This is a genomic window from Quadrisphaera sp. KR29 (genome assembly GCF_052644995.1).
Genome location: NZ_JBQXXG010000003.1, coordinates 1 through 113,910, shown reverse-complemented (window position 1 = coordinate 113,910; position 113,910 = coordinate 1). Strand labels below are relative to the sequence as shown.

At 76.7% G+C, this 113,910-nt stretch carries 113 protein-coding genes and 2 tRNA genes; 29 read left to right on the top strand and 86 right to left on the bottom strand.

The genetic code is table 11. The features are described 5' to 3' along the window. Positions 1-117 precede the first annotated feature (117 nt). The 5 genes from ACUN9U_RS03970 to truB all read right to left on the bottom strand — a co-directional run bounded on the left by ACUN9U_RS03970 (position 118) and on the right by truB (position 5,844). Positions 118-516: a DUF779 domain-containing protein gene (locus ACUN9U_RS03970; protein WP_445483618.1), complete on the bottom strand. Its 399-nt coding sequence runs from the start codon at positions 514-516 to the stop codon at positions 118-120. A gap of 20 nt (positions 517-536) precedes the next feature. Then, a complete protein-coding gene (adh, locus tag ACUN9U_RS03965; protein ID WP_445483617.1) occupies positions 537-2,054 on the bottom strand; it encodes an aldehyde dehydrogenase in 1,518 nt (505 codons plus the stop codon). Positions 2,055-2,193: 139 nt separating this feature from the next. Then, positions 2,194-3,453, bottom strand: a complete 1,260-nt coding sequence (locus ACUN9U_RS03960; RefSeq protein WP_445483616.1) for an AI-2E family transporter — start codon at positions 3,451-3,453, stop codon at positions 2,194-2,196. A 74-nt stretch (positions 3,454-3,527) separates the two neighbouring features. Further along, positions 3,528-4,751 (bottom strand): transcriptional regulator, encoded by a 1,224-nt coding sequence (locus ACUN9U_RS03955; protein WP_445483615.1) that lies wholly within the window; start codon positions 4,749-4,751, stop codon positions 3,528-3,530. A 127-nt stretch (positions 4,752-4,878) separates the two neighbouring features. Then, a complete protein-coding gene (gene truB / locus ACUN9U_RS03950; RefSeq protein ID WP_445483614.1) occupies positions 4,879-5,844 on the bottom strand; it encodes a tRNA pseudouridine(55) synthase TruB in 966 nt (321 codons plus the stop codon). Positions 5,845-5,952: 108 nt separating this feature from the next. On the opposite strand from truB, the gene ACUN9U_RS03945 reads away from it, so the two are divergent. Beyond that, positions 5,953-7,731, top strand: a complete 1,779-nt coding sequence (locus tag ACUN9U_RS03945; RefSeq protein WP_445483613.1) for a putative bifunctional diguanylate cyclase/phosphodiesterase — start codon at positions 5,953-5,955, stop codon at positions 7,729-7,731. On the opposite strand, the gene rbfA is transcribed toward ACUN9U_RS03945, so the two are convergent. The 6 genes from rbfA to rimP all read right to left on the bottom strand — a co-directional run bounded on the left by rbfA (position 7,728) and on the right by rimP (position 13,655). Beyond that, on the bottom strand, positions 7,728-8,243 hold the full coding sequence (gene rbfA, locus ACUN9U_RS03940; protein ID WP_445483612.1) for a 30S ribosome-binding factor RbfA: 516 nt from the start codon (positions 8,241-8,243) through the stop codon (positions 7,728-7,730). The two genes, ACUN9U_RS03945 and rbfA, sit on opposite strands and share 4 nt — an antisense overlap. 17 nt (positions 8,244-8,260) lie before the next feature. Then, a complete protein-coding gene (locus ACUN9U_RS03935; protein ID WP_445483611.1) occupies positions 8,261-8,551 on the bottom strand; it encodes a DUF503 domain-containing protein in 291 nt (96 codons plus the stop codon). A 95-nt stretch (positions 8,552-8,646) separates the two neighbouring features. Beyond that, positions 8,647-11,622 carry a translation initiation factor IF-2 gene (gene infB / locus ACUN9U_RS03930; protein ID WP_445483610.1) on the bottom strand — a complete coding sequence of 992 codons (2,976 nt, stop codon included), beginning with the start codon at positions 11,620-11,622 and terminating at the stop codon, positions 8,647-8,649. 60 nt (positions 11,623-11,682) lie between these two features. Then, positions 11,683-11,997: a YlxR family protein gene (locus tag ACUN9U_RS03925; protein WP_445483735.1), complete on the bottom strand. Its 315-nt coding sequence runs from the start codon at positions 11,995-11,997 to the stop codon at positions 11,683-11,685. 76 nt (positions 11,998-12,073) lie between these two features. Then, entirely contained in the window at positions 12,074-13,102 is a 1,029-nt protein-coding gene (nusA, locus tag ACUN9U_RS03920) for a transcription termination factor NusA (protein ID WP_445483609.1), read from the bottom strand. A 1-nt stretch (position 13,103) separates the two neighbouring features. Continuing rightward, positions 13,104-13,655, bottom strand: coding sequence for a ribosome maturation factor RimP (rimP, locus tag ACUN9U_RS03915; RefSeq protein ID WP_445483608.1), 552 nt, complete (start codon positions 13,653-13,655; stop codon positions 13,104-13,106). Between the two features lie 108 nt (positions 13,656-13,763). On the opposite strand from rimP, the gene ACUN9U_RS03910 reads away from it, so the two are divergent. After that, positions 13,764-14,822: a DUF4439 domain-containing protein gene (locus ACUN9U_RS03910; protein WP_445483607.1), complete on the top strand. Its 1,059-nt coding sequence runs from the start codon at positions 13,764-13,766 to the stop codon at positions 14,820-14,822. Positions 14,823-14,877: 55 nt separating this feature from the next. Here the strand turns inward: ACUN9U_RS03910 and ACUN9U_RS03905 are convergent, their stop codons facing one another. The 8 genes from ACUN9U_RS03905 to dxr all read right to left on the bottom strand — a co-directional run bounded on the left by ACUN9U_RS03905 (position 14,878) and on the right by dxr (position 24,837). Then, positions 14,878-15,666, bottom strand: coding sequence for a TSUP family transporter (locus ACUN9U_RS03905; RefSeq protein WP_445483734.1), 789 nt, complete (start codon positions 15,664-15,666; stop codon positions 14,878-14,880). Positions 15,667-15,671: 5 nt separating this feature from the next. After that, positions 15,672-17,465: a proline--tRNA ligase gene (locus ACUN9U_RS03900; RefSeq protein WP_445483606.1), complete on the bottom strand. Its 1,794-nt coding sequence runs from the start codon at positions 17,463-17,465 to the stop codon at positions 15,672-15,674. 105 nt (positions 17,466-17,570) lie between these two features. After that, entirely contained in the window at positions 17,571-18,461 is an 891-nt protein-coding gene (locus ACUN9U_RS03895) for a hypothetical protein (RefSeq protein ID WP_445483605.1), read from the bottom strand. 129 nt (positions 18,462-18,590) lie between these two features. Beyond that, a complete protein-coding gene (locus tag ACUN9U_RS03890; RefSeq protein ID WP_445483604.1) occupies positions 18,591-19,922 on the bottom strand; it encodes a uracil-xanthine permease family protein in 1,332 nt (443 codons plus the stop codon). A gap of 104 nt (positions 19,923-20,026) precedes the next feature. Further along, the gene (locus ACUN9U_RS03885; protein WP_445483603.1) at positions 20,027-20,908 is read right to left on the bottom strand and encodes a GNAT family N-acetyltransferase; all 882 of its coding nucleotides are present in this window, start codon (positions 20,906-20,908) and stop codon (positions 20,027-20,029) included. A 140-nt stretch (positions 20,909-21,048) separates the two neighbouring features. After that, positions 21,049-22,212: a flavodoxin-dependent (E)-4-hydroxy-3-methylbut-2-enyl-diphosphate synthase gene (gene ispG / locus ACUN9U_RS03880; protein WP_445483602.1), complete on the bottom strand. Its 1,164-nt coding sequence runs from the start codon at positions 22,210-22,212 to the stop codon at positions 21,049-21,051. Positions 22,213-22,242: 30 nt separating this feature from the next. Further along, a complete protein-coding gene (locus tag ACUN9U_RS03875) occupies positions 22,243-23,637 on the bottom strand; it encodes a M50 family metallopeptidase (RefSeq protein WP_445483601.1) in 1,395 nt (464 codons plus the stop codon). 3 nt (positions 23,638-23,640) lie between these two features. Continuing rightward, positions 23,641-24,837: a 1-deoxy-D-xylulose-5-phosphate reductoisomerase gene (dxr, locus tag ACUN9U_RS03870; RefSeq protein WP_445483600.1), complete on the bottom strand. Its 1,197-nt coding sequence runs from the start codon at positions 24,835-24,837 to the stop codon at positions 23,641-23,643. Positions 24,838-24,868: 31 nt separating this feature from the next. Between dxr and ACUN9U_RS03865 the strand changes: the two genes are divergently transcribed. The 4 genes from ACUN9U_RS03865 to ypfJ all read left to right on the top strand — a co-directional run bounded on the left by ACUN9U_RS03865 (position 24,869) and on the right by ypfJ (position 28,361). After that, positions 24,869-25,258, top strand: a complete 390-nt coding sequence (locus ACUN9U_RS03865; protein WP_445483599.1) for a hypothetical protein — start codon at positions 24,869-24,871, stop codon at positions 25,256-25,258. A gap of 5 nt (positions 25,259-25,263) precedes the next feature. Continuing rightward, the gene (locus tag ACUN9U_RS03860) at positions 25,264-25,938 is read left to right on the top strand and encodes a lysylphosphatidylglycerol synthase transmembrane domain-containing protein (protein WP_445483598.1); all 675 of its coding nucleotides are present in this window, start codon (positions 25,264-25,266) and stop codon (positions 25,936-25,938) included. After that, entirely contained in the window at positions 25,935-27,344 is a 1,410-nt protein-coding gene (gene gabT, locus ACUN9U_RS03855) for a 4-aminobutyrate--2-oxoglutarate transaminase (RefSeq protein ID WP_445483597.1), read from the top strand. Before ACUN9U_RS03860 ends, gabT begins: the two co-directional genes overlap by 4 nt. A 135-nt stretch (positions 27,345-27,479) precedes the next feature. Next, entirely contained in the window at positions 27,480-28,361 is an 882-nt protein-coding gene (gene ypfJ, locus ACUN9U_RS03850; protein WP_445483596.1) for a KPN_02809 family neutral zinc metallopeptidase, read from the top strand. Between the two features lies 1 nt (position 28,362). Here the strand turns inward: ypfJ and ACUN9U_RS03845 are convergent, their stop codons facing one another. Next, positions 28,363-29,502 (bottom strand): alpha/beta hydrolase, encoded by a 1,140-nt coding sequence (locus tag ACUN9U_RS03845; RefSeq protein WP_445483595.1) that lies wholly within the window; start codon positions 29,500-29,502, stop codon positions 28,363-28,365. Positions 29,503-29,638: 136 nt separating this feature from the next. Further along, complete coding sequence (locus ACUN9U_RS03840) at positions 29,639-30,133, bottom strand: GNAT family N-acetyltransferase (RefSeq protein ID WP_445483594.1); 495 nt, start codon at positions 30,131-30,133, stop codon at positions 29,639-29,641. A 94-nt stretch (positions 30,134-30,227) separates the two neighbouring features. Here ACUN9U_RS03840 and ACUN9U_RS03835 point away from each other — a divergent pair, with 94 nt between their 5' ends. Beyond that, on the top strand, positions 30,228-30,647 hold the full coding sequence (locus tag ACUN9U_RS03835; protein WP_445483593.1) for a hypothetical protein: 420 nt from the start codon (positions 30,228-30,230) through the stop codon (positions 30,645-30,647). Between the two features lie 60 nt (positions 30,648-30,707). Here the strand turns inward: ACUN9U_RS03835 and ACUN9U_RS03830 are convergent, their stop codons facing one another. Beyond that, positions 30,708-31,976, bottom strand: a complete 1,269-nt coding sequence (locus ACUN9U_RS03830) for a saccharopine dehydrogenase family protein (protein WP_445483592.1) — start codon at positions 31,974-31,976, stop codon at positions 30,708-30,710. Between the two features lie 115 nt (positions 31,977-32,091). Between ACUN9U_RS03830 and ACUN9U_RS03825 the strand changes: the two genes are divergently transcribed. From ACUN9U_RS03825 to ACUN9U_RS03810, 4 genes are all read left to right on the top strand, one after another. Continuing rightward, positions 32,092-33,615 carry an APC family permease gene (locus ACUN9U_RS03825; protein ID WP_445483591.1) on the top strand — a complete coding sequence of 508 codons (1,524 nt, stop codon included), beginning with the start codon at positions 32,092-32,094 and terminating at the stop codon, positions 33,613-33,615. A gap of 105 nt (positions 33,616-33,720) precedes the next feature. Further along, positions 33,721-34,185, top strand: coding sequence for an Lrp/AsnC family transcriptional regulator (locus tag ACUN9U_RS03820; RefSeq protein ID WP_445483590.1), 465 nt, complete (start codon positions 33,721-33,723; stop codon positions 34,183-34,185). Then, positions 34,182-35,612 carry an aspartate aminotransferase family protein gene (locus ACUN9U_RS03815; RefSeq protein WP_445483589.1) on the top strand — a complete coding sequence of 477 codons (1,431 nt, stop codon included), beginning with the start codon at positions 34,182-34,184 and terminating at the stop codon, positions 35,610-35,612. The genes ACUN9U_RS03820 and ACUN9U_RS03815 overlap by 4 nt, the downstream gene beginning before the upstream one ends. A 125-nt stretch (positions 35,613-35,737) precedes the next feature. After that, complete coding sequence (locus ACUN9U_RS03810; RefSeq protein ID WP_445483588.1) at positions 35,738-36,136, top strand: pyridoxamine 5'-phosphate oxidase family protein; 399 nt, start codon at positions 35,738-35,740, stop codon at positions 36,134-36,136. 12 nt (positions 36,137-36,148) lie between these two features. Here ACUN9U_RS03810 and ACUN9U_RS03805 read toward each other — a convergent pair whose 3' ends face one another. Beyond that, complete coding sequence (locus ACUN9U_RS03805) at positions 36,149-36,631, bottom strand: DUF2029 domain-containing protein (protein WP_445483586.1); 483 nt, start codon at positions 36,629-36,631, stop codon at positions 36,149-36,151. Beyond that, positions 36,628-36,888 (bottom strand): helix-turn-helix transcriptional regulator, encoded by a 261-nt coding sequence (locus ACUN9U_RS03800; protein WP_445483585.1) that lies wholly within the window; start codon positions 36,886-36,888, stop codon positions 36,628-36,630. The genes ACUN9U_RS03805 and ACUN9U_RS03800 overlap by 4 nt, the downstream gene beginning before the upstream one ends. Before the next feature lie 107 nt (positions 36,889-36,995). Here ACUN9U_RS03800 and ACUN9U_RS03795 point away from each other — a divergent pair, with 107 nt between their 5' ends. Further along, a complete protein-coding gene (locus tag ACUN9U_RS03795; RefSeq protein ID WP_445483584.1) occupies positions 36,996-37,577 on the top strand; it encodes a YdeI/OmpD-associated family protein in 582 nt (193 codons plus the stop codon). On the opposite strand, the gene ACUN9U_RS03790 is transcribed toward ACUN9U_RS03795, so the two are convergent. Further along, positions 37,563-38,075 carry a hypothetical protein gene (locus tag ACUN9U_RS03790; protein ID WP_445483583.1) on the bottom strand — a complete coding sequence of 171 codons (513 nt, stop codon included), beginning with the start codon at positions 38,073-38,075 and terminating at the stop codon, positions 37,563-37,565. The two genes, ACUN9U_RS03795 and ACUN9U_RS03790, sit on opposite strands and share 15 nt — an antisense overlap. Before the next feature lie 48 nt (positions 38,076-38,123). Between ACUN9U_RS03790 and ACUN9U_RS03785 the strand changes: the two genes are divergently transcribed. Then, positions 38,124-39,968 carry a chorismate-binding protein gene (locus ACUN9U_RS03785; protein ID WP_445483582.1) on the top strand — a complete coding sequence of 615 codons (1,845 nt, stop codon included), beginning with the start codon at positions 38,124-38,126 and terminating at the stop codon, positions 39,966-39,968. On the opposite strand, the gene ACUN9U_RS03780 is transcribed toward ACUN9U_RS03785, so the two are convergent. From ACUN9U_RS03780 to rpsB, 10 genes are all read right to left on the bottom strand, one after another. Beyond that, positions 39,969-41,429, bottom strand: coding sequence for a family 43 glycosylhydrolase (locus ACUN9U_RS03780; protein WP_445483581.1), 1,461 nt, complete (start codon positions 41,427-41,429; stop codon positions 39,969-39,971). It abuts the gene before it with no gap. 108 nt (positions 41,430-41,537) lie between these two features. Beyond that, a complete protein-coding gene (locus tag ACUN9U_RS03775) occupies positions 41,538-42,104 on the bottom strand; it encodes a DivIVA domain-containing protein (protein ID WP_445483580.1) in 567 nt (188 codons plus the stop codon). Between the two features lie 67 nt (positions 42,105-42,171). Next, a complete protein-coding gene (locus tag ACUN9U_RS03770; RefSeq protein ID WP_445483579.1) occupies positions 42,172-43,875 on the bottom strand; it encodes an ATP-binding cassette domain-containing protein in 1,704 nt (567 codons plus the stop codon). Positions 43,876-44,098: 223 nt separating this feature from the next. Next, positions 44,099-45,151 (bottom strand): LLM class flavin-dependent oxidoreductase, encoded by a 1,053-nt coding sequence (locus ACUN9U_RS03765; protein ID WP_445483578.1) that lies wholly within the window; start codon positions 45,149-45,151, stop codon positions 44,099-44,101. A gap of 94 nt (positions 45,152-45,245) precedes the next feature. Next, on the bottom strand, positions 45,246-46,415 hold the full coding sequence (rlmN, locus tag ACUN9U_RS03760) for a 23S rRNA (adenine(2503)-C(2))-methyltransferase RlmN (RefSeq protein WP_445483577.1): 1,170 nt from the start codon (positions 46,413-46,415) through the stop codon (positions 45,246-45,248). Positions 46,416-46,425: 10 nt separating this feature from the next. Then, entirely contained in the window at positions 46,426-47,292 is an 867-nt protein-coding gene (locus ACUN9U_RS03755) for a phosphatidate cytidylyltransferase (protein ID WP_445483576.1), read from the bottom strand. A gap of 39 nt (positions 47,293-47,331) precedes the next feature. Then, entirely contained in the window at positions 47,332-47,889 is a 558-nt protein-coding gene (gene frr / locus ACUN9U_RS03750; protein WP_445483575.1) for a ribosome recycling factor, read from the bottom strand. Between the two features lie 67 nt (positions 47,890-47,956). Next, on the bottom strand, positions 47,957-48,712 hold the full coding sequence (pyrH, locus tag ACUN9U_RS03745; protein WP_445483574.1) for a UMP kinase: 756 nt from the start codon (positions 48,710-48,712) through the stop codon (positions 47,957-47,959). 4 nt (positions 48,713-48,716) lie between these two features. Further along, the gene (tsf, locus tag ACUN9U_RS03740) at positions 48,717-49,541 is read right to left on the bottom strand and encodes a translation elongation factor Ts (RefSeq protein ID WP_445483573.1); all 825 of its coding nucleotides are present in this window, start codon (positions 49,539-49,541) and stop codon (positions 48,717-48,719) included. Positions 49,542-49,685: 144 nt separating this feature from the next. After that, the gene (rpsB, locus tag ACUN9U_RS03735; protein WP_445483572.1) at positions 49,686-50,675 is read right to left on the bottom strand and encodes a 30S ribosomal protein S2; all 990 of its coding nucleotides are present in this window, start codon (positions 50,673-50,675) and stop codon (positions 49,686-49,688) included. Between the two features lie 403 nt (positions 50,676-51,078). Between rpsB and ACUN9U_RS03730 the strand changes: the two genes are divergently transcribed. Then, on the top strand, positions 51,079-51,762 hold the full coding sequence (locus ACUN9U_RS03730) for a peptidoglycan DD-metalloendopeptidase family protein (protein ID WP_445483571.1): 684 nt from the start codon (positions 51,079-51,081) through the stop codon (positions 51,760-51,762). Here the strand turns inward: ACUN9U_RS03730 and whiG are convergent. The 23 genes from whiG to ACUN9U_RS03615 all read right to left on the bottom strand — a co-directional run bounded on the left by whiG (position 51,759) and on the right by ACUN9U_RS03615 (position 76,804). Continuing rightward, positions 51,759-52,655, bottom strand: coding sequence for an RNA polymerase sigma factor WhiG (gene whiG / locus ACUN9U_RS03725; protein ID WP_445483570.1), 897 nt, complete (start codon positions 52,653-52,655; stop codon positions 51,759-51,761). The two genes, ACUN9U_RS03730 and whiG, sit on opposite strands and share 4 nt — an antisense overlap. 53 nt (positions 52,656-52,708) lie before the next feature. Continuing rightward, entirely contained in the window at positions 52,709-53,620 is a 912-nt protein-coding gene (locus ACUN9U_RS03720) for a tyrosine recombinase XerC (protein WP_445483733.1), read from the bottom strand. A 37-nt stretch (positions 53,621-53,657) separates the two neighbouring features. Further along, positions 53,658-54,935 carry a DNA-processing protein DprA gene (dprA, locus tag ACUN9U_RS03715; RefSeq protein ID WP_445483569.1) on the bottom strand — a complete coding sequence of 426 codons (1,278 nt, stop codon included), beginning with the start codon at positions 54,933-54,935 and terminating at the stop codon, positions 53,658-53,660. Next, on the bottom strand, positions 54,932-56,491 hold the full coding sequence (locus tag ACUN9U_RS03710) for a YifB family Mg chelatase-like AAA ATPase (RefSeq protein ID WP_445483568.1): 1,560 nt from the start codon (positions 56,489-56,491) through the stop codon (positions 54,932-54,934). Before ACUN9U_RS03710 ends, dprA begins: the two co-directional genes overlap by 4 nt. After that, on the bottom strand, positions 56,488-56,904 hold the full coding sequence (locus ACUN9U_RS03705) for a YraN family protein (RefSeq protein WP_445483567.1): 417 nt from the start codon (positions 56,902-56,904) through the stop codon (positions 56,488-56,490). Before ACUN9U_RS03705 ends, ACUN9U_RS03710 begins: the two co-directional genes overlap by 4 nt. A 132-nt stretch (positions 56,905-57,036) precedes the next feature. After that, positions 57,037-57,360 (bottom strand): DUF2469 domain-containing protein, encoded by a 324-nt coding sequence (locus ACUN9U_RS03700; protein ID WP_139713415.1) that lies wholly within the window; start codon positions 57,358-57,360, stop codon positions 57,037-57,039. Between the two features lie 9 nt (positions 57,361-57,369). Further along, on the bottom strand, positions 57,370-58,170 hold the full coding sequence (locus ACUN9U_RS03695) for a ribonuclease HII (RefSeq protein WP_445483566.1): 801 nt from the start codon (positions 58,168-58,170) through the stop codon (positions 57,370-57,372). Then, on the bottom strand, positions 58,163-58,918 hold the full coding sequence (gene lepB / locus ACUN9U_RS03690) for a signal peptidase I (RefSeq protein ID WP_445483565.1): 756 nt from the start codon (positions 58,916-58,918) through the stop codon (positions 58,163-58,165). Before lepB ends, ACUN9U_RS03695 begins: the two co-directional genes overlap by 8 nt. A 176-nt stretch (positions 58,919-59,094) precedes the next feature. Next, positions 59,095-59,451, bottom strand: a complete 357-nt coding sequence (gene rplS / locus ACUN9U_RS03685) for a 50S ribosomal protein L19 (protein WP_445483732.1) — start codon at positions 59,449-59,451, stop codon at positions 59,095-59,097. Positions 59,452-59,683: 232 nt separating this feature from the next. After that, a complete protein-coding gene (gene trmD, locus ACUN9U_RS03680; RefSeq protein WP_445483564.1) occupies positions 59,684-60,502 on the bottom strand; it encodes a tRNA (guanosine(37)-N1)-methyltransferase TrmD in 819 nt (272 codons plus the stop codon). Between the two features lie 16 nt (positions 60,503-60,518). Continuing rightward, a complete protein-coding gene (rimM, locus tag ACUN9U_RS03675; protein WP_445483563.1) occupies positions 60,519-61,049 on the bottom strand; it encodes a ribosome maturation factor RimM in 531 nt (176 codons plus the stop codon). Positions 61,050-61,066: 17 nt separating this feature from the next. Beyond that, positions 61,067-61,321: an RNA-binding protein gene (locus ACUN9U_RS03670; protein WP_109772711.1), complete on the bottom strand. Its 255-nt coding sequence runs from the start codon at positions 61,319-61,321 to the stop codon at positions 61,067-61,069. A gap of 23 nt (positions 61,322-61,344) precedes the next feature. Next, positions 61,345-61,824: a 30S ribosomal protein S16 gene (rpsP, locus tag ACUN9U_RS03665; RefSeq protein WP_445483562.1), complete on the bottom strand. Its 480-nt coding sequence runs from the start codon at positions 61,822-61,824 to the stop codon at positions 61,345-61,347. 185 nt (positions 61,825-62,009) lie between these two features. Further along, on the bottom strand, positions 62,010-62,762 hold the full coding sequence (locus ACUN9U_RS03660; RefSeq protein WP_445483561.1) for an amino acid ABC transporter ATP-binding protein: 753 nt from the start codon (positions 62,760-62,762) through the stop codon (positions 62,010-62,012). After that, a complete protein-coding gene (locus ACUN9U_RS03655; RefSeq protein WP_445483560.1) occupies positions 62,759-63,631 on the bottom strand; it encodes an amino acid ABC transporter permease in 873 nt (290 codons plus the stop codon). Before ACUN9U_RS03655 ends, ACUN9U_RS03660 begins: the two co-directional genes overlap by 4 nt. Next, positions 63,628-64,521, bottom strand: coding sequence for an ABC transporter substrate-binding protein (locus ACUN9U_RS03650; RefSeq protein ID WP_445483559.1), 894 nt, complete (start codon positions 64,519-64,521; stop codon positions 63,628-63,630). Before ACUN9U_RS03650 ends, ACUN9U_RS03655 begins: the two co-directional genes overlap by 4 nt. A gap of 50 nt (positions 64,522-64,571) precedes the next feature. Continuing rightward, positions 64,572-65,672 (bottom strand): amidohydrolase family protein, encoded by a 1,101-nt coding sequence (locus ACUN9U_RS03645; RefSeq protein WP_445483558.1) that lies wholly within the window; start codon positions 65,670-65,672, stop codon positions 64,572-64,574. 24 nt (positions 65,673-65,696) lie between these two features. Beyond that, a complete protein-coding gene (ffh, locus tag ACUN9U_RS03640) occupies positions 65,697-67,304 on the bottom strand; it encodes a signal recognition particle protein (RefSeq protein ID WP_445483556.1) in 1,608 nt (535 codons plus the stop codon). A gap of 57 nt (positions 67,305-67,361) precedes the next feature. Then, positions 67,362-69,851: a [protein-PII] uridylyltransferase gene (locus ACUN9U_RS03635; protein ID WP_445483555.1), complete on the bottom strand. Its 2,490-nt coding sequence runs from the start codon at positions 69,849-69,851 to the stop codon at positions 67,362-67,364. 98 nt (positions 69,852-69,949) lie between these two features. After that, the gene (locus ACUN9U_RS03630) at positions 69,950-70,288 is read right to left on the bottom strand and encodes a P-II family nitrogen regulator (RefSeq protein ID WP_109772549.1); all 339 of its coding nucleotides are present in this window, start codon (positions 70,286-70,288) and stop codon (positions 69,950-69,952) included. Next, positions 70,285-71,622 carry an ammonium transporter gene (locus ACUN9U_RS03625; protein WP_445483554.1) on the bottom strand — a complete coding sequence of 446 codons (1,338 nt, stop codon included), beginning with the start codon at positions 71,620-71,622 and terminating at the stop codon, positions 70,285-70,287. Before ACUN9U_RS03625 ends, ACUN9U_RS03630 begins: the two co-directional genes overlap by 4 nt. A gap of 249 nt (positions 71,623-71,871) precedes the next feature. Further along, on the bottom strand, positions 71,872-73,083 hold the full coding sequence (gene ftsY / locus ACUN9U_RS03620) for a signal recognition particle-docking protein FtsY (RefSeq protein WP_445483553.1): 1,212 nt from the start codon (positions 73,081-73,083) through the stop codon (positions 71,872-71,874). 31 nt (positions 73,084-73,114) lie between these two features. Next, positions 73,115-76,804: a chromosome segregation SMC family protein gene (locus ACUN9U_RS03615; protein WP_445483552.1), complete on the bottom strand. Its 3,690-nt coding sequence runs from the start codon at positions 76,802-76,804 to the stop codon at positions 73,115-73,117. A gap of 202 nt (positions 76,805-77,006) precedes the next feature. On the opposite strand from ACUN9U_RS03615, the gene ACUN9U_RS03610 reads away from it, so the two are divergent. The 4 genes from ACUN9U_RS03610 (at position 77,007) to ACUN9U_RS03595 (ending at position 80,355) form a co-directional block, all read left to right on the top strand. After that, positions 77,007-77,477, top strand: coding sequence for a hypothetical protein (locus ACUN9U_RS03610; RefSeq protein WP_445483551.1), 471 nt, complete (start codon positions 77,007-77,009; stop codon positions 77,475-77,477). A gap of 73 nt (positions 77,478-77,550) precedes the next feature. Beyond that, entirely contained in the window at positions 77,551-77,988 is a 438-nt protein-coding gene (locus ACUN9U_RS03605) for an SAM-dependent methyltransferase (protein WP_445483550.1), read from the top strand. 70 nt (positions 77,989-78,058) lie between these two features. Further along, a complete protein-coding gene (locus ACUN9U_RS03600) occupies positions 78,059-79,540 on the top strand; it encodes a helix-turn-helix transcriptional regulator (protein ID WP_445483549.1) in 1,482 nt (493 codons plus the stop codon). A gap of 74 nt (positions 79,541-79,614) precedes the next feature. Beyond that, positions 79,615-80,355, top strand: coding sequence for a hypothetical protein (locus ACUN9U_RS03595; RefSeq protein ID WP_445483548.1), 741 nt, complete (start codon positions 79,615-79,617; stop codon positions 80,353-80,355). On the opposite strand, the gene ACUN9U_RS03590 is transcribed toward ACUN9U_RS03595, so the two are convergent. The 9 genes from ACUN9U_RS03590 to ACUN9U_RS03550 all read right to left on the bottom strand — a co-directional run bounded on the left by ACUN9U_RS03590 (position 80,336) and on the right by ACUN9U_RS03550 (position 88,032). Further along, entirely contained in the window at positions 80,336-80,578 is a 243-nt protein-coding gene (locus ACUN9U_RS03590; RefSeq protein ID WP_445483547.1) for an acylphosphatase, read from the bottom strand. The genes ACUN9U_RS03595 and ACUN9U_RS03590 overlap by 20 nt on opposite strands. Next, positions 80,571-81,560 carry an Fpg/Nei family DNA glycosylase gene (locus ACUN9U_RS03585; protein ID WP_445483546.1) on the bottom strand — a complete coding sequence of 330 codons (990 nt, stop codon included), beginning with the start codon at positions 81,558-81,560 and terminating at the stop codon, positions 80,571-80,573. Before ACUN9U_RS03585 ends, ACUN9U_RS03590 begins: the two co-directional genes overlap by 8 nt. A 6-nt stretch (positions 81,561-81,566) precedes the next feature. Next, positions 81,567-82,355: a ribonuclease III gene (rnc, locus tag ACUN9U_RS03580; RefSeq protein ID WP_445483731.1), complete on the bottom strand. Its 789-nt coding sequence runs from the start codon at positions 82,353-82,355 to the stop codon at positions 81,567-81,569. Further along, the gene (rpmF, locus tag ACUN9U_RS03575) at positions 82,352-82,555 is read right to left on the bottom strand and encodes a 50S ribosomal protein L32 (RefSeq protein ID WP_186717116.1); all 204 of its coding nucleotides are present in this window, start codon (positions 82,553-82,555) and stop codon (positions 82,352-82,354) included. The genes rnc and rpmF overlap by 4 nt, the downstream gene beginning before the upstream one ends. Positions 82,556-82,557: 2 nt before the next feature. Continuing rightward, on the bottom strand, positions 82,558-83,148 hold the full coding sequence (locus ACUN9U_RS03570) for a YceD family protein (protein ID WP_445483545.1): 591 nt from the start codon (positions 83,146-83,148) through the stop codon (positions 82,558-82,560). 87 nt (positions 83,149-83,235) lie between these two features. Continuing rightward, entirely contained in the window at positions 83,236-83,745 is a 510-nt protein-coding gene (coaD, locus tag ACUN9U_RS03565) for a pantetheine-phosphate adenylyltransferase (RefSeq protein ID WP_445483544.1), read from the bottom strand. Between the two features lie 10 nt (positions 83,746-83,755). Next, on the bottom strand, positions 83,756-84,370 hold the full coding sequence (gene rsmD, locus ACUN9U_RS03560; RefSeq protein WP_445483543.1) for a 16S rRNA (guanine(966)-N(2))-methyltransferase RsmD: 615 nt from the start codon (positions 84,368-84,370) through the stop codon (positions 83,756-83,758). Further along, on the bottom strand, positions 84,367-85,641 hold the full coding sequence (locus ACUN9U_RS03555; RefSeq protein WP_445483542.1) for an MFS transporter: 1,275 nt from the start codon (positions 85,639-85,641) through the stop codon (positions 84,367-84,369). Before ACUN9U_RS03555 ends, rsmD begins: the two co-directional genes overlap by 4 nt. A gap of 90 nt (positions 85,642-85,731) precedes the next feature. After that, positions 85,732-88,032: an ATP-dependent DNA helicase RecG gene (locus ACUN9U_RS03550; RefSeq protein WP_445483541.1), complete on the bottom strand. Its 2,301-nt coding sequence runs from the start codon at positions 88,030-88,032 to the stop codon at positions 85,732-85,734. A gap of 182 nt (positions 88,033-88,214) precedes the next feature. On the opposite strand from ACUN9U_RS03550, the gene rpmB reads away from it, so the two are divergent. Then, positions 88,215-88,403 carry a 50S ribosomal protein L28 gene (gene rpmB / locus ACUN9U_RS03545; protein ID WP_109772534.1) on the top strand — a complete coding sequence of 63 codons (189 nt, stop codon included), beginning with the start codon at positions 88,215-88,217 and terminating at the stop codon, positions 88,401-88,403. 90 nt (positions 88,404-88,493) lie between these two features. Here the strand turns inward: rpmB and soxR are convergent, their stop codons facing one another. Beyond that, a complete protein-coding gene (gene soxR, locus ACUN9U_RS03540; protein ID WP_445483540.1) occupies positions 88,494-88,961 on the bottom strand; it encodes a redox-sensitive transcriptional activator SoxR in 468 nt (155 codons plus the stop codon). A 52-nt stretch (positions 88,962-89,013) separates the two neighbouring features. On the opposite strand from soxR, the gene ACUN9U_RS03535 reads away from it, so the two are divergent. Together ACUN9U_RS03535 and ACUN9U_RS03530 are read left to right on the top strand one after the other, a co-directional pair. After that, positions 89,014-89,655, top strand: coding sequence for a superoxide dismutase (locus tag ACUN9U_RS03535; RefSeq protein ID WP_445483539.1), 642 nt, complete (start codon positions 89,014-89,016; stop codon positions 89,653-89,655). Further along, positions 89,652-90,203: a flavin reductase family protein gene (locus ACUN9U_RS03530; protein ID WP_445483538.1), complete on the top strand. Its 552-nt coding sequence runs from the start codon at positions 89,652-89,654 to the stop codon at positions 90,201-90,203. Before ACUN9U_RS03535 ends, ACUN9U_RS03530 begins: the two co-directional genes overlap by 4 nt. A 60-nt stretch (positions 90,204-90,263) precedes the next feature. Here ACUN9U_RS03530 and ACUN9U_RS03525 read toward each other — a convergent pair whose 3' ends face one another. Beyond that, the gene (locus ACUN9U_RS03525) at positions 90,264-91,292 is read right to left on the bottom strand and encodes a thiamine-phosphate kinase (protein ID WP_445483537.1); all 1,029 of its coding nucleotides are present in this window, start codon (positions 91,290-91,292) and stop codon (positions 90,264-90,266) included. A gap of 80 nt (positions 91,293-91,372) precedes the next feature. Between ACUN9U_RS03525 and ACUN9U_RS03520 the strand changes: the two genes are divergently transcribed. Beyond that, entirely contained in the window at positions 91,373-91,606 is a 234-nt protein-coding gene (locus ACUN9U_RS03520; protein WP_445483536.1) for an Lrp/AsnC family transcriptional regulator, read from the top strand. Between the two features lie 4 nt (positions 91,607-91,610). Next, a complete protein-coding gene (locus tag ACUN9U_RS03515) occupies positions 91,611-92,141 on the top strand; it encodes a DUF3515 family protein (protein WP_445483535.1) in 531 nt (176 codons plus the stop codon). 4 nt (positions 92,142-92,145) lie between these two features. Here the strand turns inward: ACUN9U_RS03515 and ACUN9U_RS03510 are convergent, their stop codons facing one another. Next, positions 92,146-93,297 carry a D-alanine--D-alanine ligase family protein gene (locus ACUN9U_RS03510; protein ID WP_445483534.1) on the bottom strand — a complete coding sequence of 384 codons (1,152 nt, stop codon included), beginning with the start codon at positions 93,295-93,297 and terminating at the stop codon, positions 92,146-92,148. Positions 93,298-93,344: 47 nt separating this feature from the next. Here ACUN9U_RS03510 and ACUN9U_RS03505 point away from each other — a divergent pair, with 47 nt between their 5' ends. After that, on the top strand, positions 93,345-94,280 hold the full coding sequence (locus tag ACUN9U_RS03505) for a sigma-70 family RNA polymerase sigma factor (protein ID WP_445483533.1): 936 nt from the start codon (positions 93,345-93,347) through the stop codon (positions 94,278-94,280). A gap of 274 nt (positions 94,281-94,554) precedes the next feature. Then, positions 94,555-95,805 carry a trans-sulfuration enzyme family protein gene (locus ACUN9U_RS03500; RefSeq protein WP_445483532.1) on the top strand — a complete coding sequence of 417 codons (1,251 nt, stop codon included), beginning with the start codon at positions 94,555-94,557 and terminating at the stop codon, positions 95,803-95,805. Here the strand turns inward: ACUN9U_RS03500 and ACUN9U_RS03495 are convergent. From ACUN9U_RS03495 to ACUN9U_RS03475, 5 genes are read right to left on the bottom strand one after another with little or no spacing between them, the layout of a single operon-like run. After that, on the bottom strand, positions 95,764-96,999 hold the full coding sequence (locus tag ACUN9U_RS03495) for an MGDG synthase family glycosyltransferase (RefSeq protein ID WP_445483531.1): 1,236 nt from the start codon (positions 96,997-96,999) through the stop codon (positions 95,764-95,766). The two genes, ACUN9U_RS03500 and ACUN9U_RS03495, sit on opposite strands and share 42 nt — an antisense overlap. Further along, positions 96,993-97,898: a DMT family transporter gene (locus ACUN9U_RS03490; protein ID WP_445483530.1), complete on the bottom strand. Its 906-nt coding sequence runs from the start codon at positions 97,896-97,898 to the stop codon at positions 96,993-96,995. The genes ACUN9U_RS03495 and ACUN9U_RS03490 overlap by 7 nt, the downstream gene beginning before the upstream one ends. Then, on the bottom strand, positions 97,895-98,788 hold the full coding sequence (locus ACUN9U_RS03485; protein ID WP_445483529.1) for a DMT family transporter: 894 nt from the start codon (positions 98,786-98,788) through the stop codon (positions 97,895-97,897). The genes ACUN9U_RS03490 and ACUN9U_RS03485 overlap by 4 nt, the downstream gene beginning before the upstream one ends. After that, on the bottom strand, positions 98,785-99,567 hold the full coding sequence (locus ACUN9U_RS03480; protein ID WP_445483528.1) for a polysaccharide deacetylase family protein: 783 nt from the start codon (positions 99,565-99,567) through the stop codon (positions 98,785-98,787). Before ACUN9U_RS03480 ends, ACUN9U_RS03485 begins: the two co-directional genes overlap by 4 nt. Further along, the gene (locus tag ACUN9U_RS03475; RefSeq protein WP_445483527.1) at positions 99,564-100,301 is read right to left on the bottom strand and encodes a response regulator transcription factor; all 738 of its coding nucleotides are present in this window, start codon (positions 100,299-100,301) and stop codon (positions 99,564-99,566) included. Before ACUN9U_RS03475 ends, ACUN9U_RS03480 begins: the two co-directional genes overlap by 4 nt. A gap of 147 nt (positions 100,302-100,448) precedes the next feature. Here ACUN9U_RS03475 and ACUN9U_RS03470 point away from each other — a divergent pair, with 147 nt between their 5' ends. After that, a complete protein-coding gene (locus tag ACUN9U_RS03470) occupies positions 100,449-101,897 on the top strand; it encodes a sensor histidine kinase (protein ID WP_445483526.1) in 1,449 nt (482 codons plus the stop codon). A gap of 6 nt (positions 101,898-101,903) precedes the next feature. Here the strand turns inward: ACUN9U_RS03470 and ACUN9U_RS03465 are convergent, their stop codons facing one another. Beyond that, positions 101,904-102,944: an NAD(P)H-dependent glycerol-3-phosphate dehydrogenase gene (locus ACUN9U_RS03465; RefSeq protein WP_445483525.1), complete on the bottom strand. Its 1,041-nt coding sequence runs from the start codon at positions 102,942-102,944 to the stop codon at positions 101,904-101,906. After that, positions 102,941-103,699, bottom strand: a complete 759-nt coding sequence (locus tag ACUN9U_RS03460) for a lysophospholipid acyltransferase family protein (protein WP_445483524.1) — start codon at positions 103,697-103,699, stop codon at positions 102,941-102,943. Before ACUN9U_RS03460 ends, ACUN9U_RS03465 begins: the two co-directional genes overlap by 4 nt. 75 nt (positions 103,700-103,774) lie before the next feature. Between ACUN9U_RS03460 and ACUN9U_RS03455 the strand changes: the two genes are divergently transcribed. Beyond that, positions 103,775-104,479 (top strand): NTP transferase domain-containing protein, encoded by a 705-nt coding sequence (locus tag ACUN9U_RS03455; RefSeq protein WP_445483523.1) that lies wholly within the window; start codon positions 103,775-103,777, stop codon positions 104,477-104,479. 28 nt (positions 104,480-104,507) lie between these two features. Here ACUN9U_RS03455 and murA read toward each other — a convergent pair whose 3' ends face one another. The 3 genes from murA to leuC all read right to left on the bottom strand — a co-directional run bounded on the left by murA (position 104,508) and on the right by leuC (position 108,080). Further along, a complete protein-coding gene (gene murA / locus ACUN9U_RS03450; protein ID WP_445483522.1) occupies positions 104,508-105,842 on the bottom strand; it encodes a UDP-N-acetylglucosamine 1-carboxyvinyltransferase in 1,335 nt (444 codons plus the stop codon). A gap of 175 nt (positions 105,843-106,017) precedes the next feature. Further along, positions 106,018-106,617 carry a 3-isopropylmalate dehydratase small subunit gene (leuD, locus tag ACUN9U_RS03445; RefSeq protein ID WP_445483730.1) on the bottom strand — a complete coding sequence of 200 codons (600 nt, stop codon included), beginning with the start codon at positions 106,615-106,617 and terminating at the stop codon, positions 106,018-106,020. Between the two features lie 35 nt (positions 106,618-106,652). Continuing rightward, positions 106,653-108,080 (bottom strand): 3-isopropylmalate dehydratase large subunit, encoded by a 1,428-nt coding sequence (gene leuC, locus ACUN9U_RS03440; RefSeq protein WP_445483521.1) that lies wholly within the window; start codon positions 108,078-108,080, stop codon positions 106,653-106,655. An 86-nt stretch (positions 108,081-108,166) separates the two neighbouring features. On the opposite strand from leuC, the gene ACUN9U_RS03435 reads away from it, so the two are divergent. Continuing rightward, a complete protein-coding gene (locus ACUN9U_RS03435; protein WP_445483520.1) occupies positions 108,167-108,886 on the top strand; it encodes an IclR family transcriptional regulator in 720 nt (239 codons plus the stop codon). 203 nt (positions 108,887-109,089) lie between these two features. On the opposite strand, the gene ACUN9U_RS03430 is transcribed toward ACUN9U_RS03435, so the two are convergent. Further along, a complete protein-coding gene (locus ACUN9U_RS03430) occupies positions 109,090-109,578 on the bottom strand; it encodes a DUF4188 domain-containing protein (protein WP_445483519.1) in 489 nt (162 codons plus the stop codon). Between the two features lie 74 nt (positions 109,579-109,652). On the opposite strand from ACUN9U_RS03430, the gene ACUN9U_RS03425 reads away from it, so the two are divergent. Further along, positions 109,653-110,279 (top strand): MerR family transcriptional regulator, encoded by a 627-nt coding sequence (locus ACUN9U_RS03425; RefSeq protein ID WP_445483518.1) that lies wholly within the window; start codon positions 109,653-109,655, stop codon positions 110,277-110,279. A gap of 52 nt (positions 110,280-110,331) precedes the next feature. Here the strand turns inward: ACUN9U_RS03425 and ACUN9U_RS03420 are convergent. From ACUN9U_RS03420 to ACUN9U_RS03400, 5 genes are all read right to left on the bottom strand, one after another. Next, positions 110,332-110,404 (bottom strand) — tRNA-Glu (locus tag ACUN9U_RS03420). 1 nt (position 110,405) lies between these two features. Next, a tRNA-Gln gene (locus tag ACUN9U_RS03415) sits at positions 110,406-110,477 on the bottom strand. Positions 110,478-110,538: 61 nt separating this feature from the next. Further along, entirely contained in the window at positions 110,539-111,510 is a 972-nt protein-coding gene (locus ACUN9U_RS03410) for a CPBP family glutamic-type intramembrane protease (RefSeq protein WP_445483517.1), read from the bottom strand. Continuing rightward, positions 111,507-113,027: a glutamate--tRNA ligase gene (gene gltX, locus ACUN9U_RS03405; RefSeq protein WP_445483516.1), complete on the bottom strand. Its 1,521-nt coding sequence runs from the start codon at positions 113,025-113,027 to the stop codon at positions 111,507-111,509. Before gltX ends, ACUN9U_RS03410 begins: the two co-directional genes overlap by 4 nt. Continuing rightward, a complete protein-coding gene (locus tag ACUN9U_RS03400; RefSeq protein WP_445483515.1) occupies positions 113,024-113,809 on the bottom strand; it encodes a fumarylacetoacetate hydrolase family protein in 786 nt (261 codons plus the stop codon). The genes gltX and ACUN9U_RS03400 overlap by 4 nt, the downstream gene beginning before the upstream one ends. Between the last annotated feature and the right edge of the window lie 101 nt (positions 113,810-113,910).

Genomic DNA, 113,910 nt, shown 5'->3' with positions numbered 1-113,910 from the left:
CGGTGGCAGTGCGCCGACGGTATCCGGCCCCTGCGCGCACCCATCGGCGATCATGCACAAGACCCGCACCCGAGGGTTCCGGGTGCGGGTCTCCTGCATGATCACCGGCGGGTGCGGCTAGTCGCGGCCGCCGCGGGCCGGCTCCTCCAGCGCCACCTCCTCGTCGGTGAGCAGCCGCGACCTGATGAGGAACCTCACGCCCTCGGGGGCCTCCAGGCTGAAGCCCGCCCCGCGGCCCTTGACGACGTCGACGGTGAGGTGGGTGTGCCGCCAGTACTCGTACTGCGACGCGGACATCCAGAACGGCGCACCGGCCACCTCCCCCAGCAGCACGTCGGCCTCGGAGGTGATGAAGTCGCCGTCGGGGAAGCACATCGGCGACGAGCCGTCGCAGCAGCCCCCGGACTGGTGGAACATCACCGGCCCGTGCTGCTCGACCAGCTGCGCGACGAGGGCCGCCGCCTCGGGGGTGATGTCCACCCGCGAGGCGGCGACCGCTCCTGGACCCGTGCTCATGGCAGCGTCCGGGCCGCCCGTCAGAAGAAGCCGAGCTTGTCCGGGGAGTAGCTGACCAGCATGTTCTTGGTCTGCTGGTAGTGGTCGAGCATCATCTTGTGGTTCTCGCGGCCGATGCCCGACTGCTTGTACCCGCCGAACGCCGCGTGCGCCGGGTAGGCGTGGTAGTTGTTCACCCACACCCGGCCGGCCTGGATGCCGCGGCCCAGGCGGTAGGCGGTGTTGGCGTCGCGGGTCCACACCCCGGCGCCCAGGCCGTAGAGGGTGTCGTTGGCGATGCGCAGCGCGTCGTCCTCGTCGGAGAACTTCGTCACCGAGACCACCGGGCCGAAGATCTCCTCCTGGAAGATCCGCATCGAGTTGGAGCCCTCGAAGATGGTCGGCTCGATGTAGTAGCCGTCCGGGTAGCCCTCCACGGTGCGCTTCCCGCCGCCGGTGCGGACGGTGGCGCCCTCGTCCCGGCCGATCTGCAGGTAGCTGAGGATCTTCTCCTGCTGGTCGTTGCTCGCCTGCGCGCCGATCATCGTGGCGGTGTCGAGCGGGTCGCCGGAGACGATCGCCTCCACGCGCTTCGTGGCGCGGTCCATGAACTCGTCGTAGATCGACTCGTGCACCAGCGCGCGCGAGGGGCAGGTGCAGACCTCGCCCTGGTTGAGGGCGAACATCGCGAAGCCCTCGAGCGCCTTGTCCAGGAAGCTGTCGTCGGCGGCCATGACGTCCGGCATGAAGACGTTGGGGCTCTTGCCGCCCAGCTCCAGGGTCACCGGGATGAGGTTCTGCGAGGCGTACTGCATGATCAGCCGGCCCGTGGTCGTCTCGCCGGTGAAGGCGACCTTGGCGATCCGGTCGGAGGAGGCCAGCGGCTTGCCCGCCTCGGCGCCGAAGCCGTTGACCACGTTGAGCACGCCGTCGGGCAGCAGGTCGCCGATGAGCTCGACGACCTTGAGGATCGACCACGGCGTCTGCTCGGCGGGCTTGAGCACCACGCAGTTGCCGGCCGCGAGCGCGGGGGCCAGCTTCCAGACGGCCATGAGGATCGGGAAGTTCCACGGGATGATCTGCCCGACCACGCCGAGCGGCTCGTGGAAGTGGTAGGCGACGGTGGAGTCGTCGATGGGCGAGATGCCGCCCTCCTGGGCGCGGATGGCGCCGGCGAAGTAGCGGAAGTGGTCCACCGCCAGCGGCAGGTCGGCGTTGAGCGTCTCGCGGACGGCCTTGCCGTTCTCCCAGCACTCGGCGACCGCGAGCTCCTCGAGGTGCTCCTCGATGCGGTCGGCGATCTTGTTGAGGATGTTCGCGCGCTGCGCCGGGCTGGTGCGGGCCCAGGTGTCCTTGACGCCGTGGGCGGCCTCCAGCGCCAGGTCGACGTCGGCCTTGGTCGAGCGCGCCACGTGGGTGAAGGTGTGCCCGGTGACGGGCGAGACGTTGTCGAAGTACCGGCCCTCCACCGGCGGGACCCACTTGCCGCCGATGTAGTTGTCGTAGCGCTCCTCGAAGCTGACGAGAGCGCCCTCGGTGCCGGGCTGGGCGTAGGCCATCGCGAACCTCCTGCTCGACCTCAGTGTCGTGCTCCCCGGGAGGGGATGGCCGATGCTCGCCCGCGCCCGGTTGGCGCCTGGTTGGTCGGCTCCCGGGGCGGCCCGCCGGGCCGCTCGGGCGGGCGGCCCGGCGGGCCGCTCACGCGGCCTGCGGCTGCCCGGGCGCGGGGGGCTCGGGCGGCAGCGGCGCCTGCGGCCGGGTCAGCGCCTCGCGCGAGGTGCGCCGGTCGGCGCTCCAGGTGGTCACCGCCGCCCAGGCGACCGCGGCCAGCGGCACCGAGAGCACCGCACCCACGATGCCGCCCAGCACGGTGCCCGCCGTCAGGGCCAGGAGGATGGCCAGGGGGTGCAGGGAGAGCGCGCGGCCCAGCAGCAGCGGCTGCAGGAGGTTGCCCTCCAGCTGGTTGACGGCCACGACGATGCCGATGACCACCAGCGCGGCGACGGGTCCGTTGGTGACCAGGGCGACCAGCGCGGCGAGCACCCCGGCCGCGACCGCCCCCACGATGGGGACGAACGCCGCCACGAAGGTGACCAGCGCGATGGGCAGGGCCAGCGGCACGCCCACGATCGCGGTGCCGGCGCCGATGAAGACGGCGTCGACCAGCGCGACGGTGGCCGTGCCGCGCACGTAGCCGCCCAGGACGCCCGCGGCGGAGTGGCCCACCCGCTCGAGCCGGCGGTGCCTGGCCCCGTGGGTGCCGCTGATGAGGAAGGCCCAGATCCGCGGGCCGTCCTTGAGGAAGTAGAACAGCACGAACAGGGCCAGCACGGTGCCCGTGGCCACCTGCGCGGCGGCGTTCAGGCCGGCCAGGGCGCCGGAGCGGAAGCCCGCACCGGTGAGGACGCCGACGGCCGCCTCGCGGGCCTGGTCGACCTGGGCGTCGCTGACCGGCAGCCCGCCCTCGCTGATGAGCCGCTGCACCTGGGCGAGGCCCTCCTGGGCGCTGGCCTGCAGCTGCGGCCACTGCCCCTGCACGGCGCCGACCACCGCCCACACGACCAGCCCCAGCAGCACCAGGCCGCTGAGCAGGACGGTGGCGGTGGCGAGCCCGCGCCCCATGCCCCGCCGCACCAGCCACCTCACCAGCGGGCTGGCGGCAGCGGCGACCAGGGCGGCGATGAGCACGGGCACCACGACCAGCTGCAGCCGGATCGAGGCGAAGACCAGCAGGGCGGCGAGGACGACCACCAGCAGCAGCTGCGCGCAGCGCGTGGCGGTGCGCCCCAGGCCGTCGGCCCACGGGGAGGTCGGCGGCTTGGCCAGCACCGGGGGCTCGACGACCTGCTCCTCGGCGCCCTCGGCCCCCTCGGTGGGCGGGGCGGGCGGGGCGCCCTCCGGCTGCGGCTGGGCGTCGTCGGTGGACCGGCGGAGACCGGCACGAGCGGGGAGGTGCACGGCACGACGCTCCTGCACGGCGGCGGGGCTGTCCACCGGAGGGCGGACGACCCGGGTGCGTCGCCGGCCGGCTCCTACTCCTCGGCCGCCTTCAGGCGGGCCGCCAGCAGCGCCCGGGAGGGCGCCCCCGTGGGCGCGGCGGCCAGCGCCGCGGCGAGCACCTCGGCGTCCCACGGGCACGTGCGGGCCCAGCGCAGGGCGGCCTCGGCCACCGGCGCGGCCAGCAGCGCCTCCCGCACCGCGCACGTGACGTAGCTGGCGGTCTGGCGCAGTTCCGGGGACTCGGTGCCGGCCAGCAGGTCACCGCCGTAGCGCTCCGCCGCCGCCGCGGGCTCGCCCTGCGCGACGGCGTCCAGGACGGCGTCGACGTCCGTGCGGACCGGCAGCGCCAGGCGGTACGGCCGTGAGGTCAGCGCCCCGCCGAGGGCGGCCCGCACGTGGCTGACCTCGGCCTTGAGGGTGGAGGTGGTGACGGGGGCGTCGCCGTACAGCGAGGCGTGCAGCTCGGGCAGCGACAGGCCCTCCGGGTGCAGTGCCAGCAGCGCGAGCACCTCCAGCTGGCGCCGGGTCAGCGGCAGCCGGCGGCCGCCCAGGCGCGCCTCCCCCGGCCCCAGCAGCGTCAGCTCGAGCACCTGCGGGGTGGGCTGGTCCAGCCCCTGCGAGGGGCCCGCGGTGGAGGCCGCGTGCTGCACCAGCTGGGCCAGCGCCCCGGCCGTGGCCGGTCCCAGCGGCTGCGCCCGGTCCCAGGTGGTGGACAGGTCGACGACCCCGAGGGCGCGCCCCGTGCGCTCGTCGTAGACCGGCGCCGCCCAGCAGACCCAGCCCTCCACGGCGTGGGCGTAGTGCTCGGCCGACCAGACCGTGGACAGCGTCCCCGTGCGCAGCGCCAGGTCCAGGGCGTTGGTCCCCACGCTGGCCTCGTCCCAGCGGCCTCCGGGGGCGAAGCCGACGGACTCCGCCCGGCGCCGCATCACCCGCCCCGCCGAGGTCCACAGGATCCGCGCCGAGGCGTCGGTGACGGCGACGACGAGGTCGCCGTCCTCCGCCGCCCGCTCCAGCTGCGGCCCCATGACGCGCACCGCGTGCTGCAGCGGGGAGCCCCGCCACACCCGCTCGACGTCGTGGGGGTCGGACATCGGCGCCACGTCGAGGTCGGGCGCCACGGTGGCGGCCGAGCGCGCCCAGCTGGCGCGGATCTCCTCGCGCACCCCCTCCGGTCCGGCGGCGGAGGAGCGCAGCGCTCCGCGCGCCGAGGCGATCTCGGCGCGGCGCCGCCGCGCCTCCACCGTCACCGTCACAGGGCCTCCCCCGCAGGACTCACCCGGCGTCCTCGCCGGGTGTCGGGCCCAGGGTAGGCGCCGCCGGCCGCGGGGGGCCAGGGCCGCAGGCCGCAGCGGCCCCGCGACCACCCCTGCGGCCCCGCGGTCAGCCCAGCTCGGCCGGGTCGGCGAGGACCAGGACGGGGCGGACGGCGCCGTCGCGCTGCTCGACCAGCGCCACGAGCGCGCCGTCGGGCCCGAGCACCGCGACGGGCGGCGCGCCGGGCCCGGCGGGCGGCGCCGGGAGGTCGACCTGGCCGCTGCCCAGGCGCTGCCCCAGCGCGAGGCGGCGGGCCAGCGCGGCGTCGACCCGGGCCACGGGGAAGACCCGGCGGGCGGCCTCGGCCAGCGGCAGCAGGTGCGCCGCCGCCCCGTCGTCGACGAGGCGGTCCAGGCCCACGGCGTCGGCCTCGGTGAAGGTGCCCACCCGCGTGCGGCGCAGCGCCGTGAGGGACCCGCCGACGCCCAGGGAGGCCCCCGCGTCACGGGCCAGGGCGCGCACGTAGGTGCCGGAGCTGACCACCACGCGCACGTCGGCGTCCAGCGCCGCGACCTGCGGGGCGCGCTCGTCGCGGGCGGGGCGCACCTGCAGCACCTCGAAGGCGCTGACGACCACCGGGCGGGCCGCCAGGACGACCTCCTGGCCCGCCCGGACCAGGGCGTGCGCCCGCTGGCCGTCGACCTTCTTGGCGCTGACGGTGCTGGGCACCTGCTCGAAGGCGCCGGTCAGGGCCGCGGCCGCGCGCTCGACGTCGGCGCGGACCAGGTGGGAGGCGTCGGCGCGGGCGAGGACGTCCCCGTCGGCGTCGTCGGTGTGGGTGGCCACCCCCAGCCGCACCGTGGCCAGGTACTCCTTCTCGGCGCCCACGAGGTGCGTCAGCAGGCGGGTGGCCCGCTCCACCCCGACCAGCAGCACCCCGGTGGCACCGGGGTCGAGGGTGCCGGCGTGCCCGACCCGGCGGGTCCCCGCGGCGCGGCGCACGCGCGAGACGACGTCGTGGCTGGTCATCCCCGCCGGCTTGTCGACGACGAGGAGGCCGCTGGGGGCGGGTCCGCTGCGGCGCTGCTGCACCCCGCCACCCAACCAGGCCGCCCGCGGGGTCCCCCGGACGGGTGCGGCGGGAGGCGCCCGGGGTCGCGCGCCCTCCAGCGCGCTCCCCCGCAGACCGATGACGTGAGCATGAGAAGGCGCTCAGCAGCGAGCCGCCCCGGCCGGCCGGTGGTCGCGACCCCGCACGTGCTCGGCCGCACCACCGGCCTGTTCTACTGCGCCGGCGGGTTCGCGGTCCTCCTCGGCGCCCTCGTCGAGCCCGCGCGCAGCGGCTGGCTGTTCTTCGTCGCCGCCGTCGCCGGCCTGACCGGCGCCGCGGTGCTGGGCTGGGGGACGCGCCTGCCGCACCAGGCCTTCCACGTGCTGGTCGCCGCGGGCACCGGGCTGATCACCCTGGCCGTGGTCGCGGCTCCGGCGCCGCTGACCGGCCTGGCGCTGGCCGGGATCTACACGTTCGTGGCCATCGACGTCTTCTACTACTTCCGCGGGCTGCCGGCGCTGGCGCAGCTCGCCCTGCTCCTCCTGACGGCCACCGCGGCCACCACCGCGCGGGGCGCCGACCCGCTCACCGCCGCCGCCTTCCTGGTGGTGCTCGTCGCGGTGGCCGTGGCCATCGGCGACCTCGCGGCCCGGGCCTCCTCGGCGGCCAGCGACCCGCTCACCGGGCTGCTCAACCGCCGCAGCTTCGAGCGCGCCGTCGAGGTCGCCGTGGCCGACGCGGAGCGCACCGGGGCCCCGGTGGTGCTGGCGCTGCTCGACGTCGACGGCTTCAAGGAGGTCAACGACAGCCGCGGCCACAGCGGTGGTGACGAGCTGCTGCGCTCGCTGGCCGTGGCGCTGCGCGCCCACCTGCCGGAGGAGGCGGTGGTGGCGCGCCTCGGCGGGGACGAGTTCGCCGTCCTGCTGACCCGGACCAGCGAACAGGACGCGCTGCCCCTGCTGGAGCAGGCGCGCCGCCGCGCGGGCCACCCCACGTCCCTCGGAGCTGCCGCGCTGCTGCCGCACGAGGCCGTCAGCGAGGTGTCCCGCCGCGCGGACGCGGCCCTGTACCGCGCCAAGCAGCTGGGTCGGGACAGGACGGTGCTCGCCGACGCCGCCAGCGGCCACCTCGCCCGCGACCTCGCGGCCTCGCTGGCGAGCGCCGACGGCGGCGGGCTGCGCGTGGTGCTCCAGCCGCTGGTGGACGTGGGCACCGCGGAGGTGCTGGCCGTCGAGGCGCTGCTGCGCTGGGACCACCCCGCCCGCGGCGCGGTGCCCCCGTGCGAGTTCGTCCAGGTGGCCGAGCGCTCCGGGCTGGTCGGCGCCCTCGGGGCGTTCGCGCTGCGCAGCGCCGTCCGTGAGGCGGTCGCCCTGCGCGCGCACCGCCCCGGCCTGGTGCTGACCGTCAACGCCTCCGGCCACGAGCTGCTGGACGACGGGTACGCCGCCCACCTGCTCGCCGAGCTGGCCAGCGCGGGGCTGCCCCCGGCGGCGCTGGTGCTGGAGGTGACCGAGAGCGTGGTCGAGGGCAGCGCCGCCGCCGCGCTGCGCACCCTCGAGAGCCTGCGCACCTCCGGGGTGCGCGTGGCCGTGGACGACTTCGGCGCCGGCTACTCCACCTTCTCCCGGCTCACGGAGATGCCGGCCGACTTCCTCAAGCTCGACGGCGCGCTGCTGGCCGCCGCCAGCGCCTCACCGCGCCACCGCCGCCTCTTCGAGGCAGCGCTCAACGTCGGGGCGGCGCTGGGGATGGACGTCGTGGCCGAGGGCGTGGAGACCGCCGAGCAGGCGGCCCTGCTCGCCGAGCTCGGCTGCCGCTACGGGCAGGGCTACTTCTACTCCCGCCCGGCGCCGGCGGAGCAGCTGCTGGCGCAGTGGTCCGAGCGGGGTGCGCCGCTGGCGACCGCGCCGGGAGCGGCGAGCGCCTAGCGGCCTCGCGCCGCCGGGTCCTCGTCGGCGGGGGCGTCCTCGTCGGCGTCGTCGGCAGCGCCCTCGGGGGCGTCGTCGGCGTCGTCGTCGTGCTCGGCGGGCCTGCGGTACGGGTCAGCCTCCCCGGCGTAGGTGGCGCCCGACGCCAGCGCCGCGACCTGCGCGTCGTGGGCGGCGGTCTTGACCAGCACGTCGTCGAAGTGGGCCGAGGTCTCCGGCAGGGCGTCGGCGACGAACTCCAGCGTCGGGGTGAGCCGCACCCCGGTGCGCCGGCCGACCTCGGAGCGCAGGACGCCCTTGGCGCTGGCCAGGGCCGCGGCCGTGCCAGCGCGCGCCTCGTCGTCGCCGTAGACGGTGTAGAAGACCGTCGCGTGCTGCAGGTCCCCGGTGACGCGGGCGTCGGTGACGGTGATGAAGCCCAGGCGCGGGTCCTTGATGCGGCGCTCGAGGGTCTCGGCGACGACGACCTTGATGCGGTCGGCGAGCTTGCGGGCGCGTGCCGGGTCGGCCACGGCTTCCTCCAGGTGGTTCAGTCGTCGTCGCTGTGGATCATGGTGTGGGCGGAGAGCAGCTGCACCTCGGGGTCGTCGGCGACGACCCGCTCGGCGGCGTCCAGCACGCGCTGGACGTGGGCGACGTCGCCCGCGACGACGGCGACCGACAGCTCGGCCCTGCGGTGCAGGTCCTGGTGGCCGGTCTCGGCCGCGCTGACCTCGAGCCGCTTCAGCTGGGCGAGCAGCGGGCGCACCACGGCCCGCTTGTGCTTGAGGGAGTGGACGTCGCCGAGCAGCAGGTCGACGACGAGGGCGCCTACGTACACGGTCGTTCGCTCCGCACGGAGACCGCTGCCCCGGTGATCATGGGGTCCGCCACCTGCGGAGGTGGCGGACGCCCATGATCACGGTCGGGAGAGGGTCAGGCGCGGGGCTTCTCCCGCATCTCGAACGTCTCGATGACGTCGCCCTCCTTGATGTCGTTGAAGCTGCCCAGGCCGATGCCGCACTCGAAGCCGTCACGGACCTCGGTCGCGTCGTCCTTGAACCGCCGCAGCGACTCGATGGTGAGGTCGTTGCCGACCACGACACCGTCGCGGGTGAGGCGCGCCTTGGAGTTGCGGCGGATCGTGCCGCTGCGCACCAGGGACCCGGCGATGTTGCCGAACTTGGAGGAGCGGAACACCTCGCGCACCTCGGCGGTGCCGAGCTGCACCTCCTCGTACTCCGGCTTGAGCAGGCCGCGCAGCGCCTGCTCGACGTCGTCGATGGCCTGGTAGATCACCGAGTAGTAGCGCATGTCGATGCCCTCGCGCTCGGCCAGGTCGGCCACGCGCTCAGCAGGACGCACGTTGAACCCGATGATCACGGCGTTGTCGACCGTGGCCAGGTTGACGTCGTTCTGGGTGATGGCACCCACGCCGCGGTGGATGATCCGCAGCTCGACGTCGTCGCTCACCTCGATGCCCAGCAGGGCGTCCTCGAGCGCCTCGACCGAGCCGGACCCGTCGCCCTTGATGATGAGGTTGAGGGTCTCGACCTTGCCGGCGGCCAGGGCCTCGTTGAGGTCCTCCAGGCTGATGCGCTTGCGGCGCTTGGCCAGGCTGGCCGCGCGGGCCGCGGACTCGCGGCGCTCGGCGATCTGGCGGGCCGTGCGGTCGTCCGGGGCCACCAGGAAGGTGTCACCGGCGCCGGGCACGGCCGTGAGGCCGAGCACGAGGACCGGCCGCGAGGGCGTGGCCTCCTCGACCGTCTCGCCGTTCTCGTCGAGCATGGCGCGGACGCGGCCGAAGCCGTTGCCCGCCACGATCGCGTCGCCGACGCGCAGGGTGCCGGACTGCACCAGCACCGTGGCGACCGGGCCGCGGCCCTTGTCGAGGTGGGCCTCGATGGCCACGCCGCGGGCGTCCTTGTCGGGGTTGGCCCGCATGTCGAGCGCCGCGTCGGCGGTGAGCAGGACGGCCTCGAGGAGGTCGTCGATGCCCTGCCGCTTCAGCGCGCTGATCGGCACGAACATGGTGTCGCCGCCGTACTGCTCGGCCACCAGGTTGTACTCGGTCAGCTGCTGCATGACCTTGTCGGGGTTCGCCCCCTCCTTGTCGACCTTGTTGACCGCCACCACGATCGGCACGCCGGCGGCCTGCGCGTGGTTGAGGGCCTCGATCGTCTGGGGCATCACGCCGTCGTCCGCCGCGACCACGAGGATCGCGATGTCCGTCACCTGGGCACCGCGTGCGCGCATGGCGGTGAACGCCTCGTGGCCCGGGGTGTCGATGAAGGTGATCGCCCGGTCGACGCCCTCGTGCTCGGTGTGCACCTGGTAGGCGCCGATCGCCTGGGTGATGCCGCCCGCCTCGCCCGCCACCACGTCGGTGGAGCGGATCGCGTCGAGCAGCTTGGTCTTCCCGTGGTCGACGTGGCCCATGACGGTGACCACCGGAGGACGGGCCTCCAGGTCGTCGTCGTCCTCGGCCTCCAGCTCGGCGTCGAGGTCGATGTCGAAGCCGGCGAGCAGCTCACGCTCCTCGTCCTCCGGCGACACGATCTGCACGTCGTAGCCGAGCTCGGAGCCGAGCAGGCGGAAGGTGTCCTCGTCGAGGGACTGCGTGGCGGTCGCCATCTCACCGAGGTGGAACAGCACCGTCACCAGCGACGCGGGGTTGGCGTCGATGCGCTCGGCGAAGTCGGTCAGCGAGGCGCCGCGGCGCAGCCGGATGACGGTGGTGCCGTCACCGCGGCGGACCTGCACGCCGCCGACGCTCGGGGCCTGCATGGCCTCGAACTCCTGGCGCTTCGCGCGCTTCGACTTGCGCCCGCGGACGGGACGGCCGCCGGAGCGGCCGAAGGCGCCCTGCGTGCCGCCGCGACCGCGACCGCCCTTGCCGAAGCCGCCGCCGACGGGACCGCCGCCGGGACGGCCCGGGGCGCCGCCGCCGCCGCCGGGGCGACCGGGGCCGCCGGGACGGCCCGGAGCGCCGCCACGGGCGGGGGCGCCGGGGCGCCCGACGCTGGAGCGGCCGGGCATCATGCCCGGGTTGGGGCGGGGACCGCCGGGGCGCGGACCACCCGGACGGGGACCGCCGGGACGGTCGCCGGCGCCGGCGGCCGGGGCGCCGGGAGCACCCGGGGCGCCGGGGGCCTGCGGGCGCGGGGAGCCCGTGCGCATGCCCTGGCTGGCGGCGAAGGGGTTGTTGCCCGGGCGGGGAGCGCCCGGTCGCGGGGCGCCGGCGCGCATGCCCTGGCTGGGCGCGAACGGGTTGTTGCCCGGGCGCGCGGGAGCACCGGGACGGGCGCCCGAGGGGGTGCCACCCGGAGCGGCCGGACCGCCCGGACGCGGCGCGGGGCCACCAGGCGCGGGACGCCCGGGGGTCGGGGCACCCGGACGCGGCGCGGAGCCGCCGGGGGCCGGACGGCCCGGGGCGGGCGCGCCGGGAGCGGCCGGGGCCGAGGGCGCCGGACCCGCAGCCGGGCGCGCCGGGGCGGGCTGCTGCGGGCGCGCCGCAGGGGCGGGCGCGCTGGCAGCCGGTGCAGCGGCCGGAGCCGCAGCGGCGGCCGGGGCGCTGGCGGCGGGAGCCGGGGCGCTGGGGGCCGGTGCGGGCGCGGCCGGGGCAGCGGGCGCGGCGGGGACCGGCGCGGCCGGGGGGGCCGAATGCGCAGCGGCACGGGGGCCGGGGCGCACGGCGCCCGGCGTCGGCGCCGGGCGCGCGGGGGCGGAAGGCGCAGCAGCGGAGCTGCCGCCGGAGGCGGCGTACTCCGACTTGAGCTTGCGCACGACGGGGGGCTCGATGGTCGAGCTGGGTGACTTCACGAACTCGCCCATGTCCTGAAGCTTGGACATGAGCGCCTTGCTCTCTACGCCGAACTCCTTGGCGAGCTCGTAGACCCGGACCTTTGCCACATCTCTCCTCGTCCGGTCCGGGCCGGACAGGCTCGGACCGTGGTCAGTGCTGGGGGGTGCTCATCGCTGGAGGCTCATCGGGTGCCCATCAGGTGATGACCCGCTCTCGGTGCTCGTGGACGGCTGGACTGGTGCTCCGCGCTGCTGCAGGTGCTCCCGGACGGCGCCGGCGTCGAGCGGGCCCGGCAGGCGCAGGGCCCGCGGGAACGCACGCCGGCGCTCCGCGAGGTCCAGGCAGGCCGGTGAGGGGTGCAACCAGGCTCCCCGCCCCGGCAGCCGGGCACCGGGATCGGGGACGAGGACCGCTGGGGCCCCGCTCCGGTCCGCGACGACGCGCAGCAACCGCGACCGGTCACCCCGACGGCGGCAGCCCACGCACGTCCGCTGCGGCTCGGTGGGAGCTGCGGGCGGGGTCGGGGGCTGCCCGGCGGAGGGGCCGGCACTCACGAGTCTAACGCTCCCGGCGTCCGGCGGATTCCGGCCGGCCCGCCGGGGTCGCGGGGCCGGCCCCGGGCGCCTCGGCGTCGGAGCGGATGTCGATGCGCCAGCCGGTCAGGCGCGCCGCCAGGCGGGCGTTCTGCCCCTCCTTGCCGATGGCCAGGGAGAGCTGGAAGTCCGGGACCACCACGCGAGCGGCCCGGGCTGCGGCGTCGACCACCTCGACCGAGACCACGCGGGAGGGCGAGAGCGCGTTGCCCACGAAGCGGGCGGGGTCGTCGTCCCAGTCGACGATGTCGATCTTCTCGCCGTGCAGCTCCGCCATGACCGCCCGCACCCGCGCGCCCATCGGGCCGATGCACGCGCCCTTGGGGTTGACGCCGGGGCGGGTGGCGCGCACCGCGACCTTGGTGCGGTGCCCGGCCTCGCGCGCCAGCGCCATGATCTCCACGGTGCCGTCGGCGACCTCGGGGACCTCGAGGGCGAACAGCGCGCGCACCAGGTCCGGGTGGGTCCGCGAGACCGTGATGGACGGGCCCTTGGGCGTGCGGCGCACCGAGACGACGAAGGCGCGCAGGCGCTGCCCGTGCGGGTAGGACTCCCCCGGCACCTGCTCGCTGGGCGGCATGACGGCCTCGACCCCGCCCACCTCCAGGTGCACCAGGCGCGGGTCGTGGCCCTGCTGGACCACGCCGCTGATGATGTCGCCCTCCCGGCCGGCGAAGGCGCCGAGCACCTGCTCGTCCTCGGCGGCGCGCAGGCGCTGCAGGATCACCTGGCGGGCGGTGCCGGCGGCGACCCGGCCGAAGCCCTTCGGGGTGTCGTCGTACTCGCGCAGCACGGCGCCGTCCTCGCCGAGCTCGGCGGCCAGGACGACCACGTGGCCGCTCCTGCGGTCCAGCTCGACCCGGGCGCGCGGCTGGGCACCCTCGGTGCGGTGGTAGGCCACCAGCAGCGCCTGCTCGATGGCCGTCACCAGCACCTCGAGGGGGATCTCGCGCTCGCGCTCCACGGCGCGCAGCGCCGCCATGTCGATGTCCACGTCAGTCCTCGTCCTCGTCCAGCTCGTCGTCAGCGCCCTCGGCGTCGTCCCCGGTCCAGTCCTCGCCCGCCCCGCCGGCGGCTCGGGAGAACTCCACCTGCACGCGCCCGGTCCCGAGCTCGGCCCAGGCGGTGCGCCGCTGGTCGCCGTCGACGTCGAGGACCACGCCGTCGTCGTCGACGGCCACCACGCGCCCGGTGGTGGCGGCGCCGGCGACGGGCACGGACACCAGCCGCGTGCGCGCCCGCGACCAGTGGCGGCGCTCGGTCAGCGGCCGGGACACGCCCGGGGAGCCCACCTCCAGCACGTAGGGGCGGTCGCCCAGCACGTCGTCCACGGAGTCCATGGCCGCGCCCACGGCCCGCGAGACGGTCGCGAGCTGGTCGGAGGAGACGGCGCCGACCGCCTCGTCGGGCAGGTCGACCACCACGCGCACGACGGTGCGGGCCCCGGCGCGGGCGAGCTCGACCTCCTCCAGCACCAGGCCGCTGCTGAGGACGGCGGGCTCGACGGCGGCGACGACGCGGTCGTGCACGGCCTGGGGGGCTGGCACGCGGACTCCTGGGGTCTCGGAGGCTCGGGGGACCTGAGAACCCTAGTCGCCGCGCGAGGGTGCCCGGAGCGGCTCGCGCGGCGGCCGGCGGTGGCAGGATCACCTGGCGTGCCGACCTCCCCCACGCGGCGCGCCGTCCTGCTGGCCCTGCCCGCCGCCGCGGCGCTGGCCGGCTGCTCGACCCCGTGGGGGCGGCTTCGGGTGCAGCCGCTGGGCGGGGACCCGCCCCCGTCCCCGCCGCCCCCGGGGCCCGACGAGCTGGCCCGCCGCTCCGCGGTGGAGGCGGTGCAGGGCGTGCTGGGGCGCGCGGGCGGGCTGGACCCCGCCCTGGCCGGGCCGCTGGGGTCTGCGCTGGCCGAGCAGCTGGAGGCCCTCGGGGAGCAGCCCGCCACGGCCTCGGCACCCCCCGCGGCGGCAGGGACCGCGGCGGCGCCGGGGACGACGACGACCGCGCCGGCCGCGTCCCCGGCCGCTCCGGCCCCGACGACCCCGGCCGAGGTGGCCGCCGCGGCGCGCGACGCCGCGCAGACCGCCTCGGCGGACCTGGCGGGCGTCGCCGGAGGGACCGCGCGCCTGCTCGCCTGCGTGGCCGCCGGGCTCGAGGCCGCCCGCGCCTGGCTCCTCAGCGGCGAGCCGCCGCCGACGGGACCGACGCAGCCGCCGGCACCGGGCTCGTCGTCGTCGCCCTCCTCCTCCGGACCGGCCGGCCCCGCCGGCTCCCCCACCCCGGCCCAGCCCTCCGGGGAGCAGGCGGCGCTCGTGGCGGCGCTGGGCGTGGAGCAGGCCGCCGAGTACGGCTACGGGGTGCTCGCCGTGCGCCTGGGCGGCGCCGATCGGGACCTGGCGGTGGGACTGCTCGCCACCCACGGCCGCCTGGTGGAGCAGCTGCGCGAGCAGCTGCTGGCCCTGGGCGCGCAGCCGCCGGCGCCCCAGCCGGCCTGGGCGCTGCCGTCCCCGGTCACCGACGCCGCGGGAGCGCTGGCGCTGGCCCAGCAGCTGGAGGCCGCCTCGGCCGCGGCCTGGGCGGACCTGGTGGCCGCGGCGGACCGCGAGCGGCGGGCCGCCGCGGCGGACCAGCTGGTCCTGGCGGCGCAGCGCTGGCAGCAGTGGCGCGCCGCCGCCGGGGTGCCGGGCCCCGTGGGCCTGCCCGGCCTGTCGGGGCGCTGACCGGCGGTGCGCCGGGCGGCCCGGCCGGGCGGCCCGGGCAGTGCGCCACCTCCGCTCAGCCCAGCAGCGGCGCCAGCACCTGCCACCCCAGGCGCAGCACGAGCGCCCCGACCACCACGAGGAAGACCGCCCTCACGAAGCCGCTGCCGCGGGCGACCGCGGTGCGGGCGCCCAGGTACCCGCCCAGGACGTTGGCGACGGCCATGGACAGCCCGAGCCCCCAGACCACGGACCCGGCGAGGGTGAACACCACCAGCGCCCCGAGGTTGGTGGCGGCGTTGACGACCTTGGCGACGGCGCTGGCCGGCAGGAACGCGTAGCCGAGCCCGACGAGCCCGGCCACGAGGAAGGACCCGGTGCCCGGGCCCAGCGCGCCGTCGTAGAGGCCCACCAGCCCGCCCAGGGCCGCCGCGGACAGCGCGTGGCGGCGCCCGTCGTAGCGCAGCGCTGCCGACTCCGCCGGCGGCGGCCGCAGCAGGGTCCACGCCGCCACCGCCACCAGCGCCACGAGCACCACCGGGCGCAGCGCACCGGCCGGCACCCAGTGCGCCAGCGCCGCTCCCCCGCCGGCGGCCAGCCCCGCGACCAGCGCCATCGGGACGGCGGTGCGCAGGTCGACGCGCACGCGCCGCGCGTAGGTGACCGCGCTCGTCGTCGTCCCCGCGAACCCGGCCAGCTTGTTGGTGGCCAGCGCCTGGACGGGGCTGATCCCCGGCACCAGGAGCAGCGCGGGCAGCTGGACGAGGCCGCCGCCGCCGACCACCGCGTCCACCCAGCCCGCCGCGAGCGCGGCGAGCAGGAGCAGCGCGAGGACCTCGGGGGTCAGCCCCTCGAGCCCGAGCAGCGGCGTCAGCCGCGCACGAGCGCGACGAGGTGGTGCGCGGCGTCCTCGACCGGCACGTCGGTGCGCTCGCCGGTGGCGCGGTCGCGGACCTCGACCACGCCGTCGGCCAGGCGCTTGCCCACGGTGACGATGGTGGGCACGCCCACCAGCTCGGCGTCCTTGAACTTCACGCCGGGGCTGACGCGGGCGCGGTCGTCGAGCAGGACGTCGAGGCCGGCGGAGACCAGCTCGGCCGCGAGGCGCTCGCCGCCCTCGACCACGGCGGCGTCCTTGCCGGCGACGACGACGTGCACGTCGACCGGCGCCACCGAGCGCGGCCAGACCAGGCCCAGCTCGTCGTGGCCGGCCTCGGCGATGGCGGCGACGGCGCGCGAGACGCCCACGCCGTAGGAGCCCATCGTGACCGTGACGAGCTTGCCGTTCTCGTCGAGCACCTGCAGGCCCAGGGCCTGGGCGTACTTGCGGCCGAGCTGGAAGATGTGGCCCATCTCCATGCCGCGGGCGGTCTCCAGCGGGCCCGAGCCGTCGGGGGCGGGGTCGCCGTCGCGGACCTCGGCGGCGTCGATGGTGCCGTCGCCGGTGAAGTCGCGCCCGGCCACCAGGCCGAAGACGTGCTTGCCGGGCTGGTCGGCGCCGGTGACCCACGCGGTGCCGGGCGCGACGCGCGGGTCGAGCAGGTAGCGGATGCCCGTGGTGACCGGCTGCCCGTGCTCGTCGGTCTCACCGGTGGGGCGCAGGCCGAGGGCGCCGGGACCGATGTAGCCCTTGACCAGCTCGGGGTGCTGCGCGAACTGCGCCTCGTCGAACGGCTCGACGGTGGCGGGCGAGACGGCGGCCTCGAGGCGCTTGGGGTCGACCTCGCGGTCCCCGGGGACGCCGACGGCCAGCGGCTCGGTGGAGCCGTCGGGGTGGCGCAGCAGCACGAGCACGTTCTTCAGCGTGTCCGCCGCCGCCCAGGGGCGGTCGTCGCGGGGGTGCAGCTGGTTGGAGACCGCCACGAGCGTGTCGATGGTGGGGGTGTCCGGGGTGTCCCTGACGACGGCGGGCGGGGCGTCCTCCCAGCCGACCGGCTCGGGGGCCACGGTGGTCACGGCCTCGACGTTGGCGGCGTACCCGCCGGCGGAGCGGACGTAGGTGTCCTCGCCCTGGGGGCTGGGGTGGAGGAACTCCTCGCTGGCCGAGCCGCCCATGGCGCCGGAGACGGCGGAGACGATGACGTACTCCAGGCCCAGGCGGTCGAAGATGCGGACGTAGGCCTCGCGGTGGCGCTGGTAGGCCTTCTCCAGCCCGGCGTCGTCGACGTCGAAGGAGTAGCTGTCCTTCATGACGAACTCCCGGCCGCGCAGCAGGCCCGCGCGGGGCCGCGCCTCGTCGCGGTACTTCGTCTGCACCTGGTAGAGGCTCAGCGGCAGGTCCTTGTAGGACGAGCACTGGTCCTTCACCAGGAGGGTGAACATCTCCTCGTGGGTGGGCGCGAGGAGGAAGTCGGCGCCGCGGCGGTCCTTGATGCGGAAGATGTTGGGCCCGTAGTCCTCCCACCGGCCGCTGGCCTCGTAGGGCTCCTTCGGCAGCAGCGCGGGGAAGTGGACCTCCTGGGCGCCGATCGCGTCCATCTCCTCGCGGACGACGGCCTCGACCTTCTTGAGCACCCGCAGGCCCAGCGGCAGCCAGGAGAAGCCGCCGGGCGCAGCGCGCCGGATGTATCCGGCGCGCACGAGCAGCTTGTGGCTGGCCAGCTCGGCGTCGGCCGGGTCCTCGCGCAGGGTGCGCAGGAGCAGCGTGGAGGTCCTCAGGAGCACCCCCCGACCCTAGTGCCGCCCCTGCGCGGCCCTCTGCGCGTCCCGCCCGCCGTGCACGCGGCACGGGCTGGTGACGTCGGACGGGCAGAAGCGCCTCATGAGCCGTCACGCGGCCGTGCTGAGCGACGTGTGCACGTCGGCCGTCACGGCGCACCGCCTGGCGGTCCGCTGCAGGACGCCAGCGACCCACGGCCCGTCGAACATCACCTGCTCCCACGCGAAGCGCAGGACGGTCCACCCCTCTGCCACCAGCTCGTCGTAGCGCCGGCAGTCCGCGGCCAGAGCCGACCGGCCACCGTGCCACTCGAAGCTGTCCGCCTCCAGGACCAGCCGCAGCGCCGGGTCGACGAGGTCGGGGCGCAGGCTCCAGCCGTCGAAGTCCATGGGCAGCTGCGGCAGGAGCCCGGTGAGCCCCGCATCGAGGGCGATGCCTCGGAGGGCTGACTCGAACGGGTTGGCCGGCCGCGCGGAGGCGTGCTCGGCGACGCGGCGCACGGCGGCGCGACCGGCTCCCCGCGTCGCCGCGGCTCGGGCCAGCAGCTCGGGGCGGCTCACCAGGCCGCGCCTCAGCGCGGAGTCGGCGACCGCCAGAGCCTCGGGGAGCGGCATCGTGCGCGCGCAGTCGACGACGGTGCGCAGAGGAGTGGTGACCCGGCCGTCGACGTCCTCCGCCGGCAGGTCGGCCCAGTGGCGCACCACCTGGTCGCTGGTGAGCTTGCGGCTGCGCGGGACCGTGACGTGCGGGATCGCCGGCGCGGTGACCAGGTCCATGAGCCACAGCTGGGCCGCGCTGGCGTGGGAGGCGACGCCGCTGACGGCTGCAGCAGCGGCCAGGGGCGCCTTCCCGCTGGACAGCGCGTACGTGCCGCGCGCCAGGCGGACCACACGACCGCTGGACAGCGCGCGCTCGACCGCCCGCCAGTTCCCGCCGATGTCGCGACGGCGGGCGACGCCACCGCGCCGGTACAGCACCCTGCACACCTCATCGACGTCCACGGGTCCACCGTGGCCAGCCGCACCGCCCATTGTGGATCTTGTCCACAGGTGCGCCCGGACGTGCAGAAGCCTGCCAGAGGTCCTGCAGGGCCGCTGAGCCGGACTTCTGCACGTCCGGCGTCACGCGCGTCAGCGGGCCAGGTCGGGGCGGGGGGCTGAGGCGGGGCTGGCCGGCTCGCTGCCGGGCCCGGCGCCGGGGTCGGTGCCGCGCCAGCGGCCCAGGGCCGCCATCAGGTGGTACAGGCCGACCGCGGCGATCGTGCCCAGCGCGATCCCTGTCAGCTGCAGGTCGCCGACGGTCAGGGTGTAGTCGGCGATGCCGATGATGAGCGCCACGCCGGCGCTGGTCAGCACCGCGGGCCGGGAGAAGTCGACGCGGGCCTGCACCCAGATCCGCGCGCCCAGCACGCCGATGAGGCCGTACAGCACCGTGCCCGCCCCGCCGAGCACGCCGGCCGGCACGCTGGCGATGACCGCGCCGAACTTCGGGCACAGGCTCAGCACCAGCGCAGCGCCAGCCGCCACGGCGTACGCGGCGGTGGAGTAGACGCGGCTGGCGGCCATCACGCCGATGTTCTCGGCGTAGGTGGTGGTGCCGGAGCCGCCGCCGAGGCCGGCGAGGGTGGTGGCCAGGCCGTCGGCCAGCAGCGCGCGCCCGGTGAGGGGGTCCAGGTCGCGCCCGGTGAGCGCGGCCACCGAGCGGACGTGGCCGACGTTCTCGGCGACGAGGACGAGCACCACCGGCACGAAGACCGCCAGCACGGTCACGTCGAACGTCGGGGTGGAGAACTCCGGCAGGCCCACCCAGGCCGCCTCGCGCACCAGGTCGAAGGAGACCTCGCCGCGCACCACGGCCACGAGGTACCCGACGAGCACCCCGAGCAGGATCGACAGCCGCCCCAGCAGGCCGCGCAGCAGCACCGACGCCAGCACGACCGCGGCGATGGTGACCACCGCGGTGACCGCGCCCTCCTGCACGTTGGCCCACGCCGCCGGGGCGAGGTTGAGGCCGATGAGCGCCACGATCGTGCCGGTGACGGCGGGCGGCAGCAGCCGCTCGATCCACGCGGCGCCGGCGCGCTGCACGAGCAGGCCGACCAGCGCGAGCAGCACCCCGGTGACGACGACGCCGCCGAGGGCCGCGCCGGGGCCGCCCGCGCTCTGCGCGGCGCTGATCGGCGCGATGAACGCGAAGCTGGAGCCGAGGTAGCTGGGCAGGCGCCCGCGCGTCAGGAGCAGGAACAGCGCCGTGCCGACGGCGGAGAAGAACAGCGTCGTCGACGGCGGGAAGCCGGTGATGAGCGGCACCAGGAAGGTGGCGCCGAACATCGCCACCACGTGCTGCAGCCCGATGCCGGTGGTGCGCGGCCAGCTCAGCCGCTCCTCCGGCGCGACCACCGCTCCCGGCGCGATGGTGCGCCCGTCCCCGTGCAGCTGCCAGAACCCGCCCGTGCGTGCCACGAACCCTCACCCTCACCCGTGCTGCGGCCACCGCCCGGTGCTGCGCGGCCAGCAGACGCTAGTGGGTGCGGGCGCCGCCCCGGGCGCGTCCGGCGCGAGCAGGCTCAGAACAGGACGGTGGCGAAGGTCCCGACCCTCTCGAAGCCCACGGCCTCGTAAGCGCGCACGGCGCGGGTGTTGTAGTCGTTGACGTACAGGCTGACCTGCGGGTAGCCCGCCGCCTGGGTGGACAGCACGACGGCGGCCATGCCCGGCTCGGCGAGGCCGTGGCCGCGGTGCTCGGGGTGCACCCAGACGCCCTGGACCTGCGCGACGCCGGGGGCCACGGCGCCCAGCTCGGCCTTGAACACCACCTCGCGGGAGCTGCCGCTGCCCTCCACGCGCACGTAGGAGCGGCCGGCGGACACCAGCTCCTCCACGCGGCGGCGGTAGGTGGCCCCGCCGTCACCGGCGGTCGGGGAGTAGCCCACCTCCTCGGTGAACATCGCGATGCAGGCGGGCACGAGCACGTCGAGGTCGTCGGCGGTGGCGCGGCGGACGGCGGTGTCGGGGGCCACCAGCGGGGGCGTCCTGATGGCCATCAGCGGCTGGTCCGGCCGCACGTCGCGGGCAGGGCCCCAGCTGCCCTCCAGCCGCTGCCAGAGGCCGACGACGGCGGGCGCCGAGCCGACCAGCGAGGAGCAGCGGCGCCCCACGCGCCGGGCGCGGGCGGCGAAGGCGTCCAGGGCCGCGCCGGCCTCGTCCGCGGACAGCGACGTGCTGAGCACCGGCACGAGGTTGGCGCCGTCCCAGCAGATCGCCTGCAGGCGGCCGGGGGCGCCCCACCCCCACAGCTGCCCGCCCATCCGCGCCGGGGCCGCGCCGACGGCGGCGACGCGGCTGGTGACGAAGATGCTCGCCACCGGGTCCTGCGCGCACAGCGCGAGGACGTCGGCGCGGTCGGCGTCGTCGAGGACGCGCAGCGGGCTGCGGAACACAGGCGGCATCCTGCCGGTCGGCGCCGCCGCTGCGCCCGGCGAGGGCTCCCGTCGGCCCCGCCGGCAGCCGGCCGGCGGGCCCGCCGGCAGCCAGTGGGCAGCCCGCCGGCAGCCCGCCGGCAGCCCGCCGGCAGCCCGCCGGCAGCCCGTCAGCCGACGGAGACGGACGGCGAGGCGCCCTCGACCTCGCCCATCTCGGCGGCCAGGCGGTTGGCCTCCTCGATGAGGGTGGCCACGATGTCGTGCTCGGGGACGGTCTTGATGACCTGGCCCCTGACGAAGATCTGGCCCTTGCCGTTGCCGGAGGCGACGCCGAGGTCGGCCTCGCGGGCCTCGCCGGGGCCGTTGACGACGCAGCCCATGACCGCCACGCGCAGCGGCACGGTCATGCCCTCCAGGCCCGCGGTGACCTCGTCGGCGAGGGTGTAGACGTCCACCTGGGCGCGTCCGCAGGAGGGGCAGGAGACGATCTCCAGCTTGCGCTCGCGCAGGTTGAGCGACTGCAGGATCTGGATGCCGACCTTGACCTCCTCCACCGGCGGCGCCGACAGGGAGACGCGGATCGTGTCGCCGATGCCCTTGCTCAGCAGCGCGCCGAAGGCGGTGGCGGACTTGATGGTGCCCTGGAAGGCCGGGCCCGCCTCGGTGACGCCCAGGTGCAGCGGCCAGTCGCCCTTCTCGGCGAGCAGCTCGTAGGCGCGCACCATGACCACGGGGTCGTTGTGCTTGACCGAGATCTTGAAGTCGTGGAAGTCGTGCTCCTCGAACAGCGAGGCCTCCCACACCGCGGACTCCACGAGGGCCTCGGGCGTGGCCTTCCCGTGCTTGTCCATGATCCGCTTGTCGAGGGAGCCGGCGTTGACGCCGATGCGGATCGAGGTGCCGTGGTCCTTCGCCGCGCGGGCGATCTCCTTGACCTGGTCGTCGAACTTGCGGATGTTGCCCGGGTTCACCCGGACGGCCGCGCAGCCGGCCTCGATGGCGGTGAAGACGTACTTGGGCTGGAAGTGGATGTCGGCGATCACGGGGATCTGCGACTTCTTGGCGATGATGTGCAGCACGTCGGCGTCGTCCTGGCTGGGGCAGGCGACGCGCACGATGTCGCACCCGGACGCGGTCAGCTCGGCGATCTGCTGCAGCGTGGCGTTGATGTCGGTGGTCGGCGTCGTCGTCATCGACTGCACGCTCACCGGGGACTCGCTGCCCACCCCCACCGAGCCGACCCTGATCTGCCGGGTGGGACGACGGGGCGCCAGGACGGGCGGCGCCTCCTTGACGCTCGGCATGCCGAGGCTGACCGGGACCGATGCCATGCGACCAGTATCCCCCGGCGCCCCGGCGCCTCAGCCCAGGGTGATCGGCCTCACGACGTCGGCGTAGAGCAGCAGCCCGGACATCGCGATGATCACCAGCGTGACCGCGTACGTCACGGGGAGCAGCCGCGCCAGGTCGAACGGACCCGGGTCGGGCCGGCCGCGCCAGGAGGCCACCTTGCGTCGGGCGCCCTCCCACAGCGCCCCGGCCACGTGACCGCCGTCCAGCGGCAGCAGCGGCACGAGGTTGAAGACGAACAGGGCGAGGTTCAGCGAGCCGAGCACCGAGACGATCGCGGCCACGCGCTGCCCGGTGGAGGTGAACAGGTCGCTGCTGGCGATCTCCCCCGACAGGCGGCCCACGCCGACGATGCCGATCGGCCCGTTGGGGTCGCGCTCGCCGTCGCCGAACGCCGCCTGCGCCACGCCCACCATGCGCTGCGGCAGGGTGAGGACGATCTTGGCGACGCTCCAGGTCTGCTCGGCCACGAAGCCGGGCACGGCGGTGACGGGCTGGGCCACCACCTCCGTGGTCGGCGTGACGCCCAGGAAGCCGACCCGGTCGGTGAGCACGCGCCCGTCGGCGCCGGTCTCCACGGCGCCCGAGGAGGAGACCCGCGCCACCTCGTTGGGGATGATCGGCGCCTGCAGGGTGAGCTGCTGGCCACCGCGCTCGACGACGATCGGGACGGTGCTGCCGGCCGAGGCCCGGATGGCCCGCTGGACGCGGGTCCAGTCGCCGTCCGCGGCGACGCCGTCCACGGAGACGATGCGGTCCCCCTGCTGCAGCCCGGCCTGGGCGGCGGGGCTGGCGGGGTCGTCGGCGGCGCACTCCGTCTGCGTGCTGCCCGCGGGCAGCACGCACTGGGAGACCGAGCTCACCACGGGCGTGGTCTCCGGCAGCCCCGTGGTGGTGATGTAGGCGCCGAGCAGCACCGTGGCGATGACGAGGTTGACCACCGGACCGCCGAGCATGATGACGATCCGCTGGGCCACGGGCAGCCGGTGGAAGGAGCGGTGCTCCTCCCCGGGCAGCACCTCCTCGGCGGCCTGGGCGCGGGCGTCGGCGGCCATCTGCGCGAAGGCGCCCTGCCGGCGCTGGCGGCGCACCCGCCCGGCGGCGCGCTCGTCGCCGCCGAGGGCGCGCGCCTCGTCCTCGACGCGGTCCTCGACCACGGCGGTCAGCGGGGCGAACATGCCGACCATCCGCACGTAGCCGCCGAGCGGGACCGCCTTGACGCCGTACTCGGTCTCACCGCGCCGGCGCGACCACAGCGTGGGGCCGAAGCCGACCATGTACTGCGTCACCTTGACGCCGAACCGCTTGGCCGGCAGCAGGTGCCCGACCTCGTGCAGGGCGATGGACAGCCCCAGCCCGAGGACGAAGACCCCCACGCCGACGACCCACGCCACGACCTCGCCCACCGCTCAGCTCCCCACCAGCTCGCGGGCGCGCGTGCGCGCCCAGCCCTCCGCCGCCAGCACGTCGTCCACGGTCAGCCCGCCCGCTGGGAGGGGGCTGTGCTCGCCCACCACGCGCGCGACGGTGTCCACGATGCCCAGGAACGGCAGCCCGCCGCCGAGGAACGCGGCGACGCACTCCTCGTTGGCGGCGTTGAGGACCGCCGGCGCCGTGCCCCCCGCGGTGGCCGCCGAGCGCGCGAGCGCCACGGCCGGGAAGGCCTCCTCGTCGAGCGGCTCGAACGTCCACGAGGCGGCTTGCGTCCAGTCGATGCCGTAGCCGGCGCGCTCCACCCTGTCGGGCCAGCCCAGGCCCAGGGAGATCGGCAGGCGCATGTCCGGGGGCGAGCACTGCGCCAGGGTCGAGCCGTCGGTGAACTCCACCATGGAGTGCACCACCGACTGCGGGTGGACGACGACGTCGATGCGCTCCAGCGGCAGGTCGAACAGCAGGTGCGCCTCCACCACCTCCAGCGCCTTGTTGACCATGGTCGCGGAGTTCGTGGTGACCACCGGGCCCATGGCCCACGTGGGGTGCGCCAGCGCCTGCTCGGGCGTGACACCGGCCAGGGAGGCGCGCGAGCGGCCGCGGAACGGCCCGCCGGAGGCGGTGAGCACCAGGCGCCGCACCTCTGCTCCCGAGCCGCCGCGCAGGCACTGGGCGATGGCGGAGTGCTCGGAGTCGACCGGCACCACCTGCCCGGGGGCCGCGAGGCCCTTGACCAGCGGCCCGCCCGCCACCAGCGACTCCTTGTTGGCCAGCGCCAGCACGGTGCCCGCCTCCAGGGCGGCCAGGGTGGGCCGCAGGCCCACCGAGCCCGTCATGCCGTTGAGGACGACGTCGGCGGGGCGGCGCGCCAGCTCGGCCGCCGCCTCCGGCCCGGCCAGCACCTCCGGGGCCCACCCGGCCCGCCCGGCGGCCCGGGCGGCGTCGGCCAGGTGCTCGCGCAGAGCCCCCTCCGCGCCGGTGTCGGCCACCCCCACCGCGGCCACGTCCAGGCGCACGGCCTGCTCGGCCAGCTGGCGCAGCCGGGCGGGGTCGGACCCGCCGGCCGCCACCGCCACGACGCGGAAGCGGTCGGGGGCGCTGGCGACGACGTCCTCGGCCTGGGTGCCGATCGAGCCGGTGGAGCCCAGGAGGACGACGTCGCGCGCACTGCTCACGCCCCCATCCTCGCGCGCCGATGATGGGGGCGTGAGCAGCACGTCCACCACCGCGGACGCCGCCGACGGCGCAGCCCCGCTGCAGCGCCCCTCGTGGTGGCGCCTCACGCGCTGGGCGCTGGTGGTGCTGCTGCTCGGCGTGGTGGTGGTCGAGGTGGTGGCCGGGCGCCGCGACGTCGTGCGCGCCCTGCGCGCGGTGAGCGACCCGGTGTGGTGGGCGCTCGGGCTGGCCGCGGTGGTCGACCTGGCCTCGATGGTGGCCTACGCGGTCATGCAGCGCCGGCTGCTGCTGGGAGCGGGGGTGCCGCGCCGCGCCGCCCGCCGCTGGCCGACCACCTCGCTCGCCTTCGAGGCGCACTCCCTGAGCGTCTCCCTGCCCGGGGGCCGGTGTTCTCCACCACGCACAACTTCGCGCGGATGACGGCGATGGGAGCTCCCCGGCCCACCGCGACGTGGGTCATCGCCGTCGGCGGCGTGCTCTCCTCCGCGGCGCTGGCGCTGCTCGGCGCGGTGGCCGGCTTCTGGGCCGGGGCGCGCGGCGACGTGGTGCACCTGCTGGTGGCGGCCGCGGTCGTCGTCGTCGTGGTGGTCGCGGCCCGGCTGCTGGGCGCGCGCCGCGCGTGGGCCTCGACGGTGCACGACGTCACCACCGCCGGGCTCGCGCGGCTGTCGGGGCGGCGGCCGCGCACCGGTGCCGCGCTGCACCGCGTCCACGAGGGCGCCCGGGGGCTGGCCGCCGTCCGCGTGCGGCCGGCCACCTGGGTGTGGGCCGGCGCCGGCGCGCTGGCCAACTGGGTGCTCGACGCGGCGGCGCTGTGGCTGTGCTGCACCGCGGCGGGGCTGGACGGGCTGCGCCCGGAGCACGTGCTGCTCGCCTACACCGCGGCCATGGCGGCGGCCTCCTTCCCGCTGGTGCCCGCCGGGCTGGGGGTCGTGGACGCCGCGCTGACGGTGGGCCTGGTCACGGCCGGGGCGACGCCGGGCGAGGCGCTCGCCGCCGACGTCCTGTACCGGGCGGTCAGCCTGGGCCTGGTGGGCGGCACCGGGTGGGTGCTCTGGGCGCTCCACCGGCGGCGGGGAGTCCTAACCTCGTCCCCATGACCACCACGGCCGACCCCCGCTCGTCCACCGGCAGCGCCACCGGCTCCCCCACCGGCTCCCGCGAGCCGCTGGAGCAGGTCCGCAGGCTCGTCACCGAGGTCCCCGGTCCGCGCTCCAGGGCGCTGCAGGAGCGCCGGCTCGCGGCGGTCAGCAGGGGCGTGGGGTCCACCCTGCCGGTGTTCGTGGAGCGCGCCGAGGGCGCCGTGCTGCTCGACGCGGACGGCAACCAGCTCATCGACCTGGGCGCCGGCATCGCGGTGGTCAACGTGGGCCACGCCCAGCCGCGCGTCGTGGAGCGCGTGCAGGAGCAGGTGGCCGACTTCACCCACACCTGCTTCATGGTCACCCCGTACGAGGAGTACGTGGCGGTCTGCGAGGCGCTGGTGCGCCTCGCCCCGGTGCAGCAGCCCGCCAAGGCCGCGCTGTTCAACACGGGCTCGGAGGCGGTGGAGAACGCCGTGAAGATCGCCCGGCACGCCACCGGGCGCGACGCCGTCGTCGTCTTCGACCACGCCTACCACGGCCGCACCAACCTCACGATGGCCATGACCGCCAAGGCCATGCCCTACAAGAAGGGCTTCGGCCCCTTCGCGGGCGAGGTCTACCGCGCCCCGATGAGCTACCCCTTCCGCGACCCCGAGGGCATGACCGGCGAGCAGGCCGCCGCCCGCGCCATCTCCGTCATCGAGTCCCAGGTGGGCGCGGACCAGGTGGCCTGCGTGGTCATCGAGCCGGTCCAGGGCGAGGGCGGCTTCATCGAGCCCGCCCCCGGCTTCCTGCCCGCGCTGGCCGCGTGGTGCCGCGAGCACGGCGCGCTGTTCGTGGCCGACGAGGTGCAGACCGGGTTCGCGCGCACCGGCGACGTCTTCGCGTGCGAGCGCGAGGGCGTGGTGCCCGACCTGGTGACCCTCGCCAAGGGCGTCGCGGGCGGCCTGCCGCTGGCCGGCGTCGTCGGGCGCGCCGACGCCATGGACGCGGTGCACACCGGCGGCCTGGGCGGCACCTACGGCGGCAACCCCGTCGCCTGCGCCGCGGCCCTGGGCGCGCTGGACGCGATGGCCGACCTCGACCTCACCGGCACCGCCCGCAGCATCGAGGAGCGGATGCTGCCGCGGCTGCGCGCGCTGCAGGCCCAGCGCCCCGGGATCGGCGACGTGCGGGGCCGCGGCGCGATGCTCGCCCTCGAGGTGGTGAAGACCGACGGCGGCGTCGCCACGCGCGAGCCCGACGCCGCGGGCGCCGCCGCCATCAGCGCCGCCTGCCACGCCGCCGGCGTCGTGACGCTGACCTGCGGCACGCACGGCAACGTGCTGCGCTTCCTGCCGCCGCTGACCATCGAGCCCGCTCTGCTGGACGACGCCCTCGACGTGCTCGAGGCGGCGGTGCTCTCAGCGCTGGCGGGCTGACGGGCCGCTGAGCGCCCGGCCGCGCGCCTGACCGCCGGGTGTCGGCCCACCCGGCGGCGGCCCACCCCGTCGCGGTCCACCCGGTCGCGGTCCACCCGGTGGCGGCGGCGGGCTGTCGGGGCCAGGCTGCCGGGCGTGACGTTCGACCCCGGTGGCCGCATCGACCCCGGCCGCGCCTCAGGCGGAGGCGGTGGGCGCCGCGGCGTCGCCGTCGGCGGCGGGCTGGGCGGCCTGCTGCTCCTGCTCGTGGGCGCCTACTTCGGGGTGGACCTGTCGGGCCTCACCGGGGGTGACCCCGGCGCCGGCCAGGGCCAGGAGCAGACCGACGGCCGCGAGGCCTTCGCCCAGTGCACCACCGGCCAGGCGGCCAACGAGGACGTCGACTGCCGCGTCATCGCCACCGCCGAGTCGCTCGACGCCGTGTGGTCCGACCTGCTGCCGGGTGAGTACTCCCCGCCGGGCGTCAGGCTGTTCACCGGCGCCGTGAGCACCGGGTGCGGGCAGGCGACCACCGAGGTGGGCCCGTTCTACTGCCCGGGCGACCGCACGGCGTACTTCGACACCGCCTTCTTCACCGAGCTGACCGACAGGTTCGGCGCCAGCGGCGGCCCGCTGGCGCAGGAGTACGTGGTCGCCCACGAGTTCGGGCACGCCGTGCAGGACCAGCAGGGCCTGCTGGCCGCGGTGCAGGGCGACAGGGCCGGCGCGGACTCCGCGGCGGTGCGCAGCGAGCTGCAGGCCGACTGCTTCGCCGGGGTGTGGGCCCACCACGCCACGTCCACGCCGGACCCCGACACGGGCCGGCCGCTGCTGCAGCCGCTCACACCGACCGACGTCTCCGACGCGCTCTCGGCCGCGGCGTCCGTCGGCGACGACCGGATCCAGGAGGCGGCCACGGGCCGCACCGACCCCGAGACCTACACCCACGGCACCGCCGAGCAGCGCCAGCGGTGGTTCTCCACCGGCTACGACTCCGGGGACCCCGCCACGTGCGACACCAGCACCGGGCAGCTCTGAGTCACGCCGGCGGCGCGAAGCCCGGCGCGGTGCTGCCGAGCCAGGCCAGCGCCTGCGGCATCTGGGCCGCCCACACGCCGCTGCGGTGCCCGCCGGTCCGGGCGACCAGCGAGGTGACCGACATCGGCGCCTTCGCGGCCGCCAGGAACGCCTGCGTGGTGGGCCAGCTCTCGGGGTCGTCCCGGCTGGAGGCCACGAACAGGGACGTCGCCGGCGGGTCGCCGGCGGCGACGGCGACGAGGTCGTGCGCCTGCGCCTGCGGGCTGCCCGGGCCGAAGGCCTCGTACCCGCTGCCGGGGTCGTACCGGAAGTACCCGCCCATGACGATGCCCGCGCCGTACTGCTGGGGGTGCAGCACCGCCAGCTCCGCGGCGCACCACCCGCCCATCGAGAAGCCCATCGCCGCCCACGCCTGCGGGCTGGTGCGGGCGCGGTAGCTGGCCTCGACCGCCTGCGGCAGGTCGGTGGACAGCCAGGTCTCCAGCTGCGGCTGCCCGGGCGGCCCGTCGACGCACTCGGTGTCGCGGCCGGCGGGGACCCCGAGGTCGGGGATGACGACGATGGGGTCGTCCAGCTGGTGGGCCCCCACCGCCTGCGCCACGGCGGGGCGCACGTCGAGCGCGGTCAGCCACTGCCGGGGGTCGCCGGGGAAGCCGTGCAGCGCCACCAGGACCGGGTAGGTGGTGCCGGCCTGGGAGGGGTCGTCGTAGCCGCGGGGCAGCACCACCAGCGCGGTGCTGTTCACGCCCGAGGCCCCGGTCACGGTCAGCTGCTGCACCCGGCCGCCGTAGCCGGGCACCGGCTCTCCCTCCGGTGCGGTGGGGCGGGTGGTGCCCGCCGCCAGCGCGGCGGACTGCGCCGCCGTCAGCGCCACCGGCGCGGTCCCGGGGGTGAGGACCCCGGCGCCGGCGCTGCCGCCGGCCAGGTCCGCCCAGCCGCTGTAGAAGCTGAAGCGGTCGTTGGCCCAGACGAGCAGGGCCAGGACGACGAGGAGGTTGACCGCGAGCAGCGCGGCGCTGCGCGCGAGCACCGCGGCCGGCCCGCCGCCCGCGAGCCGGCGCCACAGCACCACCACCGCGGCGGAGGCCAGGACGGCGAGCGCGGCGCTGCCCCACTGCACCAGGGACCCGGTCAGGCTCACGGGGCCATCCTCGTGAGCCGCCTGCGAGCGCCCTGTGCTCCCGGCGGAGGTCACCTGGGAGGTCGCGGTCCCCCTCCGGCGCCGGGCACGAGCAGCGGGCGCCACCGACCCGAGGGGGCCTGGGCGGCGCCCGGCGTCATCCCGCGGTCGGACCGCCGGCAGCTCCGGCGGCGGTCAGGTCCTTGGCCAGGTGGATGCTGTGCGGGGAGCAGGCGTAGTGCCCGAAGGGCGCCGTCGGCCCGTAGCCGGCGCTGCGGTAGAGGGCCACGGCCTCCGGCTGCATGGCTCCCGTCTCCAGCACGAGCCGGTGGTGCCCCAGGGCCCTGGCGCGCTCCTCGACGGCCTCCAGGAGCCGGCGGGCGTGCCCGCGGCGCCGGTGCGCGGCGCGCACGTACATGCGCTTGAGCTCGACCTCCCCGCCGCCGTGGTCGCGCAGCCCCGCGGTGCCGACCGCCTCACCCCCGACGAGGGCGACCAGGAAGGCGCCTCCGGGCGGGGCGAACTCGGCCGGGCTCAGCGGGGTGTCGTCGGGGCCGCCGTAGCGCTGCACGTACTCGGCCTGCACCTCGGCCACGAGCTCCTGCACCAGCGGGCTGTCGTAGGCGGCCTCCAGGAGCACCAGCTGCGTCACCGCGCCAGGGTGCCAGGCGCCCGAGGTCGCGGTAGACACGTGGTCCACCTGGAGAACACCGGGACACCAGCCCCTCTCACCTCCTGGAGGACCCGTGGGCAAGAAGTCACTCCTCATCGGCGCCGCGATCGGCTACGTGCTCGGAGCCCGTGCGGGCCGCGAGCGCTACGACCAGATCGCCGCGTCCGTCTCGCGCCTGTGGAACGACCCGAAGGTGAAGTCCAAGGTCGACCAGGCGCAGACCACCGCCGTCGACACCGCCAAGAGCGCCGCCGCCAGCGCCAAGGACGCCGCGTCGAACAGCTCCGCGCTGCAGTCCGTCAAGGACAAGCTGCCGGGCTCCTCGGGCTCCTCGAGCTCCGCCACCGGCGGCTCGGCCACCGGCGGCTCGGCGCAGCCGGGCTCCCCCACCCCGGCGACCCCGCGGACCGGCACGGGCACGGGCACGACGACGCTCCCGTCGACGTCCCCGCTGGACACCCCTGCCGGCACCAACACCGGCGGCCGCCCCTGACCCGCGCCCGGCGGGCCGCCACCAGCACCGCAGCGGTGCCGGTGGCGGCCGGGGCGGGCCTCAGGACGCCGGCGTGCGCTCCTGCAGCCCCCACGGGCTGGCGTAGCCGTCGTCGGCGGCCAGCAGGTCGAGGAACGGGCGGTGCGGCAGGGCCTCCGGGCCGAGCACGCCGGCGCCCGACCAGCGCCCGTCGGCGAGCAGCTCCAGCGCCACGGCGGGGTTGACGGCGGTCTGCCACACGACGCACTGGGCGCCGTACTCCTCCATCGACCAGGCGTTGTCGACCACGTGGTGCAGGTAGACCTCGCGGGGCCGTCCGGCGAAGCGCTCGCCCTTCCCGGTGCCGGTGACCAGCACGCCCGCGCACGTGGCGCCCTTCATGAGCGGGCCCAGGGTCGCCGGGTCGGGCAGCGCGGCCGCCACGACGTCGCGGGGGCTGACCTCCTGGCCCTTCACCCGGATCGGCTCGGTCCGGTCCAGGCCCAGCTTGCGCAGCGTCTTGAGGACGCCGATGAACTCCTCGCCCAGCCCGTACTTGAAGGTCACGCGGTCGGCCTGGAGCCACCGGGGCATGAGGAGCACCTCCTCGTGCTCCACGTGCACGCACTCCACCGGGCCGATGCCGCCCGGGAAGTCGAAGACCTCCGGCTCGCTGAACGGCGGCAGCGTGCTCCACCCGCCGTCGGACCACACGACCGGCGGGTTCAGGCACTCCTCGATGGTGGTCCAGATGGAGAACGACGGCGCGAAGTCGTAGCCGTCCACGGTGAGGTTCGCGCCGTCGCGGACGCCCAGCTCGGTGACCTCCTCGAAGAGCTCCTCGCAGGCGTAGCGGGCGAGCACGTCGGACAGGCCCGGCTCCACGCCGATGCCGACCAGGGCGAGCCGGCCGGCGTCCTCCCACCGCTGGGCCAGGGCGAACTGCTCGTCGCCGAGCTTGACGCCGGTCATCGAGTGCGGGTGCTCGGGGTGGGGCCTGGACAGGGACATCGCCATGTCGAGGTAGTCAGCACCCGCGGCGAGCGCCCCGGTGAAGATCGGCATCACGAAGCGGGGGTCGACTGCGTTCATGACGTGGGTGGCGCCGACCTCGCGGGCCAGCGCCTCCACCGAGGCGGCGTCGGAGGCGTCGACGCGCGCGGCGCTGAAGGCGCGCGTCGCTGCCGCGCCCTCCCGCCGCCGGACGGCCTCCACGGTCCGCTCGGCGCGGGCGAGGTCGTAGTCCGCCACGACGACGGCGTCGGCGAAGGGCCGGGCTCGGAAGCGACGGGCGAGGATCCGTGACAGGGCGTCACCGACGCCACCAGAACCCACCAGCAGGATCTTCATCGCCGGAGGCTACAGCGGCCGCAGCCGCCCCCTCCCTGTCGCCCGCGGCCGATCGACGCCATGATGCGGCGTCCGGGCGGTCTCCCCGCGCGGTGGTGATCACGAGGAGGTCGGTGTGGCGTCAGAGGTCGCGGCGGGCACGAGGGGCGGCGAGGGCAAGGGCCTGGCCACCGGGACCCTCGGCCTGTGGGGCAACACCGTCATCGGGCTGGCCTCCACGGCGCCGGCGTACAGCATGGCCGCCACGCTGGGCTACCTCGGCGTGCAGGAGAAGGCGCCGGCGATGTTCATCGTCGCCTTCATCCCCATGGTGCTGACGGCCATCGCCTACCAGCAGCTCAACCGGGCCGTGCCCGACTGCGGGACCACCTTCACCTGGGCCACCAAGGCGTTCGGGCCCGTGGTCGGCTGGCTGGGCGGCTGGGGCGTGGCCGTCTCGGCGATCATCGTGCTGGCCAACGTCGCGGAGATCGCGGGCATCTACACGCTGCGGGTGGTCGGCCTGGACGGGGTGGCCGACAGCCTCATCGGGAGGATGACCTTCGGCGTCCTGTTCATCGCGATCATGACCTACGTCAGCTACCGCGGCATCCTGCTGTCCGAGCGGATGCAGAACGTCCTCGTGGGCTGGCAGTTCACGTTCCTGGCGGTGCTGGCGGTGTGGGCCCTGGTGCTGGTCTACAACGGCGGGGCCGGCCCGCAGGCGGTGACGCCGGAGGTGGGGTGGTTCCTGCCGACCGGGCTGGAGTTCGGCGACGCCGTCGCGGCGATCGTCCTGTGCATCTTCCTGTACTGGGGCTGGGACGCCTGCCTGGCGGTCAACGAGGAGAGCAAGGACCCCGACCGCATCCCGGGCCGCGCCGCGACGCTGGCCACGATCATCCTGGTGGTCACGTACACGCTGGTGGCCACCGCCATCCAGGCCTACAGCGGCTTCGGCGACACCGGCATCGGCCTGAACAACCCCGACAACGCCGACGACGTCATCACGGTGCTCGGTGACCCGCTGGGCGGCTCCGTGCTCGCCGCTCTCCTGATGATCACGATCGCGGTCTCGGCGGCCGCCTCGACGCAGTCGACCATCCTGCCCACCGCCCGGGGCACCCTGGCCATGGCGGTCTACAAGGCGCTGCCGGCGCAGTTCGGGCGGGTGCACCCGCGGTTCCAGACGCCCAGCTTCTCCACGCTGGTCATGGGCGCCACCGCGGTCGGCTTCTACGTGCTGCTGTCGCTGATCAGCACCAACGCCCTGGCCGACTCGATCGCCAGCCTGGGCCTGGCCGTCGCGTTCTACTACGGCATCACGAGCTTCGCGTGCGTGTGGTTCTTCCGCCGCACGCTGCGCCAGTCGGCCGCCGCGCTGTGGCTGCGGGGGATCCTGCCCTTCCTCGGCGGCGTCTTCATGCTGGTGATCTTCGCCTACAGCGTGGTCGACATGGCGAACCCGGACTACGGGGAGACGGTCATCGGCGGTGTCGGCGGGGTCTTCGTCCTGGGCGTCGGCATGCTCGCGCTCGGGGTCCCGCTGATGCTGCTGTGCGCCATCCGCCTGCGGGCCTTCTTCCGCGGGGAGACCCTCAACGAGCGCACCGAGGTGCTCGTCCCCGACACCGGGGCGCCGCCCGTCGGCGGGCTCTGACAGACCAGCCAGGGGCAACGGATCCAGCAGCGGAAGGCCACTTCTGCAGCGGGATCCGTCGCCCTTGCTTGTGCCCGCCGCTGATCCGGGGCATCCTCGTGTCGCATGACGGCCCGCTCCAGCCCCGTGCTCGACGAGACCTCCAAGCGCATCGTCGAGCACCTGCAGGCCGATGGGCGCCGCTCCTACGCGGCCATCGCCGCCGACGTCGGCCTGTCGGAGGCGGCCGTGCGCCAGCGGGTGGCCAAGCTGCTCGAGGCGGGCGTCATGCAGATCGTCGCCGTGACCGACCCCATGCAGGTCGGCTTCCCGCGGCAGGCGATGGTCGGGGTGCGGTGCAGCGGCGACACCACCGCCGTGGCCGCCGTCCTGGCCGAGCTCGACGAGGTCACCTACGTGGTGGCCGTGGCCGGCAGCTACGACGTGCTGGCCGAGGTGGTCTGCGAGGACGACGACCGCCTGCTGGACCTGCTCTCCCGGCGCATCCGCGCCGTCCCGGGCGTCACCTCCACCGAGACGCTCGTCTACCTCAAGCTCATCAAGCAGCGCTACGACTGGGGGACCCGATGACGACGACTCCGCTCGACCGCACGCCCACCACCGGCACGCCCACCTCCGCCGGGGGCCTCACCCCCGCCGGCACGCCGCGCGCGCAGGCGGCGCGCCAGCACCTGTGGGGCCACTTCACGCGCCAGTCCGCCTGGGACCGCAGCGTCCCGGTGATCACCCGGGGCGAGGGGTGCTGGATCTACGACGACGCCGGCAGGCGCTACTTCGACGGCCTGGCGGGCCTGTTCACCGTGCAGGCCGGCCACGGGCGGCGCGAGCTCGCCGAGGCCGCCGCCCGGCAGGCGGGCGAGCTGGCCTTCTTCCCGCTGTGGTCCTACGCCACCCCGCCGGCGATCGACCTGGCCGAGCGCCTGACCTCCTACACCCCGGGCGACCTGGACCGGGTCTTCTTCACGACCGGCGGCGGGGAGGCCGTGGAGACCGCGTGGAAGCTGGCCAAGAACCACTTCAAGCTGGTCGGCAAGCCGATGAAGACCAAGGTCATCAGCCGGTCGGTGGCCTACCACGGCACCCCGCAGGGCGCCCTGGCCATCACCGGCATCCCCGCCGCCAAGGCCGTCTTCGAGCCGCTCGTGCCGGGCGGCTTCCGGGTGCCCAACACCAACGCCTACCGGGCTCCGGAACACCTGCGCGACGACCCGGAGGCCTTCGGGCGCTGGGCCGCTGACAGGATCGAGGAGGCCATCGAGTTCGAGGGCCCCGAGACCGTCGCGGCCGTCTTCCTGGAGCCGGTGCAGAACTCCGGCGGCTGCTTCCCTCCGCCGCCGGGCTACTTCCAGCGGGTGCGCGAGATCTGCGACCGCCACGACGTGCTGCTCGTCTCCGACGAGGTGATCTGCGCCTTCGGCCGGATCGGCTCGATGTTCGCGTGCACCGACCTCGGCTACACCCCCGACATCATCACCTGCGCCAAGGGCATGACCAGCGGCTACTCCCCCATCGGGGCCTGCATCGCCTCCGAGCGGGTCTACGAGCCGTTCGCGCACGGCAGCACGTCCTTCGCGCACGGGTACACCTTCGGCGGGCACCCGGTCTCGGCGGCGGTGGCGATGGCCAACCTCGACGTCTTCGAGCGCGAGGGCCTCAACGCCCACGTGCACGAGAAGGCGCCGGCGTTCCGGGCGACGCTGGAGAAGCTGCTCGACCTGCCGATCGTCGGCGACGTGCGCGGCGAGGGCTTCTTCTACGGCATCGAGCTGGTCAAGGACAAGGCCACGCGGGAGACCTTCTCGGGGGAGGAGGCCGAGCGCCTGCTGCGCGGCTTCCTGTCCTCGGCGCTGTTCGAGGCCGGGCTGTACTGCCGCGCCGACGACCGCGGCGACCCCGTCATCCAGCTCGCCCCGCCGCTGATCGCCGACCAGGCCGACTTCGACCTCGTCGAGGCCACGCTGCGCGACGTGCTGACCCGCGCCTGGACCCTCCTCTGAACCGGTGAGCCGCGGTGGCCGGCTGCCCATGATCACGGTGATCATGGGCAGCCGGCCACCCCACCGTCGCTGATCACGGCCCCCCGCGAGCGGGAGGTGCCCCCAGATCAGCCACCCTGGGCGGCGTGGAGCTCACCCCGGCAGCGCTGGCCTTCGTCACCGAGCGGCGCCTGGCGACCCTGACCACCCACCGCCCGGACGGCACCGCGCACGTCGTGCCGGTGGGCTTCACCTGGGACGAGCGGGCCGGCGTCGCCCGCATCACCGCCCGCTCCACCTCCCGCAAGGTGCGCAACGCCCGGCTCGCCGAGACCAGCGGCGGCCGGGCGGTGCTGTGCTCCTTCGAGCGCGCGCAGTGGATCACCCTGGAGGGGCCGGTCCGCGTGCGGGAGGAGCCGGAGGTGGTCGCCGACGCCGTCGCGCGCTACGCGGCGCGCTACGAGCGCGCGCCCCGGGAGGACCCGCTGCGGGTCGTCGTCGAGGTCGCGGTCGACCGGGTGATGAGCTCCTCCCACCTGCGCTGAGGCCGGGCGGGCTCAGGCGCGCTGGCGCCGGGCCCGGCGCTGGGCCAGGGCCACCCCGACGACGCCGAGCACCCCGCCCAGGACCGCGCCCCAGGCCGCTCCCCCGGTGAAGCCGCTGCTGCCCTGGACGCGCAGGACCCCGGCGCAGAAGGCGACCAGGAGGCCGACCATGACGACTGCGCGCCAGCGCAGGGCCCTGACCCCCTGCGCGGTGAGCGGGTTGACGCCGCGCGCCTGGGCGTAGGCCAGGACCACCCACGAGGCGACGCCCGGCACCAGGAGCACCACGAGCGCGTAGGGGACCGCCGCAGCGCCCCCGACCCACACCGAGACCACCGCGGCCACCGGGAGCAGCCACACGAGCAGCTGGAACCCCACGGCGCTGGCCTCGTTCCACACGTCGCGCTGGTGCTCCTCCTCGTAGAAGGGGCTGCCGAGGTCCCCCACGCGCGCGGCCGCCCGCACGAACCACCCGTCCCGCACCTGCTCGTTCATCGCTGCTCTCCTCCCACCGCCGCACGCGCGGCACCTGACGGCTCGTCCTGACCGAACAGCTCCTCGACGGTGCGGCCCAGCCGGGCCGCGATCGCCAGGGCCAGGTAGACCGACGGGGCGTAGTCGCCCGCCTCGACGGCGACGACGGTCTGCCGCGTCACGCCCGCTGCCGCGGCGAGGTCGGCCTGGGTGAGCCCCAGCACCGCCCTCGCCGCGCGGACCCCGTTGCTGCGGCCCCTCGCCGACGTCCTCCCCATGCCCACCAATGTCCAGTAGACCCGACACCGTGTCAAGTAGGCACGACAAGAAGTCGAGGGAACCAGACACCCTTCCCTCCGTCGGACCTCCCCGGCACACTGCTGCCGTGGCCCCTCCACCGGCGCAGCCCCTGCCTGACCTCCTCGTCCGCGACGCCGCGGCGTGGGGCGCCTGGCTCCAGGAGCACGCCGCCACGTCCCAGGGCGTGCGCCTCGCGCTGGCCAAGGGCGGAGCCACCGAGCCGACCTCGCTCGTCTACGAGGAGGCCGTGCTCGAGGCCCTCTGCCACGGCTGGATCGACGGGCAGTCGAGCACCCGCGACGCGGTCACCTACGCGGTCCGCATGACCCCGCGCCGCGCGCGCTCGAACTGGTCGGCGGTGAACGTGCAGCGCGTCGCAGCGCTCGAGGCCGCGGGCCGGATGCGCCCCCGCGGCGCCGCCGAGGTGGCGGCCGCCCGCGCCGACGGCCGGTGGGAGCGGGCCTACGCCGGCTCGGCGACCATCGAGCCCCCGCCCGAGCTCGCGCAGGCCCTCGCCGCGGACCCGTCGGCCGCCGCAGCGTGGGAGGCGATGTCGCGGGGCCAGCGCTACCCGTGGCTGTACCGGATGCACACGGTCAAGCGCCCCGAGACCCGGGCGCGCCACGTGGCCGCCCTCATGGAGGTGCTGCGCTCAGCGGACTCCTGAGCGGCGCCGCGGCAGCCGCCTGACCACCACGACGACGACGAGCGCCGCCAGCAGCGCGAGCGCCACCGCGCCCCACGGCGAGCCGGTCGCGGCCGACAGCGCCGCCGTCCACGCCGCCCACCCCACGGTCGCGTAGATCGTGGCGTGCAGCAGGCAGCCGACCACCATGGCCGCGGTGTAGCGCCCGAAGGGCATCCGCAGCAGGCCGGCGGCGCCGTTCACGGCCGTCTTGGTGCCCGTGGCGAGGAAGGACGCGGGCACCGCCAGCAGGCCCCAGCGCTGCACCGCCCGCACGCCCCGCCCGGCCGAGGCCCGCTGCAGCCAGCCACCGGCCCGCAGCACCCAGCGCGGGCGCCCCCGGCGCGCGGGCCCCTCGCCGGCGGACCAGGCGGCGGCCAGGCGGGCCAGCCAGTACGTCGCCTGGGTGCGGACCAGCACCACGGCGAAGAAGAAGGCGAACAGGGCCCAGAACGGGGCGCCGTCGGTCCAGGCCGGCACGCCGGTGACGCTACCCGCCGCCGCGCGGCGCTCGGGCACACTGCGCGGGTGCTGCGCACCGACGACCTCCAGGCCGGCAGGTCGCTGCTGTTCGCCGGGCCCGGCCGCGGGCCGCGGCGCGTCGTCGTCGCCCGTGCGCTCGAGGAGGTCCTGCCCGCCCTGCAGGAGGTGCAGGAGGCCGTCGCCGCCGGCAGCTGGGCCGTCGGCCTGGTGGCCTACGAGGCCGCGCCCGCCCTGGACCCGGCACTCGTGACCCGCGCCCCGGGCCCCGGGCTGCCGCTGGTCTGGTTCGCCCTGTGCGAGGCCCCCGCACCGACGGCGCCACCGGCACTCCCGGCGAGCGCGGCAGCGGGCTGGGCCGCCGGGCCGTGGGCTGCGGACACCACCCCCGAGCAGCACGCGGCCGCCGTCGCCGACGTGCGGCGCCGCATCGCCGAGGGCCAGACCTACCAGGTCAACCTCACCCTGCGCCTGGAGGCGCCCTTCGCCGGCGACGCCGCCCGGCTCTACGCCGACCTGGTGGCCGCGCAGCGCGGCGCGCACAGCGCGCTGCTCGACCTGCGCCCCTGGGGGGAGGACGTGGTGGTGGCCTGCGCGAGCCCGGAGTCCTTCTTCACCGTGCTCGCCGACGGGGAGCACCGGCGGGGCGGGCTCGGCGGCCAGGACCAGGAGGTCGCCCAGCGCGTGGTGGCGCGCCCCATGAAGGGCACGGCACCGCGGGGGCGGTCGGCCGCCGAGGACGCGCTCGCGCTGGCGCACCTGGCCGCCAGCGCCAAGGAGCGGGCGGAGAACGTCATGATCGTCGACCTGCTCCGCAACGACCTGCACCGCGTCTGCCACCCGTCGTCGGTCGAGGTCACCGAGCTTCTCGCCGCGCAGACCTACCCCACGGTGCACCAGGTGGTCTCCACCGTGGAGGGCGTGCTGCGCCCGGGGACCTCGGCGGTGGACGTGCTGCGGGCGCTGTTCCCCTGCGGGTCGGTGACCGGCGCCCCCAAGGCCTCGACGATGCGGGCGGTCGCCGAGCTCGAGCGCTCCCCGCGCGGGGTGTACTGCGGGGCCGTCGGCTGGCTGGCGCCCCCGGGCGAGCCGGTGCGGGCGAGCTTCGCGGTGCCGATCCGGACGGCGGTCGTCAGCGGCGGCCGCGTCGCCTACGGCACGGGCAGCGGCGTCACCTGGGGCTCGACCGCGCGCGCGGAGCACCGCGAGGTGATCGCCAAGGCCGCCGTCCTGGGACGGCGCGAGCAGGCGCACGGGCTGCTCGAGACCCTCGCCCACCGCCCCGGGTCCGGCCTGGTCGACGCCGAGCGCCACCTGCGCCGCCTGGCCTCCTCGGCGGCGTTCTGCGGGCTGCCGCTCGACCCCGACCGGGCGCGGGCGGCGCTGGAGGACGCCGTCGCGGGCGCCCGCGCCGCCGGTGGGCACGGGCCGCTGCGGGTGCGCCTGGAGCTGTCGGCCGACGGCGGCCTGTCGGTGACCACCGCGGCGCTGCCGTCGTCGTCGCCGTCCCCGGTGCGGCTGGCGCTCGAGGACGCACCGCAGGTGCGCAGCGACGACTGGTGGCCGCGGCACAAGACCACCCGCCGCGGCTGGATCGAGGCGCTGCGCGCCGAGCACGGCGTGGGCGCGCCCGGCGGCTCCGACGAGGTGGCGTGGGCCAACGAGCGCGGCGAGGTGTGCGAGGCGAGCACCGCCAACCTCGCCGTGCGCCTGGACGGGAGGTGGTGGACCCCGCCGGTGGAGTGCGGCCTGCTGCCCGGGGTGCTGCGCGAGCGGCTGCTGGAGTCCGGCCAGCTGGAGCTGCGCGTGCTGCACCCGCAGGACCTGCGCCGCGCGCAGGACCTGGCGGTGATCAGCTCGCTGCGCGGGTGGCGCCCGGCCGTGCTGGCCTGATCAGCGATTCGCGGCCGGCCCCTTCGCGGCGGGCTTCTTGGCGGCGGGCTTCTTCGCGGCGGGCTTCTTCGCGGCGGGCTTCTTCGCGGCGGGCTTCTTCGCGGCGGGCTTCTTCGCCGGCTTCGCGGGCGCCCTCGTCGCCGGCGGCCGCGGGGCCGGCGCCGCCGACGGCGCGCGCGGGGGCGCCGCCTCGGGGGTCCAGGCGCCCACCGGCGCGGTGCCCGGGACCACCGACAGGCGCCCGTCGGCGGCGCGGGTGAGGGTGCCGATGCTCAGGCGGCGGGGGTGGCGGATCGCCTCGCCCACCCGGTCCTCCCCGAGGAAGTACGTGGCCGAGGCGATGCGGAGCCTGCCCTGCGCGTCCAGGAACGCCGCTGAGCCGCCGGGTCCCTGCGCGGTGCCGCTGCTGGACAGCAGCGGGCGCTCGTCGGGCCGGGTGCACGGTCCGCTGGGGCCCCGCGGGCAGATGGCGTAGCCGGTGGCGTACCGGCTGCGCCCGGCGCCGTCCGTGGTGCCCCAGTGGTTGGCCGAGTAGAACAGGTAGGTCGTGCCGCCGTAGCTCACCATCGACGGGTTCTCGATGGTGGTGCCCTCCCAGCCGCCCTCGTGGGTGGTCAGCAGCGTCGTCCACGGGGCGCCGGGCCGGGGACGGCCGTCACCGCCCAGCTCCACGGACATGATCGCGCTGGGGTGGCTGCCCACCTTGCCCAGCGCCTTCCACAGCAGGTGGTCCTTGCCGGTGACGGGGTCGTGGTAGGCGGCAGGGTCGATGGAGCCGTCGGGGTCGCTCGCCACCGGCTGGCACTGGAGCGGGCCGGTGCTGTCGTCGCGGAAGGGCCCGAGCGGGCCGGGGCCGGTGGCCACGGTCAGGCAGAAGCGGGTGGGGCCCACGCGCACCGCGGAGTACAGGTACCAGGTGGAGCCGATCTGGAAGGCCGAGGGCGCCCAGTACTCGGTGCGCACCCACGGGCCGTCGGAGGTCTTCAGGCCCCACGAGGCGGGCTGCACCAGGACGTCGTTGTTGTGGTACTTGTCCCAGTCCGACCACGGCTGGGCGCGGAATTCCGCGGGCACCGCCGGGTCGGCGGCCACGGAGTACCCGGGGGTGCCGGGCGGCCCGGCCTGGCTGTAGGTCGGCCGCGCGCGCCAGGTCACCAGGTCGGTGCTGACCAGGGCGGGCACGTACCGGCCGGCGGTGTTGGTGGCGTAGGCGTAGTAGGTGTCGCCGACCCTGACCACGGAGGGGTCGGCGAAGTCGCCCTGCCACACCTCCCCCGGCACCGTCCAGCCGTGGGCGATCTCCGAGGCGCGGGTCTCGCTGCCGTCGACGGCGGCGGCCGTGGCGGCGGGCAGCACCACGAGGCCGCCGAGCAGGCCGGCGAGCGCCGCGGCGGCGCCGGCGCGCAGGCGCGCCCGGCGGGTCCGGCCGGTCAGCGGGCTGGTGCGAGCGGGGTGGGCCACGTGGACGTGGTCGGCACCCGGCGGCCGGGGCCGCAGGCCCGCTGCTCCGTCCGGAGGAGCGCTGTCGCCCGTCCGCGCGCCGGGGTGGCGCTCAGACCGTGGCGGCGCTCAGACGGTGGCGGAGGACGCCATCACCTCGACGGCGCGGTCGATGAAGGCGTCCACCTGGTGCTCGGCGTAGCCGTGGTCGCCGCGGCGGGTCGTGAAGACGGCGCGGCGCAGGTCGTCGTGGCCCAGGCCGTGCTCGCCGTCGAGCCAGCCGCCGATGCGGTCGCACAGCTCGTCGACCTCGGTGGGGTCGTAGCCGGGCTGGCCGGGGGCGGCCCGCTCGAACCTGTCGCCCTCGGGACGCTCCAGGCGGGGGCGCAGCGTGGCGGCCCGCGCCGCCAGCTCGGCGTAGGCGCGGTCGGCGCCGAGGCGGCCTCGCACCACCTCCTGCTCGCGGCGCAGGAAGGCGTCCTCCATGCGGTCGAGCGCGGCGTCGACCATCTGCACGTCGTAGCCGCGGCGGACGAGGTCGAAGCCGACCTCGCGCACGTCCCGGCTGCTGACGCCGCCGCGGGGGCCGCCGGTCTCGTAGGAGACGCGGGCGCGGGCGAAGAACTCCTCCACCTGCTCCACGGCGTAGCCCCGCCGGAAGCCCGTCGTGCGCTCGAACGTCGGCCCCGGACTCACCCCAGCATGGTGCCCCAGCGGCCCCACGGGCCGCAGGAGAACACGCCTGCGGGCGGCGCCCGTCGGGTCAGCGCACCCGCTGCACGGGCGGCTCGTCCCAGACCGGCTCGAGGGTCTCGCGCGCGGCGCCGTCGGCGCCCAGCACGAGGAACCTGTCGAAGCCGCGGGCGAACCAGCGGTCGTGGGTCACCGCCACGACGGTGCCCTCGAAGCGCTCCAGGGCCGCCTCCAGCGCCTCGGCGGACTCCAGGTCGAGGTTGTCGGTCGGCTCGTCGAGCAGCAGCAGCGTGGCACCCGACAGCTCCAGCATCAGCACCCCGAAGCGGGCGCGCTGACCGCCCGACAGCGTCTCGGCGCGCTGCTCGGCCGACCTCGCCAGCCCGTAGCGGTCCAGGGCGCGGGTGGCGGGCTCGCGCGGCAGGCCCTGCCGGTGCCCGTCGCCGCGGTGCAGGACCTCCAGCAGCGTCTTCCCGGCGTGCGGGTCCGCGTTCGTGGCCGCCTGCCCGTGCAGCGCCGAGGACTGGCGGAACCAGCCTGGGCGCACCCTGGCGCCGAGCTTCGCCGTGCCGGTGTGCTCCACGGGCGCGGGCGGAGGTCCCTCCCCGACCGGCTCGTGCTCGGCCTCCGGGTGGGTGCCGCCGGTGGCGAGCAGGCGCAGCAGGTGGCTCTTGCCCGAGCCGTTGGAGCCCAGGACGGCGAGCCGGTCGCCCAGGTGCAGCTCGAGGTCGAAGGGGGCCACCAGGCCGGTCAGCCCCAGCTGCGTGCAGGTGACCGCGCGCTTGGCCGTCCGCCCGCCGCGCAGGCGCATGCCCAGGCGCTGGGCGACGGGCGCGGCCTCGGGCGGGCCGGCCTCCTCGAAGCGCGCCAGGCGCGTCTGCGCGGCCTGGTAGCGGCTGGACATGCCGTCGTTGAAGGTGGCCTTCTGCTTGAGGGTGACCACCAGCTGGCGCAGCGCCGCGTGGTCCTCGTCCCAGCGGCGGCGCAGCTCCTCGAGCCGGGCGGCGCGGTCGGCGCGGGCGTCGGCGTACCCGTCGAAGCCGCCGCCGTGCACCCACAGCCGTGCGCCCGCAGCGGAGGGCTCCAGCGTGGCCACGCGGGTGGCGGTGCGGGCGAGCAGCTCGCGGTCGTGGCTGATGAGCAGCACCGTGCGGCCGCTGGCGACGAGCGCCTCCTCCAGCCAGCGCTTGCCGGGGACGTCGAGGGCGTTGTCGGGCTCGTCCAGCAGCAGGACCCCGTCCGGGCCGCGCAGCAGGGACTCCAGCAGCAGGCGCTTGCGCTCACCGCCGGACAGGGTGGCGACGTCGCGCCGGCGGGCCCGCTCCCAGCCGACGCCGAGCGCGGCGGTGCACACGACGTCCCAGGCGACCTCGGCCTCGTAGCCGCCCGCGTCGCCCCAGGCGGTGATCGCCTCGGCGTAGCGCATCTGGGTCGGCTCGTCGTCGAGCTCCATCATCGCCAGCTCGGCGGCGTCGAGCTCGGCCGCGGCGGCGCGCAGGGCGGCGGGGGCCACCGAGAGCAGGAGGTCGCGGACCTCGGCGGCGCCGGCCCCGGCGGACTGCTGCATGACCTGCAGCTCCCCGGAGCGGACGACGGACCCGGCCGTGGGGGCCAGCTCCCCGGTGATGATGCGCAGCAGGGTGGTCTTGCCCGTGCCGTTCGGGCCGACCAGGGCGGTGCGCTGGCCGTCCCCGACGCGCAGGCCGACGTCGCGCAGCAGCGGCCGGCCGTCGGGGAGGTCGTAGGAGATCCCGCTGACCTCGAGGTGCGCCACGGGCGTCGATCCTCCCCGACGCCCTGGCCCGCCGTCACCCGGGTTTCCTCTTCCCGACGATCACGGGGCTCCGCGCCACACCTGCGGTCACCAGGGCTCCTGCCTGGGCACGCTGGCGTCCGGTGGGCAGGCTCCTGTCCGCTTCCGGGGCGGGAAGCGGACGTCAGCCTGCCCACCGGACGTCACGCTCCCCCCGGGGAGGTGCGCTGGCCCGGGGCGAGCCTCAGACGGTGGCGGGCTCCTGCTCGGTCCGCCGGTGCGCCGGGGTCCAGCCCAGGGCCGGGGCCACGTGCTCGGCGACGGTCGCCAGCAGCCGGGTGTTGTACTCCACGCCCAGCATGTTGGGGATCGTCAGCAGCAGCGTGTCCGCCTCCTGCACGGCCACGTCGCGGGCCAGCTGCTCGGCGACGGCGTCGGGCTCCCCGGCGTAGTGGCGCCCGAAGCGGGCCAGGCCGCCGTCGAGGAAGCCGACCTGGTCGGTGCTGTCCACGTCGCCGCCGAAGTACATCCTGTCGAGGTCGGTGGTGATCGGCATGACGCTGCGCGAGACCGACGTCCGGGGCGTGCCGGACCAGCCGGCCTGCGCCCACGCCTCGCGGAAGCCGGCGATCTGCTCGGCCTGCAGCTGGTCGAAGGGCACACCGGTGTCCTCGGTGAGCAGCGTGGAGCTCATGAGGTGCATGCCCTGCTCGCCGGCCCAGCGGGCGGTGGCGCGCGTCCCGGCGCCCCACCAGATCCGGTCGGCCAGGCCGGGGGCCTGCGGCTGGACGGACAGCAGTCCCTCGCGACCCGTCATGCGCGCGTCCATCGGCGCCACGCCCGCACCGGCGACGGCAGCGCGGAAGCGCCGGGTGTGGTCGCGGGCGAGGTCGGCGTCGCTGCGCCCCTCGGGGGCGACGTGGCCGAAGGCCTCGGCGCCGCGCAGCGCGGGCTCGGGCGATCCCCGGCTCACGCCGAGCTGCAGCCTGCCGCCGCTGATGAGGTCGGTGGAGGCGGCCAGCTCCGCCATGGCCAGCGGCTCCTCGTAGCGCATGTCGATGACGCCGGTGCCCAGCTCGATGCGCGAGGTGCGCGCGGCCATGGCGGCCAGCAGCGGCCACGGGCTCGACAGCTGCGGCGCGAAGTGGTGCACGCGGATGAACGCGCCGTCCAGCCCGAGCTCCTCGGCGGCCACGGCCAGCTCGACGGTCTGCAGGAGGGCGTCGGCACCGGTGCGGACCTGGGAGCCGCGGGCGCTGCGCCAGTTGCCGAAGTTGAGGAACCCGATGTTCTTCATGTTTCAACCAACCGCCGGGGTCGCCGGGCTGTTCCCGCCCGCCGCCGGGCCCCGCGGGCAGGGACGGTGGACTGGGCGGTGGGTCAGGCGGGGGTCAGGCGGTGGGCTGGGCGATGTCGGAGGCGGCCAGCTGGCCGCACGCGCCGTCGATGTCGCGGCCGCGGGTGTCGCGCACGGTCGTGGGGATGCCGGCGTCGCGCAGGCGGCGCACGAACTCGGCCTCCACGCGGGGGTCGGAGGCCGTCCAGCGCGACCCCGGCGTCGGGTTGAGCGGGATGGGGTTGACGTGCACCCAGCCGCTGCCGCGCGCCAGGAGCTGCTCGGCGAGCAGGTCCGCGCGCCAGGCGTGGTCGTTGACGTCGCGGATGAGGGCGTACTCGATGCTCACCCGCCGGCCCGTGGCGTCGAAGTAGCGCTTGGCCGAGTCCAGCACGGCCGCCACGTCGAAGCGGCTGTTGAGCGGCACCAGCTCGTTCCGCAGCACGTCGTCGGGGGCGTGCAGGCTCAGGGCCAGCGTCACCGGCAGCCCCTCGGCGGCCAGCTTGTCGACGGCGGGGACCAGGCCGACGGTCGAGACCGTGATGGCTCGCGCGGACATGCCCAGCCCGTCGGGGGCGGGGTCGACCATGCGGCGCACGGCGCCGACGCACGCCCGGTAGTTGGCCAGCGCCTCCCCCATGCCCATGAACACGACGTTGTGGACGCGCTCACCGCGGGGCGCCAGGTACCGGTTCGCGGCGTGGACCTGCTCGACGACCTCCGCGGCCGACAGGTTGCGCTGCAGGCCGCCCTGCCCGGTGGCGCAGAAGGGGCAGGCCATGCCGCAGCCGGCCTGGCTGGACACGCAGAGGGTGACGCGCCCGGGGTAGCGCATGAGGACGCTCTCGATGCGGGCGCCGTCGAAGAGCTTCCACAGCGTCTTGACCGTGTCGCCGCCGTCGGCCTCCAGCACGCGGGTCCGGGTGAGCAGCGGCGGCAGCAGGGCCGCGCCCAGCCGGTCGCGCAGCGCCACGGGCAGGTCGGTCATCCCGGCCGGGTCGACCTCGCCGCGGCCGAAGTAGTGCTGGGCGACCTGCTTGACGCGGAACGGGGGCACGCCCAGCTCGGCGGCGGCGGCGGCGCGCTCGGCGGGGGCCAGGTCGGCCAGGTGGCGCGGCGGCTTGGCCCGCCGCGGGGCGGCCAGGGTCAGCGCGGGGCGCCCCGCCGGAGCAGCGGTCGGGGCGGCGGGTGCGGGAGCAGCGGAGTCAGCCATGGCGTTCTCCATGGTCCCACGCTCAGCGGACCAGCAGCTCCAGCAGCAGCCAGGTGGTCGGGGCCACGGCGAGCAGGGAGTCGAGCCTGTCCAGCGCCCCGCCGTGCCCGGGCACCAGCGTGCCCATGTCCTTGATGCCGAGGTCGCGCTTGAGGATCGACTCCGACAGGTCGCCCAGCGTCGCGGCCACCACGGCGCCCAGGCCCACCAGGGCACCGGCCCACCAGGTGCCGCCCAGCAGCAGCCACACCGAGAGCGAGCCCGCCACCAGGCAGGCCACCGCGGACCCGGCCAGCCCCTCCCAGGACTTCTTGGGGCTGATGGTGGGAGCCATCGGGTGGCGCCCGAACAGGACCCCCGCCGCGTAGCCGCCGACGTCGCTGCACACCGTGAGCAGCACGAAGACGAGCACGCGCTGCGCGCCGTCGTCGGCGGCCAGCATGAGCATCGCGAAGCCGGCGAGCAGCGGCAGCCACCCCACCACCAGGACCGCGGCGGTGATGTCGCGCACCAGGGCCACGCCCGGCGCGGACGTGCCCTCCCCGACGTGCGGCGGCAGGTCGGGGACCTCCAGCACGCGCCACAGCACCGCGGCGACGGCGGTCAGGCAGACGCCCACCAGGAGCGCGTCCAGGCCGCCGGCGTAGGCGGCCACGAGCGTGGCCGCCGACCCCACGACCAGGGGCACCTGCGTGACGCGGCGGTGGCGGGTGGCCAGGGCCCGCGCCAGCTCCCGCACCGACAGCCCCACGGCGAGCGCCGCGACGACGATGAAGACCTGCTTGACCAGCAGCAGCACCGCCAGGACGCCACCGCCGAGGACGACGCCGGCGATGATGGCGGCGGGGAGGTTGCGGCCAGCCCGCCCCACCGGACGGGCAGGGCTCACCGCCGGCTCGGCCACCGCACCTCCCCCGCTCCGCGCCGCTCAGACGGCGAGGAGCTCGGTCTCCTTGTGCTTGACCAGGTCGTCGATCTCGTCGACGAAGCGGCGGGTGAGGGAGTCCAGCTCCTTCTCGGCGCGCGCGACGTCGTCCTCGCCGGCCTCGCCGTCCTTGGCCACCCTGTCGAGCTCGTCCTTGGCCCTGCGGCGCACGCTGCGCACGGAGACCTTCGCGTCCTCGGCCTTGGACCGGGCCAGCTTGATGTAGTCGCGCCGCCGCTCCTCGGTGAGCTGCGGGAGGATGATCCGGATGACGTTGCCGTCGTTGGACGGGTTCACGTCGAGGTCGGAGGCCCGCAGCGACTTCTCGATCGCCGCGATGGAGGACTTGTCGTACGGGCTGATGAGCACCGTGCGCGCCTCAGGCACCTGGAAGGACGCCAGCTGCTGCAGCGGGGTCATGGCGCCGTAGTACTCGACGTTGACCTTGGCGAACAGGGCCGGGTTGGCCCGGCCGGTGCGGATCGCCGAGAAGTCGTTCTTGGCGACCTCGACGGCCTTCTCCATCTTCTCCTCGGCCTCGAGGAGCGTGTCGTCGATCACAGGCCTGGTCCTCCTCGTCAGTGCGTCACGTGCGGGCTGCTCCGCGCCCCCGCGGGGGCGCGGAGCCTCAGTCCGCCGAGACGAGCGTGCCGATCCTCTCACCGCGCAGCGCGGCGGAGATGGTGCCCTCCCCGTCCATGCCGAACACGACCATGGGCAGGCCGTTGTCCATGCACAGGCTGAAGGCGGTGGCGTCGACCACCTTGAGCTGCTGGCGCAGCGCGTCCCCGTAGCTGACCTCGTCCAGGCGCGAGGCGGCGGGGTCCTTGCGCGGGTCCGCGGTGTACACCCCGTCGACCCCGTTCTTGGCCATGAGCACCGCGTCCGCGCGGATCTCCAGGGCGCGCTGGGCCGCCACCGTGTCGGTGGAGAAGTACGGCAGGCCGGCGCCGGCGCCGAAGATCACGACGCGGCCCTTCTCCATGTGGCGGATGGCGCGCCGGGGCACGTACGGCTCGGCGACCTGGCCCATGGTGATGGCGGTCTGCACGCGGGTGTCGACCCCGGCCTGCTCCAGGAAGTCCTGCAGCGCCAGGCAGTTCATCACCGTGCCCAGCATGCCCATGTAGTCGGCCCGGCTGCGGTCCATGCCGCCCTGGCTGAGCTCGGCGCCGCGGAAGTAGTTCCCGCCGCCGACCACGATGGCCACCTGCACGCCCTCGCGGACGGGACCGACGATGGCGCGGGCCACGGAGGCGACCACGTCGGGGTCCACCCCGACGCGGCCGCCCCCGAACGCCTCGCCCGACAGCTTCAGGACGACGCGGCGCCAGCCGTCGCCGCGCAGGCTCGCCGGGGACGAGTCGCTGACCGGGGAGCTCACGGCCTCAGGCGCCGACCCGGAAGCGGGCGAAGCCCAGGACCTTGACGCCGGAGTCGTTGAGCACCTGCTGGACGGTGCGCTTGGGGTCCTTGGCGAAGGCCTGCTCCAGCAGCACGTTGTCCTTGAAGAAGCCGTTGACGCGGCCCTCGATGATGCGAGGGAGCGCGGCCTCGGGCTTGCCCTCCTCGCGGGCGGTGTCCTCGGCGATGCGGCGCTCGTTGGCCACCGTCTCCTCGGAGACCTCGTCGCGGTGCAGGTGCAGCGGCGACAGGGCCGCCACGTGCATCGCGACGTCGCGGGCGGTGTCGACCTCCTCGCTGTCCAGCGCCACGAGCACGCCGATCTGCGGGGGCAGGTCGGGGCTGGTGCGGTGCAGGTAGGAGGCGACGTGCTCGCCCTCCAGGCGCGCCACGCGGCGGACCTCGATCTTCTCGCCGATGGTGGCGTTGGACTCGTCCAGCAGCGCCTGCAGCGGCTTGCCGTCGATCTCGGCGGCCAGCAGCGACTCGGCGTCCTTCGCGCCGGTGCGCACCGCGAGGTCGAGCACGCGGTCGGCCAGGGCGATGAAGCGCTCGCCCTTCGCGACGAAGTCGGTCTCGCAGTTGACCTCGACGAGGGTGCCCACCCCGCCCTCGACGCGCGCCGCGACGAGGCCGTTGCTGGTGGTGCGCCCCTCGCGCTTGGTCACGCCCTTCAGGCCCTTGACCCGCAGGATCTCGATGGCCTTGGCGCGGTCGCCGTCGGCCTCGTCGAGGGCCTTCTTGACGTCGAGCATGCCCGCGCCGGTCTGCTCGCGCAGGGCCTTGATGTCAGCGGCGGTGGTCGCCATGGTCCGTCCTCTCGCCTCGTCCTCGGCGCGCCGTCCGGTGCTGGCGCGCCCTCTTGCTGTCTGTGCCCCCGGCGCCGTGCGGCCGGGGGGCGGTGCCGCGCCGCCCCGGTCCGGGGCGGCGCGGCGCTGGCGCGACGGCCTGCGTCAGGCGCTGGGCTGCGCCTCGTCGACGGCGGCGGCCGGCGCCGGGGTGGCGTCGGCGGTCGAGTCGGTCGTGTCGGCAGCGGGCGTGGCGACGGTGTCGCTGGCCTCGCCCTCGGCCTGGTCGATCGCGGCGGCCGGCGTCGCACCGGCCGGGACCTGGGCCGCGGCGTCGGCCTCGCCCTGGCTGGCGGCGGCGCGGGCGCCCTGGTCGCCGGCGTCGCCGGTCTGCAGCTCGCCGCCCAGCAGCTCCGCCTCCCAGGCGGCCATCGGCTCGGCGGAGGCGCTGGCAGCGTCGCCGCCGGCGCGGGTGCGCAGCCCGTCGGCCACGGCGTCGGCGATCACGCGGGTCAGCAGGGTGACCGAGCGGATCGCGTCGTCGTTGCCGGGGATGCGGTAGTCGACGACGTCGGGGTCGCAGTTGGTGTCGAGGATCGCCACCACCGGGATGCCCAGCTTGTGCGCCTCGTCGACGGCCAGGTGCTCCTTGTTGGTGTCCACGACCCAGATCGCCGACGGCGTGCGGGCCATGTCGCGGATGCCGCCGAGGGTGCGCTCGAGCTTCTCCTTCTCGCGGCGCATCATCAGCAGCTCCTTCTTCGTGCGGCCCGAGGAGGCCACGTCGTCGAAGTCGATCTGCTCGAGCTCCTTGAGGCGCTGCAGCCGCTTGCTCACCGTCTGGAAGTTGGTGAGCATGCCGCCCAGCCAGCGCTGGTTGACGTAGGGCATGCCCACGCGCGCGGCCTGCTCGGCCAGGGGCTCCTGGGCCTGCTTCTTGGTGCCCACGAAGAGGATCGACCCGCCGTGCGCGACGGTCTGCTTGACGAACTCGTACGCGCGGTCGATGTGGGTCAGCGACTGCTGCAGGTCGATGATGTAGATGCCGTTGCGCTCGGTGAAGATGAAGCGCTTCATCTTCGGGTTCCAGCGACGGGTCTGGTGCCCGAAGTGGACGCCGCTCTCGAGCAGCTGGCGCGTGGTGACGACGGCCATGCCGCACTCCTCTCGACCCCGCCCCGGACGTCGTGCCGGTGGGGGCCCTCTCGGTTCGTCACGGCGGTCCGGGTCCGGCCGCCGCCCTGGTGCCTGCGGAGCGCCACCGCCCGGCGTCGCCGGGACCGAGGTGGCGCACCCCGCCGCGAGGCGGTGTGCGGGCACGCGAAGTACCGGTCGTGAGACCGGCCGTGCCCCATCCTACGCGGACGCGGCGCAGCCCCCGGACCACTGGTCCCGACCACCGGCCCGACCACCGGCCCGACCACCGGCCCGACCGCCGGCCCGACCGCGCGCCCGCGGTCCGCCCACAGGCCCCCCGGGCGGCGCCTGCGAGGCCCACCCGTCCACCGGGGCGCGCAGCACCCGGCGCGCGCGGCGCCCCCGGGTCCAGCCTCCTGGGGTGCTCAGGGTCGTGGGGGTCGTGGTGGTCGCGGTGGTCCTGCTCCTGCCCGGCGCGCTCGTCGCGCCCGCGGCGTCCGCTGCCGCGCTCCCGGGGCAGCCGGACGGCCGGCCCGTGCTCTCCACCGGCGGGTCCTCCACCGCGGTGGCGGCTCCAGCCCCCACCGGGCCTGGGAGGGCCACCGCCTGGGCGTGGCCGCTGGAGTCCGGGTCAGGGCCACCGCAGGTGCTGCGCCGGGCGGCGCTGCCGGACCGGCCCTGGCGCGCGGGACACCGCGGGGTCGACCTCGCCGCCGTCCCCGGGCAGCCGGTCCTGGCGCCGGTGGACGGGGTCGTCGTGGCGGCGGGTCCGGTGGCGGGGCGCGGCGTGGTCAGCGTGCGCGCCGCCTCCGGGTGGCGGGCCACCCTGGAGCCCGTCGACGCCCGGGTGGCCGTCGGGGACAGGGTGGTGCGCGGGCAGGTGGTGGGTGCCCTCTCGGCGCGGGACGGGCACTGCGGGTCCGCCGCGTGCCTGCACTGGGGCGTGCGGACGGGCTCGGGAGCCGCGACGCGCTACCGGGACCCGCTGGCGCTCCTGCGCCCGCGGGTGCGCCTGCTCCCCGTGCCCGGGTGGGGCCTGGGGGGCGCGCAGCCGGCCGAACGGCGGCAGCGCGCCCAGCGGCACCAGCGGGCCCGAGCGGCCTAGCCGGCCTCGGCGAGCTTGGCGCGCATCGCCACGACGGCCTTGGTGTGCATCTGGCACACCCGCGACTCGGTGACCCCGAGCACCTTGCCGATCTCCGAGAGCGTGAGGTTCTCGTAGTAGTACAGCGTCACCACGATCTTCTCGCGCTCGGGCAGCTGGTCGATGGCCCGCGCGAGGAGGTACTTCGTCTCCTCGTTCTCGAAGGCGGTGACCGGGTCCTCCACGCGCGTGTCCTGCAGGGTGTCGCCCAGGGACAGCGACTCGCCCTTCTCCCCCGTCACGCCCAGCAGCTCGTCCAGGGCCACGACGTTGACGTAGGAGACCTGGCTGAAGATCGCGTGCAGCTCCTTGAGGGTGATCCCCATGCGCGAGGCCACCTCGGGCTCGGTGGGGGTGCGGTGCAGCTCGGCCTCCAGGGCCGCGTAGGCGCGCTCGACGTCGCGGGCCTTGCTGCGCACCGAGCGGGGGATCCAGTCCATGGCGCGCAGCTCGTCGATGATGGCGCCGCGGATGCGGGTGATCGCGTAGGTCTCGAACTTGATGGCGCGCTCGAGGTCGAACTTCTCGATCGCGTCGATGAGCCCGAAGACGCCGTAGGAGACCAGGTCGGCCTGGTCGACGTTGGCCGGCAGGCCCACGGCCACGCGGCCGGCGACGTACTTGACCAGCGGCGCGTAGTGCAGGATCAGCCGCTCGCGGACCACGGGGTCGCCGTGGGCCTTGAAGCGCTCCCACAGGTCGCGCAGCAGCGCCTCGTTGCGCGCCACGGCCTCGGCGTCGGCGCCCTTGGTGGCCAGGCGGGAGGCCAGCCGCGGCGCGCGCGCCGGCGGCGCGGGCTGGGAGGTGGTGATCGTGGGCGCCGGGGGCGCCGTCACGGGAGCTGCCTCGGTCATGTCCCCCTGCCTCTCCCCGACGCGGCCCTGCGGGGGCGGGCGCCGGCGGGCGCTCACGCCCGCGGGTGGGCCTGTTCGTAGCTGCGGCGCAGGCGCTCGACCGAGACGTGGGTGTAGACCTGCGTGGTCGCCAGGCTAGCGTGGCCGAGCATCTCCTGGACGGACCTCAGGTCCGCGCCGCCGTCGAGCAGGTGGGTCGCGGCGGTGTGGCGCAGCGCGTGCGGAGCGGCGTCCACGCCCTCTCCCAGGCCCCTGAGCAGCGCGTGGACCACCGAGCGCACCTGGCGCTGGTCCCAGCGCCCTCCGCGCGCGCCGAGCAGCAGCGCCGGCGGTGACCCGGGCGTGGCGAGCCGGGGGCGGCCCCGCTCCAGGTACTCCCCCACGGCGCGGTCGGCGGGCTGGCCGTAGGGCACGACCCGCTCCTTGGAGCCCTTGCCGAGCACGCGCAGGGTGCGCCGCTCGCGGTCGACGTCGTCGACGTCCAGGCCCACGAGCTCGCTGACGCGGATGCCGCTGGCGTAGAGGAGCTCGGCGGCGGCGCGGTCGCGCAGGTGGGCGGGGTCGTCGTCGTCGGCCCTCACCGCGGCCAGGTCCATGAGGCGACCGGCCTGCTCGGCCCGCAGCACGGTCGGCAGCGTCCGGTTGGGCGACGGCGAGCGCAGCCGCAGCGCCGGGTCCGCGGCCAGCCGCCCGGTGCGCACCGCCCACGCCGTGAAGCTCCGCACCGCGGAGGTGCGCCGGGCGAGGCTCGAGCGGGCCGCCCCGGCCGCGGCCTGCGCGCCCAGCCAGGAGCGCAGGTCGGCCAGCGACAGGCCCGCGAGGTCGGTGCCGGTGGCGCGCAGGTGCGCCTGCAGCGAGGCGAGGTCGGCGGCGTAGGCCCGCGTGGTGGCCGGTGAGGACCCGCGCTCGAGCTCGAGGTGGCGGCAGAACTGCGCGGGCCACTCCTCGGGCTGCTGCTCCGGCAGCTGCCCGGGACCGCGGCCTGCTCGGCCGGTCAGCTGCTCACCGTCGTGCCCCACCCGCCCACTGTGGGTGAGCGCCGCCGGTGGGCTCAAGCGGGGCGCGCCGCCACCCGCCGGCCGAGCGCGACGCCAGGCGGCGCCGCGCGAGCTGGCGCAGGGCCGGTCCGACGTCCTCAGCGGCCAGGCCGGCCGTGACCGCGATCCGCTCCGGGGCCACCGGGGTGTGCACCGGCAGGGCGTCCAGGACGGCGGTGTGCAGGGCGTCCAGGCCGTCGTGCGGTCGCTCGGGCGCCTCGCGCACCGGGTCGGGAGCCATGTGGTCGATGAGCTGCAGCACCTCCGCGGCGTCGGTGACGCACTCCGCGCCCGTGCGCAGGAGCCGGTGGCAGCCCTCCGAGGAGGGGGAGGTCACCGGCCCGGGGACGGCGCCGACGGGGCGGCCCAGGTCCGCGGCCAGGCCGGCCGTGGACAGCGACCCCGAGCGCCAGCCCGCCTCGACCACCACCGTCGCGCCCGAGGCCGCGGCGATGAGGCGGTTGCGCTGCAGGAAGCGGCGCCGCATCGCGCTGGAGCCGGGGGGCGCCTCGCTGACGACCAGCCCCTCCTCGGCGACCGCGCGCAGCAGCCGGTGGTGGGAGGGCGGGTAGGCCCTGTCCACGCCGCAGGCGAGGACGGCGACGGTGGGCGCTCCCGCCGCGAGCGCGCCGCGGTGGGCCGCCCCGTCGATGCCGAGGGCGGCGCCGGAGACGGTGGTCGCCCCCGCGTCCCCCAGGCCCACGGCGATGCCGGCGGCGACCCGCTCGCCGTAGGCCGTCGCGGCGCGGGCGCCGACCACCGCCACGCTGCGCTCGACGGCGGCGGCCAGGTGCAGCGGGCCGCGCACCCACAGCGCGAAGGGCTCGCCGCCGTTGAGGCGCTCCAGGCCCTCGGGCCACTCGGGGTCCCCCTGGAGCACCACGCGACCGCCCAGGGCCTGCACCCGGGCGAGGTCGCGCTCGGGGTCGGTCTCCTCCCAGCGGCTCACCCAGCGGGCCAGCCCGGCGCGCAGCTGCTCCAGGGACTCCCCCGGCAGGCACTCGGCGGGGCTGGCGGGTGCCGGTGAGGCCAGGCGCTCCAGCGCCTGGCGCACACCGCGCCGGCCCACGAACCCCTTGGCGACGAGGTCCTCCGGCTCGGCCAGGCGGGACCAGGCCATCAGCGCCAGGCGCTCGTCGCCGGCCCACCGCGGCAGCACCCGGCCCAGGCGGGGCAGGGGCGCCTGCCAGCCGCCGGCCCCGGCCGGCCCGTCGGTCGGCCCGGGGCTCCAGGCGGCGCTCACGCCAGCGCCCACGGCAGCCGCCACGAGAGCGCCCGCTCGACGTCGCCGGGACCGGGGGTGGTGCGCCCCGCCAGGTCGGCCAGGGTCCACGCGGCCCGCAGCACCCTGTCGAGCCCGCGCAGCGTGAGCTCGCCGGCCTCGAGGCGCACCACCGCCGCGCGCACCACCGCCGGCGGCAGGCGCAGCGGTCCGCGCAGGTGGCGTCCGGGCACCTCTCCGTTGCAGCGCCACGGCGTGCCGCGCAGCCGCTCGGCCGCGGCGGCCCGGGCGGTGGCCACCTCGCCGGCCACCCGCTCGGAGGTGGTCCCCCGTGCGGTGCCGCGCTCGACGGCGTCCAGCTCGGTGCGCGAGACCGGGGCGACCGCGACCTGCAGGTCGACCCTGTCCAGCAGCGGGCCCGAGAGCCGGTTGCGGTAGCGGCGCTGCTCGGCCGGGGAGCAGCGGCAGGCCAGCCCCTTGTCGGTGGCGCGCCCGCACGGGCACGGGTTGGAGGTGCACACCAGCTGGAAGCGCGCCGGGAAGCGCGCGGTGCCCCGCGAGCGGGCGATGACGACCTCCCCGTCCTCCAGGGGCTGGCGCAGGCCCTCCAGCACGCGGCGGTCGAGCTCGGGAGCCTCGTCGAGCAGCAGCACGCCCCGGTGGGCGCGCGAGACCGCCCCGGGCACCGGGCCGGCCGAGCCGCCGCCGAGCACCGCCGCCGGGGAGGCCGTGTGGTGGGGCGCCTCGAACGGCGGGCGCTGCAGCAGGCCCTGGGACGCGTCGAAGGTGCCCGACAGGGAGTGCACCGCGGTGACCTCCACGGCGTCGGCCTCCGACAGGGGCGGCAGGACGCCGGGCAGCCGCGCCGCCAGCATCGACTTGCCGGCGCCCGGCGGCCCCGTCAGCAGCAGGTGGTGCCCGCCGGCGGCGGCCGTGCGCAGGGCGTCGAGGGCGTCGACCTGGCCGACCACGTCGGCCAGGTCCCCGGCGTCACGCCAGGCGCCGGTGGCCGCGCTCCCGGCCTGCCCCGGCGGGCCCGAGGAGCGCGGCGGTGGCGCGACGGCGCGGCCGCCGTGGGCGCGCACCACGTCGCCCAGGTGCTCCACGGGCACCACCTGCACGCCCGCGACCAGGGCGGCCTCCGCGGCGTTGGCGGCGGGCACGACGGCGCGCCCAATCCCCTGGGCGCGGGCCGCGAGCACCGCGGGCAGCACCCCGCGGACCGGGCGCACCCACCCGTCCAGCCCCAGCTCGCCCAGGTGCAGGCAGCTGGCCGCGGAGGCGGGCTGCAGGCCCCCCTGCGCGGCGACGAGCGCCGCGGCGACCGCGACGTCGAAGGAGGCGCCCTGCTTGGGCAGTGACGCCGGGGAGAGGTTGACCACCACCCGGCGGTCGGCCACGGCGAGCCCCGCGTTGCGCAGGGCGGCGCGCACGCGGTCCCGCGACTCGTTGAGCGCCGCGTCGGGCAGCCCGCTGAGGACGAAGGCGGGCAGGCCGGCGCTCACGTCGGCCTCGACCTCCACCAGGTGTCCGGCCAGGCCGACCAGGGCGACCGACAGGGAGCGGCCGACGCTCACGCCCCCACCCCCCGCACGTGCTGCACCCGGACCTCGCCGCCGCGGGCGAGGAGCACGGCCACGACGTCCAGGCGCAGCGCTGCGCTGCGGACGCGGCCGGGGTGCTCGGCGCACCAGGCCCCCAGCAGGCGGCGCAGGCGCGCCACCTTCAGCGGCGTCACGGACTCCAGCGGGGTGCCCGCGGCGGTCGTGCGCCGGGTGCGCACCTCCACGCCGACGAGCGCGTCGCCCTCGCGCACGACCAGGTCGAGCTCACCCCAGCGGCAGCGCCAGTTCCTGTCCAGCACCTCGGCGCCGGCGGCGACGAGGTGCTCCTCGGCCAGCCGCTCACCGCGCTGCCCGACCTCGCGCCGCGTCAGCGCACCGACCCCGCCCGCGCGCACCCCGCCGGCCGTCCCACGACCACCCGCCACCGCGACCACCTCCGGGTGGTCACGCTGCCGGGGCCCGCACCCCCCGCGCCGCCGCGGCGCGCGCCCCTGTGGACACCGCCGCGCCCGGAGGGCCCTGTGGGCGGGGCGCGTGCTCGGCCGCGCCGGACGGCCTCAGCCGGTGAAGCCCTCGGGCTTGGGCACCTCGAGGTCGCTCTTGGACAGCTCCTCGACGTTGACGTCCTTGAAGGTCACCACGCGGACCGTCTTGACGAACCGCGCGGACCGGTAGACGTCCCACACCCACGCGTCGGAGAGCACCAGCTCGAACCAGACCTCGCCGTCGGTGGTGCGCGGGCGCAGGTCCACCGAGTTGGCCAGGTAGAAGCGGCGCTCGGTCTCCACCACGTAGGAGAACAGGCCGACGACGTCGCGGTACTCGCGGTAGAGCGCGAGCTCCATCTCGGTCTCGTAGTCCTCGAGGTCCTCAGCGCTCATCGCGCCTCATCATGCACCCCGGGCACCGAGCTCCTCGGCGCAACCCGTCCCCGCGCCCGCGCCGGGCACCGGCTCCAGCGCGTCGAGCAGCTCCAGCTGCTCGGCCAGCGCGGCCGCGGCGGCCTGCGGCGCCGCAGGCACCCCCGGCAGCCGCCAGCTGCGGCGGTGCTGCGCGCACGGGCCCAGCTCGCGCAGCGCCGCCAGGTGCTCCGGGGCGCTGTAGCCCTTGTTGCCGGCCCAGCCGTAGCCGGGGTGCTCGGCGTCCAGGCCGGTCATGAGGGCGTCGCGCTCGACCTTGGCCAGCACCGAGGCGGCGGCGACGGCGGCGCACCGCAGGTCGCCCTTGACCTGCGTCACCACCTCCACCGGAGCGGCCAGCGGCCCGCACGCGTCCGCGGGCGGCAGGTCCGGGCGGCCCAGCCAGTCGTAGTCGCCGTCCAGCAGGGCCAGCGCGGGAAGGGCGGGCAGCTGCTGCAGCGCCCGGGTGCCCGCCAGCCGCAGCGCCCGCAGGATCCCCAGCGCGTCGACCTCGCCCGCGCTGGCGTGCCCCACCGCCCAGGCGGGCGCCCAGCGCCGCAGCGCGGGCACCAGGGCCTCGCGGGCCGCGGGGCTGAGCAGCTTGGAGTCGCGCAGCCCCACGGGTGCGCTGCGGGTTGTCAGCCCCACCACGACGACGCCGACGGTCACCGGCCCGGCCAGCGCCCCGCGCCCGACCTCGTCCACCCCCGCCACCAGCGCGTGCCCGGAGCGCAGCAGCTCGCGCTCGCGGCGCAGGGTGGGGACCGCCGAGCGGGGCCGCCGCTCAGCCACCGGCGGCGTCGGGGACGCCGGCGAACGCGTCGGCGTGCCGGCCCAGCCAGCCGAGCCTGTCCAGGGGCCAGACCACCACCACGGCGCGCCCGACCACGTCGTCGACGGGCACGGCGCCCCCGCCGGGTGAGCCGGGGTGGTAGCGGGAGTCCCCGGAGTTCTGGCGGTTGTCGCCCTCCACCCACAGGCTGTCCGGTGGCACCGTCACGTCGAAGTCGACCTCGCTGGAGACCGAGCCGGGCTTGAGGAAGCCCTCCTGCAGGGCGACGCCGTTGACGGTGGTGCGGCCCTGGGCGTCGCAGCACACGACCCGGTCCCCGGGCAGGCCGATGACGCGCTTGATGAGGTGCTGGCCGGAGTTGGAGGGCAGCACCCCCACGAAGGTCAGGACGTCGACGACGGCGTTCCCGACCGGTCCGCGGTCGGGCTCGGGGACGGGCTGCAGCCAGCCGCCCGGGTCCTCGAAGACCACCACGTCGCCGCGCTGCAGGTCGAACGGCCCGGGCGTCAGCTGGCTGACCAGCACCCGGTCCCCGCGCAGGAGCGTGTCCTCCATCGACTCCGAGGGGATGTAGAAGGCCTGCACGAGGAAGGTCTTGACGAGCAGGGACAGCACCAGGGCCGCCACCACGACGACGGCGGCCTCGCGCACCGCGGCGAGGGCTCCGGACAGCGGGCCGCGCTGGCGGCTGCGCCTGCTGGGCCCGTCGGGGGGCGGGGACTCGTGCCGCGCCTGCTGGTCAACCACTCGTCCTCCGCGGGGTGGGGGCCTCGGGCGGTGCGCCCGGCGACCTCGGAAGGCTACGTCGGCGTCCCGGGTGATCGGGCCGGGACGCAGCGGAGGCCCGGTCCGTGCTCGGACCGGGCCTCCTGCCGCTCACGCCGTGGCCGGGCGCGGTACGGGCCCGCCCCGGCCGACCCGGCTCAGGCCGGACGGCTGTCGCGCTTCTCCTTGATCTTGGCGGCCTTGCCGCGCAGGTCGCGCAGGTAGTACAGCTTCGCGCGGCGCACGTCACCGCGGGTGACGACCTCGATGGAGTCGATCGCCGGGGAGTGCAGCGGGAAGGTGCGCTCCACGCCCACGCCGAAGCTGACCTTGCGGGCGGTGAAGGTCTCGCGGACGCCGCCGCCGGAGCGGCGGATGACCGCGCCCTGGAAGACCTGGATGCGGGAGCGGCTGCCCTCGACGACCTTGACGTTGACCTTGACGGTGTCGCCGGGGCCGAAGGACGGCAGGTCGCTGCGGAGCGAGGCGGCGTCGAGGGAGTCGAAGGTGTGCACGGTGGTGTCCGTTCCCGCGGTGCCACAGGTCACGCGCGACGTCAGGCCTGCCGCGGTCTGCGGACGGGCCGGTGGTCTGGTCTGGGTCGTCGTGCCGGTCCCCTCCGGCGACCGCTCGCCCCCCGTGGCAGGGGCGGCGCCGGTCACGGCACGGCCCCCGATTCTGCCACAGGGGCGCTGCCGCCTCGACCAGACCGCCGCCGGACCGCCACCGGAGCGCGGCCGGGGGTCCTCAGCGGGAGCGGTGCACCCCGCCGTCGCCGTCGGCGTCGCCGTCCCAGCCCAGCTCGGCCAGCACGGCGCGGTCGGCGCGGGTGAGCTGCGCCGGGTCCAGCCGCTCGAGCAGGTCCGGACGGCGCTCCGCGGTGCGCCGCAGCGACTGCTCGCGCCGCCAGGCCGCGACCTTCGCGTGGTGGCCGGACAGGAGCACCTCGGGCGCCGGGCGGCCCTCCCACGTCGCGGGGCGGGTGTAGACGGGCGCCTCGAGCAGCCCGCCGGAGGCGGGGGCGTGGGACTCCTCGACCACGCTCTCGGGGTTGCCCAGCACCCCGGGCAGCAGCCGGGCGACGGCCTCGACGACGGCGAGCACGGCGACCTCGCCGCCGTTGAGCACGTAGTCGCCCAGGCTCACGGGCGTCACCGGACCCTGCTCCGCAGCGGCCTCCAGGACCCTCTCGTCGATGCCCTCGTAGCGGCCGCAGGCGAAGGCCAGCCACGCCTCGGACGACAGCTCGTGCGCCATCGCCTGCGTGAAGGGCGCTCCCGCCGGGCTGGGCACGAGCAGGTGAGGCACCGCGTCGGGCTCCTCCAGGGAGCTGCGGCCGGCCTCGCGGACGGCCGCGAGCGCAGCGGCCCACGGCTCCGGGCGCATGACCATGCCCGCGCCCCCGCCCAGCGGGGCGTCGTCGACGGTGCGGTGGCGGTCGGTGGTCCAGGCGCGCAGGTCGTGCACGTGCAGGTCGAGCAGCCCCGCGGCGCGGGCCTTGCCGATCAGCGACAGGTCCAGCGGGGAGAGGTACTCGGGGAAGATGGAGACGACGTCGATCCTCACGGCCGTCCCACCGTCGTCACCGCGCGTCCTCCGGGGCGCCGTCGCCCTCCAGCAGGCCTCCCGGCGGGTCGAGGACCACCCGGCCGCCGGCGACGTCGACGACGGGCACCAGCGCCGTCACGAAGGGCACGCGCGCCAGCGAGCCGGAGGGCTGGCGCACCACGAGCAGGTCCTGCGCGGGGCCGTGCTCGACGCCGACGACCTCACCGGCGGTGCGCCCGTCGGTGCGCTCCGCGCGCAGGCCCACCAGGGCCGGCACCGACCAGGCGTCCGGCTCCTCCTCGCTGGTGACGGGCACGTCGGCCAGCAGGAGCACCCCGCGCAGCGCCTCGGCGGCGTCGCGGTCGGCCACGCCCTCGAAGGACAGCAGCAGCACGCCGTTGTGGTCCCTGGCCGAGGCCAGCACGAGCGGGCCCGCCGACGCGGGGTCGGTGGTGAACACCGCTCCCCCGGCGAAGCGCTCGCCGGGGGAGTCGGTGCGGACCTCCACGCTCACCTGCCCGCGGACCCCGTGGGGGCGCCCGATGCGGGCGACGACCGCCTCCACCGCTGCTCAGGCCCGGCTCAGGACGGGCGGCGGCGCGGGCGGTCGACGTCGACGACGTCGACGCGCACGTCGTCGTCGCCCGCGAGGGCGCCGACGACGGTGCGCAGCGCCTTGGCCGTGCGGCCCGAGCGGCCGATCACCCGGCCGAGGTCCTCGGGGTGCACGCGCACCTCGAGGACCTCGCCGGAGCGCAGGCGGCGGGTGGTGACGCGGACGTCGTCGGGGTTGTCGACGATGCCGCGGACCAGGTGGTCGAGCGCGTCAGCGAGCACGACGGCCTGCTCCTGCCCGGTGCTCAGGCCGAGGTGCCCGAGGAGCCGGCCTCGGCCGGCTCGTCGGTGCCGTCGGGCTGCTCGGCGTTGGCGACCTCGGCGGGCTGGACGGCAGCGCCGTCGCCCTCCTGCGCGGCGGGCCCGCCGGACTTCCTGGGCTTCTCGCGCCGGTCGGCGGAGAAGTCCTCGGCACCGGCCACGGGGGCCTTGGGGGCCTTGGTCTTCAGGGTGCCCTCGGCGCCGGGCTCGCCCTTGAAGGTCTGCCAGTCACCGGTGATCTTGAGGATGGCCTCGACCTGGGGGGTCGGCTGGGCGCCGACGCCGAGCCAGTACTGCGCGCGCTCGCGGTCGACCTCGATGAGCGAGGGCTCCTCGGTCGGGTGGTACTTGCCGATCTCCTCGATCGCACGACCGTCGCGCTTGGTGCGCGAGTCGGCGACGACGATGCGGTAGTACGGGGCGCGGATCTTGCCCAGGCGCTTGAGGCGGATCTTGACAGCCACGGGGTGGTGCTCCTGCTCGGTTCGCGGGTGTGGGCCTGCTGCCGCGCGTGGGGTGTCGCGCGGCCGCTCCGGCCCGAGGACCAGCGGATCGCGGAGAGAGGGGCCGCACACCGCCGAGTACAGCCCTCGATCGTAGCGGAGGCCGGGCGGTGCTCCTCACCGCCGCCGGCGCCGCCCGGCCGGGGTCACAGGCGCCCGGCCTCCACCACGCGGCGCAGGAACACGCGGGTCCGCTCGTGGCGGGGGTCGCCCAGAACCTGCTCCGGCGGGCCCTGCTCCAGGAGCACCCCGCCCTCGAGGAAGCAGACGACGTCGGCGGCCGAGCGCGCGAAGCCCATCTCGTGGGTGGCCATGAGGATGGTCATCCCCCCGGCGGCCACCTCGCGCACCAGCGCCAGCACCTCCCCCACCAGCTCGGGGTCCAGGGCGGAGGTGACCTCGTCGAGCAGCAGCAGGCGCGGCTGCACCGCCAGCGCCCGCACGATGGCGGTGCGCTGGGCCTGACCGCCGGAGAGCTGGTCGGGGTAGGCCCGCGCCCGGGAGGCCAGCCCGATGCGCTCCAGCAGCTCCAGGGCGCTGGCCTCGGCCTGCTCGCGCGGGACCCCGTGCACGCGGCGCGGGGCCAGGGTGACGTTGTCCAGCACCGACAGGTGCGGGAAGAGGTTGTAGGCCTGGAAGACCACGCCGATGCGGCGCCGGACGGCGTCGGCGTCCACGCGGGGGTCGGTGACGTCCTGCCCGTCGAGCCAGACCTGCCCGTCGTCGACCTGCTCGAGCAGGTCCACGCAGCGCAGCAGGGTCGACTTGCCCGAGCCGGAGGCGCCGATGAGGGTGACCACCTGGTGCTCGTCGACGTCGAGGTCGACCCCCCGCAGCACGGAGGTGCCGCCGTAGGACTTCACCAGGCCGCGCACGCGCAGCACCGGCTGCCCGCTCACAGCAGGCCCCCCGCCTGCTGGCGCCGGCGGGCCCGCGCCGTGGCCCAGTCGGCGAGGCGCACGGTGGGCACGGCGAGCAGGACGAACAGCACGCCGGCCACGACGTACGGGGTGAAGTCCGCCGTCTGCGCGGAGGCGATCTGCGCCCGCCGGACGGCGTCGACGGCGCCCAGCACGGAGATGAGGCCGACGTCCTTCTGCAGCGCCACGAGGTCGTTGAGCAGCGGCGGGGTGACGGTGCGCACCGCCTGCGGCAGGACGACGAGCCGCGTGGTCTGGCGGTGCGTCAGCCCCAGCGCCCGCGCCGCCGCGCGCTGGCTGGGGTGCACGGACTCGATGCCGGCGCGGAAGACCTCGGCGACGTAGGCGCCGTAGGTGAGGACGATGGCGATCGTCCCCAGGACCACCGCGCTGGTCGGCACGCCCTGAAGCCGCAGCCCCGGGACGCCGAAGCCGACGACGTACAGCAGCACGATGAGCGGGAGCCCGCGGAAGACGTCGGTGTAGGCGGCCGCGAGCAGGCGCACGGGCGCCCACACCGGGCCGCGCAGCGTGCGCAGCAGCGCCACCACGAGGCCGACCACGAGCACGCAGACCGCAGCGACCACGAGGACCCGCACGTTCAGCCACAACCCCGACAGGACCGGCAGGAACGAGCGGCGCGCCACGTCGAGGTCCAGGAACGACTCGCGGGTGCGCTCCCAGCCCGGCGCGCTCGTGGCCCCCACGAGGAGCACGGCGGCGAAGACCACCGTCGAGAGGACCGCGACCCCGGTCGAGCGCCGCTCGCGCGACCTCCGGTAGGAGCGGCGCCCGGCCTCGACCTCGCTGACCGGCGGGACGACGACGCCGTCGGGCGGCGCGCTCACCGCAGGACGGGCGCCTGCGCCGCCTCGTCGAGCCACTGCTGCTGCAGCTGGGCCAGCGTGCCGTCCTCGCGCAGGGTGTCGACGGCGCGGCTCACGCACGCCGTCAGCGGGGAGCCCTTGTCGAGCACCATCCCGAAGGTGTCGGTGGCGCCGCCGCTGGGGGTCTGCAGCTGGCCGACCACCTTCCCGTCGTCGAGCTGGGCGGCGGCCATGTAGAAGGCCGTGGGCAGGTCGACGACGATGGCGTCCACCTGGCCGTTCTGCAGCGCGGCGACGGCGTCGTCGTTGGTGTTGTAGACGGCGGGCTCGGCGTCGGGGGCGATCTGGTCGGTGATGGCCGTGTAGCTCGTGGTGCCCACCTGGGCGCCCAGCCGCAGCCCCTTGAGCCCGGCCAGGTCGGTGACCCCTGCGGCCGGCGAGGTGCCCGTGGTCACCACCGCCTGGGCCACGTCGTAGTAGGGCGTGGAGAAGTCGACGGCCTCCTTGCGCTCCTCGGTGATGGAGAACTGGTTGATGTCGACGTCGAAGTCCTTCGGGCCCGGGGCGATGGCGGCGTTGAAGTCGGCCACCGTCCAGGTGACCTGCTCCTTGGAGTACCCCAGCTGCCCGGCCACGGCGTAGGCGACGGCCGACTCGTAGCCCTGGCCGTTGCTCGGGTCGTCCTCGGAGAACCACGGCTCGTAGGCGGGCTGGCTGGTGGCGACGGTGAGCGTGCCCGGGGTCAGGGTCTGCAGGTCGGCCGGTGAGCAGCTGGCCGTGGTGGTCGCCGAGCTGTCGGCGCCGGTGGCACCGGCCGCTCCCCCGGCCTCCTCCTGCGGCGCGCAGCCGGCGACGAGCAGGGCCGAAGCCCCCGCGAGGGCCGTGAGCAGCAGGGCGGGTCGGCGCAGCACGGGCCCGACAGTAGTTGAGGTCTGCACGACCGGACGACCGACGAGCCTGGTCAGGGCCCCGGGGACACGGCGCGTCCTCGCAGCACCACCGCGCGTGGCGCCCGGAGCACCCCGACGTCCTCGCGGGGGTCGGCGGGCAGCACGAGCAGGTCCGCCGGGGCGCCCTCCTCCAGCGCTGGCGCACCGAGGTAGGAGCGCGAGCCCCAGGTGGCGGCGCTGAGCGCCTGCAGGGGCGTGAGCCCGGCCTCGACCAGCGCGGCCACCTCGTCGGCGACCAGCCCGTGGGGCACCTCCGTGCCGGCGTCGGTGCCCACGAGCAGCCGCACGCCGGCGTCGACGGCGTCCCGGACGGCCTGCGGGCGCCGCGCGTGCAGCGCCCTCATGTGCGCGGCGTAGGTGGGGAACTTCGGCGCTCCGGCGGCCGCGAAGTCGAGGAACCTGGCGGTGTTCACCAGGGTCGGCGTGACGGCCACGCCGGCCGCCGCCGCGGCGGCGGCGGTCTCGCCGTCCAGGCCCGTGGCGTGCTCCCAGCAGTCGACGCCCGCGGCCAGCAGGTCCGGGAGCGTCTCCTCGGAGAAGGTGTGGACGGCCACGCGGGCGCCGAGGGCGTGCACGGCGGCGACGGCGCGGGTCAGCTCGGCCACGGGCCAGCACGGGGCGAGGTCGCCCGTGGACCTGTCGATCCAGTCCCCGACGACCTTGACCCAGCCGTCGCCGGCGCGGGCCTGCGCGCTGACCGCGGCCACGAGGTCCTCCGGCTCGACCTCCTCGCCGACCCCGCGCAGGTAGCGCCGCGAGCGCGCGACGTGCCGCCCGGCGCGCAGCACGCGGGGCACCTCGTCGTCGTCGTCCATCCAGCGGGTGTCCGCCGGGGAGCCGGCGTCGCGCAGCAGCAGCGCGCCGGCGTCCCTGTCGGTCAGGGCCTGGCGGCGGGCGGCCTGGGCGTCGACGGGGCCGGCCGGGCCGAGGCCCACGTGGCAGTGCGCGTCGACCAGGCCGGGCAGCACCCAGCCGTCGAGCACCTCGGCGCCGTCGGTGGAGGCGGGGCGCTCGAAGGTGATCCGCCCGTCGAGCACCCACGCCTGGTCGCGGACCTCCACCTCCCCCGCCGGGTCGAGGCGGGCCAGCACGGGGCCCCGCAGGTGGAGCACGACCGGCAGCCCGTCAGCGGCCCGTCAGCGGCCGAGGTGCTTCTCGAAGCCCGGCGGCAGCTCGAAGCCCGGCGGCAGCTGGGGCTCGTCGCCTCCCGCGCCGAACGCGGCACCGGGCCCGAACGCCGAGCCGCGGCTGGCGAGGGCCTTCTCGGAGGCGGCGCGCTCCTGCTCGGCGCGCTTGGCGGGGTTGCCCGACTTCGCCTTCTTCCCCCTGGGCGGCGGGGCCTGCATCCGGCCGCGGGACTTCTTGCCGCCGGCGAGGCCGGCCATCCCGCCGCCCGGGCCGCCGGCGCCGCCGAGCGCCCCGGCCAGGCCGCCGCCGCCCTTGGCGCGCATGGCGCGCATGACCTTCTGCGCCTCGCCGAACCTGTCGAGGAGCTGGTTGACCTCGCTCACCTCGGTGCCGGAGCCGCGGGCGATGCGGGCGCGCCGGGAGCCGTTGAGCACCTTGGAGTTGCGGCGCTCCAGCGGCGTCATCGACCTCACGATCGCCTCGATGCGCTTCATGGCGCCGTCGCTGGCGAGCTCGTCGAGCTGGTCCTTCATGGCGCCCATGCCGGGCAGCATCCCGAGGACCTTGTTGAGCGGCCCCATCTTCTTGAGGGCCTGCATCTGGGTGAGGAAGTCCTCGAGGGTGAAGTCCTCGCCGGCCTCGAAGCGGCTGGCGAGGGCCGCGCTCTCCTTGGCGTCGAAGGCGCGCTCGGCCTGCTCGATGAGGGTGAGCACGTCACCCATGTCGAGGATGCGCGAGGCCATCCGGTCGGGGTGGAAGACCTCGAAGTCGGCCAGGCCCTCGCCGGTGGAGGCGAACAGCACCGGGCGGCCGGTGGTGGTGGCCACCGACAGGGCGGCGCCGCCGCGGGCGTCGCCGTCGAGCTTGGTGAGGACGACGCCGGTGAGGTCGACGCCCTCCTGGAAGGCCTGCGCCACGGCGAGCGCGTCCTGCCCGATCATCGCGTCGACCACGAACAGCACCTCGTCGGGCTGCGTGGCCTCACGGATGTCCGAGGCCTGCTGCATCATCTCGGCGTCGACGCCGAGGCGGCCGGCGGTGTCGACGACGACGACGTCGTACTGCTTCTCCCGGGCGTGCGCGACGCCGCGGCGCGCCACCTCGACGGGGTTGCCGACGCCGTTGCCGGGCTCGGGGGCGTACACCTCGACGCCCGCGCGCTGGCCGACCACCTGCAGCTGGGTGACGGCGTTGGGGCGCTGGAGGTCGCAGGCGACCAGCAGCGGGGTGTGCCCGGTGTCCTTGAGGTGGCGGCCGAGCTTGCCGGCCAGCGTGGTCTTGCCGGCGCCCTGCAGGCCCGCGAGCATGATCACTGTCGGGGGGTTCTTGGCGAAGCGCAGCCGGCGCGTCTGACCGCCGAGGACGCCGACGAGCTCCTCGTTGACGATCTTGACGACCTGCTGCGCCGGGTTCAGCGCCTGCGAGACCTCCGCCGACAGGGCCCGCTCGCGGATGCTCCCCGTGAACGCGCGCACCACCGGCAGGGCGACGTCGGCCTCGAGCAGCGCGCGGCGGATCTCCCGCACCGTCGCGTCGACGTCGGCCTCGGTGAGCCGGCCCTTGCCCCGCAGGCCCTTGAAGGTCGCGGTGAGCCGGTCGGACAGGGAGCTGAACACGCCCTCCAGGCTACCGGCGGCCGGCGGCGCGCCGGCCCGGTCCGCCGCGGGCCCGGATCAGTCGTCGACGTCGGCGGCCGCGCCCAGCACGGAGACCGCGGCGGCCACGCGCGCCGGCGCCAGCGCGCTGCCGTCGGGCTCCCCGAGGTAGAGGACGTCGACGGCCTGGCCCCCGTACGTCGCCACGTGCGCGCTGTGGATCTCCACGCCGATCCCCGCCAGCTGCGAGCCCAGGGCGTGCAGCAGCCCGGGCCGGTCCAGGGCGCGGACCTCGACCACCGTGGCCTCCCCGGAGGCACCGGGCAGCACGAGCACCCGGGGGGGCGCGGTGGCGCGGGTGGCCGCCGCCGAGCTGCCCGGGCGCCAGCCGGCGTCGCGCCGGCGCATCGGCTCCAGGACGGCGTCGTCCCCCGACGCCAGGCGCCGCAGCCCGGTGAGCAGCACGCCGGGGTCGGGCAGGCCGGCGGGCGCCTCGACCCACCAGGTGTCCACGGCCACGCCGGCGCTCGCGCCCACCCCCTCGTCGCCCGCGCCCGTGCCGGTGCCGGTGCCGGTGCCGGTGCCGGTGCCGGTGCCGCCGACGGTGCGCACCAGGGCCGAGCGCACCGAGAGGCGGTGGCTGGCCAGCAGCCCCGCCTGGTCGGCGAACAGCCCGGGGCGGTCGGGGGCCACGACGTGCACCGCGTGCAGCCCGGCCACGGCGTCGACCCGGATGCGCGGCTGGCCGTCGGCCCGGACCCCGGCCACCGCCGCGGCCTCGGTCTCGGTCAGCGGCGCGGGCCCTGGCGGCTCGTGCCCCTGCAGCACCCGCCGGGCCCGGGCGGTGAGGTCGTCGACCAGGCGGGCGCGCCAGGCGGTCCAGGCCGCCGGCCCCGCGGCGCGGGCGTCGGCCTCGGTGAGCGCCCGCAGCAGGTCCAGCACGTCCTCGCGGCCGTCGACGGCGTCGACCAGCTCGGCCACGGTGCGCGGGTCGTCGGGGTCGCGGCGGGTGGCCAGGTCGACCAGCGTCAGGTGGTGCAGCACCAGGCGCCCGACGACGCCGGCGTCAGCCTCCGGCAGGCCCACCCGCCGGGCCACCGCGGCCGCGACCGGGGCCCCGCGGGCGGAGTGGTCCTCCCCGCTGCCGGTCTTGCCCAGGTCGTGCAGCAGCGCGGTGAGCAGCAGCAGGTCGGGACGGGAGACCGCCGAGCGCAGCGGCTCGGCCTCCACCGCGGTCTGCACCAGGTGCCTGTCCACGGTGTGGCGGTGCACGACGGTGCGCTGCGGGCGGTTGCGCACCCCGGCCCACTCGGGGAACCACCGCACCACCAGCCCGGCCTGGTCGAGGGTCTCCCACACCGGCACCTGCGCCTCCCCGGTGCCGAGCAGGTCCACGAGCGCCTCGCGCGCCGGCACCGGCCAGGGGTCGGGCAGCGGCGCGCTGCCCGAGGCCAGGTGCTCGGCGGTGATCGGGGAGAGCGGGATGCCCGCGCGCGCGGCGGTGGCCGCTGCGCGCAGGGCCAGCGCGGGGTCGGTCTGGGGGCGGGCCTGCGCGCCGAGCCAGAGCTCCTCCTCGTGCTCGACGAGGTCCGAGCCGAGGCTGCGCAGGCGCGGGCGGGCCCGCCGCAGGCCGCGGCGGGAGGTCATGGCGCCCCGGGCGCGGCGCGTGGTGCGGTCCAGGGCGTGAGCCACAGCCCGGGCGGCCCCGGCCACGCGGGCGAGCAGCTCGTCGGCGTCGGACAGGCCCAGGGCCGCCGCGACGGCGTCCTGCTCGGGCAGCAGCAGCCGGTCCCCCGCCCGGCCGGTGACGGCCTGCAGCGCGTCCCGCACGTCGAGCAGGGTGGCCGCGGCGGCGTCCACGGCCCCGTGCGGCCCGTGCGGGGCGTCCGCCACCCAGCTCGCCACGAGGGCCCGCAGGACCACGACGTCGCGCAGGCCGCCGCGGGCCTCCTTGAGGTCGCCCTCGAGCAGGTAGGCCAGGTCGCCCTGCTGGCGGTGGCGGGCCGCGACCTCCTCCAGCAGCACCGGCAGGCGCTTGCGGGCGGTGCGGCGCCAGTCCTCGCGCAGCACCTCGCGGGTGCGCAGCACCATGGCGGCGTCCCCCGCCAGCGGGCGCAGGTCGAGCAGGCCCACCGCGGCCGAGGCGTCGGCGGCGGCCACCTCCCGGCACTGCGCCGGGGAGCGCACCGAGTGGTCCAGCCGCAGCCCGGCGTCCCACACGGGGTACCAGACGCGGTCGGCCAGGGCGGCGACGCCGTCGGGGGCCAGCTGCCGGCCGTCGTGGAGGATCACCAGGTCGAGGTCGCTGGCGGGTCCGGCGTCGCGGCGCGCGTGGCTGCCCACCGCGGCCAGGGCGATCCCGGAGGCGGTGGCGTGGGCACCGGCCGCCGGGCCCGCGGGGTCGGACAGGACCGCGTCGGTCCACACGTCCTCCAGCCAGGCGTCCACCAGGCCCGCGAGGCGCTCGCGCCGCTCCGGCCCGCGCGCCGGGTCGTCCAGGCCCGCGCGCACGGCGAGGGCGAGCCGCTCGCGCCGGAGGTCCCTGCGGGGGATGGCTCCTGCGGTCACGGCTCGCCCTCTCGTCGGTGCTGCTCGTCGGCAGCGGGGAAGTGCTGCGGGCGGTGCTCCCGCCGCCGGCAGCGACGGGAGCACCGCCCGGAGGGGTGTCAGAGGGCGTCGGCCCCGTGCTCCCCGGTGCGCACCCGCACCACGTCGTCGACGGGGATGACCCACACCTTGCCGTCGCCGATGCGTCCGGTGGCGGCGGCCTTGACGACCGCCTCCACCACGCCGGTGGCGTCCAGGTCGTCCACGAGGACCTCCAGGCGCACCTTGGGGACCATGTCCACGGTGTACTCGGCACCGCGGTAGACCTCGGTGTGGCCCCGCTGGCGACCGTAGCCGCTGGCCTCGGAGACGGTCATGCCCTGCACGCCGAAGGACTCCAGCGCGCTCTTGACGTCGTCGAGCTTGTGCGGCTTGATCACCGCGGTGACGAGCTTCATGCCGAGGCTCCCTCAGTGGTGCGCTTGGTGGTGGACGCGGCGGCGGCACCCGCGGCGGGGCCGTGGCCGCCGAAGCTGCCGACCAGGTCGTAGCCGGACTCGGCGTGCTGGTGCTGGTCGATGCCGGAGACCTCGTCCTCCTCGGGGATGCGCCACCCGAGGGTGGCCTTGATGGCGAAGCCGATGATCGCCGTGAGGACCGCCGAGTAGGCGAGCACCGCGAAGGCGCCGATGGCCTGGGTGCCCAGCAGCGACAGGCCGCCGCCGAAGAGCAGGCCGCTGGCGCCGGCGGGGGCCGCCTCGGTGGCGAACAGGCCGATCGCCAGGGTGCCCCACAGGCCGCCGACCAGGTGGACGCCGACGACGTCGAGGGAGTCGTCGTAGCCGAACCGGTACTTCAGGCCCACCGCGAGGGCGCACAGCACACCGGCGATGGCGCCGACGACGATCGAGCCGATCGGGTTGAGGGCGGAGCAGGCCGGGGTGATGGCCACCAGGCCGGCGACGGCACCGGACGCAGCGCCCAGGGACGTGGCGTGACCGTCGCGGAAGCGCTCGGTGACCAGCCAGCCGCAGACGGCGGCACTGGTGGCGACGAGCGTGTTGACCCAGACCACCGCGGCCGTGTTGTTGGCGCCGAGGGCCGAGCCGGCGTTGAAGCCGAACCAGCCGAACCACAGCAGACCGGCGCCGAGCATCACCAGCGGCAGGTTGTGGGGGCGCATCGGCTCGCGGCCGAAGCCGCGGCGCTTGCCGATGATGATCGCGAGCACCAGGCCCGCCACGCCGGCGTTGATGTGGACGGCGGTGCCGCCGGCGAAGTCGATGGCCTCGATGCCGCTGGCGATCCAGCCGCCGACGTGGCCGGTCTCGTCGTTGCTGAAGTCGAAGACCCAGTGCGCCACGGGGAAGTAGACGAGGGTGGCCCAGACGCCGGCGAAGACCATCCAGGTGGAGAACTTCACGCGGTCGGCGATGGCGCCGGAGATGAGGGCCACGGTGAGGATCGCGAAGACGGCCTGGAAGCCCACGAAGGCCATGGCGGGCAGGCCGCCCTCCTCGGAGGTGGTGTCCTCCATGAGGCCCTGCAGACCGAGGTACTGCGTGGGGTTCCCGAGCAGGCCCAGGCCGACGTCGTCGCCGAAGGCGATCGAGTAGCCGTAGAGCACCCACAGCACCCCGATGAGCCCGAGCGCGCCGAAGCTCATCATCATCATGTTCAGCACGCTCTTCGGGCGGACCATGCCGCCGTAGAAGAGCGCCAGACCGGGGGTCATGAGCAGCACCAGGGCGGCGCTGGTCAGGACCCAGGCGGTCGCGCCGGTGTCGACCATCGGCTTACCTCCTGCGAGAGCGCGGCCCGTGGCGGGCCGGGGAACCTCCAGCGGCGCCGTGCCCCGGCAGCCGCGGGCCCCCGGTCTCGGGGGCGCTGGGAAGAAGGTGCCCAGTCGCCGTCAAGGGCGCGTTCCCGTGCTGTTACCGCTCCGTGTCATCGCCGCCGCAGGTGTGAACATCGTGTTTCAGGCCCCTGCGCGGGGGCTGGTGAGGCCCGTGAGGCGCCCTGGTCGGGGCGTCGGCGCCCGTCAGCCGACGATCGCGTCGACGAAGGCCTCCGGGTCGAACGGGGCGAGGTCGTCGGGTCCCTCCCCCAGGCCGACCAGCTTCACCGGCACGCCGAGCTCGCGCTGGACGGCCACCACGATGCCGCCCTTGGCGGTGCCGTCCAGCTTGGTCAGGACGATCCCCGTGACGTCGACGACCTGGGAGAACACCGCTGCCTGCTTGAGCCCGTTCTGGCCGGTGGTCGCGTCGAGCACGAGCAGCACCTCGCTGACCGGGGTGGTGCGCTCGATGACCCGCTTGACCTTGCCCAGCTCGTCCATGAGCCCCGCCTTGTTCTGCAGGCGCCCCGCGGTGTCGACCAGGACGACGTCGGCCTCGGCCTCCGTGCCGGCCCGGACCGCCTCGAAGGCCACCGACGCGGGGTCGGCGCCCTCGCGCTCGGAGCGCACCGTCGGCACGCCGACCCGCTCCCCCCAGGTGGCCAGCTGGTCGGCGGCGGCGGCGCGGAAGGTGTCCGCCGCGCCCAGCACGACGTCCTTGTCCTCGGCCACGAGCACGCGGGCCAGCTTGCCGACCGTCGTCGTCTTCCCGGTGCCGTTGACCCCGACCACCATGACCACGGCCGGGTGGCCGGGCGCCTCGGCGGGGCGGGAGGTGCGCAGGGACCTGTCCATGCTCGGGTCGACGACGGCGAGGAGCTCCTCGCGCAGCATGGCGCGCACGCGCTGCGGGTCGCGCTCGCCCAGGGTGCGCACGCGCACGCGGAGGCGGTCGACCAGCTCGGTGGCCGGGCCCACGCCGAGGTCGGCCATGAGGAGCGTGTCCTCGACCTCCTCCCAGGTGGCCTCGTCGATGGTGTCGCGGCTGAGCAGCGCGAGCAGGCCGCGGCCCAGGGCGGTGTTGGAGCGGGCCAGGCGCTCGCGCAGGCGCACCAGGCGGCCCGCGGCGGGCTCCGGGCGCTCCAGCGCGGGCGCGGTCTCCTCCTCGGGCAGCTGGAGGTCGGGCGCCGGGAGGGTGTCGATGGTGCGGGTGGCGCTGTCGCGCGGCACCTCGGCGTCGTCGCCGACGCCCGGCAGGTGCCCCTCGCCCTCGCGCTCCGGGGCCTGGCCGGGGCGGCGACCCAGGGTGCGGCTCGCGGCGTCGCGCCCGCGGCGCACCAGCCCCACGACGAGCCCCGCGCCGAGCAGGGCGACCAGGACGACGGCGCCGATGATGAGGTCGAGCGTCTCCACGGCCCCAGCCTCGCAGACCTGCAGCGCCGCCTCAGGACGAGGTGCTGGCCCGCTCCCGCAGCCGCTGGCCCACCACGGCCGTCACCCCGTCCGCGCGCATCGTCACGCCGTAGAGGGCGTCGGCGACCTCCATCGTGCGCTCCTGGTGGGTGATGACGATGAGCTGGCTGGAGGCGCGCAGCTCCTCCAGCACCACCAGCAGCCGCCGCAGGTTGGCGTCGTCGAGCGCCGCCTCGACCTCGTCGAGGACGTAGAACGGGCTCGGGCGCGCGGTGAAGATCGCCACCAGCAGGGCCACCGCCGTCAGCGAGCGCTCCCCGCCGGAGAGCAGGCTGAGCCGCTTGACGCGCTTGCCGGCCGGACGCGCCTCCACCTCCACGCCGGTGGCGAGCAGGTCGGAGGGGTCGGTCAGCACCAGGCGCCCCTCACCGCCGGGGAAGAGGCGCTCGAAGACCCGCTCGAAGGCTGCGGCGGTGTCCGCGAAGGCCTCCGCGAAGGCCTGCTGCACTCGCTCGTCGACCGTCCGCACGATCTCCAGCAGGTCCGCGCGGGTGGTGCGCAGGTCCTCCAGCTGGGAGGTGAGGAAGGCCGAGCGCTCCTCCAGGGCCGCGTACTCCTCCAGCGCCAGCGGGTTCACCCGCCCCAGGCGGGCGAGGGCCTTCTCGGCCCTGGCCAGCCGGCCCTCCTGCTCGGCCCTGTCGAAGCCCTCCGCGGGGGCGTGCTCGGCCAGGAGCGCCTCCACGGCGAGCCCGAGCTCGTCCGACGCCCGCGCTCGCAGCGCGTCCAGCACGGCGCGCTGCTCCACGCGGGCCACCTCCTCGCGGTGCGCGGCGTCGGTCAGGGCCGCCAGCTCGGCCGCCAGCGCCTCCGCGGCGGCGCGCCCCTCGGCGACGGCCGCCGCGGCGGACCCGCGCTGCGCCGCGGCCTCCTCGCGCGCCCGGCCCGCCTCGGCGAGCACCCGCTCCAGCACCTCCAGGGAGGACTGCGCGCCCGCGAGCACGGCGGCGGCCACGGAGCGGCCCGCGCGGTGGCGCGCGGCCTGCTCGGCGGCGCGCTCGCGGACGGCGCGCTCCTGGCGGGCGGCCCTGGCCAGGCCCTCGGCGCGCCCGCTGCTGGCGCGCTCGCGCTCCTCGGCGGTGCGCAGCGCGAGCCTCGCCTCGACCTCGGCGCCGCGGGCCGCCACGGCGGCGGCGCCCAGCGCGGCGCTGCGCGCGCCGGCGTCCCGGTCGTCCCCCGGCTCCCCCGGCCCGGCAGGCGCCGGGGCCTGCTGGTCGGCGGCCAGCTGCGCCGCGAGCGCGTCGGCCTCGCGCTGGGCGACGCCGACGGCGGCGCGGGCGCGCTCGTGCTGCTGCGCCGCTCGCCCGGCGTCGGCGGTGGCGGCGCGGGCGGCGGCCGTCAGCTCCCCGGTGCGGCGCGCCTCGCGGGCGGCGGCGGCGTCCCGCGCGGCCAGCTCGGCCAGGGCCGCGTCGCGGCGCTCGCGGGCGGCGGCGGCCAGCTCGGTGGCCGCGCGCAGCTCGGCGGCTGCGGCGGCGCTGGCGGCCTGCGCGGCGTCGAGGGCCTCGCGCGCGGCGTCGGCGGCGGCCTGGACGTGCACGCGGCTCGTGCCGGCTGCTCCACCGCCCCGGGCGGACCCCGCGCGCAGCACGTCGCCGGCCTCCGTGACCGCGACCAGGTCGGGGCGGGCTGCCACGAGGGCCCGCGCCTGGCCGAGGCCGGGCACCGCGACGTGCGCGGCGAGCAGCTGGGTGACGGCGCGGCCCAGCTCGCCGTCGGCGCTGACCAGCGCGGCCACCGGGCGCGCCCCCTCCATCCCGTCCAGGCCGGCCAGCAGGGCGCGCAGCTCCGCCGCGGCGCCAGCACCGGCGCCCCCCGCGCCCCCGCCACCGGCGGCGGCCTCGGCGGCGCGCGCCGCGCGGCGGCCCCCGGCGGCGGGCGCGCGCCCGGCCCGGGCGCCGGGCAGCACGAGCAGGTCGGCGCGGCCCGCGGCCTCGTGGCGCAGGAGCCGCAGCGCGTCCACGGCGGCCTCCAGCGACTCCACGACCACCGCCTCGGCGAGGTCGCCGAGGGCCGCGGTGACGACGTCCTCCGAGCCGGGCTCGACGTGCAGCTGCCCGGCCACCGCGCCCAGGACGCCCGGCAGGCGGGCGCCGGCGGCGAGGAGCGCTCCGGCGCCGTCGCGCCGGTCGGCCAGGCCGAGCTCGAGGGCCTCCAGGCGTGCGGCGGCGCCCGCCCTGTCGCGCTCAGCGGCCCGCTCGGCGGCGCGCGCTGCGGACAGCCGGTGCTCGGCGTCGGCCAGGGAGCCCGCGGCGGCGGTGGCCGCGTCCTCGAGGCCGGAGCCCGGGCCGTCAGGGCCGCTGCCGTCGTCGTCGTGGTGGGCGGTGGAGGGACCGGTGACCTGGGCGAGCGCGGCGGCGGCCTCCGCCTCGCGCCCGCGGGCCGCCTCCAGCTGCGCCTGCGCGCGCGCGGCCTCGGCGGCCGCGGCGTCCAGGGCCCCCCGCGCCGCCGCGGACCGGGCCTCCAGGCGGGCGCGCTGCTCGCGGCGGTCGGCGGCGGCGCGGGCGGCGGCCGCGACCGAGCGCTCGTGGGCGCCCTGCTCGGCCTCGGCGGCGCGCGCGGCCGCGGCGGCGCGCGCCAGCGCCTCGCGGGCGGCGGCCACCTGGGCCGCCAGAACCTGCTCGGACTCGCGGGCGCGCTCGGCCGCGGCGTCCAGCTCGTCGGGGTCCCGGCCCGCCGGGCTGGCTGCGGCGGCCGCAGCGGCGGCCAGCGTGCGCTCGCGCTCGGCGGCCAGCGCCGCGGTGCCGCGCAGCCCCTCCCGCTGGGCCACCAGGGCGTGGCAGGCCCGCTCGGCCGGGGCCAGGCGCGCGGCAGCGGCCCGCTCGGAGGCCTCGGCGGCCGCCAGGGCGGCGCGGACCGCGCCCAGGCGCCCCTCCAGCTCCTGGCGCAGCGCCGTGGCCGCCGCCTCGTCGGCCAGGTCTGCCTCCAGCGCCGCCTGCGCCTGGGCGAGGTCGTGGGCGAGCAGGCGCGCGCGGGCCTCGCGCACCTCCGCCTGCACCGCCTGGGCCCGCCGGGCGGCGTCGGCCTGGCGGGCCAGCGGTCCCAGCTGGCGGCGGACCTCGGAGGCCAGGTCGGTGAGGCGCACCAGCCCGGCCTGCATCGCGTCGAGCTTGCGCAGGGCCCGCTCCTTGCGCTTGCGGTGCTTGAGCACCCCGGCGGCCTCCTCGATGAAGCCGCGGCGCTCCTCGGGGGTGGCGTGCAGGACGGCGTCGAGCTGGCCCTGGCCGACGATGACGTGCATCTCGCGGCCGATCCCGGTGTCGGAGAGGAGCTCGGTGACGTCCAGGAGGCGGGCCGGGGTGCCGTTGATGGCGTACTCGCTGCCGCCGGAGCGGAACATCGTCCGGGTGATCGTGACCTCGGGCGCGGCGAAGGGCAGCGCGCCGTCGGCGTTGTCGATGGTGAGGGAGACCTCCGCGCGGCCCAGGGGCGGCCTGCCCGGGCTGGTGGGGGTGGCGGCGGTGCCGGCGAAGATGACGTCCTGCATGGACGCGCCGCGCAGCGACCGCGCGCCCTGCTCGCCCATCACCCACGCCAGGGCGTCGACGACGTTGGACTTGCCCGAGCCGTTGGGGCCGACGACGCAGGTGATCCCCGGCTCGAGGTGCAGCGTGGTCGCGGAGGCGAAGGACTTGAAGCCCTTCAGGCTCAGCGTCTTGAGGTGCACCCCCCGACGCTAGCGGGCGGGTCCGACGCCCGAGGCGGGTTCGCGGGGCGCCGGGCCGGGGCGCTCCGAGGGGACTTCCAGCCGCTTCCCAGCCGCGCGGGCCCCTGCGGGGCTGGTGGTCGCCACCGCGCAGGAGCACGATCGCCAGTGGGACCGGGAGCGCCCCGGGCCCGTCGTGGAACCACCTCGGGAGGCGGGGACGATGAGCTGGACCCTGGACCGGCGCGCCGCGCAGGAGCACCCGGAGCTGATGGACGTGCGCGACCGCGAGCACCTGTGGGTGACGGGGCGGACGCTGCACCGGATCCTCGACGGGCACCTGCCTCCCGGTGAGCCGGTGCACGAGCTCCTGCTGGGCGCCGTCGGCGACGCGCGCGCGGTGCTGGCGGTGACCGCGACCCGCGCCGTCATCGCCGCCGAGCCGGTCGGCCCGGCGCCGGCGCGCTGCGCGGACCTCGCGCTGGCCGAGGTGACGGCCGTGGAGTGGACGCGTCACGGCCCGACGGGGTCCGTGGTGCTGCGGACCGCCCGCACGTGCCACGTGCTGCGGCACGTCGACCTGCACCACGGCGCGCCGGTGGTCGAGCGCCTGCGCGAGCGCTGGCTCGCCGCCCGCTCCGGGTCCGCGGGCGCGGCGCAGGGCCGGGCGCTGGTGGCCGCCGACGACCGCTGAGCAGGTCTCGCAGGGTTGGGGCGCGCAGCGCAGCGGAGCACGGGTGGCCGGTCGGCGGGCGCGGTCCGCGGGCGTGACGGACGCGCTCTCCCCACGGCTGCGCGCCGTGGTGGAGGCGCTGCCGCTGCGTCCCGGGCTGCGGGTGCTGGAGGTCGGCCCGGGGCCCGGGGCGGCGGCGCGCGAGGTCGCCCGGCGCGTCCAGCCGGGCGGGTCCGTGCTCGGTGTCGACCGCTCGCCCACGGCGGTCGCGGCCGCGCGGGCGGCTGCGGTCGCCTGGGGGCTCCAGCAGGTCCTCGACGTCCGCTGCGCCGCCGTCGAGGACTTCGCCCTCCTGCCGGACGAGCCGCCGTACGACCTGGCCTTCGCGGTGCGCGTGGGCGCCCTGGACGGTCGTCACCCCGAGCTGCAGCAGCGCGCCCTGTCCGCCGTCCGCGCGGCCCTGGTGCCGCAGGGCCGCGTCTTCGTCAGCGTGGAGGGCCAGGACCCGCCGCTGCGGGTGCTGCCCGGGTGAGGAGCGCCCGTGCCCCGCCGGTCAGGGCGAGGGCCTGGCCAGCCGTGCCGCCCGCGGGCACCATCGACGCGTGGCCACGGCGACGACCCACCCGCCCGGTGCCGCACCGGCCCGGGCAGCACCGGCCGGCGCGGTCCCGCTGCTCGTCGGGTTGGGCGCCGCCGCGCCCGCCGCCGCGCTGGCGGTCGCGGCCTGGCGGGCGGGGTCCACAGCGTTCCCCGTCCACCCGGCGGGGCTCGGCGCCCTGGCGCTGTCCGGGCTCGCGCTGCTGGCGCGCAGCGGGCGGTGGCTGGCGGACCCCCCGGGCGAGGCACCGTCCGGACGCGGGCCTGCGGCCCTGGTCACCGCGGCCGGTGCCGGCCTGCTGCTCTACGCGCTGCTGGGCGCAGCGGCCGCTGCCTCCGCCGCCGGGGTCGCGGTGCCGGGTGCCGCGTCTGCGCTGGCGTCCCTGTGGGGTGCGGCCTGGCTGCCGCCGCTGGTGGTGACGGCCGCCGCCGCGCTGGCGGCGGTGCGCGCTGCGCCCCCCGGCGGCGCCGGGGGCCGTGCGCCCGGGGCCGTCGTGGCCGTCCTGCTCACCGCGGGCGCTGCGACCACCGCGGCCACCGCCGCGCTGCAGCGCCCCGTGGAGCCCTTCGAGGGGCTGCCGCCCGCGGCTCCTGCCGCGTGGGCGGTCACCGGTGGCGCTGCCCTGGACGCCGCCTCGGTCGTGCTCGCGGCGGCCCTGCTCGCCGCACCCGCGCTGCTGGCGACCACCGGGGTGCGGCGGCGCGGGGCGGAGCGCGCGCGGGTCCTGCTGCTGTCCCTGGGCGCGTCGACCCCGCTGCTCGTGGTGGCCGTCTGCCTGCTGCTCGCGGTGGCGCGCGCCCCCGGTGGGGTCGACCCCTCGGTGGGCAGCACGGGCTTCCTCGTGGTGCTGGCGGCCGGGGTCTGGGCGGGCTGCGCGGGGGTGGTGGCCGCCGCCGGCGGCCGGCCCGGCGCGGCGCTCCTGGCGGCCCGGTGCGCCGCCGGCGCGGTCGTGGTGCTCGCCGTCCTCGCCGTGGGCGTGCTGCTCGCAGCGCTCCTCGACGGCGCTCCGCTGCTCGTGCTCGTCGGTGCGGTGGCGCTCCTGGCGGCCGGCGGCCTCGAGGCCTGGCGGAGGACCTCCGGGTGGGCGGCCGCGCTCCTGGAGGAGACCTCCTCCCGCGCCGCGCCCGCCGACGTCGTCCCCCCGCCCCACCACGTCCGGGGGCCGGGCCCCGGCACTGCCCCGGTCGGGGCACCGGTCGAAGCACCGGTCGAGGCACCGCCCGCCCCGGCGCTGGCGTCCCCTCCCGCGCCCCGCGGCTGGGACGAGCTGACGCCGCGCGAGCGGCAGGTGCTGGAGGTGCTCGCCTCGGGCGCCAGCAACGCCGGCATCGCCGCGGAGCTCGGGATCTCGCCGCGCACGGTGGAGGCCCACCTGCGGTCGGTGTTCACCCGCCTCTGCCTGGACCCCGCTGACGGCGCGAACCGCCGCGTCGTGGCGGCGCGGCTGTGGCTGGCGCACGGCGAGGAGCAGCAGGCCAGGGGCTAGGTGCTGGCACCGATGCGCTCTGGCAGCAGCCGGGCGCACCGTCGGCGGGTCGGTCCCGCACCCGAGGAGCACCCGTGTCCGCAGCCACCTCCGCCAGTCCCGCCGAGCGTCCCGCCCCGCTCTCCCGGCACCGCCCCGCCCTGCGCGCGGTCGCAGTGCTCTTCGTGGTGGCCGTGCTCGCGCGCGCCGCGTTCCTCGCCTGGCACCCACCGCTCGACGACCACGTCTACGACGTGGCCGGCGTCCGCTCGCACGGGCCCGGTACCTGGCTGCTCATGCACGCCCTGGTCGGCGGACCGGGGGTCGCTGTGGCGCTGACGGGGCTCGCGGTGCTCGTCGGCGCCGCCTGCCGTGGCCGGGGAGCGGTGCTGGCCGCGGTTGGCGGGGTCCTGGCGTCCCTGGGCGGTCTGGCCTTCTGCGTGGCGGTCGGTGCCGAGGGCGTGGCGTGGTGGTACGCCACCGCCGACGGCGTGCTGCCGCCAGCCACCGGGGAGGCGGTGATGGCGGCGTTCGAGGCCCACCCGCTGCCGGTCGACGTCCCGGCGCTGGCGGGGTCCCTCGCCGGCGCCGTCGGGGTGGTGCTGCTGGCCCTCGCGCTGCGGCGCGCCGGCGCCGTCCGGTGGTGGCTGGCCGGGGCGCCCGTGGCGCTGGCCGCGCTGAGCGCCCTGCCGGTGCAGCTGCCGGCGGCGGCGGCCCTGGCGCTGGCGGCGCTGGAGGTCGTCGTCCTGCTGTCGCTGGGGCTGCGCGCGCTGAGCGCCTCCACCCCTCGGGCGCAGGCCCCGGCCGGTGGCGGGGTCAGCCGGTCAGCCGGCTGACGATGTCGTCGACGGTGCCCGGACGGCCCGCGGTGCCGTCGCGCAGGTCTGCCAGCAGCTGCTGCAGCGCGTCGGCGGCGCCGGTGGCGCGCACGAGCACGGTGCCGTCGGCCTCGTCCACCCCTCCGCCGCGCAGCCCCAGCTGCTCGCAGCGGCGCGCGGTCCACCAGCGGAACCCGACGCCCTGGACCACCCCGCTGACCACGGCGCGCAGCTCAGCCACGGGCCCTCCCGGCCGAGCGGGGACGCGGCTGGCACACCGGGCAGGAGTGCGAGGAGCGGTTGGCGAACGCCTCGCGCTGCACCGGGGCGCCGCAGCGCGGGCACGGGCGGCCCTCGCGGCCGTAGACCGCCAGCCCGCGCTCGAAGTAGCCCGAGGCGCCGTTGACGTCGACGTAGAGGCTGTCGAAGCTCGTGCCGCCCTGGGCGAGCGCCTCGGCCATGACGTCGCGGACGTCGCCGAGCAGGCGCCGGGCGGCGGGGCGGGTGAGGCCGGACGCCGGTCGCTCGCCGTGCAGGTGGGAGCGCCACAGCGCCTCGTCGGCGTAGATGTTGCCCACCCCGGAGAGCAGGTCCTGGTCGAGCAGGGCCCGCTTCACCCCGGTGCGCCGGCTGCGCAGCCTGTCGACCAGGGCGCGCTCGTCGAGGTGGGGGTCGAAGGGGTCGCGGGCGATGTGCGCCACGCCCTCCGGCACGCGGGCGCTGGAGGGCGTGCCGAGCCGCGGCACCGCGTCGTCGGCCCCGCCGCCGGCGCCGCTGGCCGGGGCGAGGCCACCGGTGCCGCCGGGCAGGCCGTCGGGGGTGGGGAGCAGGTCGACGACGGCGAGGCCCCCGAACATGCGCTGGTCCACGAAGCGCAGCTCCCTGCCCTCCAGCGCCCCGCCGGCGTCCTGGTCGGACAGGCGCAGCCGCACGCGCAGGTGCTTCTCGTCGGGGGCCTCCGGTGGTTCGAGCAGCAGCTGGCCGCTCATGCCCAGGTGCGCGAGCAGCGCCTCGCCGGTGTCCAGCTCGAACCACAGGAACTTGCCGCGGCGGACCACGTCGTCCACGCGCGCGCCGCGCAGGCGCGCGACCAGGTCGTCAGCGCCCGCGGTGTGGCGCCGGACCGGGCGGGGGTGCAGCACCTCGACGGCGTCGACGCGGGCGCCGGTGGTCCAGCGGGCCAGGCCGCGCCGGACGACCTCCACCTCGGGCAGCTCGGGCACGGCGCCTCAGGCGTCCTGGGCCACCGGCTGGCCGGCCGGCGTGGCGCCGCGCTCGGCGTGCAGGGCGCGCCACGCGGAGGCGGCGGCCTCCTGCTCGGCCTCCTTCTTGCTGCGCCCAGCGCCCGCGCCGCGCGGCACGGCGCCGAGGGGGTCGTCGGCCGGCGCCTCGGGGAAGGTGGCGACCGCGGCGAAGGTCTTCGCGTGGTCGGGGCCCTCCTCGGTGACGAGGTACTCCACCGGACCGAGGCCGTGGGCGGCGCCGAGCTCCTGCAGGGACGTCTTCCAGTCCAGGCCCGCGCCGAGCTCGGCGGAGACCTCCAGCAGCGGGCCGACCAGCCGCAGCACCAGCTCGCGCGCGGCGTCCGGGCCGCACGACAGGTACGCGGCGCCGATCACGGCCTCGGTGGTGTCGGCGAGGATCGAGTCCTTGTCGCGGCCGCCGGTGGTCTCCTCACCGCGGCCCAGGCGCACCGCGGAGCCCAGGTCGAGCCCGCGCGCGACGCTCGCGAGCGCGCGCATGTTGACCACGGCGGAGCGCAGCTTGGCCAGGCGCCCCTCCGGCAGGTCGGGGTGGCGGTGGAACAGCTCGTCGGTGACGACGAGCCCCAGGACGGCGTCGCCGAGGAACTCCAGGCGCTCGTTGGTCGGCACGCCGCCGTTCTCGTACGACCACGAGCGGTGGACGAGGGCGCGCTCGAGCAGCTCGACCTCGACCTCGAGGCCGAGCTGCTCCAGCAGCCGGGCGTGGACCTGGTCGCGCGGCGGCTCGACGGGCCGACGGCGACGGGCCGTCAGAGGTCCTTGACCTTGCGGCCCTTGTACTCGAGGTACAGGGGGGTGCCGGCGGCGTCGGTGACCACGCGGGCGGTGTGCGGCAGGGAGTACTCGGTGCCGCTGCCGCGCGTGGTGGCGACCAGCGTCAGCGGGGCGGCCTTCCACTGCGACCGGCGGTGCCGGGTGTTGGAACGGGACATCTTGCGCTTGGGGACCGCCACGGTCAGCTCCTCGGGTTCTCCGGCCCGGCGGGCCGCTCGTCGGTGGTGGGGGTGGTGCCGTCCGCGGAGGCGGCGAGGGATCGCAGCGCCGCCCAGCGGGGGTCGGTGTCGTCGTGGCCGTGCAGCGGGTCGTCCGCCAGGCGCGCGCCGCACTGCGAGCACAGGCCCGGGCAGTCGACCGAGCACACCGGCTGGAAGGGCAGCGAGGGCACGACGGCGTCGCGCAGGGCGGGCTCGAGGTCGAGCAGGTCGCCCTGCAGCTCGAGCACGTCCTCGTCCTCCGCGGAGGACTTGCCGGGGTAGGCGAAGAGCTCCTGGACGCGCACGTCGACCGAGCGCTGCACCGGGTCCAGGCAGCGCACGCACTCCCCCGTCGCCTCGCCGTGCACGGTGCCCGAGACCAGGACGCCCTCCACCACGGACTCCAGGAGGAGGTCGAGCTGGAGGTCGCTGCCCTCGGCCACGCCGATCACCTCGGTGCCGAGGTGCGCCGGCGCCGGGACGGTGCGGGTGAGGGGGTGCGAGAGCCCGGGCCGCCGACCCAGCTCACGGGTGTCGACGACGTACGGGGAGCGCACGTCGAGGTGTTCCATCGTCCTTCTGCCTTCGCTGTCCGAGCACGGTCCGGCCGCCCCGCCGCGCTCAGCGCGCGCGAGCAGCCGACAGACCGAGGGTCGAGCCTACCGGGTGGCGGGCCGTGCCCCCAACCGGCGCAGCACGGGAGCCGGCACGTACGGCTCGACGGAGCCGCCGAGGGCGTGCACCTGGCGCACCAGGGAGCTGGAGACGTGCCCCCACCGCGGGTCGGCCACGAGCAGCACCGTCTCCACCCCCGCCAGGTCCCGGTTGACCAGCGCCATGGGCTGCTCGTGCTCGACGTCGGTGGCCGAGCGCAGTCCCTTGACCACGGCGGTCGCGCCGACGGAGCGCACGTGGTCGACCAGGAGGCCGCCCCGCACCGCCTCGACGCGCACGCGGGCGGCCGCACCGGGCTCCAGAACCTGAGCGACGCACTCCTGCAGCGCCTCCACCCGCTCCTCGGCGTCCCAGTGCGGCGTCTTGGCGGGGTTGGCGTGGACGGCCACGACCACCTCGTCGAAGAGGGCCGCCGCACGGGCGATGACGTCGAGGTGGCCGAGGGTGGGCGGGTCGAAGGATCCGGGGCAGACGCACCGGGTCGGGGTGTGCACGGGGGCGACCCTACGGGCGCTGCGACGGCCCCGGAGGCTGCGGCGGGTGCGGCTGCTCCAGCGGCTCGGCCCACCACAGCGCGGTCTCCCCGTACCGCTTCTGCCCGAGGCCCTGCACGCCGGCCGGCCAGACCGGCTCGGGGCTGCGGGTGGAGCGCTCCACCACCAGGTGCGCCCGCGGCGCCAGCCAGCCGTGCTCGACCAGCGCTGCCAGCAGCGCCGCGAGGGCGCCCTCGGGGAGGTCGTAGGGGGGGTCGACCAGGACGACGTCGGCGCCCCCGCCGAAGCCGGCCGCCGCTGCGCCGCCCGCGAGGACCGAGGCCGCCGTGGCCGCCCGCACCGCGACGCCGCGCAGCCCCAGGGCGGTCGCGTTGCGCCGGCAGACGGCCGCCGCGGCGGGCGCGGAGTCGACCAGGAGCACCGCGCCGGCGCCCCGGCTGGCGGCCTCCAGACCCAGGGCACCGGAGCCGGCGAACAGGTCCAGCACGGCCGCACCGGCGAGGTCGCGCTCGTGCTCCAGGCGGGAGAACAGGGCCTCGCGGACCCGGTCCGACGTCGGCCGGGTCCCGCCGCGCGGGACCTCCAGGCGCCGGCCGCCGGCCGACCCGGCGATGACCCGCGTCACGCGGCGGCCCCGGCGCCGGCGCGGCGCGGCGCCCGCGACGCCCCGGCGGCCACCGCGAGCAGGACCAGCCCGGCCAGGCCCAGCACGGAGGTCGCCTCCAGCGCGCCGCGGTGCTCGGCCAGCCACCCCGCGGCGGCGGCGCCGATCCCGACGCCCACCACCAGGCCGCTGCCGACCAGCGTCATCGCGGTGGTCGCCTGGCCGGCGGGGCTGCGCTCGGCGGCCATGGACGTGATGGTCACCATGGCCGGCCCGATGGCCAGGCCGCTGAGCGCCGCCGCTGCGCCCAGCGCCACCAGCGAGGGCGTCAGCGCCAGGGAGGCCGCCATGGTCGCCACCCCCACCAGCAGCACCGCCGCCGCGGCGCCCAGCCGCTGCGGCAGGCCCACCCGCTCGGGCACGGCGACCATGGCCAGGGCGGTGACCGCCGAGCCCAGCGCCTGGGCCGCCACGAGCAGGCCGGCCGCGCCGAGGCTCCCGGCCTCGCGCGCGGCGGCCGTCAGCGCGGTCTGCCCGCCGCCGAAGAACAGGCCCATGCCGAGCGCGGCCGCGAGGACCACCGCCAGGCGGCGCACCAGCACCGCCGTGCCCGCCCCGGCGCGGCGCGGCGCGGCGGGCGCACCGCACCGGCCGGGCGCCGGCGCACCGGGCCCCGGCGCACCGGGCGGGGTGGTGGCGCTGGGGTGCAGGGCGAAGGCGGGCACGGCCAGGGCCACGAGCGCGGCGGCCACGAGCAGCGACGTGGCCGGGGAGGCCGCCAGCGCCACGACGCCCGCCAGCGCGGGACCCAGGACGAAGGCGACCTCGTCGGCGGCGCTCTCCCCCGCCATCGCGGTGGGCACCAGCGCGGGGGTGCGGCGCATCCACCGGGCGCGCGAGAAGGCCCCGACGGGGGGCAGCGCGAGCCCGGCGAGCCCGGCCGCGAGCAGCAGCAGCGGCACGGGCAGCGCGCCGGCGCCGAGGGCGACGGTCAGCAGCGCACCGACGTGCATCACCGAGGCGGCCAGCAGCACCGGCCGCTGCCCCCCGCGGTGGGCGAGCCGGTCGGCCGCGGCGCCCAGGGAGGGCCCGCCGACGGCCTCGCCCACGGAGGTGGCGGCCGCCGCCAGGCCTCCGACGGCCACCGACCCGGTGCCGGCGGTGACGGCCGCGAGCGCGGAGACGGGCACCAGGGTGATGGGCAGGCGCGCGGCGAAGGCCGTGAGGAGGTAGGGGGTGCCCGCGGCCCGCTGCAGCTCGGCGTAGGGGGCGAAGGTGCTCGTGAGGCTCACCGGGCGTGCTCCAGGGGACGTGTGCGCCTCCCCACCACAGGTCGCACGGATCCCTGAGCTGCTGTCGGGCCCAGGGTAGGACAGCCGGCGTCAGCCGCGCTCGACGAAGGCCTCGCGCTCCTCGAGGCGCGCCAGCGCCTCCCGCACCCTCGGCGCGTCGGTGAGCTCGGGGTCGAAGGCGACCAGGTCGCTGGCGTAGCGGCGGGCGCGGGTGATCAGGTCCTCGTTACCGAGCACCCTGAGGTACCTCAGCGAGGAGTTGTTGCGACCCGACTGGGCGGCTCCCAGCACGTCGCCCTCGCGCCGGGAGGCGAGGTCGAGGTCGGCCACCGCGAAGCCGTCGGTGGTCTCCGCGAAGCTCGTCAGGCGCCCGAGGCCGGACTGCTCGTCCTGCGCGCCGGTCATGAGCAGGCACAGGCCCGGGTGGTCGCCCCGGCCGACGCGTCCGCGCAGCTGGTGCAGCTGCGACAGCCCGAAGCGCTCGGCGTCGACGACCACCATGACCGTCGCGCCGGGGACGTCGACGCCGACCTCCACCACGGTGGTGGCCACGAGCACGTCGAGCTCCCCGGCGGCGAAGGAGCGCATGGCGGCGTCCTTGTCGTCCGAGCGCATCCGCCCGTGCAGGACGCCGAGGCGCAGGCCCGCCAGCTCGGGCCGCGCCCGCAGCTCGGCGAGCACCTCGTAGAGCGCGCGCGGCGGCCGGCGGCCCTCCTCCCCGGGGACGTCCCCGAAGAGCAGCCCCTCCTCCCCGGCGGCGTCGGCGCGCTCGCCGGGGTCGGCGGCCGCCAGGACGCCCCCGCCGCCGTCGTCGGCCTCCTGGTCCTCGGCGCCGTCGCCGATGCGCGGGCACACCACGTAGACCTGGTGGCCGGCGTCCGCGGCCTCCCGGACGCGCTGCCAGCACCGTGCGACGTAGTTCTCGCGCCAGTCGGGCACCACGGCGGTGGTGATGCCCTGGCGCCCGGCGGGCAGCTCGGTGAGCGTGGAGACCTCCAGGTCCCCGAACACGGTCATGGCCACCGTGCGCGGGATGGGGGTCGCGGTCATGACGAGCACGTGGGGCGGGACGCCGGACTTGGCGCGCAGCGCGTCGCGCTGCTCCACCCCGAAGCGGTGCTGCTCGTCGACGACGACGAGGCCGAGGTCGTGGAAGTCGACGGCGTCCTGCAGCAGCGCGTGGGTGCCGATGACGATCCCGGCGTCCCCGCTGGCGACGTCGAGCAGGGCCGCGCGCCGGTCCGCCGTGGACTGGGAGCCGGTGAGCAGGCGCACCTGCACCTGCGGGCCGTCGCCGCGCCGACCAGCGGCACCGCCGAGCAGCCCCTGCGCTGCGAGCGGCCCGAGCATCCGGGTCAGGGACCGCACGTGCTGCTGGGCCAGCACCTCGGTGGGAGCGAGCAGCGCGCACTGGGCGCCGGCGTCGACCACCTGGAGCATCGCCCGCAGCGCCACGACCGTCTTGCCCGAGCCGACCTCGCCCTGCAGCAGGCGGTTCATCGGCGAGGTGCGCGAGAGGTCCGCCGCCAGCGCGGCGCCCACCTCCCGCTGCCCGGTGGTGAGCTCGAAGGGCAGGGAGGCGTCGAAGGCGGCCAGCAGGCCCCCCTCGCGCACCGGGTAGGGCGTGGCGGGCAGGACGGCGAGGGCCGCGCGCCGCCGGGCCAGGGCCACCTGCGTGACGTAGGCCTCCTCCAGCTCGAAGTGGCGCCGGCCGCGGGGCGGCTGCTCGAGGTCGGTGGGGCGGTGCAGGAAGAGGAGGGCGTCGAGCTTGCTGGGCACCTGCTCCAGCTCGCGCACGCCCGTGGGCAGCACGTCGGGCACGTCCTCGGCGGTGAGGGTGTCGAGCACGGTGGCGACGGCCTTGGCCGTCTTCCAGCTGGGGAGCGCCTTGAAGGCGGGGTAGACGGGGATGACCTCGTCGGCGCGGGCGCGCAGCACGTCCGCGTCGGTGGCCATGACCGTGTCGAGGTCTCCGGGCAGCAGCTCGTACTCGGGGTGCACCAGCTGCAGGCGGCCGCGGTAGCTCTGCACCTTGCCGGAGAACATGGCCGCGCGGCCCCACTTCAGGCGGCTCTGGTGGTAGCCGACCTGGTTGGTGCGCCCGAAGAACGCCAGCGACAGCTCGTCGCGGCCGTCCGTGACCACCACCTCGACCATCATCCCGCCGCGCTGCCGCAGCGGGCGGGTGCTGGTGCGCACCACCTCGGCCACCACGGTGGCGTCCTCGCCCTCCACGAGCTGGGCCAGGGGCGTCAGCTCCCCGCGCCGGTAGTACCGGCGCGGGAGCACGAGGACGAGCTCGCCCGCGGTGGTGGCACCGTGGGTCTTGGCGAAGACCTGGGCGTTCTTGTCACCCAGCTCCTTTTTCAGCGGCGACGACAGCCGGGACACGGGTGCCAGACTGCCAGCGACCGGTGACAGCCCGGGCGCGCCCGGGCGCCGGTCGAGACCACCGCCCGCCTTCGGCTACTCTTGACCGTCCGCTGGGCGCGCGCAGCCCTGCCACCGGTGATCCCGGTGCCAGCTGCCCCCCGGCCGAGGAACGACGCCTTCGAGATCACTGGAGTAGAGCTGTGGCTGCCACCTGCGACGTCTGCGGCAAGGGCCCTGGGTTCGGCCACGCCATCTCCCACTCGCACCGCCGCACGAAGCGCCGCTTCGACCCGAACATCCAGCGCGTGCGCACCCTGGAGAACGGCGTGACCCCCAAGCGCGTCAACGTGTGCACCTCCTGCCTGAAGGCGGGCAAGGTCACCCGCTGACCTCCTGAGCCCTCCAGCAGCGCCCGCCCGGCCCCGGCCCGGCGGGCGCTGCTGCGTCCGCCGGGGCCCGCGCCCCGGCGCCCGCGGCGGTCACACGGCGCCGTCCCCGTCGGCGAGCACCCGCACCGGGCCGTGCGCCCCCCGGCCGAGGGCGTCGTCGGGGTTGGACAGGCGGCAGGAGCCCATCGACAGGCAGCCGCAGCCGATGCAGCCCTCGAGCTCGGCCTCCAGCGCCTCGATGGCGCGCCGGCGCCGGGCCAGGTCCTGGCGCCACGCCCGGGACACCAGCGCCCACTCGGCGGGAGTGGGCGCGCGGTCGGGGGGCAGGTCGGCCAAGGCGGCCGCCACGTCGTCCAGCGGCACGCCGATCCGCCGGGCGATGACGAGCAGGGAGACCCGGCGCAGCATGTGGCGCGGGTAGCGGCGGTGGCCGCTGGCGGCCCGGGTGGAGGTGATGAGGCCCCGGCGCTCGTAGAAGTGCAGCGCCGAGACGGCCACCCCCGTGCGGCGGCTGACCTCCCCCACGGACAGCAGGTCCTCCGGTCCGGCCACGACCACCTCCGGGACTCCACCTTGACCTCGAGCGAGGTTGAGGTCTGACGATGGTGGCATGGCCCCCTACGCGCTGCCCGACCTGCCCTACGACTACAGCGCGCTCGAGCCGCACATCAGCGGCACGATCATGCAGCTGCACCACGACAAGCACCACGCCACCTACGTCGCCGGCGCCAACACCGCCCTGGAGCAGATGGCCGAGGCCCGCGCCAAGGACTCCTTCGCCACCATCACCGGCCTGGAGAAGAACCTCGCCTTCAACCTCGGCGGGCACATCAACCACTCCATCTTCTGGCCCAACCTCTCCCCCGACGGCGGCGACAAGCCCGTCGGAGACCTCGCCGCCGCCATCGACGAGCACTTCGGCTCCTTCGACGCCTTCCGCGCCCACTTCAGCGCCAACGCCCTGGGCATCCAGGGCTCGGGCTGGTCGATCCTGGCCTGGGACTCCGTCGGCTCCCGCCTGGTCATCGTCCAGCTCTACGACCAGCAGGGCAACGTCCCGGTCTCCCTGGTGCCCGTGCTCATGCTGGACATGTGGGAGCACGCCTTCTACCTGGACTACAAGAACGTCAAGCCCGACTACGTCACGGCCTGGTGGAACATCGTCAACTGGGCCGACGTCGCCGCCCGCTTCGAGGCCGCCCGCACCCAGACCTCCGGCCTGGTCGTCCCGAGCAGCGCGGTGGCCCCGTGAGGCAGCTGGTGCAGCCCCCTCTGAGCCCGACCCCTCTGAGCCCGACCCCTCTGAGCCCGACCCCTCTGAGCGGGCCGGACGAGGTCCGCGCCGCCTTCGCCCGCTACCCCTCCGGCGTGGCGGTGCTGGCGGCCGTGGTGGACGGCGAGCCCGCGGCGGTGGTCGCCTCCTCCTTCCAGGTCGGCATCTCCCTGGACCCCCCGCTGGTGCTCTTCGCGGTGCAGCACGGCTCACGCAGCTGGGCGCGCCTGTCGGGCGCCCCGGCCGTCGGGGCCTCGGTGCTCGGCGCCGGACAGGGCCCGCTGGCGCGCCAGCTGGCCTCCAGGGACCACGCGGCGCGCTTCACCGGCGTCCCGGTGCGCACGGCGCCCAGCGGCGCGCTGCGCGTGGAGGGCGGTCCGGTGTGGATGGAGTGCGCGGTGCACCAGACCGTCACCGCCGGCGACCACGACGTCGTCCTCCTGCGCGTGCAGGCGGTGGTGCACGAGCCCGGCACGGCGCCGCTGGTGTGGCACGCGTCGAGCTTCAGCACCACCGCCGCCGCCTGACGCCCGCCGCCTGGCACCCGCCGTCTCCGCCTGCCTGACGCCTGACGCCTGCCGCGTGCGTCAGGCGTATACGTCCCACCCGCCGGCCACCTCGTCGTCACCGTCCACGGTCACCACCGGCCACCCCTCGCGCACGGGCAGCACCTCGCCGATGCGCACGAACGGCGCCGGCAGGCCGCGGGCGGCGACCTCGGGGGGGAAGGTGGCCAGCAGGGCGTGGTCCTCGCCGCCGCCGCGCACCCAGCTGCGGGCCAGCACGTCCCCGTCCCGCTCGCCCGCCAGGTGGTGGGCCGCCGCCAGCAGGTCCAGGACGTGCTGGTCCTCCCACCAGCTGTCGACGTCCAGGTGGACCCCGGAGGCCGCGGCCAGCCGGGCGCCGTCCACGCCCAGGCCGTCGCTGACGTCGAGCATCGCTGTCGCCCCGGCCCGCGCCGCCGCGGGCCCCGCCGCCACGGGCGGCGCCGGGCGCCGGTGGGCGGCCAGCAGCTCCGGGGCCACCGCGGCCGCCAGCGCCGGGCCGCCCGCGGCCAGCAGCGCCAGCCCCGCCGCCGAGCGCCCCACGGCCCCGGCCAGGGCCAGGACGTCGCCGGCGCGGGCCCCGCTGCGCATCACGGGCGCGCGGCCCTGCAGGTCGCCCAGCGCCGTGACGGACACCAGCAGCTCCGAGGAGCCCGACAGGTCACCCCCGACCACCGCGGTGCCCCAGCGGCGGCAGGCGCCGGCCACGCCCCGGCCGAGGTCCTCCAGCCAGGCCAGGGGCGTGGGCGCCGGTGCGCCTAGGGTCAGCAGCAGCCCCGTGGGCACCGCCCCCATCGCGGCGACGTCGGCGAGGTTCTGCGCCACGGCCTTGGCGCCCACGTCGGCCCCCGAGGACCAGTCGGTGCGGAAGTCGCGGCCCTCCACGAGCAGGTCGGTCGTGGCGACCACGCGGGCGTCGGGCGCCGCCAGCACAGCGGCGTCGTCCCCGGGGCCCACCAGCGGACCGGCGCCCGCCCCGGCGCCCAGGGCACCCAGCACGGCCGCGAGCACGCGGGCCTCACCGGCGGAGCCGACCGTCCCGGGTGCGCCGTCCGGTCCCCTGCTCCCCACGTCCGGACGGTACCGTGACCGAACCGTGACCACCGCCGGCGAGGACGCCGGGGGGCGCGGTCATGGGAGGAGCTGCGGGCGTGGTCGAGGCGTACGTGCTGGTGCAGACCGAGGTCGGGCGCGCCGACCAGGTCGCCTCGGCGCTCGCGGACCTGGAGGGGGTCATCGCCGCCGACGCCGTCACGGGCCCGTACGACGTGGTGGTGCACGTGGGCGCCCGCCCCGTCGACGACCTCGGCGCCCTGGTGCTGGGGCAGATCGCGGTCGTGCCCGGCATCGTGAGGACCGTCACGTGCACCGTCATGCGTGAATGAGGGGGTGCTCCCCCGCCCGCTGGTCGGCTGCCAGGTCCACCCCCTGGTCCGACGCGCCCCGGTCCTGCTCCTGACGGGCGTGGCGGCGGGCGCCCTGGCCGGGTGCGCCGGCGCCGTGGCCGTCGAGCCGGCCCCGCGCGGCTACGAGCCGGCATGCTCGCAGGTGTACACGGCGCTGCCCGACGAGGTCGCGGGCCTGCAGCGGCGCGCGACCACCGCCCAGGGCGCCGCCGCGTGGAGCGGGGTGCCCACCGGCAGCACCGGCGGCGGCGAGGTCACCGTGGTGCTGCGCTGCGGGGTCGAGCAGCTGAGCGCCCTGGACACCGCCGGCGGCTGCCAGGCGGTGGAGGGCGACGGGGCCGTGGTCGACTGGATCCCCCGCGAGGACGGCGACGGGCGCACGACCTGGACCACGTACGGCCGCGAGCCCGCGGTCTCCCTGCAGCTGCCGGCGGACACCGCGGTGACCACCTCCGTGCTCCCGGCGGTGGCGAAGGCGGTCTCGCTGCTGGAGCAGACCGCCGCGTGCTCCTGACGCGTCAGCGCAGGCCGGTGGGCCGCGCCAGGGCTAGGCGCAGCACCCTGTCGAGCAGCTGGGGGTAGGCCAGCCCGGAGGCGGCCCACAGCCGCGGAAACATCGACGAGGCGGTGAAGCCGGGCATGGTGTTGACCTCGTTGACCAGCAGCTGCCCGTCGGCGTCCAGGAACAGGTCGACCCGGGCCAGGCCCTCCGCGCCGACCGCGGCGAACACCTCCAGGGCCAGCGCGCGGGCCCGGTCGGCGACGCCGGCGGGCAGGTCCGCCGGGCTGTCCAGGCGCACGGCGCCGTCGTCGAGGTACTTGGCCTCGAAGTCGTAGAAGTCGCGCCCCGCGCCGACCACCACCTCGCCGACCACCGACGCGCGCGGCTCGGGGCGCACCCGCCCGCCGGCCCCCTGGACGAGCTCCTCCAGCACGCCGACCTCCAGCTCCCGGGGGGAGGCGACGGCGGCCTCGACGACCACCTTGGGGTCGTGGGAGGCGGCCAGCTCGACGGCCGCGGCGAGCTCGGCCGGGCCGGCCACCTTGGAGACGCCCATGCTGGACCCGGCGCGGGAGGGCTTGACGAACACCGGCCAGCCCAGCGCCGCCACCCGCTGCTCGCAGGCGGCGCGGTCGGCCTCCCACTGGTGGGCCAGCAGCGTCACCCACGGGCCCACGGGCAGCCCGGCGGCGGCCAGGACGGTGCGCGTGAAGCCCTTGTCCATCGACAGCGCCGAGGCCAGCACGCCGGAGCCGGCGTAGCGGACGTCGCCGAGCTCGAGCAGCCCCTGCAGGGTCCCGTCCTCCCCGTAGGGGCCGTGCAGCAGCGGCAGGACGACGTCGACGTCACCGAGCTCGCGGGGCGGGCGCCCGGGCTCGCTGACGCGCAGCGCCCTGTCGTCGGTGGCCACCGGCACCACGACGCCGGGGCCGTCGCCGGGACCGACCTCGGGCAGCGGGGCGCCCTCGCGGATGGACCAGCGGGCGGGGTCGTCCTCGGCGAGCACCCAGTGACCGGTGGGGGTCACGCCCACCGGGACGACGTCCCACTGCGACCTGTCCAGCGCCGCCAGCACCCCGGCGGCGGTGGCGCAGCTGATGGCGTGCTCGCTGGACCGCCCCCCGAAGACGACGGCCACCCGGGGACGCTCGCGCTGCGGCTCGGCCATGGCCAGCGACCCTAGCCGCCGCTCGCACCGGCCCCGTCCGGCGCGTCATGCTCCCACGGTGGCCCCCCCGCGCGGACGACGACCTGGCGCAGCGCTTCGAGGCCGAGCGGCCGCGGCTGGTGGCGCTGGCCGCCCGGCTGCTCGCCGACCGCAGCGAGGCCGAGGACGCGGTCCAGCAGGCGTGGCTGCGCCTCGACCGCGCCACCCGCCGCGCCGAGCCCGGCGAGGAGGTCACCTCGCTGGCGGCGTGGCTCACCACGGTCGTCAGCAGGCTCTGCCTGGACCGGCTGCGCCAGCGCAGCCCGGTGCTGGACGGCGACCTCGAGGAGCTTGCCGGGCCGGGTGCCCTCGTGGATCCGGCGCCCGGCCCCGACGAGGTGGTGGTGCGGGTGGAGGCCGTCTCGGCCGCCCTGGACCTCGTGCTCGACAGGCTCGGCCCGCGCGAACGCGTGGCCCTCGTGCTGCACGACAGCTTCGGCGTCGACTTCCCCGCGGTCGCCGAGGTGCTGGGCACCACGCCGGCCGCCGCGCGCAAGCTGGCCTCCCGCGCCCGGGCCCGCGTCGCCGGGCCCAGCGCCGGGCGGCGGGCAGCGCAGGCGGAGGTGGTGGACGCGTTCATGGACGCTGCGCGCGGCGGCGACCTCGCGCGCCTGCTCGAGCTGCTCGCCCCCGGCGCCGTCATCAGGGCCGACGCAGCGGCCGTGGCAGCGGGCACGCCCGCCCGCGTGGAGGGCCGCGAGCGCGTGGCGGCGTTCTTCGACGGCAGCGCCCGGTCTGCGCTCGCGGTGGAGGTGGACGGGCTGCCGGGTGCGGCGTGGTTCCTGCGCGGGGAGGCGGAGGTGCTCTTCGACGTCCTCGTCGACCTCGACGCGGCCGACGGGCCGGTGCGCGGCGTCGTGTTCCGCGCCGACCCCGACGTGCTGGTGCGCGTGCGCCGCCGTCGCCCCGGGGGCGTGCCCGACGCCCCGCCCGGTCACACCTGAGGCGCCCCACGCGTCGGGGTGGTGTGAAGACGATGAGCTGCCGCCAGCTGGGCGGCCCCTGCGACCACACCCACCGCGGCGCGAGCGCCGACGACGTCATCCAGGCCCAGGACCGGCACCTGCGGGAGGCGGTGCGCGCGGGAGACGCGGCCCACGAGCCAGCGCGCTCGGCCATGCGGGCCGCTGGCTGCGGCCCCGGCAGGCGCTGGGCTGGTACTCCGGCGTCAAGGAGGCGTTCGCGGGGCTCCCCGAGGACGACGCCTAGCCTGGGCGGGTGCACGACCCCCACGCCGGAGCCGCCTGGTCGCCCGAGACGCTGGCGGTCTCCGCCGGTCGCCCGCCCCGCATCCCGGACGCCCCCGTCAACCCCCCGGTGCAGCTGACCTCGACGTTCGTGGCCAGCACGGAGCCGGGCGCGCGCGGCTACGCGCGGTTCGCCAACCCGACGTGGGAAGCGCTGGAGGAGGTGCTCGCGCTGCTGGAGGACGCCCGCCCGGGCGACGGCGGCGGCGCACGGGCCTTCGCCTCCGGGATGGCCGCCGTCAGCGCCGTGGTCGAGCAGGTGCCCGTCGGCGGCCTGGTGGTCGCCCCGGAGGGGGCCTACAACACCACCCTGGGCCTGCTGGACCACCTGGAGGCCTCCGGGCGGCTGCGCCAGCGGCGGGTGCCCACCGCTGACACCGCCGCCGTCGTCGACGCGCTGGCCGGCGCCTCCCCCGGGGACCTGCTGTGGCTGGAGTCCCCGACCAACCCGCTGCTGGAGGTGGCCGACCTGCCGGCGCTGTGCGCCGCGGCGCGGGCGGCGGGGGTGCGCACGGCCGTGGACAACACCTTCGCCACCCCGCTGGTGCAGCAGCCGCTGGTGCTGGGCGCCGACGTCGTCGTCCACTCGGTGACCAAGTACCTCGCCGGGCACTCCGACGTGGTGCTCGGCGCGGTCGTGACCCGCGACGCCGACCTGCTCGCGGCGCTGGGGCGCCACCGCACGCTCACCGGCAGCATCCCCGGCCCCTTCGAGGCGTGGCTGGCGCTGCGCGGGGTGCGCACCCTGCACCTGCGCGTGCAGCGCTCGCAGGCCAGCGCCGCGGAGCTGGCGCGCCGCCTGGAGGGCCACCCCGCCGTGACGCACGTGCGCCACCCCTCCCTGCCGGCCGACCCCGGGCACGCGCGGGCGGCCGCGCAGATGCGCGGCTTCGGCTCGGTGCTGTCCGTCCAGGTGCGCGGCGGGGCGGCCGGCGCTGCCGCGGTGCAGGACGCCACCCGCCTGTGGCTGCCCGCCACGAGCCTGGGCGGGGTGGAGTCGCTCGTCGAGCGCCGCCGCCGCCACCCGCTGGAGCCGGCGGTGGTGCCGGAGGACCTGCTGCGCCTGTCCGTGGGGGTGGAGGACGTCGAGGACCTGTGGGCCGACCTGTCCCAGGCCCTCGACGCGGCGCTGGACCCGTCGCTGGACCCGTCGCTGGACCCGTCGCCGGACCGGGTCCCGTCAGCCGTCGCGGCGCGCGAGCACGGGCGCCAGCAGGGCTGAGACCAGCGCCGCGCCGGCCACCCGCCCCGGGCGCAGCGGGCGCGAGGCGCGCGCGGCCCAGCGGCGGGAGGTCAGGTCGACCACCTCCACCGCCCGCGGGTCGGCGGGCACCAGCAGGGACAGGACCGCCTCGGCGGGGTCGCCGAGGTCCGGACGGCTCCGCCCCCGGGCCAGCGCCGAGCGCAGCGCCGGTGCCAGCTCGGCGTCGGTGCGCGCCCACGGGGCCAGGCGGGCGGCCTCCAGCACGGCGGCGTTGGCGCGGCCGTGCCCGGGGATGCACCGGTAGCTGACGGCGGGCAGGCCGGCCACGAGGGCCTCGGTGTAGGACAGGCCACCGGCGTTCTGCACCAGCACGTCGGCGGCGCCCAGCAGCTCGTGCACGTCGCTGCGCCAGCCCAGGGCCACCGCGCCGGGGACCCGGGCGACCTCCGCGCGCAGCGCCTCGTTGCGCCCGCACAGCACCATCGGCACCAGCCCGGCCTCACCCACCCGGGCGGCGCTCTCCGCGACGTCGCCCAGCCCCAGCGAGCCCGCCACGAGCAGCGCCACGCGGCGCGAGCCGTCGATGCCCAGCTCGGCGCGCAGCTGCGCACCGCGCTCGGCGGGGACGGTGGTGAAGCGCTCGGGCACCAGCGGGCCGACCGCCCGCATGGCCACGCCGTAGTCCCGCCGGCCCTGCCGGGCGGTGGCCTCGGTGACCGTCCAGTGGTGGTCGACGCCGGGGTGCACCCAGGAGCGGTGCGCCGCGGGGTCGCACAGGTAGGTCACCACCGGCACGCGCAGCCGGCCGCGCGCGCGCAGGTGGCCGAGGGCCTGGCTGGCCAGCGGGTAGGTGGAGACCACCAGGGAGTACGGGCGCCGGCGCGACCACCGCAGCAGCCGGCGGCAGCTGGTGCGGCACAGCAGCGCGAGCAGCCAGCGCCAGAAGGGCGAGTCCTCCAGCACCCCGAAGAGCCACTCGAACAGGCCCGGGACGCGCCCGACGCTCTGGGTGTACCCCTGGCGCAGGAACAGCCCGGCGCCCGGCACGAGGGCGCGCAGGTGGTCCTCGACGTCGACGCGGACGCCGAGCGCGCGCAGCCGCCGGGCCAGCTCGTGGGCGGCGCCGTCGTGCCCCGCCCCGACGCTGCCGGAGACGACGAGCACGCTGGCCCACGGCTCGGGCTCGACCGGCTCGTCCGGGGTCTTCAGCACAGCTCCTCCTCGGGTGAGTGGGGTGGGTCGGCGAGGGCGGCGGGGGCGGGGCCCTGGTCGGCAGTGAGCCGGGCCAGCACCACGACGGCGCTGACCATGAGCGCCAGGCCAGCCACCTGCAGCACCTGCGCGCCGTCCCCGGCGGCGAGCCGCTCGCCGAAGGCGAGCGCCCCCACCGAGGCCGCCGCGACGGGCTCGGCGATGGTGATGGCCGGCTGGGAGGCGGTGAGCACGCCGACGCGGTAGCTGGACTGGTTGAGCACCACGCCGGCGGCGCCGGCGACCAGGAGCGCCCCCAGCGGCCAGCTGCCCAGGGCGGGCAGCAGCCCGTCGGCCTGCGCCCGCCCGGTGGTCTCCTTCAGCAGCGCCCCGGCCAGGCCCAGGGAGGTGCCGCCGCCCAGGCCGAGCAGCAGGGCGCGGTACCGGCCGCTCCCGGCGCGCGACAGCGCCGCCAGCGCCACCACGGCGGCCGCCCCGGCGGCGGTGCAGGCGCGCAGGGAGGCGGGCTCGGCCACCTCGGTGCCGCCACCGGGGCGCGCGGAGACGAGGAAGACGGCCAGGCCGACCACCACGGCGCTCGCCCACAGCCACTCGGCGCGCGCGGGGCGGCGCCCCTCGAGGACCACGGACAGCGGCAGGGCCAGGAGCAGGCCCGTCACCAGCAGCGGCTGCACCACCAGCAGCGCGCCCTGGGAGAGCGCGAGGGTCTGCAGCACGGCGCCGGCCAGCCCGAAGGCCAGGCCCACCAGCCACAGCGGCTGGCGCAGCAGGGTGAGCACCAGGCGCACCCCGGTGCCGCTGCCCTCGGGCGCGGTGGAGGCCGCCCGGTGCTGCGTGACCGTGGAGGTGGCGAAGCAGGCCGCGGCCAGCAGGGCCAGCACGACCGGCAGCGCGCTCACGCCGCCTCCCGCTGCGGGGAGCGGCCGGTGGCCGGCGGCTCGTGGAGGTCGGGCACGACCAGGGCGATGCCGATGACGCCGGCCACCATGAGCAGCGCCCCGACCACCTGCCCGGCCAGCGGCAGCGCACCGGCGGCGAGGTGCTCGGCGAAGGCGGTGGCGCCGATGGCGGCGGCCACGGCGGGCTCGGCGATGGAGTGCGCGGGCTGGGAGGCCGACAGGTGCCCGGCCGCGTACCCGGCCTGGGTGGCGACCAGGCCCGCCACGCCGGTCAGGACGACGCCGGCGGTGGCCGGGTCGAGCAGCGCGCCCGCGGGGTCGCGGCCGAGCAGGCCGACGACCTGCTTGAGCAGCGCGCTGGAGACGCCGATGAGGGCCCCGCCGGACAGGCCCAGCAGCAGCGCCTTGCGCCGGCGCAGCACCGTCTCGCCCAGCAGGGCCGCCAGCAGCGCGACGCCGGTCCAGCCGCCGGCCACCGCCAGCAGGTGGCCGGGCTCGGCGACGGGGGTGCCGCGGTCGGGGTCGGCGGCGACGACGAACAGCGCCAGCCCCACCAGCACCGCGAGCGCCGCGAGGACCTCCCCGCGGCCGGGCAGCCTGCGGGCCAGCGCGTCGGACAGCGGCAGCGCCAGCAGCAGCCCCAGCAGCAGGATCGGCTGCACGACGACGAGGGCGCCCCGGCTCAGCGCGAGCGCCTGCAGCAGGAGCGCAGCGACCGCGACCACCAGCCCGGCCAGCCACAGCGGGCTGCGCGCCAGGCGCAGCACCAGGCGCACCGGGGAGGTGCCCGTGCCCTCCTCGGCGTGCGCCACCGCCGCGCGGTGCTGGGCGACGGTGGAGACGGCGAAGCAGGCCGCCGACGCCAGCGCCAGCCACACGTCGGCCCTCACGCGGCCGCCCCCGTCGCCGGCAGGTGCTGCCAGAGCGGGCGCAGCTGCCAGCCGCGCTCGCGGACGGCCGCGACCAGCAGCGGCAGCGCCGCGACAGTCCCCCGCCACGAGCCGGGCACGGAGGTGCAGTCGGAGTCGTGCAGGAGCACGGTGCCCCCGCCGCCGTCCGGGCCCGGCGCGTCGCGGTCCAGGCCGGCCAGCGCGGTGGCGGCCACCTGCTCGCCGTCGTGGCCGAGCCAGTCGCGCCCCCAGGCCGTCCACAGCACCGGGCGCAGGCCGCAGGTCCGGGCCGCCCACAGGGTGCCGCCGGAGACGGCCCCGTAGGGCGGGCGGGTGTGGCGCAGCGCCGCGCGGACCCGCGCGGGGTCCAGGCCGCCGGCCGCGGCGTCGCCCACCACCGCGTCGCGGGCGCGCTGCAGGTCGGCGGCCAGCGCCGGGGCCGTGCGCGCCAGGTGGTTGCGGTGCTCGTGCCCGTGCAGGGCCACCTCGTGGCCGTCGGCCAGCAGCTGCGCCACGGCCCCGGGGTGGCGCTCGACCTGCCGCCCGAGCAGGAAGAACGTGGCGCGCACGCCGAGGTCGTCCAGCGCGCGGCGCACGGCGGGGGTGCCCTCGGGGTGGGGGCCGTCGTCGAAGGTGAGGGCCACGCTCCCGGGCGCCCCGCGCCCGAGCAGGCCCGGCACCACGCGCTCGCGCCAGCGCCCGCGGCCCAGCACCGCGGGGCCGGCGTGCCCGGCCACCGCCGCGCCCGCGAGCGCCGCGGCGAGCAGGCCCGGCCTCACGCGCCGCCCCGGGGCGCCCGGGGGTCGCCAGGACCCTCACCAGGACCCTCGCCAGCGGCGGCGGCGTCGTCGACGACGAGGTAGCCGGCCCCGCGGGAGGTCCGGATGCTCTCGCGCCCGAACGGCCTGTCGACCTTCTCCCGCAGCCGCCGCACGTGCACCTCCACCACGTTGGAGGCGCCGTCGTAGGCGGAGTCCCAGACGTGGTCGATGAGGTGGGTGCGCGAGAGCACCTGCCCGGGGTGGCGCATGAGCTCGGCGAGCAGGGCGAACTCCTTGCTCGTGAGCTCCACCGGCACCCCGTCGCGCTCGACCCGGCGGCTGCCCGGGTCCAGCTCGAGGTCGCCGACGCGCATCACCGCCGGGCGCGGCACCGCGCCGCGGCGCACCAGGGCGCGCACCCGGGCGAAGAGCTCGTCCAGGGCGAAGGGCTTGGTCAGGTAGTCGTCGGCGCCGCTGTCGAGCCCGCGGACGCGGTCGGCGACGTCGGCGCGGGCGGTGAGCATGAGCACGGGCGCCCAGCGGCGGCGCTCGCGCAGCTGGCGGGCCACCTGGAAGCCGTTGGGGGCGGGGATCATCGCGTCGAGCACCACGACGTCGTAGTCGTTCTCGGTGGCCGCCCACAGGCCGTCCGGGCCGGTGGCGGCCACGTCCACGGCGTAGCCCTCCGAGGCCAGGGCCCGGCGCAGCAGGCGCGCCATCGCCGCGTCGTCCTCGACGACGAGGACCCTCACGACGACACCCCCCGCGGGAGGCGCCGCGGCGCGCGGCGGGCGGTCATGCTGTCCTCTCGTCGGGCCGGTGCCGGGCGGGCCGTCGCGGGCTCGCGCTGGGAGCGCGCTGGACGGTCCGTCATGCAGGGTCGAGTGAGAGGGTGCCCGGTGCGAGATGACGGAGCGGTGAACCCCCACCGGCGCGTCGCCCGCGGGCCGGGGCGGCTGCTGCCCTCGGCGCTGCGCTCGCGGCTGGCGGTGCTCTTCGCGGCGGCGGTGGCCGTGGTCATCGCCGCGGCGGTGGGGCTGCTGGCCTTCGCCACCGACCGCCAGTTCGACGCCGCCGTCGACACCGGGCTCGACACGCGCACGTCGGCGCTGCGCCAGGCGCTGGAGCGCGGGGACGTGGGCGTGGTCCGCGACGACCCGATCGCCGAGCTGGTGGGCCCGGACGGGACGCTGGTGCAGACCTCCCCCGCCGCGGCCGTGCTGGCCTCGCGGGGGCGCTCCAGCGCGGGCTCGTCCTTCCTGCCGCCAGCGGTGCTCACCGAGGTGCGCCGCTCCGGCGGCGCGGTCAGCGGGAGCCTGGAGGTGCCGCGGCAGGGCCGGGTGCGCTTCACCGCCACCCCGGTCGCGGTGCCGCAGGCCGGCTCGGTGCTCGTGGTCGGCACCCGCATGCGCGAGCTCGACGAGGCCGAGACGCGCCTGCTGCTGCTGTTCCTGGCCGGCGCCCCGGTGCTGGTGGCCAGCCTCGGGCTGGCCGGGTGGCTGCTGGCCGGTGCGGCGCTGCGCCCGGTGGCCGACCTCACGCGCCGCGCGGCCCGGATCTCGGCCGCCGAGCTGGACCAGCGCCTCCCGCAGCCGCCGGGGGCTGACGAGGTGGCGGTGCTGGCGCGCACCCTGAACGGGATGCTCGACAGGCTCGAGGCCGCGGTGCGCAGGGAGCGGGAGTTCGTCGACGACGCCGCGCACGAGCTGCGCACGCCCATCGCCGTCCTGCGCGGTGAGCTGGAGCTGGCGCTGCGGACGGGGCGCGACCTGCCCGAGGACGCCGCGGAGTCGCTGGCCGCCGCGCTCGGGGAGGCCGAGCGCCTGGAGCACCTGGCCCAGGACCTCCTCGTGCTCGCCTCGGCGGAGCGGGGCGCCAGCGCCCGCGCCGCGGTGGACCTGGCGGCCCTGGCCCAGCGGGAGGCGCCGCGCCTGGCGGCGGCGCACCCGGTGGACGTCCAGGTCACCGGGCCGCCCGCGGTGGTGGACGGCGACGAGCGGGCGCTGGGGAGGCTGCTGGCCAACCTCGTGGCCAACGCCGAGTCGGCGGGCGCCGGGCGGGTGCGGGTGCGCACCCGCCTGCTCGACGGCGGCGGGCACGTGGAGCTGGAGGTGGCCGACGACGGCCGGGGGTTCCCCCCGGAGCTGGTGGCCACCGCCACCGAGCGCTTCACGCGCGGTGACGCGGCGCGCACCCGCTCGGCCAGCGGCGCCGGGCTGGGCCTGGCGATCGTGGCGGCCGTGGTCGCCGACCACGGCGGTGACCTGGAGCTGGGCCACGACGCCGAGCTGGGCGGTGCGGCGGTCGCGGTCAGGCTGCCCCGGGCGCGCGGCGGCCCGCCGCGCTGAGAGCGCTCAGCGCCAGGGCAGGCGCTCGTCGCGCAGCGGCTGGGAGAGCAGGTGCAGCGCGGCGTCGCGGGGGTCGCGGCCCTGCACGAGCACCGCGGCCACCTGCTCCACCACCCCCATCGCCACCCCGGCCCCCTCGGCCAGGGCCGTGATGGAGCGGGCGGTGCCCACCGCCTCGGCCGTGCCGCCGAGGCCGTCGAGCACCTCCTGCAGCGGCCGGCCCTGCGACAGCCCCACCCCCAGGCGGTGGTTGCGCGAGAGGGTCGAGGCGCAGGTGGCGAAGGCGTCGCCAGCGCCGGCGAGCCCGGCGACCGTGGCGGCCGACCCGCCCAGGGCCACCACGAGGCGGGTCACCTCGGCCAGGCCCAGGGCGATCACCGAGGCCTTGGCGTTGTCGCCCAGCCCCAGCCCCTCGGCCAGGCCCACGCCCACGGCCAGGAGGTTCTTGGCCGCGCCGGCCACCTCCACGCCCACCACGTCGCGGGCGGTGAAGGGCCGGAAGTAGTCGGTGGCGCACAGCGCCGCGGTGCGGTCGGCGACCTGCTCGTGCGCCGAGGCCACCACCGTGGCGCACGGCCGGCGCTCGGCGATCTCGCGGGCGAGGTTGGGCCCGGAGACCACCGCGTACGGCAGCTCGCCCAGCACCTCGGCGACCAGCTGGCTCACCCGCAGGTGCGTGTCGACCTCCAGCCCCTTGAGCAGGCTGACGACGGCGGGCCGCCCGCCACCGGAGCCGCCCAGGTGCGGCGCCGCGGCGGTGAGCACCCCGCGCAGCCGCTGCACCGGCACGGCCAGCACGACGTCGTCGGCGCCCTCGAGGGCCGCGGCGAGCCCGGTGGTGCCGCTGACGCCGGCCGGCAGCCGCAGCCCCGGCAGGTAGCGGGAGTTGGCGCGCTCCCGGGTGATCTCCTCGGTCACGGAGGCGTCGCGGCCCCACACGACCACGCTGGCGGTGGGGTCGGCGTCGGCGACCAGCTGGGCGAAGGTGGTGCCCCAGCTGCCGGCGCCGAGCACGGCGACCCGGCGGCCCCCTGCGGCGCGCGTCACGGGGCGCCCTCGACCTCGGGGCGCGCGGCCGGCGGGGCCAGCGCCGGCCGGCGGCCGCCGGTGCGGGGGTCCCAGCGCGGCGGCACGGGCTCCCCGCGCAGCTGGGAGAGCAGCTCGGCCACGGCGTCGACCACCAGCTCGGTGACCTCGCGCAGCAGGGCCTGCGTCAGCGGGCGGCCCTGGTAGGCGGACAGGTCCAGCGGCTCCCCCACGAGCACGCGCATGGTGGGCCGCGGCCAGGGGCGGGGACGGCCCCGGCGCGGCAGCAGCTGCTGGGGGCCCCACTGGGCGATCGGCACCAGGGGCGCCCCGGTGGTCAGCGCCAGGCGCGCCGCACCGGTCTTGCCCACCATCGGCCAGCCGTCGGGGTCCTTGGTGAGGGTGCCGTCGGTGAAGATGACCACGCGGTCGCCGGCGCGCACGGCCTCCACGGCGTGCTGCAGGGCCGTGGCGGCGTCACCGGTGCCGCGGCTCACCGGCACCCCGCGCATGACGCGCAGGAGCCCGCCGAGGACGGGCACGCGGAACAGGCTCTCCTTGGCCAGGATCCGCGGGACGGGGCCGGCTGCGACGAGGACGTCGGCCAGGGTCACCGGGTCGAGCCAGGACACGTGGTTGGCCGCGATGACGCAGCCGCCCTCGGGCAGGTGCTCCAGGCCGCGCCACTCGTGGCGCGAGACGGTGCGCAGCACGCCCCGCACCACCACCGCCGCAGCTCCGAGGGGGACGCCCAGGCCGGGCTGCAGGAGGGACACGGCTGCCGAGGCTAGCCGCAGGCGCCCGCCACCTGCAGCGCGGGCACCGGCCGCCGGGGCTGGCAGGATCGTCGGGTGCTCGAGGACACCTGCGGGGGCGGCGCGACCTGGCGCCTGCTGATGCCGGTCCGGGGCGGCCCGTCGGCCAAGAGCCGCCTGGCCGAGGTCGTGCGCCGCGTCCCCGGGCTGCCGGAGGCCGTCGCGCTGGACTCCGTGGAGGCCGCCCTGGCGTGCCCGCGCGTGGCGTCGGTGCACGTGGTGTGCGCCGACGTCGGGCGCGGGGACCGCCTGGCCGCGCTCGGCGCCCAGGTCGTCCGGGAGAGCGCGCCGGGCAGCGGCCTGCTGGCCGCCCTGGAGGAGGGGCTGGCCGCGCTGCGCGGCGGCGGGGCCGCGCAGGGGCCCGGGGACGGTCCGGTCGCCGTCCTGCTCGCCGACGTCCCGAGCCTGCGCCCGGGCGACCTGGCGGCAGCGCTGGACGAGGCCGCCGCCGTGCTGGCGGCCGGTGGCACGGCCGCGGTGCCCGACGCCGAGGGCACCGGCACGGTGCTGCTCGCCGGGCGCCTGCACGGCCCGGCGGCGGGGCTGCTGCGGCCGCGCTTCGGTCCCGGCTCGGCGCTCGCGCACCGCCGCGACGGCGCGGTGCCGGTGGGCCTGGGCCTGGCGCGGCTGCGCCGCGACGTCGACACCCCGGCCGAGCTGGAGGAGGCGCGCGCCCTGGGCACCGGCCCGCGCACCGCGGGAGCCCTGCGGGGGCTCCCGCGGCGCGAGGCCTGCGCCTGAGGCGCCGGCCCGCCGGAGGGTGGCCGGGTCAGACCCGGGCCGGCTCCTCGTCGCGCACGGCCTGGGCGCCCAGGGCCGCGAGCTTGTCCGCGAAGTGCTCGTAGCCGCGGTCGATGAGGTCGATGCCGTGCACCCGGGAGGTGCCGTCGGCGGCCAGGGCCGCGATGAGCTGGCTGAAGCCGCCGCGCAGGTCCGGCACGGTGATGTCGGCCCCCTGCAGGCGCGTGGGCCCGGAGACCACCGCGGAGTGGCGGAAGTCCTGCGCCCCGAAGCGGCACGGGGTGGAGCCCAGGCACTCGCGGTAGACCTGGATCGTGGCGCCCATGCGGACCAGGGCGTCGGTGAACCCGAGCCGGTTCTCGTAGACCGTCTCGTGCAGGATCGACAGCCCCTGGGCCTGGGTGAGCGCGACCACCAGCGGCTGCTGCCAGTCGGTCATGAAGCCGGGGTGCACGTCGGTCTCCAGCGCGATGGAGCGCAGCGGGCCGCCGGGGTGGGTGAACCGGATGCCGGAGTCGTCGACGTCGAAGGCGCCGCCGATCTTCCGGAAGGTGTTCAGGAAGGTCATCATGTCGGGCTGCCGGGCGCCCTCGACGTAGACGTCGCCGCCGGTGGCCAGCGCCGCCGAGGCCCAGCTGGCGGCCTCGATGCGGTCGGGCAGCGCGCGGTGCTCGTAGCCGGTGAGGGTGTCGACGCCCTCGATGCGGATCACGCGGTCGGTGTCGACGCTGATGATCGACCCCATCTTCTGCAGCACCGCGATGAGGTCGAGCACCTCCGGCTCCACAGCGGCGTTGCGCAGCTCGGTGACGCCCTCGGCGCGCACGGCCGTCAGCAGCACCTGCTCGGTGGTCCCGACGCTGGGGTAGGGCAGCGCGATGCGCGTGCCGCGCAGGCGCCGGGGGGCGCTCAGCGCGATGCCGGAGGGGCGCTTGTCGACCACGGCGCCGAACTGGCGCAGCACGTCGAGGTGGTAGTTGATGGGCCGGTCGCCGATGCGGCAGCCGCCCAGGTCGGGGATGAACGCCTCGCCCAGGCGGTGCACGAGGGGCCCGCAGAAGAGCACGGGGATGCGGCTGGACCCGGCGTGGGCGTCGATGTCGGCCACGGCGGCCACCTCGACGTCGGCCGGGTCGAGCACCAGCTCGCCGTCCTCGGCGCCCTCGGAGACCCGCACGCCGTGCAGCTCCAGCAGGCCGCGGACGACGGCGACGTCGCTGATGGCGGGCACGTTGCGCAGGCGGCTGGTGGTCTCCCCGAGCAGGGAGGCGACCATGGCCTTGGTCACGAAGTTCTTGGCGCCTCGCACGGCGACGCTGCCCTTCAGGGGGGCGCCGCCGGTCACGGTCAGAGTGCTGCTCATGGATCCCCTCGTGTTCGCCCCCGGGGTGCGGCCGGCGACCGGCCGCTGGGGCGTCCAGCAAGTCTGCACCAGGTGAGCACCCGGGCAGAACGGGCGGTGACCACCCGGTCGCCCGGTGCGCCCGCTGCACCGGCTGCGAGGTGCGGCGGGCGCACCGGGCGTCCCGGGCGGCGCCTCAGGAGCGCACGGGCAGCGTGGCGGGCTTCCAGCTGGGGCGGGCGGCCTCGAAGGCGTCGATCTCGGCCTCGTGGCGCAGGGTGAGGCCGATGTCGTCCAGGCCCTCCATGAGGCGCCAGCGGGTGTAGTCGTCCACGCCGAAGGGGAACACCGCGGTGCCGCAGGTGGCGGTGCGCTCGGCGAGGTCCACCGTGACGGTGGCCCCGGGGTCGTTCTCGAGGAGCTTCCACAGCTGCTCGACGTCGTCCTGGCTCATCTGCCCGGCGAGCAGGCCCTGCTTGCCGGAGTTGCCGCGGAAGATGTCGGCGAAGCGGGAGCTGAGGACCACGCGGAAGCCGTAGTCCTTGAGGGCCCACACGGCGTGCTCGCGGGAGGAGCCGGTGCCGAAGTCGGGGCCGGCGACGAGCACCGAGCCGTTCCGGAACGCGTCCTGGTTGAGCACGAAGGTCGGGTCGCTGCGCCAGGCGGCGAACAGGCCGTCCTCGAAGCCGGTCTTGGTGACCCGCTTGAGGTAGACCGCCGGGATGATCTGGTCGGTGTCGACGTTGCTGCGGCGCAGCGGCACGCCGACGCCGGTGTGGGTGGTGAAGGGCTCCAGGGCCACGGTGCGTGCCTCTCTTCCGGCGGCGGGGCTCAGACCAGGGCCGGCTGGGCGGCCGGTGCCAGGTCGGCGGGGCTGGACAGGGTGCCGCGCACGGCGGTGGCGGCGGCCACCGGCACGGACACGAGGTGGGTGCGCCCGCCCTTTCCCTGGCGGCCCTCGAAGTTGCGGTTGGAGGTGCTGGCCGCGCGCTCGCCGACGGTGAGCTGGTCGGGGTTCATCCCCAGGCACATCGAGCAGCCCGCGCCGCGCCACTCCCCGCCGGCGTCGAGGAAGACCTGGTCCAGGCCCTCCTCCATCGCCTGCAGGCGGACGCGCACGGAGCCCGGCACCACCATGAGGCGCACGCCGTCGGCGACCTTGCGGCCCCTGAGCACCTCGGCGGCGGCGCGCAGGTCCTCGATGCGGCCGTTGGTGCACGAGCCGATGAAGACGGTGTCGACGGCGATGTCCCGCATCCGGGTCCCGGCGGCCAGGCCCATGTACTCCAGGGAGCGCTCCGCGGCGGCGCGCTCGCCCTCGTCGGCCATCTGCGCCGGGTCGGGCACGGACGCGCTCAGCGGCACGCCCTGGCCGGGGTTGGTGCCCCAGGTGACGAAGGGCTCCAGGTCGGCCGCGGAGATGACGACCTCGGCGTCGAAGACGGCGTCGTCGTCGGTGACCAGCTCGCGCCAGCTGGCGACGGCGGCGTCCCAGTCGGCGCCCTGCGGGGCGTGGGGCTTGTCCTTGATGTAGGCGAAGGTCTTCTCGTCGGGGGCGATCATGCCGGCGCGGGCGCCGGCCTCGATCGACATGTTGCAGATCGTCAGGCGGGCCTCCATGGACAGCGCCCGGATCGCCTCGCCGCGGTACTCCAGCACGTAGCCCTGCCCGCCGCCGGTGCCGATCTTGGCGATGACGGCGAGGATGATGTCCTTGCTCGTGGTGCCCTCGGGCAGCTCGCCGTCGACGGTGATGGCCATGGTCTTGAACGGCGCCAGCGGCAGCGTCTGGGTGGCCAGCACGTGCTCGACCTCGGAGGTGCCGATGCCGAAGGCCAGCGCGCCGAAGGCGCCGTGGGTGGAGGTGTGGGAGTCGCCGCAGACGATGGTCATGCCCGGCTGGGTGAGACCGGTCTGGGGGCCGACGACGTGGACGATGCCCTGGTCGACGTCGCCCAGGGAGTGGATGCGGACGCCGAACTCGGCGGCGTTGCGGCGCAGCGTGTCGACCTGGGTGCGGCTGACGAGGTCGGCGATCGGCTTGTCGATGTCGACCGTGGGGATGTTGTGGTCCTCGGTGGCGATCGTCAGGTCCGGGCGGCGCACGGGGCGACCGGCCTCGCGCAGGCCGTCGAAGGCCTGCGGGCTGGTGACCTCGTGGATGAGGTGGAGGTCGATGTAGAGCAGGTCGGGCTCGCCCGCCGCCCCCTTGCGCACCACGTGCGCGTCCCAGACCTTCTCGGCCAGCGTGCGTCCCACTGCGTCCTCCACCTGGTGTGCCACCCCGTCCCGGCGTGTCGCCAGCTGGCTTGCGCTCTCAGCATGTGAGACGGGAGTATCGAGCCGTGGACAACTCTAGCGGAGTCGGCGTGCTGGACAAGGCCCTCGGCGTGCTGACCGCGCTCGAGGCCGGCCCGCTGTCGCTGGCGCAGCTGGTCGGTGCCACCCAGCTCTCGCGCCCCACCGCCCACCGGCTGGCGGTGGCCCTGGAGCACCACCGCATGGTCACACGGGACCTGCAGGGCCGCTTCGTGCTGGGCTCGCGCCTCGGCGAGCTGGCCGCCGCCGCCGGCGAGGACCGCCTGCTCGCCAGCGCGGGCCCGGTGCTGGCGGCGCTGCGCGACTCCGCCCACGAGAGCGCCCAGCTCTACCGGCGCCAGGGCGACGTGCGCGTCTGCGTGGCCACCGCCGACCGTCCCGGGCCGGGCCTGCGCGACTCCGTGCCCGTGGGCGCGTCGCTGTCCATGCACGCCGGCTCAGCCGCGCAGGTGCTGCTGGCCTGGGAGGAGCCCGAGCGCCTGCACCGCGGCCTGGCGGGGGCCGCCTTCACCGCGGCGGGGCTCGCGGCGGTGCGCCGCCGGGGCTGGGCCAGCTCGGCGGCCGAGCGCGAGGACGGCGTCGCCTCGGTCTCGGCGCCGGTGCGCTCCCCGGCGGGGCGCGTGGTGGCGGCCGTCTCGGTGTCCGGTCCGCTGCAGCGCCTGGGCCGACAGCCGGGCCGCCTGCACGCCGAGGCGGTGCTCTCGGCCGCCGCGCGCCTGTCCGACGCCCTGGCCCGCTCCGCCTGACCTCCGCCCGGCTCACCACTGACCGCAGCCGGGCGCCCGGTTGCGGTTCGGACCCCCTCCGGAAGCGCAGCCGGGCGCTCGGTTGCGGTTCGGACCGCCTCCGGAAACGCAGCCGGGCGCTCGGTTGCGGTTCGGACCGCCTCCGGAAGCGCAGCCGGGCGCTCGGTTGCGGTCCGAACCCCTGCGGAAGGGGCGTGGATCGGTCAGGCCGCGGGGCGGCCCCGGCCCATCCGCTGCCGCGCGCTGTGCGTGGCGCCCACCACGGGCACCGCGCGCGTGGCCGCGAAGATCCCCGCCGGCGGGCTGTCGACGCAGATCGACTCGGCCGCGCCCGGCTCCACGGTGTAGGTCTCGTGCCAGATGCCCACCGCGCCGTCCGCCGACCGCGCCCGCCGGTTGAAGGCGGTCCAGGCGGGGCGGTGCTGCGCCGAGCTCGCCGAGGCGTACTCGTACACCTTCTCGGCGGACTCCCAGTACTGCACGAGCAGCGGCCCGCGCGCGGTCACGCCCCCGCGGTGGCCGAGGTAGCCCCACTCGGGGTTGCGCTCCAGCTCCTCGAGCATGGGCGGCATGGCCCGCAGGACCGGCAGCCACCGGTCGGGCCGCCAGGGCTGGTTGATCGTCATGCCGATGAGGAAGACGGCCAGGCCCCCCTCGTGCTCGTGGGTCCAGCGACCGCGCAGCAGTGCCATGACGACCTCCGACTACATTGGAGAGCGGGACTCTCCAATAATGGAGAGTCTCACTCTCCAGTGCAAGGGGGCCCATGAGGATCGGCGAGCTGAGCCGGCGCAGCGGCGTGCCCGTGGCCACGCTCAAGCACTACCTGCGCGAGGGCCTGCTGCCGCGGGGCCGGGCCACCTCGCGCACCCAGGCCGAGTACGGCGAGGGGCACGTGCACCGCCTCCGCCTGCTCAGGGCCCTGACCGAGGTCGGTGGCCTGTCCCTCGCGGCGGCCCGCACCGTGCTGGACGCCGTCAGCACCCCCGGGACCTCGGTGACGCAGGCGCTGGGGGTCGCCACCGACGCACTGCCGCCCCGGCCGTCGCAGGACGCCGACCTCGACCTCAGCCCCGCGCTGCGCGCGCTGGAGCTGGCCGGCTGGGTGACCTGGCCCGACAGCGCAGCGGTGCGGCAGCTCGCCACGGCGATGCGAGCGCTGGAGGCCGCCGGCCTGGACGCCTCACCCGAGCTCGTCGCCGAGCGGGCACGGCTGCTGGCCCCCCTCGTGCGCGAGGAGGTCGCCGCGGTCCCCGACGGCGCGCTGGCCGACGCGGTCACCTTCGCCGCGCTGGGGACGGTGCTCTACGAGCCGGTGCTGCTGGCCCTGCGCCGCCTGGGCCACCAGGACGCGTCGGTCCGCCGCTTCGGGATGCCCGAGCCCGGTTCCTGACCCGCAGATGCAGATGAGGCCCGGTGCGCTTCCGCGCACCGGGCCTCAGGTGTAGCCCCGACGGGATTCGAACCCGCGCTACCGCCTTGAGAGGGCGGCGTGCTAGGCCACTACACAACGGGGCCGCTGGGGTACCAGGACTCGAACCTAGACTAACTGAACCAGAATCAGTCGTGCTGCCAATTACACCATACCCCACCGCCCACCAGCGCTCATCACGCTGAGTGAGCAAAGCGTCGGCACCGCCGGCGTCCCGGTCTCAGACCGGCCCGCTGACCGCACCGAGGGAAGACTCTACCCGAGGCGGGACCGAGAGCTGAACCAGCCCCCTCCGGCGGGCGAGCCACGCCGTCCCGAGGGCGATGAGCACGAAGCCCAGGCCGTCCAGCACCACCAGCGCCGGGGAGGCGGAGGTCGTCTCCAGCGCCTCCCCCAGGCCCCCGGCGAGCACGGTCGGCACGAACACGACCACGTTGTTCACGGCGTGGAAGGCGATGCCCGTCTCCAGCCCCCCGGTGCGCCACGCCAGGTAGGAGGCGGTGAGCCCGAAGCAGAACCTGTCCGCGTACAGCCACGGGTCCTGGTCGCCGTGGGCGAAGGCGAACGCCGCCGCCGACACCAGCGCCGCCGCCACCGCCCCCACCGCGGGCCTGCGGAACCACGAGCCGACGGCCTGGCTCATCCACCCGCGGAAGAGGTGCTCCTCCCCCGCCGCCTGCAGCGGCGTGGTGAGCAGGACGACGACGACGAGCGCCGCGGTCGAGGCGGCGCTGCGCGCGTCGCCGGAGCCGAACGGCTCCTCGCCGGCGGCCAGCGCGAGCAGCCCCAGCCCGAGCACGCTGGCGCTCACCACCGCCGCGGGCAGCAGCCCGGACAGGAGCATCCAGCGCCAGCGCGTGCGCCCCACCACCGACGCCTGCCAGCGCGGGGCGGTGCCGTGCCCCAGGCGCACGGCCGCCCAGCTGATCGGGATCAGCGCGGCGAGCACGAGGTTGTTGCCCAGGAACGCCAGCGGGCTGGCGAAGGCCTCGGCGTCCGTGAGGGGGCGCCCCAGCACCGCGCCCGCCACGGCGTAGCCCGCTCCCACGAGCAGGAGGAGCACGGCGACGCCCCCGGCCACCACGGCGGCGCCCACGAGCGGGTGCCACCAGCGGTGCCGCGGGCCGCGCAGCAGCTGCGGGTAGGGCCGCGGGCCCCACCGCACCGCCTCGTCGAGCGCGTCCGGGCTCACCCCAGCCGGGCCCGGAGCGCCCGCAGGCGCCCGAGGCTGCTCTCGCGCCCCAGCAGCTCCATCGACTCGAACAGCGGCGGTGACACCCGCCGGCCGGTGACGGCCACGCGCAGCGGGGCGAAGGCGAACTTGGGCTTGACCCCCAGCCCGTCCACGAGGGCCTCGCGCAGCGCCGCCTCCAGCGCCGCGGCCGTCCACGCGTCGTCGTCGAGGTCCTCCAGGGCCCGCACCGACGCGTCGAGGACGTCGGCGGCCTCGGGGCGCAGGGAGGCGCGGGCGTCGTCGGCGACCACGAGCGCGTCGTCGTCGGCGAAGAGGAAGCCCAGCATCCCGGCGGCCTCGCCCAGCAGCACCATCCGCTCCTGCACCAGCGGGGCCGCGCCCTCGAGCAGCGCGAGCTGGCGCTCGCTCGGGTGCTCGGGGAGCACGCCGTCGGCCTGCAGCCGCGCGAGCACCCTGCCGCGGAAGTCCTCCGGCGCCAGCAGCCTCATGTGGGCGGCGTTGATGGCCTCGGCCTTGCGCAGGTCGAAGCGCGAGGGGCTGGCGACGACGTCGGCGATGTCGAACGCCTCGACCAGCTCCGCGGGGGTGAACACGTCGCGGTCGGGCCCGATCGACCAGCCCAGCAGCGCGAGGTAGTTGAGCAGCCCCTCCGGCAGGAAGCCGCGCTCGCGGTGCACGAAGAGGTTGGACTCCGGGTCGCGCTTGGACAGCTTCCGGTTGCCCTCGCCCATGACGTACGGCAGGTGCCCGTACAGCGGGGTGACCTGGGCGGTGCCGATGGCCTTGAGCGCGTCGAACAGCGCCAGCTGGCGGGGCGTGGAGGAGAGCAGGTCCTCCCCGCGCAGCACGTGGGTGATGCCCATGAGCGCGTCGTCGACGGGGTTGACCAGCGTGTACAGCGGCGTGCCGTCAGCGCGGGCCACCACGTAGTCGGGCACCGACCCGGCCGGGAAGCGCACCTCGCCGCGCACGAGGTCGTGGAAGGAGTGGTCGCCGTCGGGCATCCGCAGGCGCCACACGGGCTCGCGGCCGGCGGCGCGGAAGGCCGCCTTCTGCTCGTCGGTGGTGTCGCGGTCGGCGTTGTCGTAGCCGCGCTGGGGGTCCTCCCCGGCGGCCCGGCGGCGCTCGGCGGCCTCCTCGGGGGTGGAGAAGGACTCGTAGACCCACCCGCCCTCGACGAGCTTCCCGAGGACGTCGGCGTAGAGCTCGCTGCGCTGGGACTGCCGGTACGGCTCGTGCGGCCCGCCGACCTCCACGCCCTCGTCCCAGTCCAGGCCCAGCCAGCGCAGCGCCTCCACCATCTGGTGGTAGCTCTCCTCGCTGTGGCGGGCGAGGTCGGTGTCCTCGATGCGCAGCACGAAGGTGCCGCCGGTGTGGCGGGCGTACGCCCAGTTGAACAGCGCCGTGCGCAGGAAGCCGACGTGGGGAACGCCGGTGGGGGACGGAGCGATGCGCACCCGCACCGGGCTCGCCGGAGCCGACGCGCCGCTCGTCGTCGTCGCGGTCTCGCTCATCGCCGCACCACCGGGTTGCCCAGCACGCCGATGCCCTCGACCTCGACCTCGACGCGCTGGCCCTCGCGCAGCTGCCCGACGCCGGCGGGGGTTCCGGTGAGGATGACGTCGCCCGGCAGCAGCGTGAAGGCGCGGCTGGCGGTGGCGACGAGCTCGGCGACGCCGAAGACCATGTCCTTCGTGGTGCCGTCCTGGACCGTCCTGCCGTCCAGGCGCGTGGTCAGGCGCAGGTCCTCGACGTCCTCGAGGGTGAGGTCGGGGACGATGTACGGGCCGAGCGGCTTGGAGGAGTCGAAGCCCTTGGCCCGGGCCCACTGCCCGTCGCCCTTCTGCCAGTCGCGGGCGGTGACGTCGTTGGCGACGGTGTAGCCGAAGACCACCTCCGCCACCCGCTCCTGCGGGACGTCCTTGCACACCCTGCCGATGACGACGGCGAGCTCGCCCTCGTAGTCGACGCGCTCGGAGCCCTCCGGCAGGACCACCGGGTCCCCGGGGCCGACGACGGCGGTGTTCGGCACGAGGAACATCAGGGGCTTGTCGGGCAGCTCGTTGCCCATCTCGCGGGCGTGGTCGGCGTAGTTGCGGCCGATGCCCACCACCTTGCTGCGCGGGATGACGGGCGCGAGCAGGCGGGCGTCGGCCAGCGGCACCCGCTCGCCCGTGGGCTGCAGCGGGGCGTAGAGCGGGTCGCCCACGACGACGTGGATCACCTCCTCACCGGCGTCTCCCTCGACGAGGCCGAACCTCGGGTCGTCTCCGGTGGTGAACCTGGCGATGCGCACGCGGAGAGCCTAGGTCCGCCCCGCCCGCCCCTCCTCCCCCGGGCGGGGGGGGGGGGGGGGGGGGGGGGGGGGGGGGGGGGGGGGGGGGGGGGGGCGGCGGC

Excerpts from the sequence above, each read along its gene's own strand:
- rlmN (WP_445483577.1), bottom strand. The coding sequence starts at position 46,415 with ATGGAGAACGCCATGGCTGACTCCGCTGCTCCCGCACCCGCCGCCCCG.
- tsf (WP_445483573.1), bottom strand. The coding sequence starts at position 49,541 with ATGGCGACCACCGCCGCTGACATCAAGGCCCTGCGCGAGCAGACCGGC.
- ACUN9U_RS03970 (WP_445483618.1), bottom strand. The coding sequence starts at position 516 with ATGAGCACGGGTCCAGGAGCGGTCGCCGCCTCGCGGGTGGACATCACC.
- ACUN9U_RS03630 (WP_109772549.1), bottom strand. The coding sequence starts at position 70,288 with ATGAAGCTCGTCACCGCGGTGATCAAGCCGCACAAGCTCGACGACGTC.
- ACUN9U_RS03885 (WP_445483603.1), bottom strand. The coding sequence starts at position 20,908 with ATGCCGCCTGTGTTCCGCAGCCCGCTGCGCGTCCTCGACGACGCCGAC.
- ACUN9U_RS03820 (WP_445483590.1), top strand. The coding sequence starts at position 33,721 with ATGACGGCCCGCTCCAGCCCCGTGCTCGACGAGACCTCCAAGCGCATC.
- ACUN9U_RS03570 (WP_445483545.1), bottom strand. The coding sequence starts at position 83,148 with ATGGAACACCTCGACGTGCGCTCCCCGTACGTCGTCGACACCCGTGAG.
- ACUN9U_RS03765 (WP_445483578.1), bottom strand. The coding sequence starts at position 45,151 with ATGAAGAACATCGGGTTCCTCAACTTCGGCAACTGGCGCAGCGCCCGC.
- ACUN9U_RS03805 (WP_445483586.1), bottom strand. The coding sequence starts at position 36,631 with ATGAACGAGCAGGTGCGGGACGGGTGGTTCGTGCGGGCGGCCGCGCGC.
- ACUN9U_RS03610 (WP_445483551.1), top strand. The coding sequence starts at position 77,007 with ATGAGCTGGACCCTGGACCGGCGCGCCGCGCAGGAGCACCCGGAGCTG.
- ACUN9U_RS03860 (WP_445483598.1), top strand. The coding sequence starts at position 25,264 with ATGGGAGCTCCCCGGCCCACCGCGACGTGGGTCATCGCCGTCGGCGGC.
- gabT (WP_445483597.1), top strand. The coding sequence starts at position 25,935 with ATGACCACCACGGCCGACCCCCGCTCGTCCACCGGCAGCGCCACCGGC.
- ACUN9U_RS03505 (WP_445483533.1), top strand. The coding sequence starts at position 93,345 with ATGCTCCCACGGTGGCCCCCCCGCGCGGACGACGACCTGGCGCAGCGC.
- ACUN9U_RS03700 (WP_139713415.1), bottom strand. The coding sequence starts at position 57,360 with ATGAGCGCTGAGGACCTCGAGGACTACGAGACCGAGATGGAGCTCGCG.
- ACUN9U_RS03510 (WP_445483534.1), bottom strand. The coding sequence starts at position 93,297 with ATGGCCGAGCCGCAGCGCGAGCGTCCCCGGGTGGCCGTCGTCTTCGGG.
- ACUN9U_RS03945 (WP_445483613.1), top strand. The coding sequence starts at position 5,953 with ATGAGAAGGCGCTCAGCAGCGAGCCGCCCCGGCCGGCCGGTGGTCGCG.
- ACUN9U_RS03625 (WP_445483554.1), bottom strand. The coding sequence starts at position 71,622 with ATGGTCGACACCGGCGCGACCGCCTGGGTCCTGACCAGCGCCGCCCTG.
- adh (WP_445483617.1), bottom strand. The coding sequence starts at position 2,054 with ATGGCCTACGCCCAGCCCGGCACCGAGGGCGCTCTCGTCAGCTTCGAG.
- murA (WP_445483522.1), bottom strand. The coding sequence starts at position 105,842 with ATGAGCAGCACTCTGACCGTGACCGGCGGCGCCCCCCTGAAGGGCAGC.
- gltX (WP_445483516.1), bottom strand. The coding sequence starts at position 113,027 with ATGAGCGAGACCGCGACGACGACGAGCGGCGCGTCGGCTCCGGCGAGC.
- ACUN9U_RS03425 (WP_445483518.1), top strand. The coding sequence starts at position 109,653 with ATGAGGATCGGCGAGCTGAGCCGGCGCAGCGGCGTGCCCGTGGCCACG.
- ACUN9U_RS03535 (WP_445483539.1), top strand. The coding sequence starts at position 89,014 with ATGGCCCCCTACGCGCTGCCCGACCTGCCCTACGACTACAGCGCGCTC.
- ACUN9U_RS03430 (WP_445483519.1), bottom strand. The coding sequence starts at position 109,578 with ATGGCACTGCTGCGCGGTCGCTGGACCCACGAGCACGAGGGGGGCCTG.
- ACUN9U_RS03830 (WP_445483592.1), bottom strand. The coding sequence starts at position 31,976 with ATGAAGATCCTGCTGGTGGGTTCTGGTGGCGTCGGTGACGCCCTGTCA.
- ACUN9U_RS03815 (WP_445483589.1), top strand. The coding sequence starts at position 34,182 with ATGACGACGACTCCGCTCGACCGCACGCCCACCACCGGCACGCCCACC.
- ispG (WP_445483602.1), bottom strand. The coding sequence starts at position 22,212 with ATGGCATCGGTCCCGGTCAGCCTCGGCATGCCGAGCGTCAAGGAGGCG.
- whiG (WP_445483570.1), bottom strand. The coding sequence starts at position 52,655 with ATGACCGAGGCAGCTCCCGTGACGGCGCCCCCGGCGCCCACGATCACC.
- ACUN9U_RS03800 (WP_445483585.1), bottom strand. The coding sequence starts at position 36,888 with ATGGGGAGGACGTCGGCGAGGGGCCGCAGCAACGGGGTCCGCGCGGCG.
- rpsB (WP_445483572.1), bottom strand. The coding sequence starts at position 50,675 with ATGGCCGTCGTCACCACGCGCCAGCTGCTCGAGAGCGGCGTCCACTTC.